We start from the raw sequence: 115343 nt of genomic DNA on the forward strand, positions 1-115343 counted from the left end.
TACCCTGGTCGAGTGACTCATGAAACCCAAGCGAATTCGGCCGGTCTCGGCGACGGGCTCGTCCGGGTCGGCGCGATCGTCTTCGTCATCGGCACGGTGGCCACTCTCGTCACCGTGGCCCCGCTGTTCCTCGGGACCGAACCGTTCCCGACCGCCGCGTACCTGGTGAGCATGCTGATGGGCGTCGGTTTCCTGATCGCCGGTACCGGTGTGCTCCGGTCGATCGCGGCGCAGCGCCGTCAGGCACGCCCCTCCGCCCTCTCTGCCCCCTCTGCCCCCTCTGCGCCGTCTGCGCCGTCTGCGCCGTCCGCGCCGTCCGCGCCGTCCGCATAGGGAACTCCGTCCGGTCCCTTCCGGCTACCGCTCATTCCGGCTACCGCTCATTCCGGCGCCGCGGCCCGTCGCCGTCAGCCTGCCGCCTCGGCCGCGTACCCGGCGAGCCAGACGGGGAAGGCGTCGAGGTCCGGCAGGACGACGTGTGCACCCGCCGCGCGCAGCTCGTGCTCGTCACACGGCCCGGTCGGCACGGCGACCGACAGCACCCCGGCGGTGCGCGCCCCGCGGACATCCCCGACGTGGTCGCCGACGTACACCCGGGCGTCGTGCTCGCGCAACGCCTCCGCCTTGGCCTCGGCCCACAGCCATCCGATGACTTCGTCGGGCTCGATGCCGAGATGGGCGAGGTGCATCACGGCGTTCGGCTCGTGCTTGGCGGTGACGACGATCGCCCGGCCGCCCAGCGCCTGGACGGCGGCCACGGCCTCCCGGGCACCGGGCATCGCGGGGGTCGGGGATATCGCGTACTCGGGGTAGAGCCGGCGGTAGCGATCACCCATCTCCAGGATCCGGTCGTCCGGGAACCAGTACGCGAGTTCCTGCTCCAGCGGCGGCCCCAGCCGGGTCACCGCCAGGTCGGCGTCTATCCACACCCCGGTCTCCGTGGAGAGCGCCCGGTAGGCGGCCCTGATGCCGGGACGCGAGTCGATCAGGGTCATGTCGAGGTCGAATCCGACCGTGAGCGGTCGCGTCAGCGGTTCCGAGGCCATGCGTGCCATTGTGCCCGGGGACGGCCGGGCAGCCGGGCAGCCGGGCAGCCGGGCGGCCGGGCAGCCGGACGACTGAGGCGCTGGGGCAGTGGCGACGATGCGAGACCCCGCGGCGGCGGCGCGTAGCCAGCGGCGGCCCGGCGCACCGGAGCCGTGGCCCGGGCGCGGAGCCGTGGGCTGGAACGGCGCGGGGAGCCGACGGCTGCGAGAGGGCGGAGAACCAGCGACCGTGCGGACGAGCAGCCGACTGGGCCGGGCGAGCGGGGAGCCGGCCGCACCGGGGCGGGCAGGGGAGTCAGTTACTCCGGCGCGGGCACGAGAGTGAGTGGCGCCGGCGCGGGCAGGGGAGTCAGCGCGGCTCCCGCCCCCGCGCGTCGAGCAGCTGCGTGGCGCAGGCGCGGGCAGGAGGGTCAGTGGCGCCGGGCGCGCCAGAGGAGGAAGAGGGCGGACGCCACCGCCGCGCCGCGTACGACCCATGGCCACGCACCGGTCAGAGCCTCTCTCATCGCCTCGCCGCCCGGGGCCATCGGATCGCCCCACCGGCCCTCGACGCGGCCCCAGACCCACACCGCCGCGCTCGTGGCCACGAGGCCCGGGATACCGAGGACCGCCCATTTCGCCTCGGCGCGGGACAGGGTGCGGGTTGCGTACGCGAGGAACCAGCCGCCGGCCAGTGCCACCAGCGACCCCAGAACCGCGCCCACGGCGAGCAGTGTCGCGGCGAAGAGCAGCATGGGGTTGCCGAGCGCGAAGCGGACGGCCCCTCGCGCCGGTACGGCCGGTGGCGCGGCAGCGGCTCCGTCCGCCCCTACCGCCCCTACCGCCCCTACCGCCCCTCCCGCGGCACCCGCCCCGCCAGCGGCGCCCGCAGCGTCCGCCGCCCCTCCACGCCGCACCCACCGGCGCATCCCGCGCCGGGGGCCGCCCTCCTTCCCGGACCCTTCGGCGGCGCTCTCCCGCCCTCGCTCCCCTCGCTCCCCTCGCTCCTCCGGCCGGGGAAGGCGCAGCAGCTCCGGAATCTCCACCCCGCCGACGAACGCGCCGATGTTCGCGTCCGGCGACCACCCGCGTTCGATCCGCCACCAGTCGGGTTGCCGGACGCCCGGACCCGCTCCGGGGACCGCCGGGCCGGAGGGCGTTTCCGGGACGCCGGCCTCCGGCACCCCCGACCGCTGCTCCGGCACGGACGCGGGAGCCGTCTCGGGGGCGGGGAACGTCTCGGGGGCGGGGGCCGGTGCGTCCGTCCCGGCTTCCGGGAAGCGGCGCCGACTGCGCGGATCCGCTCCGGAGTCCGCGCCGCCCACCACCTCGTCCGGCGTGCCCAGCCGTCCGAGGATGCGCTGGACGGCCGCCGGGCTGTCGGTGCCGTACTTGGCCCGCTGCCGGTCGATCTCGTTACGCAGCGACGACACGAGCTGCATCCTGGTGCCGGAGGGCAACTGGCGCTGCTGCGCCAGATCGCCGACCCGGCTCAGGTAGTCGAAGACAATCTGATCGCTCTCGATCCCCACGGTGCCCCTCCACAGCGCGCCCGTCCCGGCGCCCGATCCTGACGTTAGCGCCTGGGCAGGGGCTAACGTGGGGCGGATGGGGACCGGTGAGTTCGATCGGGAGGCGCACGTGCCCGCAGGAACGTCCGCAGGGACACCGGCAGGACAGCCCGCGCGTGAGGCTGAGGGCGCCGCGGCCGCTGCGCCCGGGCATCCGCGCGGCGGCACGGCCGCGCACGCGCCGGAGGCCGCCCACGACAGCACGGACGGCACCGACGGCACCGACGACATGGGCACCCACCCGCCCGCGCGCGGCCGGGACGGCATGGACACCCTCGCCGCCGGCACACACACTCCCGCGGACATGCCTGCGGACCTGCCTGGGGGGACGCCGGCGGGGATGCCCGGGGGCGAGTCCACCGGCACCCGCACCGCCACGGACGCAGCGCCTCGCACCCCCGGCCATCCCCCCGGCCGCACCTCGGCAGTACCACCCCGTACCCTCGCCGAGTCGCTGCGCGGCCGCGGCGACCGGGCTCTGGCCGCGCTGCTCCGCGCCCGCCCGGATCTGCTGAACCCCGTACCGAACGATCTGACGCAGCTCGCCACCCGCGCCGGCACCAGGGCGTCCGTCGTCAGGGCGCTGGAACGGCTCGACCGGTTCGCCCAGCAGACCGCCCAGGCCCTGGCCGTTGCCGTGGAGCCCACCTCCTACCGGTCGCTGCTCGCGCTGCTGAGCGGAGACGGACACGGACTCGGAGCCGGGCACGGACACGGACACGGCAGCGGCGAAGACGGCAGCGACGGACACGGCGGCGACAGACACGGCAGCGACGGACACGGCGGCGACGGACGCGGCGGCGACGCCCCCGCCGTCGAGGCCGCACTCCCGCGCGCGCTCGGCCTGCTGCGCGAGCAGGCCCTGGTCTGGGGCGGCGACGAGCGGCTGCGGCTGGTGCGGACCGCGCGCGAACTGCTCGCCCCGTCCCCCCAGCACCCGTCCCCCACCGGCCTCGGCCCGACGGTCGCGGAAGCCACCTCGGGGATGTCACCGGGCAGACTGCAGGAGATCCTCGCCGCGGCGGGGCTGCCGACGACCCATGACCCGGTGTCGGCCGTGGAGTCGCTGACCGCGCTGTTCACGGACCGGAAGCGGATGGCGGCGCTGCTGGACTCGGCTCCGGCGGAGGCCCTCGCGGTGCTGGACCGGCTGGTGTGGGGGCCGCCGTACGGGACGGTGGCCCCCTCCGGCGGCTCCCCGGGCGCGGCGGACCGGACGCCGGTGCAGTGGCTGCGGGACCGGGGCCTGCTGCTGCCCTCCTCGCCGCGTACGGTCGTGCTGCCGCGCGAGGTGGCGCTGCATCTGCGCGGTGGGCGGGTGCACCGCGAACCGGAGCCGGTGGCCCCGGAAATCGGTATCGCGGCCGAACACCGTCCGCAGACGGTGGACAGCACTGCCGCGGGGCAGGCACATACCGCGCTCGCCACCGTCGAGGAACTGCTGAAGGGCTGGCAGACGGGCGGGCCGGCGGTGCTGAGGGCCGGCGGGCTGAGCGTCCGGGACCTCAGGAGGACCGCCGCCGCGCTCGACGTCTCCGAGCAGATCGCCGCCTTCTGGCTGGAACTGGCCTACGCGGCCGGGCTGCTGGCCTCCGACGGGGAGGCCGATGAGCGGTTCGCGCCGACGCCCGCGTACGACGAGTGGCTTGAGCTGCCCGCCGCCTCACGGTGGACGGCCCTCGCGACCGCCTGGCTCACCGCCACCCGGACGCCGGGACTGGTCGGCGACCAGGACGCCAAGGGCCGGACCGTCCCGGTGCTCGGCCCCGACCTGGACCGGGGCGCCACCCCCGAGGTGCGTCATCGAGTGCTGGCCCTGCTGGCGGAGCTGCCCGGGGGCGCGGCCCCGGACCCCGGCACGGTCCTCGCCCGGCTCCGCTGGGAGCGCCCGGTCCGCACCCCGGCGTCCGCTCCCGGCGCTGCCGAACCCCCCGATCTGCGCTCCCGCATCGCCACCTGGACCCTGACCGAGGCGGAGCTGCTGGGACTGACCGGGCGCGGGGCACTCTCCACCGCGGCCCGCACCCTCCTGTCCGGCCCGCCCCTTCGCGAGACACCCGGGCGGGCCCTTCGCGAGGCACCCGGGCGGGCCCCGCGGGAGACACCCGACCCGGGCCCTCGCGGGGCGGCCCTTCGCGAGGCGGCCCTTCGCGGGGCGGCCGCCCCCACCGTTCCCCGGACGCCCGGCCCGCCGCCGCGCGAGGCGGCCGCGCTCGCCACCCGGGCCGCGCTCGCCGCCCGGGTGATCGCGCCGCTGCTGCCCGAACCGCTCGACCACGTCCTCCTCCAGGCCGATCTCACCGCCGTCGCCCCGGGCCCGCTGGAGCGCCCGCTCGCGGAGGTGCTCGGCGTCCTCGCGGACGTGGAATCGAAGGGTGGCGCGACGGTCTACCGGTTTACCCCGGCGTCCGTACGGCGCGCCCTGGACGCCGGGCGGACCGCGACGGACCTGCACGCCTTCCTCGCCAAGCACAGCCGCACCCCGGTGCCCCAGCCGCTCAGCTACCTGATCGACGACGTGGCCCGCAAGCACGGCCGGCTGCGCATCGGCGCCGCCTCCGCCTACGTCCGCTGCGACGACGACGCGCTCCTCGACGAGATCCTGGCCGACCGGCGCTCGCAGGGCCTGAGGATGCGCCGGCTCGCCCCCACCGTGCTCGCCGCCCGGGCGGACCCCGCCGCGCTGCTCGAAGGGCTGCGGTCCATGGGGTACGCACCGGCCGCGGAGTCCGCCGAGGGGGATGTGCTGATCACCCGCGCCGACTCCCACCGCACCCCGCGCCGCACCCCGCCGGCTCCCGTTCCGGACGGGCCGCCGGTACCGGACGACACCCTGCTCGCCGCAGCGGTGCGGGCGATCCGGGCGGGCGACCAGGCCGCGACGGCCGTACGCAAGCCCGCGGCGCACACCACCGGCACCGGTGAACTGCCGCGGACCAGCACGGCCGACACCCTCGCGACCGTGCAGGCGGCCGCGCTCACCGGCTCCGCCATCTGGATCGGGTACGTCAACGCCGCGGGGACCGCGAGCCAGCGGGTCATCGCACCGGTCCGCGTCGAGGGCGGGTTCGTCACCGCGTACGACCACACCGCCGACGAGGTGCGCACCTACCCCCTGCACCGGATCACCGGCGCCGCCGAGCTGGCGGACGACCCGGCCTGAACGCCCTTGCCGGGCACGGCTCACGGGGGCGTGTGGCCAGGCCCCGCGGCGACCGCGCGCATCATGCGGGAAGCCGGCGCGATTCCCGCCCCACGGTCATGCCTGACCCACCGGGGGGGGCGACCTTCGGCGGTCCGGCGCGCGGCCTTCGCAGCGCCCGATCTCGAGGGGCAGCGGTCCGAGAGGGCTACGCGCGTGCCACGTGGTCGGGCGGGACCAGCCACTCGCGTCCATCCCATGCGGGCCACGGGAACGCCGTGGGGCGCTTCCGGCGATCGCCCGGCGGGTCGGCGGGTCGACGGGTCGGCGGGTCGACGGGTCGACGGGGTCCTCATAGCCCGGACCATGTCACGCAGGATGCCGACCCGTCCCGCACCGTCCGCCACGCGTCGCCCGATGTCCTCTGCGGTGACCATCAGTGCCCCTCGGGGTGCCGCCGCATGAACACGTTGCAGTCGGACACCGTGGTCATGTCGCCCCCGGCACGGGCGCGGGAGCGCACGGCGGCCAACTCGGCGCAACCGGCGCACCCTTCCACGGGGGCGGGGTCCGGCTCCCACTGCCGTAGGGGGAGTTCGATCGGGGTGGTGTGAAAGTTCGTCGGCTCGCTCATACAGGGATCGTCCTGTTGGCCACGCGAGATCCACAGGGACGGAACGTCCTACTCTCACGCCCTTAGACGGTGACCCCCAGGAACTCAGCCAGCTTGCGCAGTCCCGGCGGGCGCGACGGCCCGTTCCACAGGTCGGTGACGATCGCCACGGCCAAGGTGTGATGACGCACCCACCCCGGGGCCACCTGCCGCAGCCTCTCCAAAGCCCGCACAGCCCCGGCAGCATCCCCTACGTCGGTATGAGCACGAGCTACGTCCAGGAGCAGCCACGTCCGCCACGAGGGCGGGGTGTCCTTGCTCAGCCTTATACCCTTGGCCAGCGTCAACGCTTCCTCGGGCCGCTCATGCTGGACCGCGAGGCGCACTCGTTCGATACGCACCGACGACCGGCTGAACACCGAAACCAGCTTTCCGTCAGCGGGGGGCGGGAGCGTCGCCAGACGACCGGCTGCCTTTTCGGCCGTCACCATCATGTCGTTGGCGGTCTCGTAGTCGTCGCTGCGGGCATACGACGTGGCCGCAGACATCAGCAAGCCCCCCCACACGCGTACTCCCTCGGACGTATCCGCGTGTTCCCGCTCCACCCCGTCCGCAGCGTGCACGGCGAGATTCCGGGCGTCGTCCAGGCGGGCTTGCCTCTGGTAGGCCCAGGCGACGGAGTTCGAGACCATCGGGGCGAGCAACGGGTCCGAAGAATCTCCGGCGGCGGCGAAAGCACGCTCCAGCGCGGACAGAGCGAGATCGGTCTTGCCGAGCCGGATCGCAAGGTGCCCGCCGAGTTGCAGCGCCTTGCCGAGCGCCGCTTGACCGGCTGCCCGTTGCTCGGGGCTGCCCACCCCGGCGAGTAGGCGCGCGTCAGCGACAATGCCCGGCAGTACGTCCATGAGACGGCCGAACTCCGCTGCGTGGTACAGGGTCCATCCTTCGGAGAGTTCGGCCCGGAGAACGGGCAGCGACAGCCGTTCCACGCCCGCCGGCTCAACGGGCGGAGCGAACAACGGCGGCATGATCGCCCGCCGGACTGCCACGAGTTGCGGCGGATCGGCCTCACCGCTTGAGGGGACGCCCGGAGGATCGCCCAGAAGGGCCGTCAGCTCCACGCCGAGCCCCTTGGCCAGTGAGTGGAGTGTGGGGAGGCGGGCGCTGTGCTTCCGGTGCTGTTCCAGCTTCCGGATCACGTCCACGGAGACGCCGGAGCGCTCGGACAGTCCCTCCTGTGTGAGATCCGCCAGCCCGCGCAGTCCGGCCATGCGGTCGCCCAGGTGCTCGGTAGCCATGCATCAGAAGCTACGCCGGAGCGGCGGCTTCGTGGGGCCGGCGCCAAGACCCGCACAGGGAGCGGGCCTGCCATGACGTGCGTGTCTCTGATCAGGCGTTCCAGGGCCCTTCCTCAGGCGTTCCAGGGCCCTTCCCCACCCCTTCGCCGGGTCGTTCTCCGGTGCCGTCCAGCACGTCCCCGCTGATCAAGTCGCCCCCGCCACCCGCCGGCCACGGACCGTGTACAGCTCCTCACGGGCCGCACGCAGACGCTCCGGCGAGGTAGAGTTCTCTGTTTGCCGCGAAAGGCGGACTCGAACGGCCGCGCGCCCTCCCGGCGCGCCCGCCGAGGCGCCCTTCGGGCGACGGACGGGGCAAGGCCCAGAACGTGGCAGCTGTGGTGCCTGTCACACCGACGATCCCATCCACGGAGGTATGTGTGTCCTGCCTGATCGTCCAGAGCGACAAGACCCTCCTGCTCGAGGTCGACCACGAGCAGGCCGACGCGTGCCGCCGTGCCATCGCCCCCTTCGCCGAGCTGGAGCGCGCCCCCGAGCACATCCACACCTACCGGGTCACCCCGCTCGGCCTGTGGAACGCGCGGGCGGCCGGACACGACGCCGAGCAGGTCGTGGACGCGCTGGTCGAGTTCTCCCGCTACCCCGTCCCGCACGCGCTGCTCGTCGACGTGGCCGAGACGATGGCCCGGTACGGCCGCCTCACGCTCGTGAAGCACCCCACCCACGGCCTGGTGCTGTCCACGACCGACCGCCCCGTGCTGGAGGAGGTTCTGCGCTCCAAGCGGATCCAGCCGCTGGTCGGCGCCCGGCTCGACCCGGACACGGTCGCCGTGCACCCCTCCGAGCGCGGCCAGATCAAGCAGACGCTGCTGAAGCTCGGCTGGCCCGCCGAGGACCTCGCCGGCTACGTGGACGGCGAGGCCCACCGCATCGACCTGGACGAGTCCGGCTGGGCCCTGCGCCCGTACCAGAAGCAGGCCGTCGAGGGCTTCTGGCACGGCGGCTCGGGTGTCGTCGTGCTCCCCTGCGGCGCGGGAAAGACCCTCGTCGGCGCCGGGGCGATGGCCCAGGCGAAGGCGACCACACTCATCCTGGTCACCAACACCGTCTCCGCCCGCCAGTGGAAGCACGAGCTGGTCAGGCGCACCTCCCTGACCGAGGAGGAGATCGGCGAGTACAGCGGTGCGAAGAAGGAGATCCGGCCGGTCACCATCGCCACGTACCAGGTGCTCACGACCAGGCGGAAGGGCGTCTACCCGCACCTGGAGCTGTTCGACTCCCGCGACTGGGGACTGATCGTCTACGACGAGGTGCACCTGCTGCCCGCACCGGTCTTCAAGTTCACCGCGGACCTTCAGGCCCGCAGGCGGCTCGGCCTGACGGCGACGCTGGTGCGCGAGGACGGCCGCGAGTCGGACGTCTTCTCGCTCATCGGCCCGAAGCGGTTCGACGCGCCCTGGAAGGAGATCGAGGCTCAGGGGTACATCGCGCCCGCCGACTGCGTCGAGGTGCGGGTCAGTCTGACGGACTCCGAGCGGCTCGCGTACGCGACCGCGGAGACCGAGGAGAAGTACCGCTTCTGCGCCACGACGGACACCAAGCGGAGAGTCGCCGAAGCGCTCGTCCGCAGGCACGCCGGCCAGCAGATCCTGGTCATCGGCCAGTACATCGACCAGCTCGACGAACTCGGCGAGCACCTGGACGCGCCCGTCATCAAGGGAGAGACGCCCAACTCCCAGCGGGAGAAGCTCTTCGACGCGTTCCGGAACGGCGAGATCTCCGTGCTGGTCGTCTCCAAGGTCGCGAACTTCTCGGTCGACCTGCCGGAGGCCACGATCGCCATCCAGGTGTCGGGCACCTTCGGCTCCCGCCAGGAGGAGGCCCAGCGTCTCGGCCGCGTGCTGCGCCCGAAGGCGGACGGCCACAAGGCGCACTTCTACTCGGTGGTGGCCCGCGACACGATCGACCAGGACTTCGCGGCGCACCGCCAGCGCTTCCTCGCGGAACAGGGATACGCGTACCGGATCGTGGACGCGGACGACCTGGCGGCCGAGGGCTGAGACAGGCCCGGCGGCGGGACTCACGCACGCCCCGGACCGGGCGGGGCGGGGCGGGGCGCGACCTGACGGGACGGGGCGGGACCGGACGGGACCGGCTCGGCGAGGGCGAGTGACGAGGACGAGAGCGAGGAGCAGGGCAAGAAACAGGGCGTTCCCCGCGGCGAGGGCGGTTGTGAGCGCGGTTGTGAGCGCGGTTGTGAGGGTGGTTGTGAGGGTGGTTGTGAGCGCGGCGACCGGCAGCCGGGTCGTCACCACGAGCGGGATCGCGGCGAAGGACCGACGGGTTGCGGGCAGCCGCCGGTCGGTGACGGTGAAGCCGTAGAGGCCGGAAGTGATCGGGCGATCACTTTCCGGTGAGGGGCGTCAGCACCGCGACCGAGGTGGATCAGCGGGCGTGTGTGCGTGCGGTGGGCGCTCCGCCCACGGAGCAGAGGCCGCGGCGGGTGGCGCTCAGCGGTGCCCGCGGACTCCGGCCTCCTCGCTGTACTCGCCGAGGACCGCGACTTTGAACGCCGTGACGACGAAGACCCTGACCGCGCGCAGCGCGTTGCCGAGACGGTGGGGGCGGTGGTCCGGGGCGCCGGTGGCGGTGGCTCCGCGACCGGGCCGAGACGCCGGGGTGAGGGTGGCTGCACTCATGTGACCAGGATGGTTTCCGGATGTGCGCACCACATCGGCCTGCGGGCTGAACGCCGGTGGAGAGCGCGTACGACTTCGGGCAGAGGGCCTCCCCTACGGGGCGGACAGCCCCTGGAAATCCATTCGCCCCGGCACAACGGGCTGAGTAGAATCGCCCGCCTTGCCCGCCTCCCTCACAGGAGTGCTGCCTCCCGGACGGAAACCGGGTGCGCTGTCATGTCCTACTTCTCCACCACCAACGTACCCTCGGAGGCAGCACCGTGCCCGCGCCCGAAGCGCCCCAGGTGCCCGAAGCACCGGCAGCACCGGCAGCACCGGCGGACGATCCCCTGCGCCGTGAACGAGGCCATCTGGCCGCCTCGCGCGCCGCCCTGCGCGACATGCGCGAGGACGTCGAGGCCCTGGACATCCGCGACGTCACGGCGAACTGGGTGAACGCCGCCGTCCTGCAGTCGCAGATCGACGCGCGGATCAAGGCGCTCGCGGATCTCGCCCACACCCCGCTCTTCTTCGGACGGCTCGACTACCAGCGCACCACCCAGGAGGGGCAGCGCTACTACATCGGCCGGCGCCATGTGCACGACGGCGGCGGCGACCCCATGGTGATCGACTGGCGGGCGCCGGTCTCCCAGCCGTTCTACCGGGCCTCCCGCAGGGATCCGATGGACGTACGGCTGCGCCGCCGCTTCGGCTACACGGGCGGCGAACTGACGGCGTACGAGGACGAGCACCTCAGCGACCCGGCCGAGGCGGATCGGGCCGGCAGGCTGCTCCAGGCCGAGATCGAGCGCCCGCGCGTGGGCCCGATGCGGGACATCGTGGCCACGATCCAGCCCGAGCAGGACGAGATCGTACGGTCGGGCATGACGGGCACGGTGTGCGTGCAGGGCGGTCCCGGCACCGGGAAGACCGCCGTGGGGCTGCACCGGGTGGCCTACCTGCTGTACGCGCACCGGGAGCGGCTGGCCCGTACCGGCACGCTGGTCATCGGGCCGAACCGGTCCTTCCTCCACTACATCGAACAAGTGCTGCCCGCCCTCGGCGAGTTGGAGGTCAAGCAGGCGACCGTCGCGGATCTCGTCGCCCATGTCGAGGTGCGCGGCGCGGACGAGCCCCCGGCGGCGCTGGTCAAGGGCGACGCCCGGATGGCGGAGGTGCTGCGGCGCGCGATCCGTTCGCGGGTGACGACGCCCGCCGAGCCGGTGGTGGTGGTCCGCGGCTCCCGGCGGTGGCGGGTCCCCGAGTACGAACTGCGGGACATCGTGGCGGAGTTGCTGGACCGCGACATCCGCTACGGCGCGGCCCGCGCCGCGCTGCCACAGCGCATCGCGCACGCGGTGCTCGTCCGCATGGAACAGGCCGGTGAGGCTCCCGACGACCGGGTGCAGGACGCGGTGGCGCGCAGCGCGGCGGTGAAGGCGGCGGTGAAGGCGATCTGGCCGCAGGTGGACCCGGCGAAGCTGGTGCTGCGCCTGCTGTCGGAACCGGAGTTCCTGGCGGAGCACGCCGAAGGGGTGCTGAGCGCGGACGAGCAGCGGGCGGTGCTGTGGACCCGCCCGCCGCGCTCGGTCCGCTCGGCTCGCTGGTCCGCGGCGGACGCGGTGCTGATCGACGAGGCGAACGACCTGGTCGAGCGCACACCGTCGCTCGGCCATGTGGTCCTCGACGAGGCGCAGGACCTGTCGCCGATGCAGTACCGGGCGGTGGGGCGCAGATGCACGACGGGTTCGGCTACGGTCCTCGGCGACCTGGCTCAGGGCACCACCCCGTGGGCGACGACGAGTTGGCCCGAGGCGCTGGCCCATCTGGGCAAGCCCGACGCGGTGGTGGAGGAGCTGACGGCGGGCTTCCGGGTGCCCCGCGAGGTGATCGCGTACGCGTCCCGGCTGCTGCCCCACATGTCCCCCGGGCTGGCGGAGGTCCGCTCCGTCCGCGAGTCCCCCGGCTCGCTGGAGATCCGCCCGTCGCGGGGCGACGCCGACGTGGTCGCCGCGTGCCTGTCGGCGCTGCGGCACGAGGGCTCGACCGGCCTGATCGCCGCCGACGACCGGGTGCCGGCCCTGGCCGCCGCGCTGACGGACGCCGGCGTCCCCTTCCTCGCCCCCGGAGAGGAGACCACCCGGGACGCCCGCCTCACCCTGGTACCGGTCTCCCTCGCCAAGGGCCTCGAATACGACCACGTGGTCCTCGACGACCCGGCGGCCGTGGTCGCCGCCGAACCGGACGAGCGCACCGGCCTGCGCCGGCTGTACGTGGCCCTGACCCGCGCGGTCTCCGGCCTGACGGTGCTGCACTCGTCGCCCCTGCCCTGGCAGCTGGGGTGAACCGGGCGGAGCCCCGCGGGAGTCGACGCGCCTTGGACACGCCAAGCCCCTCGTCGAAGGACTCCTTCGACGAGGACAGTAGTGTTGATCAGTTCAAGTGAGGACCGGATCCAGGCGACTCAGCGATACTCGCTCACCGTGCCGACCATCGCTTCGGCGTCACCCGGGCGTCCAGCCAGGCTGCCTGCCCTCGCCCGCCAGCACATGGTACGCGCGCTACGCGATACCCCTCTACCTGCTTCTTCGCAGATCAGCACCTGATTCGCGTTCCGGCGGCGTCCGTTGTTGTACGGGGAAATCCGTGGCTGTTGCCGTCGCTACTGCCGTCAGGAGTCGGGCGGCGGTGCTGGTGCCGTTTCTCGCCCCGCCGGTCATCGCCGGATGTACCGCGCCACTGTGTACGCGGTGGGGCCGATAAGCCCTGTCCCTGTGCCGTCGAGCATGTCCAGGACCTCGAAGCCGGCGCCCTCCGCGTAGCGTTCGAGCTCCCGGGGGAACAGGACACGCCTGCGGATCTCGTCTCGGGCCTCGTCGCCCGAGGGGAGCATCCAGTGCCGGAGCATGGTGTTGATCTGGGTCCGCAGGTTCCACGTGTGGCGGATGGTGACCGTCGCGGGTCCCGTCGGGGTGTCGACCGTGGCGGTGGTCGGCTCGGTCCGGGTGATCGGGGTGACGGGGGAACACAGCACGAGCAGCGCTCCCGGCCGGGCGTGGGCGGCGAAGGTGGCGAAGACCTGACTGATCGCCTCGTTGTCGTGCACGTAGGCGAGGCTGTTGCCCATGCAGGTCACCACGTCCATGCGGCTGCCGAGTCGTGCGGAGCGCATGTCGCCGGTGCGGATGTCCAGCTCGGGCCGGGCTTGGTGGGCGTAGTCGACCATGCCGGGCTGGAGGTCCACGCCGATGCACTCGAAACGCTTGGCGAGGATCTCCAGGTCGCGGCCGGTACCGCATCCGAAGTCGACCAGGGTCCGGGAGTCCGGCCTGTGCCAGCCGGTACGCGCCGAAGTCGACGGCACCGGCCATTCCGTCAAACATCACGACCGTGAGACCAGATGGTATTCAGCAGAGAATTCCCACTGCAACCCTGTGGCTAGCCAGCCAAAGAGTTCTGATATCGCATCCACAGCCTCGAAATCCATGTATTCGCATCATCGGTCGGCCGGGAGGTCACCACTGGCGACGGAGCTGATTCCACATGGTGCAGCAGCGTTCAAGCCAATCCGAAGCAGTCGTCATCCCCGAAGCACGTCACTAGGAGCAGGGCCTCTTCATCGGTGACGGGCTTCTCGATGGCATGCAGGGCACGCTCCATCTCGTCAAAGGCCTCGTCACCCTCCTCGGAGTTATCTTGCTCCGAGGGTAGCGGGCAACCCAGCCGAACGAACTCCCGAACCTGATCTCTGATCACTGAAATCCTCCTCACAAGAGATGCGGATAGTTAGCCCTGTAGTACTGCATGATCCCCGAGATTGCACCATTGAAATAGCTCGGATCCCCATGGTTCGCCTGGCCGATCATTCGGAGATTCGTGAAATCTGCCGCCAGAACCTGTCGAAACGTGAGCCCGGCATCAACGCGCGCGGTTCTCCTCCCCCGAGAGGCGTTGCTTACAGGTGCGCCGGCGTTCGGAGAGTCAGGCATCCTCGGCTGCCTCTTCCTGATCTGGGATGCGCTGTCCGCGTGACTCTGCGACTCTGAGCGCGTCCGCCAGGGCTTCTGTCAACCGGCGAGCCAGCCAGCGATATTCGGTCGCCGACAGGGCTTTCGCGCCGGGTGCCGTGGCGTCGCGGGCGTACTCCAGCAGTTCCTGGCCCATGCTGAGCTGTACCGTCTCGATGCTGTCGGCGAGGGTGGAGAGGTAGCCCCGGCCGTCGCTGCTCAGGTAGCAGGGCTTCCCCTCCGGGCTGGTCCACGGCAGTAATCGGGGGCCTCCCCGACCCGACGCGGCGTCGTACAGCTCTCTTCGACGCATGCGGTCGGCATCGCTCCTGGGCTGGCTCACTGGGCACCCCCGGCCTGGGTCACTGACGATGGACACACTGACCGTAGGCACTGACTGGCCGTCACCCCACATGGGAGTCATGGCAGTTCGCGACTCTAGGTTCACGAACTGCCACGCTGCGTGGCAGTTACCCGACAACGCCCAGGTAGTCGGCCATTTCGCGCATCTCGGTCGTGAGGGTGCGCTTGCGCTTGCCCAGGATCTCCTGCATGGTCTCGGCGGCCCCGTTCTGGTGCCGCAGCCACTGCGGGGCGGCTTCCCTGGCGCGGGTCAACTCGTCCATGGCGGCGGACAGGTCGCCGGTCCGGGTGTGGGCGCGTGCCACGTCGAGGGTGAAGCGGTTCCCGTCGTTGGTGCTGGGCCTGCCCAGGCGCTTCCACGCCTTGGGTGACAACTCCTCCTGCTCGCATGCCTTGCGCACCACCGCACGGGCGTCACCGACGACCATGGAGTCTTCGAGGGCCTTGACCGCGACGGTGACCGGTCCGAAGACGGACCAGTGCCGGGAGATGTTGCGATGCGCCGCCCCGACAGCCGTTGCCGCGACTCGGGCGGCCTGACGGTACTCCTTCGCCTCGTCGGGACGGTTATTCCTCGCTGCTGCGGCGGCGGCCTCCATCGCCAGGCCGCCCCACACCGCGTAGTGGTCCGGCTCAGCCCCGGTGATCTTCGGCTCCACCGCGTCCATGCTCCGGGCGGCGGCCTGTTCCGCCTCGTCCAGCCTTCCCTGCCTCACGAGTAGCCAGCACATGCCGCCGACACCGGAGCCCGCCGCAAGCATGTCTCCGGCTTGGCGGGCGTCCATGATGGCGTCGCGCAGAGCGGTGTACGCGATGTCGTACTGCCGTACCTGAGTGAGGTAGGTGCCGGCCAGACGCAGCGCCTCGGCACGGGCCAGCAGGGCCTGCCGGTGCTCGTCCCCGCTGTCGTAATAGGCGACGGCTTGGGCGGCATCACGCAGCAGGCCCGGCAGTTGAGCCGCGACGCTCTTGTAGCTGTCGGAGAAGTACAGCACCCGCGCGTCTTGCAACGTCCGCCGGAAGCTGCGCAGGTTCGGCTCCTCGGTCACGGCTTCGGCGTCCTGGTCCACGAGCCCGACGGCCGGGGTGAGCGCGGCGCGGAGCTGGATCAGGTTGACCCGGTTCGGCTCCTCGGCCCGCCCCACTGGCTCCGGTGCATCCGAGGCCATCAGCGCGGCCGTGGTCACCCCCAGCGCGCGGGCAAGCGTGTGCAAGGTCTCCATGCGGATCGTGCCGCCCTGCTCGACCTTGCGCACAGTGCCCGTCGATACGCCTGCGACGTGGGCCAGTTCCTCCTGGCTCATCCCCGCGCGACGCCGGTACCTGCGGACGTTGTCAGCCAGCTCCGTGGTCATCAACTCACCACCTCCCACTCCACGGTACGCCCGGCCGGCACATCAACCGGGGGCACTCCGGCAGACACCCGCCCACAAGGGTGCCCCACCGTGCGGCGGGCCGGGCTCCGGCAGAACCGGGGCCCCACCCGCGACCCCGAACCCCAAACCACGACGAAGCCACACACGAGAATCGGCCCCCTGCCCCTCAGAGGGAGGGCTGGGGTCTGGGGCAGCGCCCCAGGTGACTCGCCGTGCTGGCTGGTGCGCGCCCGGACCGGCGGGGCCGTCGCCAGCGCGCGCTATCGATGCCCGGCGCGATGAGCCCCGCTGCTGTGCCGCTGGCCGGTGCTGCCGCAAGGTGCTCTCCCCGCTGACGCTCACCTACATCCACTCCGTGCTCAAGTCTGCCCTGGAGCACGCCGTCCGCGAGGAGGAGATCCCGCGCAACGTCGCCCGCAACGTCCGCACCGGCACCCCACGCCCCCGACGCTTCGAACCCCTCACCGCCGACGAAGCCCGGCAGTTCCTCGCCGCCACCCAGGACCACCGGCTGCACGCGCTGTTCGAACTCGCCCTCCACACCGGACTCCGCAAGGGCGAACTCCTCGGCCTGCGCTGGGAAGACCTCGACCTCGACGCGGGCACCGCCACCATCCGCCGCACACTCCAGCGCACCGGTACAGGCGGGCTCACCACGCTGCCCACCAAGACCCGGGCCTCCGAACGCCGCATCGCCCTCCCCACCCGCTGCCTCCAGTCACTGAAACGCCACCACGAACAGCAGCAGCGCGAGAGCGAGGCAGCAGGCACCGCGTGGCAGTACAACGGACACGTGTTCACCACTGCGCAGGGAGGAGCGATCGACCCGACCAACCTCACCCGCACTTTCCTCACGTTCCTCCGCAAGGCCGGCCTCCGCCGCATCCGATTTCACGACCTCCGCAATTCGACCGCCACTCTGCTCCTGGAGCAGGGCGTCGAACTCGTCGTGATCAAGGAACTCCTCGGCCATGCCCACATCGGCGTCACAGCCACCGTCTATGCCCACGTCCGACTCCGCCTCCAGCGCGACGCCATCGACGCCCTCGGCACCGCGCTCGTCGGCCGGGAGACCACCAAGACAGTCAGCTCAGACGGCGACGAACCGCCACCCTGCGCCACTCGCGTCCAGTGACGTTGCCGTCAACTACTGCCGTCACCCCATGCAGAAGCCCGTCAGGACACACCTGACGGGGCTTCAAATTTGCTACGGCGGTTTACAGGCCCATTGAGATCTGTGGGCGTGCGCTGGCGTCCGCCTTGTTGCCGCAGGCGTCAGGATGCATTCTCAATCATTTGTTCAGGAATGCCACGATCGGAAATTTCCATCTCTATCTTGAATGAGAATCTCCCAACATCTCGCTAAGCCCCTTTCGGGCCTCCTGATCCGCCAATCTTACCGGTTCAGGAATTCTGTAGCGACTAGCTTCCAATACCAGCTCAATCGCGGAATTCAAAGAAATTCCACCACCAGTAGAAACATAGACGGGGCGAACGGCATTCGCGGTCCTCAGCTCGACCCCAACAATACCTGCAGAATCTGAAATTATTTGCACCGACCCTCGCTCCGTCGAAGTCTGCGACCTCTCTCGGTGAATTGGGTTCTTGGCAACGGCAACCACCGGACGCGCCAGACGTGCGGCCAAATGAACACCGAGTCCCATCCGCTCAGGGTGCATAAGCCCATGTCCGTCACACATCACGACGTCTCCGTCCCTCACAAGCCCACGCGCCACCCCTGCCGCCATCCCGGCCTCACGGGCTCCCAACTGTCCAAACTGATAGGACACTGGGGGCTTCCCATTCAGTCGACTACTCAGCACAGCCCCCCGCTCTTTACGATCCCAAGCAACTCCAGCGGCGACTGCAATCCCCTGACTATCGCAATAAGCAACATCGACGCCAATCACGCGCAAAACGGACTTCAGGTCAATCTCGGGAATACGCAAGGCGGCGGCGCGCACCTCCCGATCAGGCCACACAGCCCACCCATCAACCGAGTTTTCGGTCACTGCCGCCTCCAGAGATTCTCCGCCCATTGTCAAACGAGCTCATTTCGACCATTTCGCCGTTCGGTGAATATCGAATCATGACGCCATGGAGAACGCCACTTCGATAAAACGCTGACACCGAGAGTGCGCCATTAGGATGCCAATCGCGAGATTCGCCTTCTTGTATCCCGTCCACATAAGACACCTCAGATCGAGGGGCAGGTCCGCCCTCCTCTACCGAAATTCCAGTAAAAGGCTTCCCTCGCCAGCGCATCACCAGATCATCTCCCAGATCCAGTGCATCATCTGAGACACGCACCGCTGTGACCCACCATTCTTCCATCAATCGCCCAGCGCTCCTCTCGTGAGTGTCGCGCAACTCGCGCACCTGGGTATCTGGGATCCCTTTGCCGACCCCGAAGGCGAACACTATAGAACTCGAAGGTGTCGTCAATTACGGTACTCAAGCCCGCCGCATTTCTACGCCACAGCAGGACATTGAAGTCTTCTCGGCAACGTGACGGTTGCGGTGTGTGATCAAGCCGGGCGGCGGAATGGTGACTCGGTGTCAGACATGAGTGAAGCCCCTGGTAGGAACAGGTCTGCGAAGATCACGTTCCGTACAACCAGAGGCTCCACGTGCCCTCCAGTATCACCTACACCGCCGTGCTCGATGTCCGCAGGGAGACCGTCGAGCACCTCGCCAAGCTGCTGCGTGGACACCGCGAGCGCCTCGGGACCCGCAAGGGCACCCGCGCGCTGGGCGTCTTCCGGCAGGCAGTGCTCTTGCTGCGCTGGTTCGTCGACGGTGCCCGGCTGGTCCAGCTCGCCCGGGACAACGGCATCTCGGTACCGACCGCCTACCGCTACCTGCACGAAGGACTGACGGTGCTCGCCGACCACGCGCCCGATCTGTCCACCGCGCTGGAGAGGACGGCGGCGGCCGGGTACACCCACCTCAACCTGGACGGCACGGTCATCCGCACCGACCGCGTGGCCGCCGCCGGCCCCAACGGCGCGGACCTGTGGTGGTCCGGCAAACACAAGCACCACGGCGGAAACGTACAGGTCATCGCCGCCCCGGACGGCTGGCCCCTGTGGGTTTCCCCGGTCCGCCCGGGCCGCGAGCACGACACCACCTGCGCACGGGCCCACGGCCTGGTCGATGCCCTGAACCGGCTCGCCGCCACCCTGGGCATCCCCACCCTGACCGACCTCGGCTACGAGAACGCCGGACCCGGCTTCCGTCACCCGGTCAAGAAGCCCAAGGGCCGTGAACTCCCCGAGCCCGACCAGGCGTTCAACGCCGTGATCCGGGGCGTCCACGCCGTCGCCGAACGCGCCAACGCCCTGCTGAAGGTCACTTTCAAAGCCCTGCGCAGGGTCAGCCTCGACCCCGCGGCCATCACCCGGATCGCCCGAGCCGCCCTCGTCCTGCTCCAGCTCGAGCGCGGCCGCACAGCCTGAACGACGATCACAAAACGTCACGAGGCGTTACCGAGAAGAGTTCAGTGGACTCGTTTTCACCACGCCGACTGGCCGACCTCTCGACCCTGCCAACCTCACCCGCCGCTTCCGCAGCTTCCTCAACCGGGCCGGACTCCGACGCATCCGCTTCCACGACCTACGGCATTCGACCGCGACCCTACTCCTGGAACAGGGCGTCGACCTCGTCGTCATCAAGGAACTGTTGGGCCACGCCCACATCGGCGTCACCGCCGGCGTCTACGCCCACGTGAGGCTCCGTCTCCAACGCCAAGCCATCGACACCCTCGGCAACGCCCTCAGCGGCCAGGACGACGACCCCGGCGACCCACCCGTCGCAGTTGTCGTGCGCTGACGTTGCCGTCAGCGTTGCCGTCAAACCGCTGAGGAGCCCCACCGAATCCCGCTTCGGTGGGGCTCCTCGCATGCAGCCGACCCTCAGGTTGATATCGGCCAGCGGACTACGTAGATTCGCCTTCGCTGACCGGGCGCAGTACAGATCTCAAACTGCCGATTGCAGCCTGAGCCTCTTCCCTCTCGCCAGCGTCAACCCAGCTCCTCCAGAACCAGCCGTCTGCAGGTAATGTCACTTCCAGCGCCTGAATCGCAGACGAGGCGAGGGCAGGCGTAATCGGCTTCGCCAGCCATTCCGTAATGCTCGGGTATTCCTCGTTCCAGGCCAATGCGCGCCCGGCCGGAATATTGGCCGCAACCACAGCGGCAGCAGCCATTACTTCCTCAGGCAGCACAGAGGAATTGGACCCACCCCCCGCCCCGATGGCAGAACGGAAGGTTTTCTCGACGACTGTCAGCCGCTGCGATACAGACTGTTCTTCCAGCTCATCGAGGTAGTCCTCAGCCGTGTCGCTGTCGAGCGGGCCTGATCCCCAGGTTCCCATCACAAACTCCCGTCGAGACTTACGGCAGGTACCCGCCGAATGGGACTTGAATCTCTGGATCTCTCCGGTTCAAGAGAGTCCAGCCTCTCTCCTTTACCCCTTCCATCATTGTCTGTTCCATGCGGCGAATCGCTACCCCATCTGTACCGCGCGGCAAAGTGAAGTACGTGACGTTGACCACGTCGTCTGCTGCATATCCGGCCTTGCGTACCGCATGCTTGGACCGCATCGATTTATTAACGCGCTCCCTGATGCTTGTGGTGGAGCTTCCTACGTACTTCGTCCCGTCATTCAGGTGAATGGTGTAGATACCCGGCTCGGTCGGCACGTCGAATTTTGTTCCGGGCAGCGTCCCGGGCGCGCAATTCGCATTGTGAACCAGGACCGGCGTCTCGCCTGCCAGCACAAAGTACGTGTGCTACGCGATACCCCTCTACCTGCTTCTTCGCAGGTCAGCACCTGATTTGCGTTCCGCTGGCGTCCGTGGTTGTGCGGGGAGATCCGTGGCTGTTGCCGTCGCTACTGCCCTCAGCCTCGATTCGTCTGCGGTCTGATCGGTCCCGCCGATCCGGCGCCTTGCCCTGGTTTGTTCGTCCGGTCGGTTCAGGGGCCTTCGCATGCGCTGCGGGAGCGTCGGGTTCCACGGGCGGACGGCCTCTCGACCCGGCCAACCTCACCCGCCGATGCCGCAGCTTCCTCAACCGGGCCGGCCTCCGACCCATCCGCTTCCACGACCTCCGCCACTCGACCGCGACTCTGCTCCTGGAACAAGGCGTCGACCTCGTCATCATCAAGGAACTCCTCAGCCACGCCCACATCGGCGTCACCGCCGGCGTCTATGCCACGTCCGACTCCGCCTCCGACGCAGGGCTGTTGCAAGGTCGGATTTCAGGCGCGAATGTGCAGTTCACAGGGGATACCGAAGAGGTCAAGTGGAGCGGTGTGTGGCGCGAGGGCGAGCTGTCGACGCGCGTCTGCGATCGAACTGCCCATCCTGCGCAGGAACTTCACTGGTCCGGTCCACCGTCCGCGCGGACACACCGGCCAGTTCGGCGATGTCCCTGCGGCGGCGGCCCTCGCCGGCCCACAGCACGATGCGGGCCCGCAGAGCCACATCCGCCGTCACGTGACGGTCTGCCGCCAACGTCCGCAATTCCGCAGCCTGTTCCGAAGTGAGGTTCACACATTACCCAACGAGTCAAAGAGCTTCAGGTGACACGAACCGGATCACGAGACACTAGAGATCAGATTCGTATCGAGTTCTCCATTGACCCATCGGAGCAAGAACTCAGTGCTCGACAAATCGAAGAATTCCCAGTCTCCGTCATAATCTTGGACCGCAATTCGCCGACCGGCCGGAAAGGAGCCCTCCTTAGGCACCACCCAGTAGATGTACTCACCGTCACCGGTGCTTGCCCAGGCAATCAGCCTGTCACTCTCTCGATTAATCTCCGGAGGGACCTCTTCCCCAGCGCCCCAGAGAAGCTCCAGTGCCGTTTCCCGCTCAACCGCCCAGGACGCAAGATCGTAAGGCTCTCCTTGCTTTCGGGGTGAGTGAATCCAGATATGCCGGTCGAAACTCCCACCTCCGAACGTATCGATCATTTCTCGATAATCATCCGGAAGGAGAGTCCGAAGCTCTACAGGGACGCCGCTCCAGTCCACCTCACCCGGAGCCTGCGGGTACGAGACGTTCGCCCATCGCGCCAACTCTGCTACAGACACTTCGGGGTCACCTTTCCCTGTTGACGATCGTGACATCCAGAGAGAATCCTGCGTTTCCACGCCCAGAAAGCGTAACCCCCAAGGGAAGCGGATTACTTCCAGAGTAGATCGGCGTCGCCCTGTACAAAATATTCTCACCGGCTTTGACGGCATCACGAACCCGTAGCTCGAACCCTCGCATCACGGGAGAATTCGCATACGCGTGCATCGTGACGAAGTTTCTCTTGTCATTGTTCGCCCCTCCCAGCACTGCCGCCAACAGGTGCGCGCGATTGTACCCCTGTCCGCTCTGCCAACCGGCCGGGTCAACCGAAGGAGGGTGCGGATCCTTTCCGGGGGCAGCTGAGCTGGTGTTTCGCTGATTCGGGTGTGGGCGGGAGGATGCCGTCTCTACCGTGCGGGTAGAGGAGGCGGTGCCGGATGGGCTCGTTGATAGGGGAACTCGAGGAACGACGGGCTGCGGTGCAGGCCCGGGTGGACGAACTCGAAAGACGGATTGTCGTGTTGACAGGCCGTCTGGAGGCTGAGCGGTCCCGGCTGGAGCGGTTGACGGTGACACGCGAGACGCTGGACGAGCTCGCGGCCGAGGGGGTGGACGTCGACTCGGTCGCGGGGGCCCCGGCCGCGCGGGAGCCGGTGAACGTGGGCCAGGTCGTGGGGGTTCAGACGGTGATGCCCTGGCGGGAGGGCATGACCAGTACCGATCTCCCACCCGTGTGCCGGGACATCGTGGACGTGGTCGACGACGCGCCCGGTCCGGTGCAGGCCAAGCAGGTCGTACCGAGGATCGGTCTGCCCCCGCGGACCTCGAAGATCGAGACGACGCGGTCGAAGATGAAACGGCTGGTCGAACGGGGGTGGCTGGACGAGGACGCTCCCGGTCTGTTCGCTCCGTCCGCCCGCGGAGCACCGGCCGGCCCGGCGCGGTGAGTCAACTGCCGGTTTTCAAGGGGTTCTTCTCCCTACCGTCGTAGGTACCAGCCAGAACGACGCACGAGAAGAAGAGCCCGGATGGAACGCTACGACACTCTCGATGTCCCTGACCCGTTCGCCTGCGCGATGGAGGCGGCGTTGTCGCTGGCAGTACGGCTGTCGGCGCCCGGAACAGCCGCCATGGACCACGCCGCGGTGGAATCACTGATCGAAACGGACGGGCGGGAGATCCTGCGCCGCTTCTTCCAGGGCCACCTCGACCTACGGGCCCGCCGTGAGGAGAACAGTACGCCGCCCAGTGAGGTGACCGGCCCGGACGGCCAGCCGCGCACGCACCGCGAGACCGGCCGCCCGAGGCAGCTGAGATGCGTGTTCGGGACGGTGAGCGTGAGGCGGTGTGCCTGTCGGAGCCGGGGCCGAGCCGACGTGCACCCGGCGGACGCGGAGCTGTCACTGCCGCGCTGCCTGCACAGCCAGGGCATCAAGCGCCTGGCGGTCCGCGAGGCGATCCGTTCCTCCTACGACCAGGCCGTCGAAGCGATCGGGGACCGCTGCGGGCGGGTGCTGGGCAAACGCCGGGCACAGTCCCTGGTCATCGAGGCCGCCGCCGACATCGACGCCTTCTACCACGACAAGATCGCCTCTGCGTGCACCAGCGACATGCCGCTGGTCATCCAGGTCGACAGCAAAGGAGTGGTGATGCGACCCGAAGCGCTGCGCGTGCTCCCGTCAGGAGCTGTCGCGGTGATATCGCATATGTGGCCGCTGCCGCCGGTGTTATGGACGAGGACCGGCGTCTCGCCTGCCAGCACAAAGTACGTGTGCTACGCGATACCCCTCTACCTGCTTCTTCGCAGGTCAGCACCTGATTTGCGTTCCGCTGGCGTCCGTGGTTGTGCGGGGAGATCCGTGGCTGTTGCCGTCGCTACTGCCCTCAGCCTCGATTCGTCTGCGGTCTGATCGGTCCCGCTGATCCGGTATCTTGCCCTGGTTTGTCCGTCCGGTCGGTTCAGGGGCCTTCGCATGCGCTGCGGGATCGTCGGGTTGCACGGGCGGACGGCCTCTCGACCCCGCCAACATCACCCGCCGCTTCCGCAGCTTCCTCAACCGGGCCGGACTCTGACGCATCCGCTTCCACGACCTCCGCCACTCGACCGCCACCCTGCTCCTGGAACAAGGCGTCGACCTCGTCATCATCAAGGAACTTCTGGGCCACGCACACATCGGCGTCACCGCCGGCGTCTACGCCCACGTCCGACTCCGCCTCCAACGCCAAGCCATCAACACGTTGGGACACGCCCTCGGCGACCAGGACGACGAGCCCGACGGCCCGCCCGCCGCTGCCGTCGTCCGCTGACGTTGCAGGGCTTGAGCGAGTTCCGGGGGTGGGCGGTTGGTCGAGCCGTGACCGGTTGGGGTGCATAGCAGAGCAGGCACGGGCTTCGTGATCATTGGGGTGTCGAAGCTCAACGATCACGAGGTGGCCCGTGCCTGCCGCTGTATCCTCTCTCATCCCGCCGGTGTTGGTGAGGCTGGGTCCGCTGGACCTCGGCCAAGTCGCTGACCTGCGGCCTTTCCTGGAGTTGGTGCCCGACCCGCGTGCGAGGCGGGGCCGCTGGTACTCGCTGACCGCGATCCTCCTCGTCTGTGCCTGCGCGGCCGTGTCGGGAGCGAGGAGCGTCGACGAGATCGCCGAGTGGGCGGCGCGTGCCTCGGACACCGTGCTGACGGCCGTCGGCGTCCGACGGCATCCGCTGCGGTGGCGCCGTTCTCCCTCGCGGACCACGATCGGCCGTGTGCTGGCGGCCGTCGACGGTGACGCCCTGGACCGGGCCGTCGGCGCCTACCTCGCCGACCGGAACCCTGCGGGAACGGCTTCCGGGCTACGGCAGGTGATCGCCGTCGACGGCAAGTCGCTGAGAGGATCGGCCCGCCCGTCCACCGGCCGCAGGCACCTGCTCTCCGCCGTCACCCACCACCGGGCCCTGACCCTCGCCCAGGCGGAAGTCGGAGCCAAGACGAACGAGACCGCGCACTTCCGTCCCCTGCTCGAACCGCTGGGCCTGGACGGAACTCTCGTCACCTTCGACGCCCTGCACTCGGTCCAGGCGAACGCCACCTGGCTGGTCGAGACCAAGAACGCCCACTACATCGCCGTGATCAAGCGCAACCAGCCGACCGCCTACAGGCAGCTCGCCGCCCTGCCCTGGCCCAACGTCGCCGTCCAGCACACCGCCTCCTCCACCGGCCACGGCCGCCACGAATCCCGCTCCATCAAGACCTGCGGCATCGCCGACGAACTCGGCGGAATCGCCTTCCCTCACGCCCGCCTCGCCCTCCGCGTCCACCGACGCCGCCGGCAAACCGGCCGACGCGAAACCCGCGAGACGGTCTACGCCGTCACCAGCCTCGACGCCCACCAGGCCACCCCGGCCGAACTCGCCGCCGCCATCCGCGGCCACTGGAGCATCGAAGCCCTGCACCACGTCAGAGACGTGACCTACGCCGAGGACGCCTCCACCCTCCACACCGGCACCGCACCACGCGCCATGGCCACCTTCCGCAACCTCGCCATCGGCCTGCTCAAAACCCTCGGAGCCACCAACATCGCCAAGACCACCCGCGCAATCCGCGACCAGCCCGAACGAGCCCTCCCACTCCTGGGCACCACCAACAACCCCGACACTCGCGGAACTTAATCAAGCCCTGCCCGGGGCCCGCACGTGCCGCAGCAGGGTGTTGAACATGCGGGTGTCGACGTGAAGTACCCGTTCTGATGTGCCCTTTGGGCGGCGGCCGGGATGAGGGTGCCGATCCCCGCTCCGTTGTAGCCCTTGTCCGCAAGGGTCGGCAGGCCGTCGGTCGCCGCCTTGTGCAGGGCGGGCAGGGTGTGGATGCGGGCGGCCGTGATGTCGGGCGTGGAGCCGGGTTCGACGTCGGAGACCCGCAGTGGGGTGCCGTCTGGGGCGGCCAGAAACCGGATGTTGCCGCCGAACGCCTCGTGCTTCTGGCTGAACCACCAGTCGTTGCCGTTGTCCCGGACGCCGGCGAGGCGGTCCGATTCGATCAGCGTGCCGTCGAGGGTCACGTGCGTCACGCCTTCGCGCTGACAACGGCTCAGGACTTCGTGCAGGTCGGGTGCCTTCTCGGCGAGGACGTCGATGCCCTCGTGGAGGTAGGGGTAGCCGGTGGCCTGTGAGGCGCCCGCGTCGCGGGCCGGGCAGTGCACGCAGCCACGCTCGCGGAACCGGCGCAGCACCAGCACCGCCTGCCGGAACGGGCCCAGCGCGCGCGAGCCCTTCGGGGTACCGATCCGCCTGCGGTGAGCGGCGAGCAGCCGGGCGAGGAACTCGACGACATGGCGCGGGACGTCGAGCGTGGCAACATAGGTGACCAACGTGAAGCCTCTGGTTCCACGGACGTTCTTGTGAGAGAGACCTGTCCCACCAGGGGCTTCACGCCTGTCCGCCGCCAGGACCCGCATGCCCGATCGGACCCGATCGGACCCGATCGGCACGGTTCAGCCCTCTTCGCGAAGATCATTTCGCTGAGAAAACCTCACTGGCTGCGGGCGACGACTCCGAGGAGCCGCCGCCCGCAGCGGTAGGTATCCGTTGACGTTGCCGTTGCCGTCAAGCGCCCCGTGAGGGGCCGTCGGAGCTGGAGGAGTAACGCCTCACATCGATCTCATTGCGAAGCTCCTCCAGCTCCTCTTCGTTTGGCTCGAACGGCGCAGAGCAGGTCTTCAAGACCTCAATCTTCTGACTGACTCCCCACTCATCCCATACTTCCAACGATGAGGCGTACCGAGCGATCACGCCCCTCTCGTACTCTCTCGTAGACCACTTTCGCCAGGACTCCCAGCGCGCCACCCGACGCGAATCCCCGATTCGCGCACTTTCCAAGATGATCGAATCGACAATTCGGCGATGTGTTGCCGCAAGTCTGGGGCTACCGAAATACGGTTCGGGAGGTTCCTCATCTTCGAACTTCAAGCGCACCAACGCTGAAGCCAGCGTCTCCAGCTCCTCAAGAGCCAGCTCTACCTGCATAAACCTCTCCTAGCCAAACGGGTTCGGGCCGGCGTACAACACGTCGGATCGGTCAAACCGCAACGACCCTTGATGTATCAGCTCGTTAGGCTGCTCTCCCACTCGGAGAGACACACCCTCCCGCCTTCGAATCGCGATCATGAAGCCACCCTTGCCTGCATAGGCAGGGTTACCGGCGAAGAGAACGTTGTGTATATCACTAGGCGACACCATCTCCTGGGTGACGTACGCACGCCCCTTTGAGTCCGCTCGAATCGTCCCAGATCCGAAGATCCCCTCGTACCCCTTCTGGTCCGAGTAATGGAAGATCACGTCATCATCGAGATTCTTCATGAGGTTATCGACGGACCCAGCGGTCGGACACCCGCCGGAATTGTGAACGAGGACCGGCGTCTCGCCCGCCAGCACATGGTACGTGTGCAGGCCCTCGATGCTCAGGTCGTACGTCACGCGCTGGGCCGTGTACGACTTGACCTCGACGATCGCGGTCAGGGCCCCGTCGCCGTTCTGAAGCCGCTGTCCGGGCTTGAGGTCGCCGGCCTGCGTCCAGGAGTTCCGGGTCGCCTCGTAGAACTGGTGGTGCTTGGTGGTCTGGATCGTCTTCGGACCGGCCTTCGTGGCGACGACGACGTCGACGTAGTCACGGTCGGTCTTGGTGACGATCACCGCCTTGACGCGGTGCTTCTCCTTCTTCTTCTTGCCGGGCTCTGCCGTCAGGACGTAATCCCCGACCTTGACCTCGGAGATCGGCTTGGTCATGCCGTTCGCCATCAGCACACCGGTCAGACCGGTGAAGCTGTGCGGCGTGCACCCCTTGCGGCCGAGCTTGCTCGCCGCCGCGCCGAACACGCCGCCCGCGGCCGCGCCGATGGCCGTGGCCTTGGCCGCGCCGCTGACGCTGCAGCCCTCCTCGCTGGCCGCGCAGGAGGTGCCGTAGCCGACCGCGCCTTCCGCCGCGCCGCCCGCGGCGCCCGCGGCCGCGCCCTGCGCGACCTTGCCGCCGACACCGGCCATCAGACGGCCCACCGCGCTCGCGGCCAGGCCACCGGCCGCACCGCCGAGGGCGCCCGTGGCGCCGCCGATGGCGACCGCGCCGAGGAAGCCGCCGACCGACTTGGAGCCGTCGCTCATCATGTAGCCCACGCCGTTGGCCGCCGCGCCCGCGAGGACCGCGCAGCCGAGGGCGCCCACACCGGCGGTGATCGCCGTACAGCCGGCGAAGACGGCTATGCCGACCGCGACCGACGCGAGGGTCGAGGCGTGTTGCTTGACGAAGTTGGCTGTGGCTTTGGCCGCCTTCTTGACGGCTCTGCCGACCTTCTTGGCTGCCTTGACCACCTTCTTGGCTACGTGTTTGACCGCCTTGGCGACCTTGCGCACCTGCTTCTTGACGTGCTTGACGACCTTGTGGACGTGGCGCTTGACCCGCTTGTACGTGCGTTTGACGTATCTCTTGGCCTTCTTGACGCTGTCCTGCACGTACCGCACGGTCTTGCGCACCGTCCGGTAGGCTTTCCGGACCGCCTTCTTGACCGTGCGCTTGATCTTCTTCGCGGCCTTGCGGACGACCTTGGCGGCCTTCTTCACCACCTTCTTGGTCTTGTGGTAGGCCGACTTGACGGTCTTCTTGACCTTCTTGGTGACCTTCTTGACGGCCTTCTTGACGAAGTCGAACCAGTGACCGGTCGGGTCCACACCGGTCATCGGGTTCTGGTTGGCGTACGCGTAGCGGTTCGCGTTGACCGACTCCGGCAACGGGCTGTTGGCCACCGTGTCGCGGCTGTCGAACTGGCCGGTCTGCGGTGAGTACCAACGCGCGGCCATATTGACCTCGGCCGTCTCAGGGTCCGTCCAGCCGGACTGGTAGCCCAGCTGCCCGATCATCCCCTGCGACGCGGTGACCTTGCCGAACGGCGAGTACGTGGTCGAGCCGGTCAGCGCCTCACCGGAGGCGGTGAACTGCCCGATCACGTCCGTGTGCAGGTCCGTCAGAGCCAGCACGGCCGAGGTGCCCGTCTTCACCCCCAGCAGCGAGCCGTCGGCGTCCCGGCTGTAGGTGGAGACACCGTCCGAGGCCACGTCGTTCCCGGCGCCGCTGTACCTGAACGTGAACAGCTCCGCACCGGTCTCGTCCTCGGCGTTCAGCACCCGGTCCAGACCGTCGTACGTGTACGTCCGCTCGCCCTCGCCGATCACCCGGTTGAAGGCGTCGGCCTTGACCGCCGTCGAGACACCGCCCTCGTCGGTGATCTGGCTCATCGTGCCGCGAGCCGTGTACAGGTACGTGTTGTGCCCGTCCGACGTGAGGCGGTTGCGGGCGTCGTAGGTGTACGTGTCGCCGCCCACGCGCGTCCGGTTGCCGGACGCGTCGTAGCCGTAGACCTCGGTCGCGGTCCCGTTGTCCCACGACGCCAGGCGGTTGGCCCGGTCGTATGTGTACGCGTTCGCCGACGCGCCCGCGACACCGGTCGTCGTCTTCGACGTCTCGTTGCCGTTGGCGTCCCAGGTGTAGTTGATCCTGGCGAGCACCGCGCCGGACGGCGAGGTGAGCTTGTCCTCGGTCAACTGCTCCAGGGCGTCGTACTGGAACGTCCGCTTGGACTTGCCGACGCCGCCGTAGTCGATCGACGTGACCTTGCTGTTGACGTCGTAGGCGTAGGTCAGGGTCGACCCGGTGACCCCGTCGTCGACCGTCTTCAGCCGGCCGGCGGTGTCGTACCCGTAGGCCGTCGTGCCGGAGGCGTCCGTCCGCGACGTCATCGACCCGTCGCCGTTCCAGGCGAAGGAGGAGGCACCGGACGGGCCCGACGTGGACAGCAGCAGTCCGCGGTCGTCGTAGGCGAAGGTGTTCTTCTCCTCACCCACCCCGGCCACGGCCGTGATCCGGTCGTCGGAGTCGTAGTCGTAGGTGTGGTCGGCCGTGGCGACCTCCGCACCCGCGCCCACCTGACGGGTCAGCCGGCCCTTGACGTCGTACTCGTTGGTGATGACCGCGCCGCCCGGGGAGCGGGCCTCCTTGGGCCGTCCGCCCGCGTCGTACACCGTGGTGAACGTGCGGTCCGCCGGGTCCGGGTGGGCCGGCGTGGACGGTTCGACCAGCGATTCCGGAAGACCCCAGCTGTTGTAGGTCGTCACGAAGGGGTTGCCGCGGCCGTCGGTGAAGCGCGTGCGGTTGCCCGCCGCGTCGTAGCCGAAGGTCGTGGTGATCGACTCGGTCGCCGAGACCGGCTGCACCGCCCTGGTCACCAGGCCCGTCGGGTCCACCTCGAACGTGGTGGTGTGGCCGCGGAAGTCGGTCACCGACACCGGGTTGCCCGCACGGTCGTACCCGGCGCTCATGGTGCGCACCGTCGTGCCGGTCGCGTCCAGGTCACTGGTGGAGACCAGCTGGCCGTAGCCGTCGTAGGTGTTCCTGGTGCCGGTGCCGTTCGGGTCCGTCGCCGTGAGGACCCGGCCGTCCATGTCGTAGGTGAACGTGGACTTCTGGCCGGCGCCGTCGGTGACCTCGACGGCCTCGCCGATCGCGTTGTACGCGTACGACTCCGTGACGCCGGTCGGGCTCACGGTCCGGGACAGCTCGCCGCCCGGCGCGTCGTACTCGTTGATCGCCGTGAACGCCCGCTGCGTCGGCTGACGCACGACGTCCGTGCTGGTGACCGGACGGCCGAGGTAGTCGTAGGTGCTCTCCTGACGCGCACCGTTCGGCCGGGTCGCCGACAGCTGGTCGCCGTTGGTGTCGTACGTGTACGTCGTCGTGCCGCCGCCCGGCTCCGTGACCGAGGCCAGATCGCCGAGCTGCGTGTACGTGTACGTGGTGCGGTTGCCCAGCGGGTCGACCTCCGCCGTGACCTGGCCGAGCCTGTTGTACTCGTTCCAGGCCGTGGCCGTGATCGGCGTCGAGGAGCCGGGCGGTGTGTAGTTCGGCATCCTCGTCGAGGACTCCTGGCCCTCGGCGTCGTACGCCACGACCGTGACGTTGCCGAGCGGGTCGGAGACCTCCGTCGCCTCGCCGAAGGTGTTGTAGCCGGTCATCGAGACGGGACGGACGGCGACCGGGGTCCCGCCGTTCTGCTCCGCGTTGACGACGGGCTCGGTGACGGTGGTCTGCTGGGCGGCCTCGTCGTAACCGTAGTCCGTCGTGTTGCCGCCCGCGTCGGTCATCGACACCGGCAGGCCGCGCTGGTCCAGCTTCCAGGTGGTGGACCGGACCGAGCTGCCCGCGGCCGGCAGCGTGCCGCCGTGGACGGCCGAGACCTGCGAACCGGTGAGCGCCTCGCCGTAGACCTGGACGTCGTCGATGCCGCCCGGCCAGAACCCGGTGTACGAGCCCTGGTATCTGACGCGGCCGATCTGCAGGTCCCCGTTGGCCGACCAGGGCGCCGAGACGTCGTCGGTGCCCTGGAGGGCGCCGTTGACGTACAGCGAGACCTTGGCCGTCGAGGCGTCGTAGACGGACGTCAGGTGGGTCCACTGGCCCACGACCGGGGCGGAGGTGGAGTACACCAGCTGCGTACCGAGCTGCCCCGAGGCGTCGTCGCTGGTCGGAATCCGGATGGCCCACTTGTTCGCCGACTGGACGTAGCCCAGCAGGAATCCGGAGTGGTAGTCGCCGTCCTGTCCGACCGCCGTGTAGTTCGACGCGGTGGAGGTGAGCTTGACCCAGGTGGAGACCGTGAAGCTGCCGGACGTGTTGACGACCGGGCCGTCGGTGTGCGCCCACGAGTTGGCGTTGCCGTCGAGCCGCGCGCTGCCGCCCCGATCGGTGTCCCAGTGCATTCCGGTGCCGCGCGTACCGGTGTGGTTGGCGCCGGACGAGTCCGCGACCGAGGAGCCGGTCGTCTCGTCGAGCCTGTAGCGGGCCACCGGTGCCGTGGTGCCGTCGTGGACGGTGGTGCCCGTGACGTTGCCCAGGTTGTCGTACGTGCTGTCCGACGTGCTGATGTCACCGGTCGCCGGGTCGGTCTCCGTCTCCGTGACGACGTTGTCGTCCGGGTCGTAGGAGACCCTGGTGGTGCGGTTGGCCCCGGTCGGGTCGAGGACCGACCCGGTGGTGCGGTCGGCGGCGTCCACCTCGAAGGTGGTCACGGTCCGGCCGTCGTTGGAGACCTGCTTGACCAGGTTGCCGGCCAGGTCGTACTCGTTGGACTGCTCGACGAACTGCTTGCCGTTCGCCGGGTCCTTGCGGATCACGCTCGCCGACAGGCCGTCGTCGGTGTAGGTGTACTGCGTGACCCAGCCCATCGCGTCGGTGATCGACGCGAGGCGGCCCGCCGGGTCGTACGCCCGCGACTCCTGGACCAGGGTGGTCGGCGCCGACGGGTTGTTCGGGTCGCCGGTGTAGTCGAGGAGGCTGGTCGTCAGCGGCCGGCCCTCGGCGTCGAAGGTGTAGGTGTTGACGTTCCCCGCGGGATCGGTCTCCCTCACCTTGTTGCCGTAGACGTCGTACGCGAACGCGGTGGTGTCGCCGCCCGGGTCCGTCCGCGTCTCGACGCGGTTGTGGGCGTCGTACGTCAGCGTCGTCACCCGCGAGGCGTCGCCGCCGGTGAGGTCGTCGACGGTCTGCGAGGTGACGTTGCCGTCGGCGTCGAAGACCGTGGTGGTCCTCGCCCGGTGCACCGCTCCCGTGACGCGGTTGGTGACCGGGGGGCTGGTCTCGGTGGTGACCTGGTCGTTCTTGTCGTAGGCGAAGGAGGTGGACAGCCCGCCCGGGTGGGCGTCGGACGTCTCGGTCTGGCCGGTCTTCCGGCCGAGGTTGTCGTAGGCGAACGCCACCGCGGCGCCGTTGGCGTCGATCACCTCGGCGAGATCGCCGTTGGCGAAGTAGACGTTCCTCGTCTTCCTGCCGCCCGGTGTCGTGACCGTGTCCACGAGTCCGGCCGGCGCCACGGCCGCGCCGCCCTCCGCCGCCGGGGTCGACGCGGTGGTGTACGTGGTGGTGGCCTTGCGGCCGTTGGGGTGGCCGGCCACCGGCGGGGTGGTCACCGACAGCAGGTTGCCGCCGGTGTCGTAGCCGTAGCCGGTCAGGTACGTGTTGTCGGTCGGCCCGGAGGAGCGCGCGTCGCGCTCGGTGAGCAGCAGGTCGTTGCGCGGGTCCATCGGCGGGAACGCCGTGGTCGCGTCCGGGTAGTACGTGTAGTACTCGGTGGCGCACCTGTCGGCCGCGGTGTCCTGGCAGTCGGTCTGCGAGACCGTGTTGCCGCGCACGTCGTGACCGGTGATGCTGCGGTTGCCGTTGGCGTCCGTCACGGTGTGCAGGAAGCCCGCCGTGTCGTAGCCGTACGTCGTCCGCTTGCCGTTGGTGTCGGTGGCGGCCAGCAGGCGGTTGCCCATCTCCGCGTCGTACACGTACTTCAGCGTCTTGTCGGTCGGGTCGGTCAGCGTGACCGTGCGCACGGGAGCCACACCGGAGGACGCCTTGTAGGCCGACCAGTGCTGCTCGACCTGGTCCTCGCTCAGCGGGTGGGCGTACGCCGCGACCTCGGCGATGGAGCCGTTGAAGAAGCTCACGTCACCGGGGGACTGGTACCAGTACTTGCCGAAGCCGGCGCCGATGAAGGTGCGCTTGTTGGACTGGTCCTTCGCGGCACCGGCGTAGTCGGCCTGCTTGACACCGTCCAGGTAGAGGGTCTGGGTGGTGCCGGAGGCCGAAAGGACCGCGTGGTGCCACTTGTTGTCGTTGACCGTGCCCGTGGACCCGAAGGCGGTGCTGCCGGATCCGGAGACGCTCCACCAGTGACCGTGCAGCTTTCCGTCGGCGCCCACGTAGAGCAGCGGGTTCCACGAGCCGCTCGGGGTCGCGCCGGTCGGCGGCTGCGACTGGTCGGAGAGGATCACCCCCGGGGAGGACGTCTTGAACCACAGCTCGACGGCGCGCTCTCCCGAGCCGTGCCACGGGTCGAACGGGATCTCCGCGTACGAGGACGTCCCGTTGAACTGGGCCGCCGTGGCGTCACCGGTGCCGAAGGGACCCGCCACACCCTGCGTGACGGTGTTGTAGGTGCCGAAGCCGGTGTGCAGTTCGTTGGCGGCCTGCGGTGCGCCGAGCGTGTCGTCGAGTCGCCAGTAGCCGGTCGGGGCGGAGCCCATCACGGCGGAGCGGTAGACCTGCGAGGAGCCGGTGACGACTGGCGGGTTGAGCTTCCAGGTGCCGCCGTCGCCGTCCGTGACCTGCTGGACGAGGTCGTCGGTGGTGCCGTAGACGACCGACGACCGGGTCTTGCCACCCGGCGTGGTGATCTCGTTCAGCAGGCCCGCGGCCCGCTTGGCGGCCTGGTACTGCGCGGTGATCACCGACGGGGCGAGCGGCTCGGAGTAGATCGCCACCTCGGCCATCTGGCCCTTGTAGTGCCCGAGTTCGTCGTTCGGGTTCATGGAGGGCCAGCCGTCGGTGTTCACACCGGCGCCGAGCGAGACGTAGGGCTGCTCCCAGTCGTTGATGGTTCCGCTGAGGGAGCCCTGGGAGACACCGTCGAGGTACAGGGTCTGGGTGTTGGCCGCACCGGTGAGGACGGCGTTGTGCCACTGGCCGTCGGTGACGGTGGCGGTCGACGTGATCGTGGTCATACAGCCGGGCGACATCGCGAGGCAGCCGCGCAGCTTGCCGTCCGTGCCGACGTAGACCGCGGGGGTGTTCTTCGTCGTGTTGGCGACCGGGTCGGAGTCGCTCAGCGGCTTGTCGCCGTAGTAGAAGAGGACACCACCCGCGGTGGTCGTCCTGAACCACAGCGACACCGACATGTACGAGGGCGTGGCACCGGGGGCGCTCGGCATCTCGACGTAGGAGGTGGTGCCGTTGAAGGTGGCCGTCTTCTGGGTGGAGCCGGCGAGCACGGACGAGCCGCCGAGGGTCACGTTGCGGTAGAGACCGTTGTACCGGCCCTGGTTGGTGTCGACCGCGTCCTTGGCGGCCGTGCCGGAGGTCTCACCGAGCCGCCAGTACGCGTACGGGTCGGCGTCCAGCACCGTGGTGCGGTAGTGGTTGCCGGTGGTGTAGCCGTACGTGGTGCACCTGGTCCAGTCGGCGGGCGGGCAGACCTTGGTGAGCTGGTCGCCCGAGTAGCCGTAGCTCCAGGTCTGCGCGGTGCCCGCGTCGCCGGCCGTCGACGGGTCGGTGGCGACCGTCGCGACGTGCCAGGCGGTGGCGCCGGCCGGCTGGGACCAGGCGAGGGTCAGCGAACGCCTGGACGTGTCGTTGGTGATCTTCGTCAGTCGCTTGTTCGCGTCGTAGGCGAACGTCTCGGTGCGGCCGGCGAAGTCCTTGACGGTCGACAGCGCGTACGTCCCCGCCTTGGCGGTGGCCTGGACGAACCTGTACTCCGTGAAGTCCTTGTCCGTCAGCGCGTAGCCGCCGGTCACGGTCTGGAGGCGGGCGTAGCGGCCCAGCGGGGGCACGAAGGTGCCGTCGCCGTTGCGGCCGAAGGCGACCTGCTCACCACCCGGATAGGTGATGATCACGCTGGTGACCGTGCCCGCGGGGTCCTTGACCTCGGTGGCCTTCATGTCGACGACCGTGGACCAGCCGGCGCCGAAGGCTCCGTCGATGCGCGGGTCGAGGCTGTTGTACGAGCGGTCGATCTCCAGCGAGGGGCCGACGACCTCCACCTCGGCGTCGGTGTCCTCGGTGGTGTAGTTGCCGTCGGACGGGTCGAACTCGTGGCCGTCGGTGTTCTGGGCCAGGCCGGAGGTGACCGGCGGCTGCGGCACGGCGGTGGTGAAGCGGCTGGAGTACGTCACTTCCTCGTAGCCGTCGCTCACCCCGACGTACCAGGCGTAGTTCCTGCTCCACTTCAGCTTGCCCGAGGGGATCTTCCAGCTGCCCTTGGACAGGTTGCCGGAGGTGGCGACGGGAGTGGTGGAGCCGGAGTCGGCGTCGTAGACCTCGAAGGTGTACGTCAGCGTCGCGTTGGGCCACTTGTCGGCGTCGCTCGCGTAGACGAGCAGCTCCGGCTGGAGGGTGTTGGCCTGGAAGTTCTCCGGCGGGTACTGGGCGTTGACCTGCGGCTTGGTGTTGGGCGCGTAGGTCAGCTCCAGGGACGGACGCCAGCCGGCGGTCGCGGAGTTGTCGGAGTGGAACTTCTTCCAGTGCAGCCCGTCGCCGGTCGGCGCGGTGAGGGCGAGGCCGTGGTTGGAGCCGCCGGTCGCCACCCAGTCGAACCAGCCCGTGGACAGCGTCACCGGCATCTTCACACCGACACCCGTACTGCCACCGGTGTTGGTGCAGGAGGATCCGGGCGCGACCGTCGCGGAGCCGATGGACGTGCTGTAGGCCGGGCCCGGGTAGCCGGTCACACCGGACGGGGTCCAGGACTGGGTCACCGGGTGGACGGAGAACGGGGTGGCGGTGCAGGTCGAGGACCACAGGGCCCAGACGTTCAGCTTGGCCGCGGAGACCTTCTGCCCGGCGAGCGTGGTGCTCAGCGAGGAGAACTGGAGGAACGAGTTCGCCTTGTTGGTGCCCGAGTCGTACGAGCCGACCTTGATCTGGTTCTCGGTTGAGTGGTCACCGGGGATCGTGCTCTGGGTGTACGTCGAGTTGCTGGCGGTGATGGTGGGGTCGACGATGACCGGGTAGACCCGGCTCGGGTCGTCCAGCCACTCCCGGTCGGCGGTCAGCCTCAGCGCGGGCCGACCGTCCACGGTGGTCAGCGCATAGGCGACGGCCCCGGAGCGGGCCGGGTCGCCGGAGCGCCGGTCGACGTCGGAGTCCTCCATGAACGCGTGCGGGATGGTGGCGGTCACCTCGCCGTCCGCGTCGGTGAACTCGACGTCGCCGTTGTCCGCGATGCGCGGCGTGAGGCCCGTGACGTCCAGCGGGAAGGTCCAGGAGTCGGCGGCGTCCCGGGAGTGCAGGACGATGTTCTCCTTGAAGCCCTCGGCGAGCGGCACGAGTTGCACGTCCGTGTCGGGCAGCACCCCGGCGTAGGTCACGGTGCCGTTGTCCGCCACGGAGGGCCGGACCTTCGCGGCGCCGCGCAGCGCGTACGCGAGGCTGCGGCCCTTGCCGAAGTCGATCGAGGCGAGCTGCTGGTCCGCGGCGTCGGCGGCGAACTCGATGCCGAGCGAGTTGGCGCGCTCCTGGAGCCTGCCTTCCTCGTTCTCGACCAGATCGGTGTCGATCGGCTCCCAACCGCCGTCAGCGCTGCGGAAGTTGGTGCGTCCGGCGTAGTGGCGGACCGTGGTGGAACCGTCCGCGTTGACGTAGTAGTCCGAGGTCGCCGTGGACTTCCCGGCGTCGCGCTCGGAGGTGCCGGCGTCGAAGCTCTCCGCCGTGCCAGGGACCTTGCCGGTCGTGGCCGGCTCCACCTCGTCGACGGGCCGCTCGTACGGGTCGAGTTGGCCCTCGCCCTTCCCGGGCTCGCGACCGGCGTCGCCCTCCTCGCTGGTGGCCGCGGACGAGGCCGAGTGGCTCTTGCCCCGTGCGGTGCCGCCCTCCTGGTCGGGCGTGTCCAGCGGGGACCTGTTGGCCCACTCCCACAGGCCGGACGTGGAGAACTCGGGCATGCTCAGCGCCGGCAGCGTGGCGCCGGTGGCCGCCGCCGTCTCGGTGGTGAGCATGAAAGAGAAGGAAACAAGAACGGATATGGCCGTTGCCCTCGTTCTGCGCCGGCCGGCAGGACCCGGCGGGAAGAGACGAGGGCTGCGGACCCAGCGAACGCGCATGGGCAGCCTTTTCTTAGACGAAGCCTACAAAAGCTCCGTGAGCCTGCCCCATCAGCGGACACCAGTTCTACTCAGGACCGGTGGCTTTGTTCGATCTTTACCATCCGCGGCGAACGCGACGTTCGGCCCTTATCCCTCAGCCGCCTTGACGGCCCGTCGGATCTCCTCGGCCACCGAATCGGCCACTCCCGTACCGGACTTCACGAGAACGATGCCTCCGTCCCCGCCGACGTTCTCCGCGTCCGCGCCGGACGGGCCGGACGGGCCGGACGAACTGGACTGGCTGGACGGGCCGGACGGGCCGGACGGGCCGGACGGACTGGACTGGCTGGACGGACTGGAATGGTCGGACGGGCCGGACGCGCCGTCGACCGCGACGAACCGGATCCCCGGGTGCTGCGCGGCGCCGGACCGGACGGCGTCCACCTGCGCCTCGCCGACCGCGAGGACGACATCACACCGGCGCTGGACCAGGCTGTTGAGGAACGGGCGGGCGTTGTCCGCCGACTGCGGCCCCACGACCGGCACATAGCTCACCCGCACCCGGGTCTCCAGGGATGCCTCCTGCATCCCCTCCCACACCGGCGCGGCCGGGGTGCCCGCCGCTATGCCCTTCTCGCCCGTCAGCAGACAGGCGTCGAAGTCCTTGTACTGGCGGGCCCGGGGGTCGGGCGGGCCGTCCTGCCCACCGCCGACGAACAGCCAGACGGCCACCAGCCCGAACACGATGACCCCGGCGCTCGCCGCGATCCAGCCCGCACGGCCGCGCAGGGCTCCGGCCGCCGCCGAGAGCACCCGGCCCAGGCGCACCCGGCGCCGCGTGGCGCCCTGGCCTCCCTGGCGGCGCCATGTCCGACGGGTCTTCACGCGCGATCACCCGCCGGAGCCGAGAAGGAACTTGAAGCGGAGGCGGGACCGGGGCCGGGAGCGGGACCGGGGCCGGGAGCCGAGACGGAACATGAAGCGCAGGCAGAAGCGGAGGCAGAAGAAGAGGCAGAAGAAGAGGTCGGCGCCGGAGCCCAAGCGGGGGCCGAAGCCTCGGACACGGTGTCGAGCGGCGCCGCGGACGGCCGCCGACGGACCAGGAGGACATGCAGTGCCGCCCCGACCGTGACGAGGGTGACCAGTGCGACGTCGAGCCCGAACTGCGCTCCGTGCGTCTCCACCGGAGTGAGCAGCGCCTGGAACCACCAACCGACCGTCGCGGCCGTGAAGAGCAGCGCGGTCAGCCAGTCGGACCGCGCGCCACGGCGCCAGGCGACCACGAGCGACGGCAGCGCGCCCAGCATGCCGAGGCTCGCCAGCGGCACGGTCGCCAGCCCCATTCGGGGCAGCAGCCCGGGCGCGGCTCCTCTCTTCGGACGAGCCGCACTCGCGGCGGCGACATCGTGCTTCACGGTCAGTACCTCTCGGGGCGTACACACCAGGATCATCTGTGCGGGCATGGGTCAGGCCGCCGTACGGTACCTCCCGGACCGGACGTCGTCAGCGCCGGGGCCCGAGTCGTGATCCGCCCGAAGCGGGGCCTGCCGCTCCAACGCCCGCCGCGCGGCGGGCCGAAGGGCTTCTCCCGGGGCCGAGGGATCGGCCGGGCGGGCAGCGGTCGTCACACCGGACTTCGTCGGCGGTGCCGGCCGGGCGTCGGGGCGGAACGGGTGCTCCGGCCCGCCGCGAAGACGAACCGGCGTGGAGACGAACCGGCGTGGAGACGAACCGGCGTGGGGACGGAACGGCGTCGGGGCGGAACGGGTGCTCCGGCCCGCCGCGAAGACGAAGGCCGTCGCCACGACGTGGTCGCGGACGTCGCCCCGGAGCGCGTCCTCGCCCCGTTCACCGTGTCCGGCAGGCGCCGTGCGCGGTCCGGGACTATCCATCCACCGCCTCGCGCCACTCGCGCACCGCCGCCGTGTCCACCGGCGCCCCCCATCCGCCGGGCCGCGCCGCGCCGCCGATGTGGAACGCGTCCAGACCGGCCGCGCGGAGGGCCGGCAGGTGGCCGAGGCGAAGGCCGCCGCCGACCATCAGCCGCGGCTCGTATCCGGGTTCGTCACCTCGTGCCGCCTCTGCCAGCAGCACCGCCAGGCCGTCGTCGACGCCCGAGGCGCTGCCCGCGGTGAGGTAGGCGTCCAGACCGGGCAGGTCGGCGAGCCGCTTGCGCAGGGACTCGCGGTCGGCGGCGCGGTCGATGGCCCGGTGGAACGTCCACCGGCAGCCCTCGATCTCGGCGACCAGCCGTTCGACCGCCACGAGGTCGGGGTCCCCGTGCGTGTCGAGGAAGCCGAGCACGAACTCGTCCGCGCCCTCCGCCCGCAGCCCGCCCGCCACCCCGGCGAGCATGTCGACGTCACCCGCCCCGAAACCGTCCGCGAGCCGGAGCATCACCCGCACAGGGATGTCCACCGCCGCGCGGACGCGGCCGAAGGTCTCCCGGGACGGGCTGAGCCCGTCCCGCGCCATGTCGCTGACCAGCTCCAGTCGGTCCGCTCCCCCGGCCCGTGCGGCGGCCGCGTCCCGCGCGCCGAGGGCGATCACCTCCAGGAGTGCACGCTTGCTCACGGCTCATCCTCCGCCAGTAGACGCCACGACAGGTCTAGTCCAATATCGGAGTCAGCCTAGTCCGCGCCCACCCGCCCCGCACCACCCGGACACCCGTCCCGCCCCACCCGGCACCCGCCCGCATCCGCCCGCATCCGCCCCGGCCGCATACCGGCCCCTCGCACCCGTAGCGGCTCCCGCGCGCACCGCCGACCGGTGCGCGCCCGCTCGGCGGACGCGCACCGGCGCCGTTCGTACGGCCGCCCGGGGCTCAACCACCCAGACTGCCGCTCCCGAAGGCCCCTCCGCTGCGGCTGCCGTGCTTCGGCCGGGCCTCGGGCCCCTTGCCGGTGGTGTGCGACGTGTGGGTCTTCAGGTTGTAGGGCAGCAGCCGGCTGCCGTCGTCGGGGAAGGCGTCGTCGTCCGCCTCCCTGACCTCCTCGATGTGCTCCCGGTGGTCGGCCGGCTTCGGCTGCTCATCGGGGCTCGGGACACGCAGCCGGGCCCTCCGCCGCCCGTCCCACCACATCGCGCCGCCCAGCAGGACGATGAGAACGACCCCGAAGGTGAGCGGACCGATCGCGGCCAGGATCTGGGCCGCAAGCTCCGTCGTCGGCACGTTCGAGGCTGTGACCGCTGCGTTCATGGTGTCCGCCTCCGCGCATGAGGGTGAGACGCAGGCGCTATCCATTATCGCCCCGTACGGCCGTTATGCCAGCACGCCCGGCGACCGCCGTGCCGGCAAGGCCCGGCGACCGTGCCCGACCGGCACGGGACGATGCGGAGCGGCCCCGGAGACCAAGGGCGGGGGAAGGCCGACCGTCGGCGGCTCCGCGCGGCCGCGGGAAGGCCGTCGCCGCCGAGACGGTCATCCCCTCCGATCCGAACGGCTCCCGCCACCGGGACCACCGCCCCGGGAGACGCCCGGTCTCCGACCGGCTGGACAATGTGCCCATGCCCGCGCTTCCGCAGCACCCCGCCCACGACGACCTCCGCCGGCGCTGGGCCGCCACCGTGACCGCGGCCACCGGCCGCGCTCCGGACGCCCCGACCCCCGGTCCGGACCGGTACGCCGACGAACTGCTCCGCCGCTGGGCCGAGCCGCGACGGCGCTACCACACCACGGACCACCTGGTCGCGGTCCTGGACCGCGTGGACACGCTCGCCGGGTACGCGGACGACGTCCACCTCGTACGCCTGGCGGCCTGGTTCCACGACGCGGTGTACCTGCCCGAGCGCTCCACCAACGAGGAGCGCAGTGCCCGTCTCGCCGAGCGCGCCCTGACCGAGCTGGGCCTCGACCGGGCGCGCACCGACGAGGTGTCCCGGCTGGTGCTCCTCACCCGGACCCACACGGCCGGGGACGACGACGCCAACGGCATGGTCCTCTGCGACGCCGACCTGGCGATCCTCGCTTCGCCGCCGGACGCGTACGAGAGCTACGCCGCGGCCGTGCGCGAGGAGTACGGCTTCGTCCCGGACGACGTCTACCGCACGGGCAGGGCCGAGGTCCTGCGCCGTCTCCTCGCCCAGCCGAGACTGTTCCGCACTCCGTACGGGCAGCGCCGGTGGGAGGACGTGGCGCGGCGCAACATGGCGGGGGAACTGGAGCGGCTCCGGGCGTCCTGAGCCCACCGCACGGCGGGCCGCGAACGACCGCCACGGCGGAGGCGAACCACCGGCCCGCTGCGCACCACGCCCGCACCCGCGCCCGCGCCGGATCCGCGGTCTCGCGCGCTCCTCGCGCTCCGGGCTCCGGGCTCCGGGCTCCGGGCTCCGGTTACCGCGCACCACGGTCCCGCCCGCGAGGTGCCCGCGAGGTGCCCGCGAGGTGCCTGCTACCGCGCACCGTCCCGCCCGCAAGGCGCCGGCAGCCATGGGACCCCGGCGGGCAGCGGGCGACGAGCAGCGTGCGATGCACGACGGGCGACGGGACCGGCGTCGCCCGCACCGTGCGCGCCGCCATGCGGGTGATGACGGCGCCGGGAATGACAGGCACCGTCCGGTCGTTGGGCATGGTCATGCCCGCAGTCGGCGCCGCCCCGCGCTCCCGTATGCCATCGGCCGTCTACATCCTCGGCCTCTCGGTCTTCGCTCTCGGCACCAGCGAGTTCATGCTGTCCGGGCTGCTGCCGCCCATCGCCGGGGACATGGGCGTCTCGATCCCCCGGGCGGGTCTGCTGATCTCCGCGTTCGCCATCGGGATGGTCGTGGGTGCGCCGCTGCTCGCCGTGGCGACACTGCGGCTGCCGCGCCGCGCCACGCTCGTCACCCTGATCACCGTCTTCGGGCTGGGCCAGGTCGCCGGGGCGCTGGCGCCCACGTACCAGGTCCTCTTCGTGTCCCGGGTGGTCAGCGCCCTCGCATGTGCCGGGTTCTGGGCGGTCGGCGCGGCGGTGGCCATGGCGATGGTGCCCTTCGGCTCGCGCGCCCGCGCGATGGCCGTGATGATCGGCGGGCTGTCGATCGCCAACGTCGTGGGTGTCCCGGCCGGTGCGTTCCTGGGCGAGCACCTCGGCTGGCGCTCGGCGTTCTGGGCCGTCGGCGCGGCGTCGGCGGTGGCCCTGGTCGGCGTGGTGACCAGGATCCCGCACCTTCCGATTCCCGAGGTGAAGCCGCGGCTCCGGTGCGAACTCACCATCTACCGCGATCGTCAGGTCTGGCTCGCCGTCGCGGTCACCGCGCTGTCGGCGGGCGGTGTCTTCTGCGTGTTCTCCTATCTGGCGCCGCTGCTCACCGATGTCGCCGGGCTCGGCAGCGGCTGGGTGCCCGCCGTCCTCGGCCTCTTCGGCATCGGCGCACTGCTCGGGACGACGATCGGCGGCCGCATCGCCGACGCGCACCTCTTCGGGGTGATGCTGGGAGGCATCACCGCCTCCACGGTGCTGCTGGCCGTTCTCGCCCTGACCGCCGAGTCGCCGGTACCGGCGGTGGTGCTGTCGTTCCTCGTCGGGGTGGCGTCGTTCTGCACGGCCCCCGCCCTGAACGCCCGGATGTTCAACGTCGCGGGAGCGGCCCCCACGCTGGCCGCCGCGACGACCACCGCGGCGTTCAACCTCGGCAACACCAGCGGGCCCTGGCTCGGCGGCACGGTCATCGACGCGGGCCTCGGCTTCGCCGCCACGGCATGGGCGGGCGCGGCGATGACCGCCGGTGCCCTCGCGCTCGCCGCCCTGGCTCTGCGGTTCGAGCGCCTCGGGACGGACGCGGCACCCGGAAGCAGCCGCGTGGTCGTCTCGTCCGCGGAGGGCCGCGACGCGGGCGCGACGCGCTGTGGGACGGTCTGACGCGAGGGGCACCGGGGCGTCCCGAACCACCCGCACCACCCGCCCCGCGCGTACCGCGCGTACCGCGCGTACCGACCGCTGGTCAGCCCACCCCGGGAACGGCCCAGTTCAGCCGCACGGAGCCGGGCTCCGCGCCGCCGCCGTAGACGCCGCCGCTCCTCACGCGCCACGTCGCCGCCGCCTTCGTCCGGCGGAACTACCGGTGCGCTTTGTCCCTTTCCTGAACCCCCCTTTCCTCGGCGACGGCCTTCTCCAGCTCGTCCAGCGGTCCGGGGTCGACGGCCATCCCTGCCGCGCGATGACGAGCGCGCCCGACCGTGGAATCCACGCTGACCAGATCGAGATCGACCTGCCCACGGACCGCCGCCTCGGCGATCATTGCCTCCATCAGCCCTTGGGAAGGTCCCGGCCACCGCCCACCGCTGGAACACGCCGTAGACGGTCGACCATGAGCCGTACTCTTCAGGAACATCCCGCCAGGGGGCCCCGGTCCTGAACCGCCACATCACGGCGTTGAACAGCCGCCGCAGGTCAGGGACCGGGCCGCGCCCGCCCACCGGCAGGAACGGCTCGACCAACCCCCACTCGCCATCCGAGAGACCACCACGCGCCACCCTCGACGACTACCGGGCCCGGGCCGCCCGGCACCGGCGAATCCCCAGGCCAACGGTCCGAACCCGGAACAGGCCCTAACCGGCCCGGCGGCCGCCCCGCCCGCCGCCGTGCTTCCGCCGCCGCAGTCCCGCCTCGGTGAGCCGCCGGACCAGTTCCTTCGACCCGATCTCCACCGCCCCCGAGCGCACGGCGTCCCCGTAGCGGTGCGCGGGCACGTCGTAGTGATCGCGTTCGAAGGCGCGGAGGGGGCAGCCGATCGACCTGGCGAAGGTGTGCAGCTCCTCGAACGACACGTCGCTGACCAGGTGGGACCAGAGCAGCCCGTGGCCCGGCCAGGTCGGCGGGTCGATGTAGAGGGTCACCGCAGCCTGCCGACGGGCGCGACCGCGATCCCCGCCCTGCCGCACACCCAGTGCGGGTCGGGGCCCAACTCGGGTTCCACATCGAGCGCGTGCGGCTCCCCCGAGGTGCAGACCGGGCACAGCGGCCACCGCCCGTACCGTTCCAGCAGGGCGTCCTGTACGTCCTGGGCGACCAGCCCGGCCACGTACTCCGCACCCGCCGGCCACTGTTCGACCCACCAGCGACGTTCCCGGACCGCCTCCTCCACGAGGGAGACGACCTCGGCGTCCGCCACGTCACGGGCGGTGAGGTCCGCGAGGACGAGTGCGCGGGCGGCGTGCAGCGCCTGCTCGAGTGGTTCGACGTCCATGCGGTCATTGTCACCCCTCCGGGTGCGGGCCCTCCGCGCGGTCCGGCCGTCCGCGGGGCGACGAGCCCTTCGGCGTCCACCTCCGCACGGGCCCCTCGGCGCCCCCGCCCGCACGGGCCCCTCGGAGCCCTCGTCCGCGGACGACAGGGGTTGACCGCCCACCCGAGCTGAAAATATCTTTCAGGTGTGACCAGGGATCTGAAGAATTCTTTCAAGACCGGGGAGGCCGGCGGCCACTCCGGCCCGACCGCTCCGGGCACGACCGGCGCTTCCCGCGCATCCGGCTCGGGTGCTTCCCGCGCTTCCCGCGCATCCGGCTCGGGTGCCTCCGGTGCTTCCGATGCTTCCGGTACTTCCCGTCTGTCCGGCGCCGCGGGAGAGGCGGCCGCGCCCGCCGCGGACGGCACCGCCGGCGGAATCCCCCGCCCCGGCGGGGGTGGAGCCTCCCCCGCGCCCGCCGCTCTCGCCTCGAGGGTCCGCACGCTCGCCCCGTCCATGACCCGCTCCATGCAGCGGGTCGCCGAAGCCGTCGCCGGCGACCCGGCGGGCTGCGCGGCCCTCACCGTCACCGGTCTCGCCGAGCTGACCGGCACCAGCGAGGCCACGGTCGTACGGACCGCGCGGCTCCTCGGCTACCCCGGCTACCGCGATCTGCGCCTGGCCCTCGCCGGTCTCGCCGCGCAGCAGCAGTCGGGCCGCGCCCCCGCGGTCACCGCGGACATCACGGTGGACGACCCGATAGCCGACGTCGTGGCGAAGCTCGCGTACGACGAGCAGCAGACCCTCGCGGACACCGCCGCGGGTCTGGACACCGCCCAGCTCGGCGCCGCCGTCACCGCCCTCGCCGCCGCACGCCGCATCGACGTCTACGGCGTGGGGGCGTCCGGCCTGGTAGCCCGGGACCTGGCCCAGAAGCTCCTGCGCATCGGGCTGGTCGCCCACGCGCACAGCGACCCCCATCTGGCCGTGACCAACGCCGTCCAGCTCCGCTCCGGTGACGCGGCCGTGGCGATCAGCCACTCCGGCTCCACCGGCGACGTCGTCGAACCGCTGCGCGTCGCGTTCGACCACGGCGCGACGACCGTCGCGATCACCGGCCGGCCGGACGGGCCGGTGTGCCGGTACGCCGACCATGTGCTGACGACCTCGACGGCACGCGAGACCGACCTGCGCCCGGCCGCCATGTCCTCGCGGACGGGCCAGCTCCTGGTCGTCGACTGCCTGTTCATCGGCGTGATGCAGCGCACGTACGAGACTGCCGCGCTGGCCCTCGCCGCTTCGTACGAGGCCCTCGCCCACCGCCACAGCCCCCGCACCCGCTGAACCACCCGGGAGATCCGCCCCATGACCTCCGCCCCTGGACCGACCGAACTGCGCGCACAGCTGGAGAACCTCACGACCGAGGCGTTCCGCCCCGAGCTGGCCGGCATCGACCTGCTCCCGACCGCCGAGATCGCCCGCATCATGAACGGCGAGGACCGAACCGTCCCCGACGCCGTGGCCGCACGGCTCACGGAGATCGCCGCCGCGATCGACGCGATCGCCGAGCGCACGGCCCGCGGGGGTCGGCTGGTCTACGCGGGCGCGGGTACGGCGGGCCGGCTCGGCGTCCTGGACGCGAGCGAGTGCCCGCCGACGTTCAACACCGGCCCGGACGAGGTCATCGGCCTGATCGCGGGCGGTCCGCCGGCGATGGTCGAGGCCGTCGAGGGGGCGGAGGACTCCGGGGAACTGGCCGCCGCCGACCTGGAAGGTCTCGGCCTGACCGCGCTCGACAGCGTCGTCGGCGTCTCCGCCTCGGGCCGAACCCCCTATGCGATCGGCGCCGTCGAGCACGCCCGCGCGGCCGGCGCCCTCACCGTCGGCCTCTCCTGCAACGCGGGCAGCGCACTGGCCGCGGCCGCCGAGCACGGTATCGAGGTGGTCGTCGGCCCCGAACTCCTGACCGGATCGACCCGGTTGAAGGCGGGCACGGCCCAGAAGCTGGTACTCAACATGATCTCGACCATCACGATGATCCGCCTGGGCAAGACCTACGGGAACCTGATGGTCGACGTACGCGCCTCGAACGAGAAGCTCCGCGCCCGGTCCCGCCGGATCGTGTCACTGGCGACCGGCGCCCCGGACGCGGCCGTCGACAGTTCCCTGAAGGCGGCGGACGGCGAGGTGAAGACCGCGATCCTGATGCTCCTCGCCGACGTCGACGCCGCCACGGCCGCGGGCCTCCTCAAGCGCGCCGGCGGTCACCTCCGCGAGGCACTCCGCCTCTGACCCGGCGACAGGCGGCCGCCTGCCCTCCGCCGTGACGGGCGGGTCGGCTCCCTCCGTGACGGGCGGGTCCACTCCCTCCGTCACGGACCGGCCGGCACCCCGGTCCGTCGACCTGCCCCCGGCCCCGTCGACCTGCCCTCGGCGCGGGGGCTGCGGCACCGGCCGGGGCACGGCCCGTACGCGGGCACGTGCGTACGCCCGCACGCCCGCACGTACACACTTACGCCCCGCCCGCACCAGGCGGGCCCTACGCACATACACATGTACGGATGTACGCACATATCGACATGCGCACGCAACGGGCCCTTCCCACCCCGCCGTACACGCGCCCACCGGGACGGGACTCCCCGGGGCGGGACTCCCCGGGGCGGGACTACCCCGCGTCGGCCACCTGCTCCCGGATCGTCACCCGCCCCTTGCTGATCGTCGCCACCCTCGGGGCCCGCCGCGCCAGCACCGAGTCATGAGTGACCATCACGAACGTCAGCCCGTTCTCCGCCCACAACCCCTCCAGCAGCTCCATGATCTCGTCGCGCATGGACTCGTCCAGATTGCCGGTCGGCTCGTCCGCCAGCAGCACCGCGGGCCGCTTCACCAGCGCCCGCGCGATGGCGACGCGCTGCTGCTGACCGCCCGACAGCTCGCCCGGCAGATGGCCCCGCCGCTCGCCCAGCCCGACGGCCACCAGCGCCTCCCCCGCCCGCTCGCGGCGTTCGGCCGCCTTCAGGCCGAGGGGTACGAGCGCGGTCTCCACGTTCTCCTGCGCCGTGAGCGTCGGCACCAGGTTGAAGCCCTGGAAGACGAAGCCGATCTTCTCGGCCCGCACCCGGGTGAGCCTCGCCTCGGGCAGCGTCGCGAGATCGACCCCGTCCAGTACCACCGCTCCCTCGCTCGGCCGGTCCAGCCCGCCGAGCATCTGGAGCAGCGTCGACTTCCCGCCGCCCGTGGGGCCCTGGATGACCAGCCGCCCGCCGTCGGGAATGGCCAGATCGACCCCGTCGAGGGCCCGGACGGTGTCCTTGCCGCGCCGATAGCGCTTGATGACGCCTGTGAGCTCGTACATCGTGTTCAACTCCTGCTGTGCGTCGTTACGTTCACCGGTGGTTCCGAGGGCCGCTACTCGACGCGCCGCAGCGCGTCCGCGGGCCGCAGCCGCGAGGCCCGCCAGCCGCCGAACCCGCCGGCGATCAGGCCGCCCGCGACCGCCAGTGCGACCGCGAGAGCGATCGTGGTGAGGGACACCGGCGCGGTGAGCGCGATGTCGAGGGTCCTGGACGCCCCGCCCCTCCCGGGACCACCCGCACCGCCGGGGCCCGCACCGGGCATCCGGCCGCCGCCGCCTCCACCACCCAGCTGGGCGGTGAGCGTGGGGCTGAAGGCGGTGATCGCCCATGCGCCCGCGAGCCCGATCCCGATGCCCAGCGCGCCGCCGATCAGGCCGTTGACGAGTGCCTCGCCCGCCACCTGCCCGGTGACCCGGCGGCTCTTCCAGCCCAGCGCCTTCAGGGTGCCGAACTCGCGCACCCGCCGGCTCACCGCGGACGACGTCAGCAGCCCCGCGACCAGGAACGCCGCCACCAGCACGACGACCGACAGCCACCTGCCGACGCCCGCGGCCAGGTCGGCGGCCGTGGACAGCGAGCCGGAGACCGTCTGGGCGAGATCGGCGGACGTGGTCACCGTCGTCCCGGAGATGTTCTTCTGGATCGTCTCCTTGACGCTCGCGATCCGCTGCGAGTCGGCCGCCTTCACATAGACGGTTGTGATCTTGTCCTTGGCGTCGGCCAGGGTCTGCGCCCGGGCGAGCGGCAGATAGACGTCGGCCGCCGCGTCCCCGCTGTCGGCCGTGGCGATGCCGATGACGGTGAACTCCGTACCGGATACGGTCAGCGTCCCGCCGGCCTTCAGCTCCTTCTCCTGGGCGTACGCGCTGTCGACGACGGCGACGTCCGCGGCGGTCTCGTCCGCCGTGAACGTACGCCCCGACGTGATCTTCGAGGAGGTCAGCGGTCCGAGCTCCTGACGGGCCACGTCGGTGCCGTAGACGGAGTACGAGTCGACGTTGAAGTCCGCCCCGCCGCCGCGGACCGCGCCGGCGGCCGGACCGCCGCGCCTGGTGCCGCCCGGCTCCTGCTCGAACTCGCCCCGCTTGAACTGGCCGTCGACCTTCATCACCCGTACGTTCAGGCCGCCGACCGCGTCGGCCACCCCGTCCTGCTCGCCGACCCGCGCGGCCGTCGTCGCGGCCAGCGTCTCGAAGCCCTGGACCATGACGATGTCCTGGCTCTGCTCGGCGTCGTCATCGTCCCCGGCATCGAACCGGAACCGTGGCCGCTGCGCGGTGCCGCCCTCCTCCGGCGGCACGGCGGCCTTGGTGACGGTCATGTCGGTACCGAGCCCGTACAGCGACTCAAGCACCCGGCCCTGGGCTTGGTTCATGCCCGCGGAGACCGCGTTCACGACGATGACCAGGGCTATTCCGAGGGCGAGCCCCGATGCGACGACGAGCGCCGCCTTCCTGCGGCGGCGCAACTCGCGCCTGAGGTAGGTGAGGAACATGGCGCGAAAGCTATGGAGGCGGTGTGAGGGCGGGTTAAGGCCCGGATGAGACGGACATGAGAAGCGGACCGCCGTCGCCGTCCGGGCACTTCGGGCGTGGCGAAGGAGCCGGCCGCACCGCCGGCGGGCCCCTACCCCGGCCGCGGGCACGGCGGCCCGTCGATCGCGGCACCCGCCGGATCGCGGCCCCCGCCCGCCGGCGCGGGCTGCCCCGTACTCCGCTGATCGCGGCGCGGGCCCACCGACACGGGCCCACCGACACGGGCCGACCCGATAGCAGCGCAGGGTCACCCGATCGAGGCCCGCCTCAGCAGGCCGTCTTCGTCCCCACGACGACGGTCGCATACCGCTCGTCGCAGATGGCCGCCGCCGGCTCGAGTCCACCCTCCGCGACCGCCGCCAGCGCGCCCGCGGCCTGGTGCTCGCTCGTCTCGAACAGCAGGATCCCGCCGGGCGCCAGCCACTCCCCCGCCTTCGCCGTCACCCGCCGCAGCACGTCGAGTCCGTCCGTGCCCCCGTCGAGCGCGACGAGCGGCTCGTGCATCCGGGCCTCGGCCGGCAGCAGACCGACCTCCTCGGTCGGTACGTACGGAACGTTCGCGGCAAGGATGTCGACCCGCCCGCGCAGCAAGCCCGGCAGCGGCTCGAACAGGTCGCCCTGGAAGACCCGTGCGCCTTCCGGCAGATTGCGCCGTGCGCAACGCACCGCGGCGGGCTCGATGTCTGATGCGTACAGCTCGGTCCCGCGGCCCGGCAGCGAGGCGGCCAGCGCCGCCCCGACGGCGCCCGAACCGCAGCAGAGGTCGACGACCACATCGGCGTCCGGCCGGGTGTGAACCGCCCGGCTCACCAGGAACTCCGTCCGGCGCCGGGGCACGAACACGCCCGGCTCCACGGCGATCCGCAGACCGCAGAACTCCGCCCAGCCGAGGATGTGCTCCAGCGGATGGCCGCAGGCCCGCCGCTCCACCAGGGCGGTGAGTTCGTCAGGCGTCCGGGCGGCGGAGAACAGCAGCCGTGCCTCGTCCTCGGCGAAGACACAGCCCGCGGCGCGCAGTCTGCCGACGACGTCGGCGGCGGCAGGGCGAGAGACGGAAGGAGAGGGAGAGGGAGAAGGAGAGGAGGGGGAGGGATCAAAGGAGTACGACAAGCGAGAGCCTTTCGGACGTTCCGAAACGGGGCTCCCTCACACACCTTCGGCGACACCGAGGCGAGCACCCGGTCCTGCGGCAGCGGTAATGGGTCCCACCTCCTGGCGTCGTGGTCTCGGCGTCCCGGTTCCGTCCCGGTTCCGTCCCGGTTCCGGCGCCGTCAACCCTATCGCGGCCCTCCCCGGACGGCCTTCCCCACGGGTCGCCCCCGAGCGGGTCGTGAGCGAGCGGGTCGTGAGCGAGCGGGTCGTGAGCGAGCGGGTCGTGAGCGAGCGGGTCGTGAGCGACACGGGATCCACACGAACGACGGCAGGATCACCGCTGTCGAGTCGAGCGGGTCCCGCAGCGGCGACACGGCCACATCACAGCGCGCAACCGCTCCTTCGGACATGGTGGCACCACCAGGCATCCCCACTCTCGGTATGTGCGTTCTCCACACAGAGTGGTCATGGAGGGCTAGCCTTATCGGAGTCGAAGGCCCGACAACCCCACTTGTCCGACATGGAGTTGACTTTGCCTGGACCGAAGGACCTGGACCCGTCGACGTCTCCCGGGGCCCTGCTCGGCGCCGGGCCGCGCCACGCCCGCGAGAACGCCGGCCTCAGCCGGCGGGAGTTCGGCGAACCCCTCTTCGTGAGCGCGTCGTTCGTCGGCCGGCTGGAGGCGGGGAAGCGGCGCATGCGGCCGGATGTCGCTCACAGGATCGACGAGATACTCGGCACGAACGGCCTCTTCGAGCGGAACTGCCTCGCCGCCGGCAAGTCGGGATCCCCCGACCGCTTCGCCGAGGCGGCCGAGGCGGAAGCGACCGCGACCGGCGACCGCGATCCGGGAGTACGCGCCGCTGCTGATCCCGGGACCGCTTCGGACGGAGGCTTACGCACGGGCGCGGTGTTCCGCGCGTACCGGCCGGCCGCCCCGGAGGCCGTCATCGACGAACCGGTCGAGGCGGGGCTGGAGCGGGCACGGCTCCTCGACGATCCGGCGACGCCGATGCCGTGGACCGTCCTGGACGAGGCGGTCCCGCGCCGCCGCGCGGGGGGCGCGGCGTTGATGGCCCGGACGCTGGGCCGCATCGGGGCGCCGGCGCGGTGGAACCGGGTGATCGTGCAGGTGGTCCCGTTCCCGATGGGCGCCCACACCGCGACGGGCGGCGGCATCGGGTTGACGGGTTTCGCGGACGCCCCGCCGCTCGCGTACACAACCGGTCTGGGAACGGGGCGACTGGACGACGATCCGTCCAGAGTCGCCCGCTGCAAGCTGACCTACGACCTGCTCGCAGCCAACGCACCGGCGCTTCCGGAGTCCCTGGCCCTGGTCGCGTCGGTGGCGGAGGACTACACCCATGAAGACCAGCGGCCCCGGGCACGGCCGTGACACCGGCCCCGACTACGACCCCGGTTACGGCCCCGGTTGCGGCCCCGGTTGCGGCCCCGGTTGCGGCCCGAGTGCAGCCGTCCGGCGCCGCTTCCGACGCGGCGGCGATGGCGGGCACGGAGCGGGGCCCCCGGCCGGATCGTGCGCTTGCGTCAGCCCGTGACCGGGCCGCGGTGCCGACGCCGGGGCCGCGGGCGCGGTGCGGCCCGGGCCGCACCGCCCGTCCTTCGAACGGGCGATTTCGTTTCCCACCGCGCAAGCGCCATCACCGGTCAGAATCGGACTCTCCCGGGTACGCCGTGCGGCATTGCGGTGAGATGTCCGGATACCGCTGCCGCGGTCACGGCAAGGGGCAGAATCCGTCCGGGAGGCAAGCATGAAAGGCATCATCACGGCGGTCTCATCGGAGTCCGATCCAGACACCGGCACCGCCGGGGCCTGCCGCTGCCGGACGAGCCCCCACCGGGGGGCTCCCGCCGGCTCCGCCGAGGAGCGGTTCCGTGGGCTGCTGGAGGCGGCGCCGGACGCCATGGTCATCGTCGACGACGGTGGGACCATCCGCCTCGTCAACGCCCAGACGGAGGCCCTGTTCGGCTACCGGCGCGAGGAACTCCTCGGCCACCCCGTCGAGATCCTCGTGCCCGGCCGCTTCCGCGACCACCACGCCGCACACCGCGACGGCTACACCCACAACCGCCAGGTCCGCCCCATGGGCGCCGGGCTCGAACTCCACGGCCTCCGCAAGGACGGCACCGAGTTCCCCGTCGAGATCAGCCTCAGCCCCCTCGAGACCACCGACGGGCTCCTCGTCTCCGCCGCCGTACGAGACGTCAGCGAACGCAAGGCCGCCGAGGAGCGGTTCCAGGCCCTGTACGAGCAGCAGCGGCATGTCGCACTGACCCTTCAGCGCAGTCTGATGGGCACCCCGCCGGCCGTGCCCGGGCTGGAGACCGCCAGCCGCTATCTGCCCGCCACCCAGGGCGCGGGTGTCGGCGGCGACTGGTTCGACCTCGTGCCGCTGGGCGCCGGGCGGGTCGGCATCCTCATCGGTGACGTGATGGGCCGCGGCCTGGAGGCCGCCGCCATCATGGGGCAGCTGCGGTCCGCGGCCCACGCCCTCGCCAAGACCGGCATGCGGCCCCGGGAGTTGATGCACGCGCTCGACTCGATCGTCGCCGAACTCGACGGACCGGACCAGCTGGTGACCTGCTGCTACCTGGTGGTGGCACCGGACGCGGGCGAGGTGACCGTCTGCTCGGCCGGACATCTGCCGGCTCTCGTCGCGGAACCCGGCGAGGGCGTTCGGTCCCTGGAGGCACCGGTCAGCGTGCCGCTCGGGGTGGGGGAGCATCCCCACCAGGAGGCGACGGTGGCCATCGCCCCGGGGTCGAGCCTGGTCCTCTTCACCGACGGCCTGATAGAGACACCGGCGGGAGACATCGAGGAGCAGCTCGACGCGCTCATCGACGCTCTCGACCTCGCGTTCGCCTCGGCACACGACCTCGAGACGGTGGTGGACGACGTGCTGAGATCGGTCCTGCCCGCCACCGAGCACCACCACGACGATGTGACGCTGCTCCTGGCCCAGTTGCCGGCGGCCCCGCTGGCCTCGGCGGCGACGGTACTGCCGGCCGCCCCGGCGTCGGTGTCCCGGGCGCGGGCGTTCCTCGCCGAGTCCCTGGCCGCCTGGGGCTGCTCCCAGGTCGCCGACGACGCCGGGCTGCTGGTGTCCGAGGTGGTCACCAACGCCGTCCGGCACGGGCAGGGTCCGGTGAGCCTCCAGGTGCGGCGCAACAGCACCGAACTCACCGTCGAGGTGAGCGACCACAGCCACCATCCGCCGCGGATCCGGCCGGCGGGTCCCGACGACGAGTCGGGCCGGGGCCTGATCCTCGTCGAGTCACTGGCGGGCGGCTGGGGCGTGCGGCCGGCGGACGACGGCAAGACGACGTGGTTCACGCTGCGTCTGGAGCGGGTCTGAGGACGCTCCCGCGTACCCGACCCGAACCGTACGCACACCCGAACCGGCCCGCACACCCGGCCGGTTCCGTACGCACACCCGCAGGCCACAACCCCGGACACCCGAGCCGGTCCGTACGCACACCCGAAACGGCCCGCACGCGCTCGGGCGGAAGCCGAAAAGCCGAGGGCGGCACCCCCGGGAGTGGGGGTGCCGCCCTCGGTTAAGGACGGTCGATCAACCTCAGGGTCGATCAGAAGTCCATGTCACCGCCCGGCATGCCGCCCGGAGCGGCCGCGGCGGCCTTCTCCGGCTTGTCGGCGATGACGGCCTCGGTGGTGAGGAAGAGCGCGGCGATCGACGCGGCGTTCTGGAGCGCGGAGCGGGTCACCTTGGCCGGGTCGATGATGCCCTCGGCGACGAGGTCGACGTACTCGCCGGTCGCGGCGTTCAGGCCGTGGCCCGGGGTCAGGTTGCGCACCTTCTCCACCACGACGCCGCCCTCGAGGCCGGCGTTGACGGCGATCTGCTTCAGCGGGGCCTCCAGGGCCAGCTTCACAGCGGCGGCACCGGTGGCCTCGTCACCGTCGAGCTCGAGCTTCTCGAAGACCTGGGCGGCCTGGAGCAGGGCCACGCCACCACCGGCGACGATGCCCTCCTCGACGGCCGCCTTGGCGTTGCGGACGGCGTCCTCGATGCGGTGCTTGCGCTCCTTGAGCTCGACCTCGGTCGCGGCACCGGCCTTGATGACGGCCACGCCGCCGGCCAGCTTCGCGAGGCGCTCCTGGAGCTTCTCGCGGTCGTAGTCCGAGTCGGAGTTCTCGATCTCGGCGCGGATCTGGTTGACCCGGCCCTGGACCTGGTCGCTCTCACCGGCACCGTCGACGATCGTGGTCTCGTCCTTGGTGATGACGACCTTGCGCGCGCGGCCCAGCAGGTCCAGGCCCGCGTTCTCGAGCTTGAGGCCGACCTCCTCGGAGACGACCGTGCCACCGGTGAGGATGGCGATGTCGCCGAGCATGGCCTTGCGGCGGTCGCCGAAGCCCGGGGCCTTGACGGCGACGGACTTGAAGGTGCCGCGGATCTTGTTGACGACCAGGGTCGACAGGGCCTCGCCCTCGACGTCCTCGGCGATGATCAGCAGCGGCTTGCCCGACTGCATGACCTTCTCCAGCAGCGGGAGCAGGTCCTTCACCGAGGAGACCTTGCCGTTGAAGATGAGGATGTACGGGTCCTCGAGGGCGGCCTCCATGCGCTCCATGTCGGTCGCGAAGTAGGCCGAGATGTAGCCCTTGTCGAAGCGCATACCCTCGGTGAGTTCCAGCTCCAGACCGAAGGTCTGGGACTCCTCGACGGTGATGACGCCTTCCTTGCCGACCTTGTCCATCGCCTCGGCGATGAGCTCGCCGATCTGGGTGTCGGCGGCGGAGATGGAGGCGGTGGAAGCGATCTGCTCCTTGGTCTCGACCTCCTTGGCCTGGTCGAGCAGCGCGCCGGAGACGGCCTCGACGGCCTTCTCGATACCGCGCTTCAGGGCCATCGGGTTGGCGCCGGCCGCCACGTTGCGCAGGCCCTCGCGGACCAGCGCCTGGGCGAGGACGGTCGCGGTGGTCGTACCGTCGCCGGCGACGTCGTCCGTCTTCTTGGCGACTTCCTTGACCAGCTCGGCGCCGATCTTCTCGTACGGGTCCTCGAGCTCGATCTCCTTGGCGATGGAGACACCGTCGTTGGTGATCGTGGGGGCGCCCCACTTCTTCTCGAGGACGACGTTCCGGCCCTTGGGGCCAAGGGTGACCTTGACGGCGTCGGCGAGCTGGTTCATCCCGCGCTCGAGACCGCGCCGTGCCTCCTCGTCGAACGCGATGATCTTGGCCATGTGAAGTGGTCCTCCCGGACTGGGGTGGATGCTCCGGACCGCGCTGGTGCCCGCGACGGACGGCCTGCGTGCCTTGTGGTTCCTTGCCCCACCCGGCCTGCGGACCTCACCGACCCGGTCCTTCGTTGTCACTCTCACTCGTAGAGTGCTAACGCCAATGATTAGCACTCGGACCCGGCGAGTGCAAGACGCGACCGCGACTCGGGCTCCCGCCCGGAGGCCGTACCACGTCCGCCCGGGGGCGCACCGGCGCGTCCACCCAGAGCCCGGGGCGCCGCGTCCGCCCCGGGCACGGCACGGCACGGCACGGCACGGCGCCGGCCTCCGGGCACGCCGAACCTCCCCCGTCCCCGCACACGCCGCCGTACCCGTCCAGGCCGGGGACGCCCCGTCCGCTCCCGGCACGGGGCGCCGCGGCCACCCCGACGCAGAGCGCCCCATCCCTCGCAGAGCACCACACCCCGAACGCGGCACTCGGAGCACGGCACCCCGAGCACGGCACCCCGAGCGCGGCACCCGGAGCACGGCACCCCGGCAGGAAGCCTCGCGTCCAGCCCCGGGCACGCCCAAGCGCCCGCGCCCCCGCGCCCCCGCCGGGCGCGGCGCCGCGGTGCCTGGCGGGGGCACGCACGGCGGACGGCCCACGCACGGCGGAGGGTCCGTGCCGCCGGCACGGACCCTCCGTCACTTTGCTGCAGTCAGTCGGCGCTCAGCCGGCTACGCGGACCATGTCCGCCTGCGGCCCCTTCTGGCCCTGCGAGATCTCGAACTCGACTCGCTGCCCCTCCTCCAGGGTGCGGTACCCGTCCATCTGGATCGCGCTGTAGTGGACGAAAACATCCGCACCACCGTCGACCGCGATGAAGCCATACCCCTTCTCCGCGTTGAACCACTTGACGGTGCCCTGAGCCATGCCTAACTCCCCTATTACTGGCCCTTGCACAGGACCGCACTTCGCGGACCCGGGTCAGACCTCACCCTGCGGTTTCCCTGTGCCCGGAGGGGCATGGGGACGACCCCATGGGAGTGCGCCGGAACGCGTCGACCGCGGCTGAATGTATCTGTCCAACTGCCGTCTGCAACAGGTCAATCGGACGAGAATTCCGGGCAGGGCTGAAAGGACGATTCAAGAGAAATGCGAGCATTCCCGGGCAAGTCGGGCCGGGCAAAGCGCACTTAACGCGCACAATGCTCGAATACTTTGGCTGTTTCTCGTCGTGCAAGAAGGCGTTCTCATATGCGCCTGGCACACGCGGCGGAGGGGGCTTCCCCAACTCTATCGCGCTCAACCCTACAGAAACGCCCCCTCCGCAGAGCTTGCGGAGGGGGCTCTTCTGCTGACTCTGGGTGACGGTCAGCCGCCGGCCACCGCGGGGATGATCGACACGCCGACGCCGTCCGGGGTCGCCGTCTCCAGGCCCTGCTCGAAGCGCACGTCGTCGTCGTTGACGTACACGTTCACGAAACGGCGGAGCCTGCCCTGGTCGTCCAGGACCCGGGCCGCGATGCCCGTGTGGTTCTTCTCCAGGTCGGCGATGACCTCGGCGAGGGTTGCGCCCTCGGCCGGGACCTCGGCCCGCCCGCCGGTGTAGGTGCGGAGGATGGTGGGGATGCGGACGTTGACGCTCATACGAGGCCAGCCTCTCGGAAGGAGTCCAGGTTGGGGCGGATGACTGCGGACATACCCGTGGTCGGGGCCACCGCGTCGAGGGTCTTGAGGCCGTCACCCGTGTTGACGACCACCGTGGTGAGGGCCGGGTCGATCACCCCGGCCTCGATCAGCTTCTTCGCCACGCCGAGGGTCGTGCCGCCCGCGGTCTCGGTGAAGATGCCCTCGGTGCGGGCCAGCAGCTTGATCGCGTCCACGATCTCCTCGTCGGTGACGTCCTCCACCGCGCCGCCGGTGCGCCGGCAGATGTCCAGCACATAGGGGCCGTCCGCCGGGTTGCCGATCGCCAGGGACTTGGCGATGGTGTCCGGCTTCTGCGGCCTGACCACGTCGTGGCCGGCCTTGAAGGCCGCGGACACGGGGGAGCAGCCCTCGGCCTGGGCGCCGAAGATCCGGTAGGGCCGGTCCTCCACCAGGCCCAGCCCGACCAGCTCCTGGAGCCCCTTGTCGATCTTGGTGAGCTGGGAGCCGGAGGCGATGGGGATGACGATCTGATCCGGCAGCCGCCAGCCGAGCTGCTCGCAGATCTCGTACGCCAGCGTCTTGGAACCCTCGGCGTAGTACGGGCGGAGATTGACGTTGACGAAGCCCCACCCCTCGCCCGCCGGGTCGCCGATGAGTTCGGAGCAGAAGCGGTTGACGTCGTCGTAGTTGCCCTCGATGCCGACCAGCTCGCCACCGTAGACGGCGGCCATCACGACCTTGCCCTGCTCCAGGTCGTGCGGGATGAACACGCAGGAACGGAAGCCGGCACGGGCGGCCGCGGCGCCGACCGCGCCGGCCAGGTTGCCCGTGGAGGAGCAGGAGAGCGTCGTGAAACCGAAGGCGCGGGCGGCCTCGATCGCCTGGGCCACGACCCGGTCCTTGAAGGAGTGCGTGGGGTTCCCGGAGTCGTCCTTGACCCAGAGGCCGCCGGTGACGCCGAACTCACGGGCGAGGTTGTCGGCCCGGACGAGCCTGGTGAAGCCCGGGTTCAGATTCGGCTTGTCCGCCACGTCCGCGGGCACGGGCAGCAGCGGCGCGTAGCGCCAGATGTTGTCCGGACCGCTCTCGATCCGCTTGCGCAGTTCCTCGGGGTCGCCGCCCGGCAGGTCGTACACGACCTCGAGCGGCCCGAAACACGCCTCACAGGCGAAGATCGGACCGAGGGCGAAACGTTCACCGCATTCGCGGCAGGAGAGCCCGGAGGCGGGACCCAGGTCGACGGTGTCGGCAGAATCGGAAGTGGTGGCGACGGTCTGCACAGCCATGGAGGCGAGGCCCTTTCTCCTCATCTTCCCCGCGGCGCACCTCGCCGCGAGACGGAATTGGCACCTTCCCTAGCCGTGAGCCTCGGCCGCGACGCGCGACGAGATCGGCTGGAGGGTTGCCGGGGCTTCAACGGGCCGTGTCCCTCTGCCCCTCTGGATGAGCGGTATTCGGTTGTGTCCGCGTGGCGACCCCGACATGCATCGGCGGTCCGCGTTGTTCAAGACTGTAACCGAACCCCCGGACGCTTGAGACGACCGTCCGATCCGCGAGATGGAGATCATGTGCTGGAAGAGGTGGAGCGCTGGCTGGCCCGGCGGTCCTGGTCGGTGGCCGACCGCCCACTGGACCGGCTGCTGTCCGCCAAGCAGGGCACCACGGTCAGCGTGGTGCTCCCCGCGCTGAACGAGGAGGCGACGGTCGGCGAGATCGTCACCGCGATCCGGCGCGAACTGATGACCGGCGCGGTACCGCTCGTCGACGAGCTGGTCGTCGTCGACTCGGGGTCGACGGACCGCACCGCCGAGTCGGCGGCCCGGGCCGGCGCCCGGGTGGTGCACCGGGACTCCGTACTCCCGCGCGTCCCGGCCGTACCGGGCAAGGGCGAGGTGCTGTGGCGCTCCCTGCTGGCGACCACCGGCGACGTCGTCTGCTTCGTCGACGCCGACCTGAAGGAGTTCTCCGCCGGCTTCGTCTCCGGGATCGTCGGCCCGCTGCTGACCGACCCCGAGGTGCAGTTCGTCAAGGCGATGTACGACCGGCCGCTCGGCGACACGCCCGGCCAGGGCGGCAGGGTGACCGAACTGGTGGCGCGACCGCTGCTCAATCTGCACTGGCCGCAGCTCGCGGGGTTCGTCCAGCCGCTCGGCGGGGAGTACGCGGCGCGCCGCTCGCTCCTGGAGCGGCTGCCGTTCCCGGTCGGCTACGGGGTGGAGCTGGGCCTGCTGGTGGACGCGCTGCACACGGTGGGCCTGGACGCGCTGGCGCAGGTGGACGTGGGCGTACGGCGGCACCGCCACCAGGACGGCCAGGCGCTGGGCCGGATGGCGGCGGCGATCTACCGCACCGCCCAGCTGCGCCTCTCGCGTGGACACCTGGTCCGCCCGGCGCTGACCCAGTTCGAGCGCGCCGAGGACGGGTTCGTCCCGCGAACGCACGCGGTGGACACGGAGGAGCGGCCACCGATGAGGGACGTCCCCGAGTACGCGGCCCGGGCGGGACGGCGCAACACGGGCGCGGCGTAGCGGAGGAGCGGAGGAGCGCAGGAGCGGAGGAGCGCAGGAGCGGAGGAGCGGCGTGACACGAGCACGAGCACGAGCACGAGCACGACGCAGCACGGGCGCGGCGCGGTGCGACACGGGCGCGGCGTAACACGGCCCAGCCGGGATGATTGTCTACATTTCAGACTTATGGGCAATGTGAGATCAGAGGGCGCACGGCTCTCCCGTCCGGATCGGGCCGTGCCCGGCCGGGACCGGACGAGGATCCGCGGGCGCAGCAGAGGCAATCGGCCCCGGCTCCTCGGGGCCCTGGCGGTCGCCGCGGGGGCCGCGACCGCCACGACGGGCTTCGCGCCGGCGGCTCCCGCCCGGTCGGCGCCGACCCCCGACCTTGAGGTCACCAAGACGGCGTCGGCGCAGAGGGTCGCCCGTGGGGACACCCTCACCTTCACCATCACGGCGACCAACAACGGCGGGCGGGACCTCCCCGACGTACGCTTCACCGACGACCTCGGCGGCACCCTCGACGACGCCGTCTACGACCGCAACGCCCGGGCCACCCGCGGCCGGGTCGCGTACGAGGAGCCCGTGCTCTCGTACTCGGGTGCCCTCCCGGCCGGGATGTCGGCGACCGTCACCTACTCGGTCACCGTCGGCGGCGAGGACGGGGGCGACGGCGGCGACGGCCGGCTCGGCGGCGGCCTGGAGGTCCAGTCCCCGCGGTCCAACTGCGCGGCCGGCACCAGGGACGCCCGGTGCTCGGCGGCCCCGGTGGCCGAGGAGGTCGGGGAACTCGGAGCCCCCCGGACCGGCTTCGGCGACGAGGAGAGCCACGACCACAGCCTTGAGCAGGGGCACGAGGACGGACTGGACGAGCCGGCCGCGGAGGACGCCGGGAAGGACGCCGGCGGCAGGGAGGCGGGTGTACCGCCCGCCCCAGGCGCCCCCGGCAGCGCGGCGGGCGCCGGGCGCACCGGTACCCCGGGCCACGACGGTGGGGAGGGGACCGTGGGCCAGATCGCCGCGGCAGGCCATGACAGCGAGCGGCTCTGGCTGCTGGGCGGGATGGCCCTGGCGCTCTCGGCCGCCGGCGCGATCGCACTCGCGGCGACGCGCGACCGGCGGAACCATTGACCGGGTGAGCGCACGGCCGGCCCGGGGCCGGAGGCATCCGACGGGTGCCGGGCGCCGGTGGCCGACATCCGGTGGCCGGCACCCGACGGCCGGCATCGGGCATCCGGTGGCCGGTGGTCCCTCGCCGGGGCAGCCGCCCAACCGCCCAGGACCACCGGTCCCTGATCCGGGCGGGCGGCACGGCGGGTTCCGGGACCGCGCTTCCCGCACCGGCGTCCGATGGCCCGGACCGGCATCCGAAGGCCCCGGACCGTGGTCCGGGCGGGCACACGGCGACAGGGCACCGGTGCGGGACGAGCGTCCGGGCCCGGCACCGAGGCCGGGTCCCGCCGTCGCCGTGCTTCGGCCGTCGCCGGGGCGCAGCGATCCCGGTCCGGCGGACACGGCGGCACTACGGCACTACGGCACAGCGGCACAGCGGCACAGCGGCACAGCGGCACAGCGGCACAGCGGCACCGTATCCCGGCTGTGCAACGGCAGAGAGGTCGCGGAACGGCGGTCTCCGGCCACCGGCTCCGGCCGTACGTTTGAGCGGTTCCAGGAAGGGCTAGGTTCGCGACATGGTCTCTGAGCACGAGCACGAGCACGAGCACGAGCACGCCGCACGAGTTCTCGTCGCCTCCAACCGGGGCCCCGTCTCCTACGTCTTCCGGGAGGACGGGACGCTCGACGCCAGGCGCGGCGGCGGCGGGCTGGTGTCCGGGCTGTCGGCCATCGGCCCCGAGACGGACGCCCTGTGGGTGTGCTCCGCACTCGGCGACGGGGACCGCGAGGCGGTGCGGCGCGGCATCGGCGAACCGGGCGTACGGATGCTGGACATCGACGCCGCCGTGCACTCCGACGCGTACAACGGCATCGCGAACTCGGTGCTGTGGTTCGTCCACCACATGCTGTACCAGACACCGCTGGAGCCCGTCTTCGACGCCGAGTTCCGCCGCCAGTGGGTGGCCTACGAGGCGTACAACCAGGCGTTCGCGCAGGCCCTGGCCGAGTCGGCGGCCCCGGCTGCGGCCGTGCTGGTCCAGGACTACCACCTCGCCCTCGTGCCGGGCATGCTCCGGGACCTGCGTCCCGACCTGCGAATCGGCCACTTCTCGCACACGCCGTGGGCACCGCCGGAGTACTTCCGGATGCTCCCGGACGACATCGCCGAGCAGTTGCTCCTCGGGATGCTCGGGGCCAACCGGCTTGGCTTCCTGACCCAGCGCTGGCTCGGCGCGTTCCAGAACTGCTGCCGCCGGGTGCTGGTCGACCACGATGTGGACCCGCACTGGCCAAAGGACGGACCGCCGAGCCTCGAGTACCGGCTGCGGGGGCACCGCAGGCGGCGGACCGAACTCGGGGTGCACGGCCTCGGCGCCGACGCGGACTTCCTGCGGGAGCGCTCGCGGCGGACGGACGTGGACGAGCGCTTGGCCGCGCTGCGCGAGCAGATCGGCGGCGACGGCCGCGGCCCGGGCCGCCGGAAGACGATCGTGCGGGTGGACCGCACCGAACTGTCGAAGAACATCGTGCGCGGACTGCTGGCGTACCGCACCCTGCTGGACGAGCACCCGGAGTGGCGCGAGCGGGTCGTGCACATCGCCTTCGCCTATCCCTCGCGCCAGGACCTCGCCGTCTACCGCGACTACACGGCCGAGGTCTCGCGGGTCGCCGAGGAGATCAACGCCCGCTACGGTACGCCCGACTGGACCCCGGTGCTCCTGCACGTCAAGGACGACTTCGCCCGCTCGCTGGCGGCCTACCGGATGGCCGACGTCGCCCTGGTGAACCCCATCCGCGACGGGATGAACCTCGTCGCCAAGGAGATTCCGGTCGTCTCGGAGGCCGGCTGCGCGCTGGTGCTGTCGCGCGAGGCGGGGGCGTACGCGGAACTCGGCGACGACGCGCTGGTGGTGAACCCGTACGACGTGACCGGCACGGCCGACGCCCTCCACCAGGCGCTGTCCATGCCGGACGCCGAGCGTGCGGAGCGCGGCAAGCGCCTGGCGGCCGCGGCGACCGCGCTTCCACCGCAGCAGTGGTTCCTCGACCAGTTGCGCGCGCTGGAGGCGCTGGACGAGGGCGTCACGGAGGCGGGCTGACACGGGGCGGGCCCGGGCCGGAGCCCCGGGGCGCGGCGTGTCGCAACGAACGGCGACGAACAGCCCTGCCTACGACGACCACGACGACCGCGACCACGACGACCGCGACCGCCAGGGCCGCGACCGCCAGGGCCTCGGCCCGACCGCCACGACCCCGAAGCCCGCGACCGCCGTAGCGGGAAGCCGTGGCCGCGGCAACGGGGGACAGACCTCAGGGGCGGTGCTCGACGCGGTCCGCCAGCGCGGAGAGGAAGGCCACGACGGCGGCCGGGCCGGGCAGCGGGAGGTCGGCGCGCTCGACGAGTTCGGGCACCTCGCCGCCGCTGCTGAGGAGAAGTCCGGGCACCCCGTCCGAGCGGAGCTTGTCCACGGCGGCGAAGGCGGCCAGATCACCGAGGTCGTCGCCCGCGTAGACGACCGTGGAGGCGTTCACCTCGCGAACGTACTCGGCGAGCGCAATGCCCTTGTCGACGCCCGGCGGGCGCACCTCGAGAACGAGGCGGCCCGGTTCGACGATCAGCCCGTGACGCCCGGCCAGCTCGGCCATCGGCTCGCGCAGCGCCTCGAAAGCGGACTGCGGGTCCTCGGCACGGCGGGTGTGCACGGCGACCGCGCGGCCCTTCTCCTCGATCCACGTGCCGCGCCAGACGCCCATCGAGTCGAGGAGGCCGGGCAGCTCGGCCCGTACCGCGGCGACGCCGGGGTGCTCCGGCTGGGCCCGGACGCTGCCGCTGACGGCGTCCCACCGCTCCGCGCCGTAGTGCCCCAGGACGACGAGGCGCTCAAGCCCTGCGACACCGGCGAACCCGCCGTACCGGACGGCGACCCCGGCCGGCCTTCCGGTGACCACGACGACGGCCCGCACCCGCGGCGCCAGCCGGGCCAGTGCGGGAACCGTCGCGGGGTGCGCCCTCGCCTGCTCGGGATCCGGGACGATCTCCGCCAGCGTCCCGTCGAAGTCCAGCGCGACCACACTCTCGGACGGCCGTTCGAGAACCGCGGCGAGCCCCTCACGGCCGGCGGCGGTGGTCGGTTCCGGCAGTGCGTGCGAGTAGCTGCCCATGTCCCGACCCTATCGACGCGGGCCCCGCTCAGCTACGGCGCGCGGCGATCTCCCCGGCGCATCACCGGAGCGACCGGTGCCTTTCCCGGACGCGCCGCAGACGGTTCACCGTCACGGGGTCGTGGGCGAGCGCGCGCGGGTCGTCCAGGAGCGCGTTGAGGAGTTGGTAGTAGCGGGTGGGGGAGATGCCGAGATCCTCGCGTATCGCACGTTCCTTGGCACCGGGCCCGGCCCACGGCGCCCGCTCGAACGCGAGCACGGCACGGTCGCGCCCGGAGAGGTCGCCGCGCCCGGAGTGATCGTCGAGGTCGTCGAGGTCGTCGGTCATATCAGCAACATAACCGTCCCCCCGGACAGTGCGGCGCCGCCCGGCCGGCGGATGGTTCCGGCCAAGCCACTCCACGCCGGGCGCACGCCCGCGCGCCCACCCGAGCCGGACGACCACACCCGCGCACCCGACCCACCCGACGACCTACCCGACCCACCCGACGACCTACCCGGCCTGCCGGGGCCACCGCGGGACCACCCGGGGAACGCACCCGCGCGCCCGTCCCCCGGGCCCACCCAGAGATCACCGGGGACCACCGGGAGGCCGACCGGCGCACAACCGGACCGCGCCCGCACCCCACGCGCACCCCACGCGCACTCCACGCGCACTCCGGGCGCACTCCACCCACACCCCACCCGCACTCCACCCGCACTCCGCCCGCACTGCGAGGGCACTGCGCGGGCACTGCGCGGGCACTCCACCCGCACTCGGGACGCAATGGCGAAACGAACCGGTCACCGCCGCGGCCCGACGCGCAACACCCCGAATAGTGGACTAGACCTTTTCCGGCCCGGCGGCGAGACTGTACGCGTGAGACACGTCATCGCCCTCGATGTGGGCGGCACCGGAATGAAGGCCGCCCTCGTCGGGGCGGACGGCAGCGTGCTGCACGGTTCCCGCCGGGCGACCGGCCGGGAGCACGGGCCGGAGGCCGTCGTCGAGGCCATCCTCGGCTTCGCCGCCGAACTGCGCGCCCACGGCGAGCGGCGGTACGGCGAGGGCCCCGCAGCGGCCGGCGTCGCGGTGCCCGGCATCGTCGACACCGCGAACGGCGTCGCCGTCTACGCGGCCAACCTCGGCTGGCGCGACGTCCCCCTGCGTGCGCTGCTCGCCGAACGGCTCGGCGGGGTGCCGGTCGCCCTCGGCCACGACGTCCGCACCGGCGGGCTCGCCGAGGGCCGCGTCGGGGCGGGCCGCGGCGCGGACCGGTTCCTGTTCGTCCCGCTCGGCACGGGCATCGCCGGGGCCATCGGCATCGGCGGCACGATCGAGGAGGGCGCGCACGGCTGCGCCGGCGAGATCGGCCATGTCGTCGTCCGCCCCGGCGGTCCGGAGTGCGGCTGCGGCCGGCGCGGCTGTCTGGAGACGCTGGCCTCCGCCTCCGCCGTCTCCCGCGCCTGGGCGGCCGCCAGCGGCGACCCGGAGGCGGACGCCGCCGACTGCGCGAAGGCGGTCGACTCCGGCGACGAGGCGGCCGCACGCGTCTGGCGGGAAGCCGTCGACGCCCTCGCCGACGGGCTGGTGACCGCACTCACCCTGCTGGACCCCGGCACGCTGATCGTCGGGGGCGGTCTCGCGGAGGCTGGGGAGACCCTGTTCGCACCGCTGCGGGCCGCGGTGGAGGCGCGCATCACCTTCCAGCAGCCGCCCTCGATCGTCCCGGCGGCCCTCGGGGACACCGCCGGCTGCCTCGGCGCCGGCCTCCTCGCCTGGGACCTGCTCGCCGCGTCCGACTCACTCACCACGGAGGTAACCGGCTGATGGCCGACCGGATGGTTCTCGCGGGCGCCCGGGTGGTGCTGCCCACCGGGGTCGCCGAGAACGGGCGGGTGACCGTCGAGGGGACCAGGATCGGCGGGCACGCCCCGGCCGACGCGCCCTCCGTCGACCTGTCCGGCCACTGGCTGGTCCCCGGCTTCGTGGACATGCACAACCACGGCGGCGGAGGGGCCTCGTTCACCTCCGGCACGGCCGAGGACGTGCTCACCGGCGTGCGCACCCACCACGGGCACGGCACCACCACGATGGTCGCCTCCACCGTGACCGGTGAGATGGACTTCCTCACCCACCGCGCCGGGTTCCTCTCCGAGCTGGTGGAGCAGGGCGACCTGGCCGGCATCCACTTCGAGGGCCCGTTCATCTCGCCCTGCCGCAAGGGCGCGCACAGCGGGGAACTGCTGCGCGCCCCCGACCCGGCGGAGGTCCGCAAACTGCTCGACGCCGCCCGCGGCACCGCGAAGATGGTCACCCTCGCCCCCGAACTGCCCGGCGGTATGGAGTCCGTGCGGCTGCTCGCCGAGCACGGCGTGATCGCCGCGGTCGGCCACACCGACGCCACCTACGAGCAGACCGTCGAAGCGATCGACGCGGGCGCCACGGTCGCCACGCACCTCTTCAACGCCATGCCCGTCCTCGGCCACCGGGCTCCCGGGCCGATCGCCGCGCTGCTGGAGGACGAGCGGGTCACCGTCGAACTGATCAACGACGGTACGCATCTGCACCCGGCCGCCCTGGAGCTGGCGTTCCGCCACGCGGGCGCCGCACGGGTCGCGTTCATCACGGACGCCATGGACGCGGCGGGCTTCGGCGACGGCGTCTACCGTCTGGGGCCCCTGGCGGTCGAGGTCAGCGAGGGTGTCGCCCGGCTCGTGGAGGGCGGCTCGATCGCCGGGTCCACGCTCACGCTGGACACCGCCTTCCGGAGGGCCGCGACCGTCGACGCGCTGCCCGTCGAGGACATCGTCCGGGCGATCTCCACGAACCCGGCCCGGCTGCTGGGCCTCCACGACAGGGTCGGCTCCATCGAGGCCGGCAAGGACGCCGATCTCGTGGTGCTCGGCGCCGACTTCACACTCAGGGGCGTGATGCGCAAGGGCGCGTGGGTGGTCGAGCCGTAGCGCGGCCGTGGTGCGGCCGCAGTGCGGCGGGCCGGGGCGGTTGGCCTACGGGGGGCTGGGCCAACCACCCGGTTCTTTGGCATGATCAGGACCCGTCCGGCGAAGGCGAACGCATGCTCAGGGGGTGTCACGGTGATCCTCACGGTCACGCTGAACACCGCCATCGATCTGACCTACCGCGTTCCCGCCCTCGTCCCACAGGGTTCCCACCGGGTCTTCGAGGTCGACGAGCGCCCCGGCGGCAAGGGAGTGAACGTCGCCCGGGTGCTCGGGGCACTCGGCCACGAGGCGGTCGTCACCGGCCTCGCGGGCGGTCCCAACGGCGAGACCCTGCGCGACCGGCTCGCCGGGCTCCCCGTGCGCGACGCGCTCGTGCCGATCGCGGGGAACACCCGGCGCACGCTCGCGGTGGTCGACTCCGCGACCGGCGACACCACCCAGTTCAACGAGCCCGGCCCGGCCGTCACGCCCGAGGAATGGGCCGCGTTCCTCACCACGTACGAGACGCTGCTGCGCGGAGCCCGAGCGGTCGCGCTGTGCGGCAGCCTCCCGCCGGGCATCCACGTCGGAGCCTATGCCGAGCTGGTGCGCCGGGCACGGGCCGCCGGGGTGCCGGCGCTGCTGGACACCAGCGGTGAGCCGCTGCGCAGGGGCATCGCCGCCCGCCCCGACCTGGTCAAGCCGAACGCCGACGAGCTGGCCCAGCTCACCGGCTCCCGCGAGCCGCTGCGCGCCACACACGCCGCCCGCCGCCGCGGCGCCCGCACGGTGGTCTCCTCCCTCGGCCCCGACGGCATCCTCGCCGCCACACCCGAGGGCATCTGGCAGGCCACCCCGCCCCGCAAGGTCCTCGGCAACCCCACCGGCGCGGGCGACTCGGCCTTGGCCGGGCTGCTCTCGGGACTCGTCGACGCCCTGCCCTGGCCGGACCGCCTCGTCCGCGCCGCGGCCCTCGCCACGGCAACCGTCCTCGCCCCGACGGCAGGCGACTTCGACCGCGCCTGCTACGAGGACCTGCTCCCCAGGATCACGGTGACGGAGCACACCCCGGCGGCATGACGTCCCGCGCGGGCCTCCCCGCCGCCGGGCGGCTGAGGGCTCCGCGAACCCTTCGGCGTCCCCGGCGGCCCCGGCGGCCCAGCAAGCGGTTGCGGCTACGGCTACGGCTACGGCTACGGCTACGGCTACGGCTACGGCTACGGCTACGGCTACGGCACCGTACACGGCTCGCGAAGCCTTACGCGGCTGCGGCACCGGTCCGGACTCCGTGAAGCCGGCGCGGGAGTGGGACCGTTCGGCAAGACGCGCTCCCCCGGCGCTCCCCCGGCACCCGCCCGGCCCATGCGCCGCCCACGCACCCGGCCGCCCTTGCGGCATCCTCCACCGCTCCGGGCTGCCCGGGCGGCCCGGGCGGCGTACCGGACCGGTCGGCCCTCAGAGGCCGCCCCGGTCGGCGGTTCGGTTCGGTTCGGCTCGGCTCGGCTCGGCTCCCGGACCGTCCGGCCCCGGTCAGCCCTTGGACTGACCGGCCTCCAGCCACACCTGGTCGAGCAGGGCGTCGCACTGGTCACCCTGCTCGCACGAGATCTTCAGCGTGTTCGATCCCTCTTCGAGGTTCACGTACGCGTAGGTGCGCGTCCAGCCCTTCTCCCAGTCGCCATCCTTGGCCCGGGCGAAGTTGGACATGTTGACCGACCGCGGCTGGGTGTCGTTGATCGTCAGCGAGGTCTTGGCGTCCTTGCCCGGCACGCTGTACGTGATGAACAGCGTGTAGGCGCCGTCGGCCGGGATGTCCACGGTCCAACTGGCCGAGCCACCGGCTCCGTTGAACACCACATACGCGCCGTCCGCGCCCTTGGCGCCCTTGACGTCCTTCGCCAGTGCGGCGGGCGCACCGAGGCGCAGAGTCGCGGCGTCCTGCTTCGGCAGCCCGGCCGGCTTCTCCTCGTCGTCCTCGGAGGGCTCCTCACTCGGGCGGACCTCTTCCGCGGGAGCGGTGCTGCTCCCGTCCGCCTGGGGGTTCTCGGCCTTGTCGTCGCCACCCGTCATCAGCGCCGCGGTGATGCCGACCACCACCACGGCCACCACCGCGACGGCCCCGATGAGCAGGCCCCTGGTGTTCGGTCCGCGGCCCCGGCCGCCACCGCCGCCGGAGGGTGCCGGGGCCTGGCGGGTCGGGGCGCCGCCGGGATAGGTCTCGGGAGCCGCGTACTGGGGGCCGGGCTGCTGGCCGTACTGCTGCTGGTGCGGGACCTGGCCGTACTGCTGCCCGGTCTGCTGCTGCCCGTACTGGCGCTGGCCGACCGTTCTGACCTGGTTGTACGACGTCCTGGGCACACCCGGCTGAGGGGCCGGACCGGGGTAGCCGTAGCCGCCCTGGCGGGGAGACGAGGCGCCCGCCCGCTGTCCGTCCGCGTACAGGTAGCCGAACGGATCGTCGTCCTCGGGCGTGCTCGCGCCGTTGTTCCCGGCCGTCATCCCTGGGTCACTCCTATCCTTGCCCGCCAGCCGTCGCCGACCGGCCGAGCCTACCCCCTTCGAGCTACTCCAGGGACGGTGTCCGGGGCCCTGCCGGTTCCACCGAATCCGCTATCCGGCGCGTCTGTGGACCTTGGCCCTGGAGCGCTTCTCGATGTACATCCGCTGGTCGGCGGACTGCAGCACCTCTTCGACGGACATGCCGCAGACCGCCCAGCCGATCCCGAAGCTCGCCCCGACCCGGACCGCCCGTCCGTCCACCCGGATCGGCGGAATGATCGCGTTCCGCAGGCGAACGGCCAGGTCGGCGGCGTCGGCGGCACCGAGGCCGTCGGCGAGGACGACGAATTCGTCACCTCCGAGCCGGGCGACGGTGTCCCCGTCCCGGACACCGGTGGTGAGCCTGCGGGCGACCTCGATGAGGACGGCGTCGCCGGTGTTGTGCCCGAAGCGGTCGTTGATCGACTTGAAGCCGTCCAGGTCGCAGAAGAGCACCGCGAGGCCCTTCGTCCCGTCGTCGGCCTCACCGTCCGCGGCGGGCGCGACAGCATGGACATGATGGTCGTACGGGATGGCCGGCCGGTCGAAGTCGAACCCGTCGGCGTGGAAGCCCCCGTCGGTGTCGCCGCCGTCGAATCCACCCGCGTAGCTGCTCTCGCCGTAGCGCCCGTCGCCGTAGTCGCCGTACCCGCCGTATGCGCCGTACCCGCCGTACGGGTAGTCCCTCACGTCCAGGGTCCGGCCGGCCTCCTGCCGCGCGTCCGGGGGCCGGTCCTCCTCCTGCGCACCCGGGGGACGCCCGCACAGGCGGGCGCTGAGCCGGGTGCGGAGTTCGGCGTTGTTGGGCAGCCCGGTCAGCGCGTCATGGCTGGCCCGGTGGGCGAGTTGGAGCTCGTGCCGCTTGCGCTCCTCGATGTCCTCGACGTGCGTGAGCAGGAAGCGGGGGCCGTCGGTGGTGTCGGCGACGACGGAGTTGCGCAGCGAGACCCATACGTAGGTGCCGTCGCGGCGGCCGAGGCGCAACTCGGCGCGGCCGCCCTCGGCGGACGTCCGCAGCAGTGTGCCGATGTCCTCGGGGTGGACGAGATCGGCGAATGAGTAGCGGCGCATCGCAGACGCGGGGCGGCCCAGCAGCCGGCAGAGTGCGTCGTTGGCGCGGAGCAGCCGGCCGTGCTGGTCGCCGCCCATCTCCGCGATGGCCATGCCGCTCGGCGCGTACTCGAACGCCTGCCGGAACGACTCCTCGCTGGCACGCAGGGCCTGCTGCTCCCGCTCCAGGCGCACCAGGGCGCGCTGCATGTTTGCACGGAGCCGGGCGTTGCTTATCGCAATCGCCGACTGAGACGCGTACATCTGGAGCGCTTCCTGGCCCCAGGCACCCGGAAGGCGTCCGTTGCGGGGCTTGTCGACCGATATGACGCCGAGCAGTTCGCAGCCCCCGCCCGAGGCGTACATCGGCGCGTAGAGACGGTCCTGAGGGTGCCACTCGCCTTCGAAGCGCGGCTCGGGGCCCTCCGTGTACCACTGCGGAACGTCGTCCTCCAGCAGTACCCAGCCCTCGGTGTGCGGTATGAAGCGCAGCTCGCCCCAGGCCTCGCCCATGCCGAGCCGGCGCTCCCATGAGGTGCGGGAGCCGACCCGCCCGGTGATCAGGGCCTCCGCCGCGGTGTTCCCCGCGAAGGCGGCGACGACGAGATCCCCGTCCGGGCGAACGAGGTTGACGCACGCCAGCTCGTACCCGAGTCCGGCCACGATGCCGTCGGCGACGGTCTGCAGCGTCTCCGCAAGACTGCGGGCCGTGTTGAGGTTCGCCACGACCTGATGCAGCTGCCTCAGGGTCGCAAGACGGACGTACGGCTCCGACTCGGTCTCCATCGCTCGCTCTCCCCGAGACCTCGAACAGCTGACTCCAGGTTCCTCGTCGACTCCACTGATGCATCCGGTTGACGCAGCGTTCCCGCCACTGAATCACAGCGAGCTGCCCACCCGGTACACAGGGTCAACAATTACCGGCCTCTGTGACTCAAGTCACAACAGATGATGATGGGGGCGGCTTGGCGGCGGGGGCCGTTCCGACCTTCCGGAACGCAAATCCGGTCGGATCCGGGCGGAAGTCCCGCGGGATCGCGCAGCTACGGACGGGACGAGAACCGGACGCCGGTCGCGGCGGCGGGACCCGCCCTGAAGTGCCGCGCCCCTGAAGTGCCCTGCCCGGAAGTCCTAGGACCCGACTGGTCCTCTGGCCCGATGCGGCCGGGCGCGGGACGGGGCTAGCGTGCGGCCGTGCCACAGACGAGTCCCACCCCGAGTGCCGCGACCATCCTCCATGCTGAGGGGGTGAGCGACGACGAGTTCCGTGCCGCGATGTCCCGGCTGGCCGCCGGAGTGGTGCTGATCACGGCGCACGAACCGCCCCTGGCGGCGGACGGTCCGCGCGGGGAGGACGTCGGCATGACCGCGACGGCGTTCATGTCCGTCTCGCTCGACCCTCCGCTGGTGCTCGTGAGCCTGCGCAACGGCTCGCGCATGGACGACCTGCTGTCCGAGCAGCCCATGTGGGGTGCGTCGGTGCTCTCCGAGAGCCAGCGGCACATCGCGGGCCGCTTCGCCCTGAGGGGGCGCATCAGCGACCGGCTGCTCTTCGAGGACACCGCGTACACCCGCGGGGAACTCTGCGGCGCACCGCTGATGGGCGGCGCGCTGGCGGTTCTCGAATGCAGAACCGAGCAGCGTGTCGAGGCCGGCGACCACACTCTGGTGATCGGCCGCGTTCTGAGGGCGGGACTGCCCAGCGCGGACGGCGGCCCTCTGACCTACTTCCGCGGGCGCTACCGGCACCTGGGCTGACACCCGGCGGAGCGAGACGCACGCCGGCACGGAACGGCGGGGCCGGCCGCGGGCCGCCGGCACGGAACGGTGGTCGCATCGCGGGTCGCCGGAACCGGGTTACTGGACGGCGGCAGGAGCGCGGATCGCCGGACCGGAGCACGGACGGCCGTACGAGCCCGGATCGCCGGACCGGAGCACGGGACGGCGGCGCGAGCCCGGCCGGGGAAGCCGGGGAACGGGGAAGCCCGGGAACGGGGAAGCGCCCGGGCGCCGCGTCGACGGGGCGTACCGCCGCGGGCGCCGGATCACCAGTCGCGGGCGTTGCGGCCGCGCTTGGTCTCTCCCCGCCGCTTCTTCTCGCGCAGACGGCGTTCGTTGATGCCGCGCGGGACCTTCGTTGGCCGGCGCGGTCGCGGCGGAGGCGCGGTGGCCTCGGCGAGGAGTGCCGCCAGACGGATCGCCGCCGCCTCCCGGTTGCGCCACTGGGAGCGGTGCTCCGACGAGCGGACGCTGAGCACGCCGTCGTTCAGCCGGGACGCGAGGCGCTCCAACGCCCGCGCCTTCCACACGGCCGGCAGTGCCTTCGTCGCCGCCAGGTCGAAGCGCAGCTCCACCTGGGAGTCGCTCGTGTTGACGTGCTGGCCTCCGGGGCCCGACGACCGCGAGAAGCGCCATATGAGCTCGGCCTCCGGCAGGGAGACCGAGCCGCGAACGACATAGGGCCCGGACATACGTCCCATGGTCGCTCCCGCGGGCGAGCCGCGTCATGTTCTTTTCACCGGCGGCGGGGAACCTGGTGGCACTCCCTCCGCGTTAGGGACGGTGACGGTAGCTTCGGAACGCACGAAGCCCGACCGCACTGCACTCGACCAGGAAAGGGACCTCCTCATGGCCGTAAGCCTGTCCAAGGGCGGCAACGTCTCGCTCACCAAGGAGGCACCGGGCCTGACCGCCGTCACGGTGGGTCTCGGCTGGGACGTCCGCACCACCACCGGCACCGACTTCGACCTCGACGCATCCGCGATCGCGGTCAACGGCGGCGGGAAGGTCGTCTCCGACGGCCACTTCGTCTTCTTCAACAACAAGTCGACGCCGGACCAGTCCATCGTCCACACCGGTGACAACCGCACCGGCGAGGGCGGTGGCGACGACGAGCAGATCAACGTCAACCTGTCCGGGCTCGCCGCGGACGTCGAGAAGATCGTCTTCCCGGTGTCCATCTACGACGCCGAGAACCGCAGCCAGAACTTCGGCCAGGTGCGCAACGCCTACATCCGCATCGTCAACCAGGCGGGCGGCGCGGAGATCGCCCGCTACGACCTGAGCGAGGACGCCGCCACCGAGACCGCGATGGTCTTCGGCGAGCTGTACCGCAACGGTGCGGAGTGGAAGTTCCGTGCCGTCGGGCAGGGTTACGCCTCGGGCCTGGTCGGTATCGCCCAGGACTTCGGCGTCAACGTCTGACATGCGCCCCGAAGGTCCCGGCCGCCGTCCCGGCCGGGACCTTCGGCACATCCGCCGCGTCCGGCGAGGGCGTCTTCGACGACCGCCAAGGCCAGGACCCACGGCCCAGGGGCCACGGCCCGGGGGCCGGGACCCACAGCCCACAGCCCAGGACCCGCGACGTATCGGAGCGGCGGGCAACGGCAAGGACAGCCGGGGAACGGCAAGGACTGCCGGGGAACGGCGGGCAACGGCCGGGGAACGGCGGGCGCTACCGCTTCGCCGGCCTGCCGTCGCCATGGAGCCACACGTCCCACAGCTCCGTCAGGTCCTCACCGGCCCTCTCCTCCGCGTGGGCGGTGAAGTCCTCGGTGGACGCGTTGCCGTGACGGTGCTTCTGCGCCCAGCTCTTCAACAGGCCGAAGAAGGCATCGTCGCCGACGGCCTGCCGGATCTTGTGGAGGACCATCGCGCCGCGCCCGTAGACCGGCGCGCCCAGGAGGTCGTCTCTCGGCGGTGCGGACGGCGGGAAGGCCCAGTTGCCGTCGTCCTCGAACTCCTTCTCGAAACGCTCCTGCGCCGGGACGCCTCTGAAGTCCTCGTCGTACAGCCATTCCGCGTAGGTCGCGAAGGCCTCGTTCAGCCACACGTCCTTCCACTGCTTCGGCGAGACCGAGTTGCCGTACCACTGGTGGGCCAGCTCGTGGACGAGGAAGTACTCGTTGAAGGCACCGGCCGGGTACACGGGCCGCGTCTGCGTCTCAAGCGCGTAGTCCACGTCTTCCGCGCGCTCGACGATCGCCCCGGTGGACGAGAAAGGGTAGGGGCCGAAGTTCTTCTGCGCCCATTCGAGCACCTCGGGGATCCGGGCGCGCACCTTCTCGCTGCGCGCCGCGACGGTCCTGTCCACGGCGGTGAACTCGGGGATCCCTCCCGCGGGGCGCGAGGTCCGCACCTCGTACTCGCCGATGCCCACGGTGGCGAGATAGCTCGACATCGGCTCGGGCGAGTGCCACGCGAAGGCGGTCCTGGCGCCTCCGGCCGCGGGCCGTCGGGACCTCAGCTCCCCGTTGGAGACCGCGGTGAGCCCCTTCGGCACGGTGACGGTGATGTCGTAGGCGGCCTTGTCGCTGGGGTGGTGGTTGCCGGGGAACCACGCCATCGAGCCCTGCGGCTCACCCAGCGCGATGGCTCCGTCCTCGGTCCTCAGCCAGCCCTCCTCGGAGCCGTCCGGGTCCGTGACGCTGCTCGGGCTGCCGGAGTAGCGGACGACGGTCCGGAAGGTGCTGCCGTCGCCGACGGGCTCACGCGGGCGGACGGTGAGTTCGTCCCCCGCACGGCCGGCCTCGGCCGGGACGCCGTTCACGGTCACGCCGTCGACGTCCAGGCCGCGCAGATCGAGGTTGAAGGCGCTGAGGTCCTGGGTGGCACGGGCGGTGATGGTCGCGGTGCCGCTGAGCAGGTTGGACTTCGGCTCGTAGTCGAGGACCAGGTCGTAGTGCCGTACGTCGTACCCGCCGTTGCCCAGCCCGGGGAAGTACGGGTCGCGCAGTCCGACGGCGCCGGGGGTGCCGCCGGGGCCACTGCCCTCACCGCTCCCCGAGCATGCCGAGGCCGTGAGCACGAGGAGGGCGGCGACGGGCGCCAGGGCACGGAGGGGGGATCGCTGGTCCACACGGCGATCCTATGTGCGGAATGTCCGACTCCGTCGGGTCCCGCGGTGATCTCCCGCCGGTGCCGCACCGCTCCGGCTGCGGAACCGAGCCGTAGCGCACTCGGTACCGGCCGGCACCGGGCGGTACCGGCCGGTACCGGACTCGGAGCGAGCGGCACCTGACCCGGAACCGGCCCGGCCGGCACCGGCTCCGCGCGGTGCCCCGGCGGACCCCTCCGCGCGGAGCGGCACTCCCGGCCCGGAGTCCGCATCCCACCCGCATTCCTCCGACGTACACCCGAACGCGTGGGCGAGCCTCCCCGCCGTGGCACCATCGGACCGTGCTCGACATCGGCTACTCCCTCTCCCGGCGCTTCCCGGACCCTCCGCAGACCGACTACCGGACCGCTGACGTCCACGCCCTGCGCCACGACCTCTTCTGCGGCGACGTCTATCTCGCGGACACCAGGGCCGACCGCGAGGTGTCCACGGCCTGGGGATGGGTGCCGGTGCTCGACTTCGCCTGGGCGCTGTGCGACATCGTGGAGCGGCTGGACCGGGACCCGAAGGGCAGCCGGGCCGCACAGCCGCAGTACGCGGAGATCGACTTCACCGAATCGACCGACCGCATGCTCTTCGAACGCCGCTTCGGCTGGGTGGACGTGGAGGCCGACTGGATGCCCGGCGACGAGCCCCCGCTCACCGTCAACCACGGCGAACTGCGGCGGGAGGCAAGGGACTTCCTGCACGATCTGATCGCCGATCTCACAGACATGCACGAGGGGCTCGGCGGCAACCCCGCCCTCTGGGACCTCCAGGCGCGTTTTCCGCGCCTGCCCTGAGCCGGCGGGCCCTCCGCCGCCCCCGCGTCGGCCGTCCGCCCCGCGCGGAGCCGTCCTCGCGGCCCCGCGCGCCGCCCTCGCGGCCCGGAGAGCCCCGAGCCCCGAGCCCCGAGCCCGGAGCCCGGAGGGCAGCCCACCACCCTCGCTCTCGATCAGTCCTCGACACGCACCCCCAACTGCGCCGCGAACACCGGCGCCAGGTCCATCAGCTGGGCCGTACTGATCACCGCGCCCGACAGTCCCTCCACGCCCCGCGCGACATCGAGTTCGGTCACCCGGCGCAGATCGACGTCCCGCATCCGGGCCCCGGCGAAGTCCGCCCGGCGCAGCACACACTCGCGGAACTCGACCCGCTCCAGCCGCGCAGCCCCGAAATCGGGCTCGGACAGCACGCACCCCTCGAACACCACGTCGGTGAGCCGGGCGTCGCGCAGGTTCAGATAGTCGATCTTGCCGCCCCGCACCAGCACCCGCTCCAGTGCGGCACCGTGGAGCTGCACCCCGCCCAACCGCGCATCCACGATCTCCGAGTCCCGCAGCGAGGCGCCCGCGAGATCCGCGCCCACCCCGCGCACACCGGTCAGGACCGAGTCGACGAACCGCGCCCGCACCAGCGAGGTCTGCTCGAGCACGCAGTCCCTCAACGCGCAGTCGAGGAAGAGCGCGCCCGCACCGTCCCCGCCGGACAGGTCCAGACCGGCCAGCTCCACACCGTCGTAGTCACCGTCCGGCTCCAGCCCGCCGCCCTCATGGGGACGGAGCGGAGGCAGCCGCACCTCCGGCTGCCGTGCCGCCGCCACCCGCGTCTTCTTCCCGGTCCTCCGCACCATGAGGCCATGGTGGCGCACCCCACTGACATCGCGTGCGGCACCGTGGACGGCAGGGGGCCGGCAGCCGATGCGGGCACCGGCGAACCGGGCGCCGGACGCTCCCACCGGGTCCCGCCCGGCGCCCGGTTCGGCAGCCGGCGGGTACCGCTGCGGAGCGCGGCCGTTTCCGCTGCCCCGCCGTTTCCGCTGTCCGCGCCGTACGCCGCGGCACCGCGCACCGGCGGCGCGGCGCACACGGGGTCAGCTCCGCAGAAAGTCCACGAGGACCGGTGCGAGCTTCCTGGGGGCCATCACCACGGCACCGTGGTCGAGACCGTCGAGCGTCCGATGTTCCGCGTCGGGCAGCACCCCCGCCAGTGCCCGCGCTGCGCGCTGGAACCCCGCGGCGCTCTTGCCGCCGGTGAGGACGAGCGTCCGGACCTTGGCCGCCGACCACACAGTTGCTTCCAGCGGCTTGCCCTGCTGGGTGTCGCCCATCACCGCGATGTCGTACGGCAGGGTGTGGGCCAGCGCCTCGAGGTTCGACCAGACGCCCGGCATGAACCGCATCGACGCCACGACGAACCCCGGCATCCCCTGGGCCCGGGTCATGAAGTACCGCACCGCGTCGCCGCGCCGGTCCCGGGCGATCAGCTCCTCGACGTGCCGTGCGAAGCCCGCGGGCGGTCCGAAGCCGTCGGTCTCGACCACGAAGGGCGGCTCGTACAGCGCCAGCCGCCGGATCTCCAGCCCCGCCGCGGCCGCGCGCAGCGCCAGGACCGCGCCGGAGGAACTGCCGAACACCGAGACCGGGCCTTCGGCCTCGCCGATCAGTGACGCGATGTCCGCCACCTCACGCTCGACCGCGTATTCCGCGCTGTCGCCGCTGGCTCCCCGGCCGCGGCGGTCGTAGTTGATCACGGTGAAGTGCTGCGACAGCAGGCCGGCGAGCTTCGCGGCATCGGACCGGTCGGCCAGCGCCGACGAGACCAGGATCAGGGCCGGACCGCTGCCGGACCGCTCGAAGGCGATCTCCGTCCCGTCACTCGAAACGATCGTCGACTTCACGACCGCCGTCCTCGCGCCGGTTCCAGGCATCCTCTTCGTCCCCATTCCGTCGATGGCTGCTCGTTCCGCTGTGGGACAAGACCGCGGCGCGGTGGAAAACTCATCGGTCCACCTCGCGCCCTCCCCCTTCCGACGCCCCTTCCGACGCCCCTTCCGCACTCCTCCCCGTGGTCCGCGGTGCGCCGGCCGCCGGGCCCCACTCGCGCGGCCGCGCGGACGGGCCCGTCCACCGCCCGGTGCGGGACGGGGTCCTCTACGCCGCCCACCGCCGGGTCGAACGCCGCGAACCCGCCCGCCACACCGCGGACACGGCAGACGTCGCCGCACTGGCGGACCGGGTCCCGGACCGGACCGCCACTGAACGAAGCCCGGCGCCACCCGGGCGCAGCAGCAGTTCCCGCGAGCCCGGGCGGGCGCGGTACGACGCGACGCCGTACCGGGCCCGCCGGCACGCCCTCGACTCCCCGCCCGCGACGGGCCCTCGTACCGGTTCCGGTGCCGACCTGCCGGTCGGAGTCCCCACCCTGCACGGGACGCCGTCGCCCCCGGGACCGGCAGAGCGGCGGGCGACCCGTCGCCGGCTCAGCGGGCCGGTGGGGCGGGCGGCGGTGGGTGGGCCGGCAGCGCCGTCGGACATCCGGCCCACCCACCGCCGCCGGCCCGTCGGAGCTTCCGGGGGCGGTCGGGCAGCCCTTGTACGCGCCCCCCGTGCCTCCTCGTCATTCATTCCGGGCGTTTGACCCGATGAGAAGCCATTTGGGGTAGTTCGTGCTGGCAGAGTAGCGGGCGCCGAGGGTCCCGACAGGCGGGGCCCCACAAGGCTTGAGGAGCAGGATGCGAGGCAAGAAGGCTCTCGGTGCGGGTGCGCTGGTGCTGGCGCTGATGTCGGGTGTCGGATGGGCGCAGGCGGCGGACAGCAAGGCGCCGGCCGAGCCGAAGGCGGCCCCGGCCGCCCCGGCGGCGATCGACGGGTACCAGGTCGTCCGGCTGCCGAACCAGAACGTGCCGAACTTCCAGCGGCGGGTGGCTTACTGCCCGGGCGGGAAGGTGGCCATCAGCGGCGGCGCGGAGGCACAGGGCAGCGACGCGATCCTGGTCGGCTCGTTCCCGACCGACGACGGGCGGGGCTGGATCGGCCTCGGCCGCCAGAACCGCTACGGCGACGTGGGCATCTCGGTGTACGTGATCTGCGCGAACCGCTGACCCGCCGCTCCACCGCGCCCCGCCCTGCCCCCAGGTGCGGGGCGCGGTGCCGTCCGGGACCAACCGGAAGCCCCGGCTCGACGAACATCGGAACCGGGGCTTCATCGGAGCCCCCTGTCGGATTCGAACCGACGACCTACGCATTACAAGTGCGTTGCTCTGGCCGGCTGAGCTAAGGAGGCACTGCGCACGAGTGTAACCGGATCCGCACCGCTCCCCGCCGCGATTTCCACCGCTCCCGGCTGCTGACAGAACCGCCGCCGCAGGGTACCGTCACCCGGAGTTCACTTCGGTGAACCAAGGCCTGTCCCGTTGCCCCCGGTGGATCAGGACGCGGCGCCGGATGCGGTGCGCCGCAAGACGGAGGGCCGTCCTCATACCGGTTGTATTCGGGCGGTTCGTGAACGCGGCGAGATGCCGTGGCCGTCGCCGTCCACCCGCCGGGGACTGCGGGACAGGCCTTGGACCCATCCTTCCTTTACTCGGATCGTCCGGCACGTTCCTGCCGGTGAAGGGACGTATCACCATGGCCACTGTCACGTTCGACAAAGCGACCCGGCTCTACCCGGGCTCCACCAAGCCCGCAGTCGACGGTCTCGACATCGAGTCGCGGACGGCGAGTTCCTCGTCCTCGTCGGCCCCTCCGGCTGCGGCAAGTCGACCTCGCTGCGGATGCTCGCCGGGCTCGAGGACGTCAACGGCGGAGCGATCCGCATCGGTGACCGCGATGTCACCCACCTGCCGCCGAAGGACCGGGACATCGCCATGGTGTTCCAGAACTACGCGCTGTACCCGCACATGACCGTCGCCGACAACATGGGCTTCGCGCTCAAGATCGCCGGTGTCGGCAAGGCCACCATCCGGCAGAAGGTCGAGGAGGCCGCGAAGATCCTCGATCTGACCGAGTACCTGGACCGCAAGCCGAAGGCGCTGTCCGGTGGCCAGCGGCAGCGGGTGGCGATGGGCCGGGCCATCGTGCGCGAACCGCAGGTGTTCCTCATGGACGAGCCGCTGTCGAACCTCGACGCCAAGCTCCGGGTCTCGACCCGTACGCAGATCGCGAGCCTGCAGCGCCGCCTGGGGATCACCACGGTGTACGTGACGCACGACCAGGTCGAGGCGATGACGATGGGCGACCGGGTCGCCGTACTCAAGGACGGCCTGCTGCAGCAGGTCGACTCGCCGCGCAATATGTACGACCGTCCGGCGAACCTCTTCGTCGCCGGCTTCATCGGCTCCCCGGCCATGAACCTGGTCGAGGTGCCGATCACCGACGGCGGTGTGAAGTTCGGCAACAGCGTCGTGCCGGTGAGCCGGGAGGCGCTGTCGGCGGCCGCGGACCGCGGCGACCGCACCGTCACCGTCGGCGTGCGTCCCGAGCACTTCGACGTGGTGGAGCTGAACGGCGGTGCGACCGGGGCGCTCTCCAAGGACACCGAGGACGCGCCGGCGGGTCTCGCCGTGACGGTGAACGTCGTCGAGGAACTCGGGGCGGACGGCTATGTGTACGGCACCGCCGAGGTCGGCGGCCAGCAGAAGGACCTGGTGGTCAGGGTCAACGGCCGGTCCGTTCCGCGGAAGGGCTCGGAGCTGCACGTGGTGCCGCAGCCGGGCGAGACGCACGTGTTCTCGACCTCCACGGGCGAGCGCCTGAGCGACTGACGTCCGGCACAGCGCGGAGCGCCCCCCGCCATCCGGGGTCCGGCGGTCCTCGCCACGCCCGCGGGTCGCGGGTGTGGCGAGGACCGCGGGCGTTGGCCGTGAGGGGCCCGGCCAGGCATCGGCAAATATCCCGCCAAAGCGGGCAATTCACACACCGGCGTCAACAGGCGATTCGAATAATTCCCTCGAACCATCCCTCGCGGGGGTGACTAAATGTCTCCAAATCACTACCGGCCGCTACGCTCGCCTGCGTGACCCAGACAGCAGCCCGCCGTATCGGCCGTACCCTTGCACTCGTCCTGCCCGTCGTCCTGGTGCTCTCCGGCACTCTGGCGGTCACCAGCGTCCCATGGGCGAACCGCAGCACCGAGTCCCAGATGCTCACAGCGTCCTCGGAGAACGTGTCGGTCCGCGCCGCCTCCCGTGCCCCGCACGAGGTCCTCCGCGAGAAGCTCCTCACGGACCTGCAGCAGAAGGACCCGGGGGTCGCGCTCACCAACCTCCAGCGCGCGGTCGAGGGCCGTCCCTCGCTGGCACGGCACTGCATGGCGATCGCCCGCGACCTGGGCCGCGCCGCCGTCGCACGCTACGGGCCCACGCGCGCCCAGTCGTTCTCCCGGCCCGTCTGCGACACCTCCTTCGCGGCCGGCGTCTCCCAGCAGGCGCAGGGCAACTGAGGCTGCCGACGTCCCCGTCCCACCCGGCCAGGACCGGAACCGCCGGAACCGTGCCGACCGGACCGACCGGCACGGACCAGAGCCGCACGGACCAGAGCCGGACGGACCGGACCGGTGGATACCGGATTGGAAGCGACCAGAGCGGTGGATACCGGACCGGAAGAGCCCGGGCCCCGGAGCCGTAGCGCCCGCTGAGGCAGGGCCGGAAGGCCCGTGAGCGGGGCACCGCATATCGTGCCCCCTATGCAGACCCTTCCGACCCAGGCAGTGATCCTGGCGGGCGGCCAGGGCTCCCGGCTGCGCCCGTACACCGACGATCGCCCCAAGCCGATGGTCGAGATCCCCGGAACCGGGATCCCGATCATCGGTCATCAGCTTTCCTGGCTGGCCGCCGAGGGCGTGACGGACGCGGTGGTCTCGTGCGGGCATCTCGCCGAAGTGCTCCAGGAGTGGCTCGATTCCGCCGTGCTCCCGCTGCGCGTCACGACCGTGGTCGAGACGGAACCGCTGGGCCGCGGCGGTGGCCTGAAGTACGCCGCGAAGAGCCTCCCGCTCCCGGACGAGCCGTGGTACGCCACCAACGGCGACATCTGGACCCGCTTCTCGCTGCGTGAGATGGCCGAGTTCCACGCCGAGCGCGACGCCGTCGCCACGCTGGCCCTGGCCCGCCCCCGCATCCCGTGGGGTGCGGTGGAGACGGACGAGTTCGGCCATGTCCTCGACTTCATCGAGTCGCCGCCATCGCCGTATCTGATCAACGCGGGCGTGTACGTGTTCTCGTCGGCCTTCACGAATCTGCTGCCCGACCGGGGCGACCATGAGCGGACCACGTTCCCCCGGCTGGCGCGGGAGCGCTCACTCGCCGGGTTCCCCCTGCCGCAGGGAGCGTACTGGCGGGCCATCGACACGGCCAAGGACCTCACGGAGGCCGCGAGGGAACTCGCCTCCCGGAGCGGCTGAACCCGCCGGCCGTGCGGTAGCGGGCAAGCCGCGGGCGGGCACGCCTCCACCGTCACACCGCATACGAAGGGGCGGTCACCGAACACCACTCGCGCCGCGGCCGCCTGCGCAGCCGCCCCGCCGCGCGGCAGCCGCCGGGCCGGGCGGCGCGGACCCGGCAGATGACCGGAAGTCCGGAAAGCCGGTGCCGGTGCCGGAAGCAGGAAGCAGGAAGCAGGAAGCTTAACCGGAACCGGAACCGACAGGGCTCGTCGGGCCCCGTCGGCCCCACCGGATGCGTCGGCCACCGGATGCGTCGGCCCCACAGGGCTCATCCGCGCCCTGGTGCCGCGTCAGGCAGGGTTCGCCCGTCGGCAGCGGCGCGGAGCGGCGCCCGGTGCGGTGCGGCGCGGCGCCCGGTGCGGTGCGGCGCGGCGCCCGGTGCGGTGCGGTGCGTCGCAGGGCGCCGGATCGGCCTCGTAGTGGACCCCGGTTGGTTCGGCGACGCGGTGAGTCGCCGTGCCGGGCCTCGCGACGGGGCGAACGCTGCCTGGCGCGGCACCGGCTAGCCGAGAAGGCCGCCGATCGGGTTCCGGTTGCCGCCGCCGCTGCCGCCTCCGCTGCCACCGTTGCCACCACCCGTAGCGGCGCTGCCGTCTCCGCCGTCGGAGCCGCCGGCCGAACCGCGCGTACCGCCGCCCGTGGCGCCCGAGTCGCCGGTCCCGGACGAGGAGGGGCCCGAGCTGCTCGACGGCGGGTTCACGGGTTCGGACCGGACGGGTGCCTGCTGTCCGTCGGTGCCCCGGGACTCGCTGGGCCGGCCCGCCTCGTCCGCGGCACCGGTGTCGCGGACCGTCTCGGAGGGCTCGGCCCGCTCCGCGGCGGGGGTGCTCGACTCGGTCCTGGCGGGCTGGGCGCTCCGCTCGGCCTCCCGGGTCGGGCTGCGCCGGCCGGCCTCGCTGGGGAGCGCGGTGCCCGGCAGATGGTTGGTCGGGTCGGCGTCCGGTCCGGGGACGGTCACGAGTTCCGTGGAGCGAACCGCGCCCCCCAGCACCGAGCCGATCAGCAGCGTCATACCGACCACGACGGCGGCGACCATCCCGCCGCGCCGCAGCACCCGGCGCCGCAGCTCCCAGAGTTCGGAGCGCGGTCCGAGGGTGCGCCAGGCCTCGCCCGCGAGGCGGCCGTCGACGGAGTAGACCGGTGCGCCCGCGATGATCAGCGGGGACCAGGCGGCGAGGTTCATGATGTCCGGCGCGTCGTACACCGGCGCGGTCCGCCAGCTGACGGTCATGATCAGGGCGGCGGAGAGCGACGCGCCGACGACGGCCGCGGCACGCTGCCATAGGCCGAGGACGGTCAGCACACCGACGACGACCTGGAGGAAGGCGACCGTGAGCCCGGCACCGACGGGGTAGGCGAGGGCGAAGTCGCGCAGCGGCTCGGCGAGGGCCCAGGGCTCCAGGGACGACAGCCATTTGATCATGGAGCCGCGCTCGCCGCCGTCGAAGTAGACGGGGTCGCAGAGCTTGCCCATGCCCGCGTAGATCGAGATGAGGCCGAGGAACACGCGGAGCGGCAGCAGGACGACGCCGAGGTTCATCCGGCGGCCGGGATAGTAGGCGTGCCGTACGCCGCCGGGCGGCCCGGCCGCGGTCCCCCGGCCGCGGGGGCCGTGGTCGGTGAAGCCGGTCGGCTCCTCCTCCGCCGCCTCCTCCCCGTACGGCCGGTAGGCGTCGTACGCGCCCTCCGCCCCCCGCATGGGGGGTAGCAGCGGCTCCCGGCGCTGGGCGCCGATGACGGGGGTGTGCAGAGTGTCCGGGGTGCCCTCCACAGCGACGCGGGGAATGACCTGCGTGGCGCCGCCGGCACCGGGACCGTGCCCGCCGTCGAGTCCCCGTGCGGTGTCGAACGCCTGCGTGCCGTCGAAGGCGGGAGGACCGTCGAAGCCGGGAGTGCCGTCGAACGCGGGACGGCCTCCGTGTCCGCTTGCGGGGTGGGTGACGGATCCCGCGCTGCGCACGGCCCGCAGCAGCCCGGAGGCCGCCGGGTCCCCGGGGGCCGACTTCCCGCTCCACACGACGGGTGCCCGCCGCCGCGCCACGGTACGCGCACCGGCACCGCCGAGGGCGGGGATCCTGGTGGTGTCGGCCATCCCCCGGACGGGGCGCCTGGTCTGACTCGGGCCGAGCTTCACCCGGAAGCTGGCGTGGTTCACGATGACCTGCGCCGGGTCGCAGTCCACCTTGGGGGTGTTCAGGGGGAGCTGTTCGTCGAACCCGGGCCTGGGCGTTCTGGTGTCCACACTCATCTAACCGAGTGACCTGTCCTTAGGACACTGCCTTGACGGCCCCGGAATGTCCGAGACCCGTCAAGATCGTTCCCGGTCGCGGCCACCCGGTGGCGCGCCGTCGTTCCCGGTCGCGGCCACCCGGTGGCGCGCCGTGCGGAACGCGCCTGCGGCAGGCCCCCCGACGTGCGAGGACGCCCTCGTGGGACCCCCGGGGGCCCGAAGGCCCCGCCGCTCGCCGTCAGCCCCGGCGGCGCGCCGCCTCGTAGAGCACCACGCCCGCCGCGACACCGGCGTTGAGGGACTCCGCGCCGCCCGGCATGGGGATCCGGACGCGGAAGTCGCAGGTCTCGCCGACCAGTCGGGACAGGCCCTTGCCCTCGCTGCCGACGACGATGACGACCGGGCCGTCGAGGGCCTCCAGTTCCCCGACCTCGACCTCGCCGTCCGCGGCCAGGCCGACCACGGTGATGCCGGCCTTCTGGTAGCCCTCCAGGGCCCGGGTCAGATTGGTGGCCCGGGCGACCGGGGTCCGAGCGGCGGTACCCGCCGAGGTCTTCCACGCACCGGCCGTCATCCCGGCGGCGCGGCGCTCCGGGACGACCACGCCGTGGCCGCCGAACGCCGCGACGGAGCGGACGACCGCGCCCAGGTTGCGCGGGTCGGTGACCCCGTCGAGGGCGACGATCAGCGGGTCCTCGCCGTCGTCGAAGGCGGCGGCCGCGAGGTCCTCGGGGTGGGCGTACTCGTACGGCGGGACCTGCAGGACCAGGCCCTGATGGTTGAGCCCGTTGGTCATCCGGTCCAGCTCGGCGCGCGGCGCCTCCATCAGGTTGATGGTGCCGCGCTGCCCGGCGAGGTGCAGCGCCTCGCGCACCCGCTCGTCGTTGTCGATGAACTGCTGGACGTACAGGGTCGTCGCGGGCACGCCGTCGCGCAGCGCCTCGAAGACGGGATTGCGGCCGACGACCATCTCGGACGACCCCTTGCCGCCGCGGCGGGCGACGGGGCGGCGCTGGGCCTGCTTGGCCTTGGCGTTGGCGATGCGGTTCTTCGCATGGCCCTTGCGCGCGGACGCCGGCGGGGTCGGCCCCTTGCCCTCGAGGGAACGGCGCCGCTTGCCACCGCTGCCGACCGTCGCGCCCTTCTTGTTGGACGTACGGCGGTTCCTGCGCTGGCTGTTCCCGGCCATGACTACCTGTTTCCCTGAATGCTCGTGGGCTCCGGGCGATGACGTCCGGATCCCGTGTGCGTGTGTACGTACTTAGGAAAGTGTGCCGCCCGGGCGGCCGGGCGGCACACTGTCGCTGGTCAGCGGGGCGCGAGTGTCCAGCGGGGGCCGTCGGGGCCGTCCTCGACGGCCAGCCCGGACTGGTTGAGCCGGTCGCGGATCGCGTCCGCGGTGGCCCAGTCCTTGCGGGCCCGCGCGGACTCCCGCTGCTGGAGCACGAGCCCGACGAGGGAGTCGACCACACCGTGCAGGTCCTCGCCGCGGTCGGCCTCGCCGGCCCAGTGCGGGTCGAGCGGGTCGAGGCCGAGGACGCCGAGCATGGCGCGCACCTCGGCGAGCCGGGCGACGGCCTCCTCCTTGTCGTCGGCGGCCAGGGCCGAGTTGCCCTGGCGGACGGTGGTGTGGATGATCGCGAGCGCCTGCGGGACACCGAGGTCGTCGTCCATGGCCTCGGCGAACGCGGGCGGCACCTCGGCGGCGGGCGGCACCGTCCGCCCCGCCTTCTCGGTGACCCGCTGGACGAAGCCCTCGATCCGCGCGAAAGCCGACTCGGCCTCGCGCAGGGCCTCCTCGCTGTACTCGATCATCGAGCGGTAGTGGGGGGTGCCGAGGTAGTAGCGCAGCACGATGGGCCGCCAGTTCCCGACCATCTCGCTCACCAGGACCGAGTTGCCGAGCGACTTCGACATCTTCTCGCCGCTCATGGTCACCCAGGCGTTGTGCACCCAGTAGGACGCGAAGTCGTCGCCGAAGGCCCTGGCCTGCGCGATCTCGTTCTCATGGTGGGGGAAGACCAGGTCGAGGCCGCCGCCGTGGATGTCGAAGGCGGAGCCGAGGTACTTGTGGGCCATGGCCGAGCACTCCAGGTGCCAGCCGGGCCGGCCGGGGCCCCAGGGGGTCTCCCAGGACGGCTCGCCGGGGCGCTCCGCCTTCCACATGGCGAAGTCGCGCGGGTCGCGCTTGCCGGTCTCGTTGTCTCCGGAGGGCTGGCGCAGGTCGCCGATGTCCTGGTTGGAGAGTTCGAGGTAGCCGGGGAAGGAGCGCACGTCGAAGTAGACGTTGCCGTCGGACTCGTAGGCGTGCCCGCGCTCGATCAGGACGCGCATCATCTCGACCATCTCGGGGATGTGGCCGGTGGCACGCGGCTCGTAGGTGGGCGGCAGGCAGCCGAGGGCCTGGTAGCCCGCCGTGAAGGCGCGCTCGTTCTCGTAGCCGATGGCCCACCAGGGGCGCCCCTGGTCGGCGGCCCTGGTGATGATCTTGTCGTCGATGTCCGTCACGTTGCGGACGAACGTGACTTCGTAGCCGCGGTACTCGAACCAGCGGCGCATGATGTCGAAGTCGAGTCCGGACCTGATGTGCCCGATGTGCGGGGCGGACTGCACGGTCGCGCCGCACAGGTAGATCGAGACGCAGCCCGGCACGAGCGGGACGAAGTCGCGGATCTGCCGGGCGCCGGTGTCGTACAGCCGAATAGTCACGCGTCAAGAGTAGTGGGCCGGTGGCGGTGCCCCGCGCCCTCCGCGGGACGCGGGCACCCGGTGGCGTCCGGCGGCCGCGGGCCGTGGCCCGCGGCCGCCGCTCACGGGCGCCCCCGGGGAGGATCAGCCTCGTACTGGAGGATCAGCCTCGTACTGGACGTACTCCGACGACCGCGACAACGCGGCGAGCGTGCGGGCCGGGCGTCGCGGGCCAGGGGGGCTTTCACAGCACGCCCCGGCCACCGGCCGGTGCCGCGCCAGGCAACGCTTGCCCCGCCGCGACGCTCCTCCCCATCGCGACGCTCCCCGACGGGAAGACCCCGCCCGACGCGGCACTAGAGCCTGCCGACGATCTTCCGCGGGGTGAGCCGCACCACCACGCGCGGTGCGTCCTCGCCCGCCTCCGGGTTGAACTCCGCGTACCGCTTGCCGGTGTACTTCATCGACAGCTCGTCGATCAGCTCCTGCCCGCCCTCCTCGGTGAGCGTGACGGTGCCGCGGACCTCGGCGTAGGTGTACGGCGCGTCGAAGGGCTGGACGACCACGCTCGCACGCGGGTCGCGCCGGAGGTTCCTCTCCTTGCGCCGGCCGAGGGTCGTGGAGATCAGCAGTTCGTCGCCGTCGCGCTTGACCCACACGGGGGAGACCTGGGGGCTGCCGTCGGGCTGGATGGTGGCGAGATCGACGAACACGGGGCCGTCGAGGATCTCCTTGAGCTTCTCGCTGAGTACGGCGGTCACAGTGCGGTCCTCCAGGGCTTCGGCACGCCGGGGCGCGTGCGGGGGGTTTCGTTGGCGTCACAACCGCGTCCGCGGACGGGCTCGCCGGGAATCGAGCTACTGCCGGGTACTGGCAGGCGCTGACAGGTACTGCTTCCCCGGCAAGCCCATACCCCGACGGGCGTCCCGTACCACTCAGGACGCGCGGAAGACGAGGGCCGTGGCGATCGCGGCCAGTCCTTCGGCCCTGCCGGTCAGCCCGAGGCCGTCGGTCGTCGTGCCCGAGACGGAGACGGGCGCGCCGGCCGCGGCGCTCAGCGCCTTCTGCGCCTCGTCACGTCGCCTGCCGATCTTCGGGCGTACGCCGATGACCTGGACCGCGATATTGCCGATCTCGAAGCCCTCGGCGCGCACGATCCTGGCCGCCTCGGCGAGCAGCGTGCCGCCGGAGGCGCCGGACCACTCGGGCCTGCCGGTGCCGAAGTGCGCCCCGAGGTCGCCGACGCCCGCGGCGGAGAACAGGGCGTCGCACGCGGCGTGCGCGGCCACGTCCCCGTCGGAGTGGCCGGCGAGGCCCCAGCCGCCGGAGTCCTCCCAGCGGAGTCCCGCGCACCACAGCTCGCGGCCCTGCTCGAAGGCGTGGACGTCGGTGCCGATGCCGACGAGCGGCAGTACGGCCGGCGGCGCCGCCGGCCGCCCGGGCGGCACGGGCGGGTCAGAAGCCATCGTTGGCCCTCCTGCGGGCGAGCACGGCCTCGGCGAGTACCAGGTCGAGCGGTCGGGTCACCTTGAACGCCTCCTCGTGCCCGGGCACGACCACCACCGGGGTGCCGAGGCGCTCGGCCATCCCCGCGTCGTCGGTGGCGCCGTCACCGGCGACGGCGACGGTCCGGTGGGCGCGCAGGAGCGTGTCGCGGTCGAAGCCCTGCGGCGTCTGCACCGCCCGCAGCCTGGCGCGCTCGGGTGTGGCGACGACGGGCTCCGGCTCGCCCTTCTCCCCGGGCTCGACCTCCTTGACGGTGTCGGTGAGCGGCAGGGCGGGGACGACGGCGGGTGCCCCGTCGAGGACCGCCGCGATCACGGCGTCGACGGTGTCGACGGGCACGAGCGGCCGGGCGGCGTCGTGGACGAGGACGCTGCCGATGCCCTCGGGCAGCGCCTCGAGGCCGAGGCGGACGGACTCCTGACGGGTGTCACCGCCCGGTACGACCAGGTAGTCGGTGCGTTCCGGCAGGGAGTGAGCGTCGAGGAGGTTCTTGACCTCGGGGGCGCCGTCCGGCGGTGCCACCACGACGACGAGCGAGACGGCGCGCGAGGCGGCCATGGCGCGTACCGCGTGGATCAGCATGGGGGTGCCGCCCAGCGCGCGGAGCGCCTTGGGTGCGCCGGGACCGAGCCTTACGCCCCGGCCGGCCGCGGGAATCACCGCGGCGGTGCGGCCCGCACGCGTCTGTTCTGACATGGGTTCCACTCCGGAGATCAATCGCGGGAATCCACCGGACGCCGCCGAGCCGGAAAGGAAGGGCCCCCCTTTTTCGGCATGTCCGGGGAGAATTGACATGGCCAGGTTTGTTCCCTCAGCCGACATGGGTATGGCCTGGGCGTACCCCCGGCCGAGCGCCGGGGAGTGCCGGGCGCGGCGCCCTCGACCGGACCCTTCCGTGACAACCGGTCGAGCCGGCGGTCCGCCCGGCGCGGCACATCAGGAGGGCGGCCGGAAGGACCCGGAAGGACCCGGAAGACGGGGACGGGGGGACGGGGGACACACAGCGGGGAACGGCACGGTGAGGGCGCCCGGCGATGGGATGAACACGCCGCAGTGCCCGGCGACACAACCTTCCAGCTGGGTCAGCGGGCACCGCTGCATTCGGTTCTGCACCGTGGAACGGGCCCGATGCCGCACTTCCGGCCTCGGGCCCCGCTGCACAGCAGGACACGCGTCAGGACGCCAGGACCTCGTCGAGCAGGGCCTCGGCCTTGTCCTCGTTGGTGTTCTCCGCGAGAGCCAGTTCGCTGACCAGGATCTGGCGGGCCTTGGCCAGCATGCGCTTCTCCCCGGCGGAGAGACCGCGCTCTCGCTCGCGGCGCCACAGGTCACGCACCACTTCGGCGACCTTGATGACGTCGCCGGAGGCGAGCTTCTCGAGATTTGCCTTGTAGCGACGGGACCAGTTCGTCGGCTCCTCGGCGTACGGCGCGCGCAGCACGTCGAAGACCCGGTCCAGTCCGTCCTGACCGACCACGTCGCGCACACCGACGAGGTCCGCATTGTCCGCCGGCACACGAACCGTCAAGTCGCCCTGGGCGACCTTGAGCACCAAGTAGGTCTTGTCCACGCCTTTGATCTGGCGAGTTTCGATGGCCTCGATCAGCGCGGCCCCGTGATGGGGATAGACCACGGTGTCGCCAACCTTGAACGTCATGTGACAGGTACCCCTTCCGTGGCTATCCAGGGTAACACGAGAACCGCTTCTTCTGAATGGCGTTTTCGCAGGTCAGGGCATATCTCGGGGCTTGACAACAGCAACACGAACGTGCTGCGGGCGGCTTCCGGAGGGGGGTATTCGCAGGTGGGAGCGGCTGCGCGGCCGCCTGGAAACCCGGGCGCCGCACGCCCCTCCCCCCTCCCCGAAGTGGGTGAAAGTCCCGATTTGCCAGGTTCCCAGCAGTCTACTTCGCCTACTCCGTTCGAGGCTCGGTCACCCGTCCGGCGGGCCGCCTGGGAGGGAATCCGAATTGATCATCATGGACGCGGAAGCCCGTCGTGCACCGCGGGGGATTTCCGGAGGAATGCGCGAGACCGCGGAATTGATCACGGCGGCTTATCCGAACGGCCGATGAAATCCGGCCGGGCACGGGGTCGGCATCCGGCCGCGGAAGTGCGCCGGGGCCGCCTCGGGTCGCCTCCGGTCACGCCGCCTCGGGGCGGGTCGGGCCACCTCGGGGCGGGTCGGGTGCGGGGCGCCGACGAGGGGTCGGTAACCTAAGCCCGCTGACCGATCTTCACCCCGTCCGTACGTCCTAGGAGATGCCGCCGCCGTGAGCAGCAGCCTTCGACGCGGCGCCCTCGCCGCCACCGCCCTCCTGATCCCGATCGCCTCCCTCTCCGCATGCGCCGCGGGCAACAACGCGCAGACGCTCGGCGTCAGGCCGGACAACGCCGAGACCTCGGTGGGCGACATCAAGATCCAGAACGCGACGGTGATCACTCAGCCGCAGCCCGGAGTCCAGGGCGAGGCCGCGGTGTCCGCGACCCTGTTCAACGACGGCACCGAGGCGCAGACGCTCGACTCCGTCACGCTCCCGGGCACCCAGAACCCGGTCAGGCTGTCCCCCGCCACCGGTTCCGGCCCGATCACGGTCGCTCCCGGCGGCTCGGTCGTCCTGGGCGGCAAGGGCAACGCCTCGGGCATCATCGAGAACAGCGACGAGGCCGGCCGCCTCGGCGACGTCCAGCGGATCGTCTTCCGCTTCAGCGAGACCGGCGACGTCCCGATCGACGCGTTCGTCGTCCCCGCCGCCGACTTCTACCGCGACTACGGGCCGTCCAACCTGCCCGAGCCCACGACCGCCAGCCCGACCGGCTCCGCACCGGCCGAGGGCGGCGCCCACGGCGACGAGGCCGAGGGCGGCGAGGACGGTGGCCACGGCGCCGCGGAGGACGGCGGCGAGCACGGCGGCGAGCCGACCCCGTCGGACTCCGCGTCCGCGTCCCAGGACCCGGGCCACTGACACCCCTCGCGCGCGGCGGGTGAACCACCCGCTCCGCGACGCGCAGGCCAGCGCGCAGGGCGTCCCCGAGTTCTCGAGCCGTCCGCGACGAGGTCCCGGGGGCGTGTGAGCCCGCGACACGGCGTCCTCGCAATGCCCCCGTCTTCGGGTGTGGTGGTCGCTTGGCCCGGAAGCCGGCGTGAGCCCGCGCACGGCGTCCTCGCGCCCGTACGGCCTGAACCCCCCGCACGGGCGGCGCGCCCTCGCGGCGGGCCGCCGTCCGGCACACCGGCCCGCACCGGGAGACGAAAGCGGCCCCCCGGGATCACCCGGTGGGGCCGCCTCGGAGCGTGTTCGGCGCGACCGGGGGTTCGGAGCCGCGCCACGGCCCTGGAGCGGTCCCGTCCGGGCCCCGGCTCCACGGCCGGGACCCGGGTAGGGCCGAATCCCCGGTCCACCGCCGGATCCCCGCTCCACGACCGACTCCCGGTACGGCCGGATCCCCGGTGCACGGCCCGCGGCACCGATCCGCAACCGCAACCGCAGCCCGGTCTACGGATCGAACCGCACCCCCGCCTACGGCTCGAACTTGTAGCCCAGACCACGCACCGTCACCAGATAGCGCGGAGCGCCCGGATCGGGCTCGATCTTGGCCCGGAGGCGCTTGACGTGCACGTCGAGGGTCTTGGTGTCGCCGACGTAGTCCGCCCCCCAGACGCGGTCGATCAGCTGCATCCGGGTCAGGACGCGGCCCGCGTTGCGCAGGAGCATCTCCAGGAGGTCGAACTCCTTCAGCGGAAGGTCGACCTTCCCGCCCGACACCGTGACGACATGGCGGTCGACGTCCATCCGCACCGGTCCGGCCTCAAGTGCCGCCGGCGCGACCTCCTCCGGCTCGCCGCGGCGGCGCAGTACCGCACGGATGCGGGCCACCAGCTCCCGCGAGGAGAAGGGCTTCGTCACATAGTCGTCGGCTCCTATCTCCAGACCGACGACCTTGTCGATCTCGCTGTCCTTTGCCGTGACCATGATCACCGGAACGTTGGACCGGCCGCGCAGCTGACGGCACACCTCCGTACCGGGGAGTCCGGGCAGCATCAGGTCGAGCAGGACGAGGTCGGCTCCGTTGCGCTCGAACTCGTCGAGCCCCTCGGGCCCGGTGGTCGCGACGGCGACCTCGAAGCCCTCCTTGCGGAGCATGTAGGAAAGAGCGTCGCTGAAGGATTCCTCGTCCTCGACGACAAGCACTCGGGTCACGGAAGGACCTCCGGGGCAGGCAGTGGTTCGCGTGGTGTGGTCCGAGGATCAGGACCGCAGGGGGAATCGGGGCCCCGCTCCGGGTGGTGGTCCGCCCCCGCACCGGGGCCTCCGCGGTGGCGGGATGCGGCCCCGGAAACGGGAGCGGAACGGGAACGGGAACGGGAATCCGGGTCGGAGTCGGAGTCGGGGTCCGGGCCGGAATCTGAATCCGAATCGGAGCCGGAATCGGAGCCGGAGCCGGAATCGGGAGCTGGGTCGGGAGCTGGATCGGAGTCGTACGGTCCGTGGCCGGCCTGGTCGCCGCCCCGGCCCCGGGTACGGTCCCTGACGGAGCCGGCCTCCGGCAACCGCAGGGTGAAGGTGGAGCCCTGTCCTTCGGTGCTCCACACCGTGACCTCCCCGCCGTGCGAGGCGGCCACGTGCTTGACGATGGCCAGGCCCAGGCCGGTGCCACCGGTCGCGCGGGAGCGGGCGGGGTCGACGCGGTAGAAGCGTTCGAAGATCCGCTCGCGGTCCTTCTCCGAGATCCCGATGCCCTGGTCGGTCACGGCGATCTCGATCTGGTCCCCGCCGGGTGCGGTGACACGGCGCGCGGCGATCCCGACGCGGGTGCGAGCCGGGGAGTAGTTGACGGCGTTCTCGACGAGATTGCCGAGGGCCGCCGCCAGCTGGCCGCGATGGCCCCACACGTGCAGGCCCGCGGTACCGGCGCCGTCGGCCGTGGCGGTGCTCCCGACGGCCATGGTGATGTGCTTGGTGGAAGCCGCGTGGCGGGACCGGTCGATGGCCTCGGCCACCAGCTCGTCCACACGTACGGGCTCGGCGTCCTCCAGGGGGTCGTCGTTCTGCACCCGGGAGAGGTCGATCAGCTCCTGTACGAGGTTGGTGAGCCGGGTCGCCTCGATCTGCATCCGGCCCGCGAAGCGGGTGACGGCGTCGGGATCGTCGGAGGCGTCCATGACGGCCTCGGAGAGCAGCGACAGCGCGCCGACCGGGGTCTTGAGCTCATGGCTCACATTGGCGACGAAGTCGCGCCTCACCGCTTCTATGCGCCGGGCCTCGGTGAGGTCCTCGACGAGGAGCAGCACCAGGCGCGAGCCGAGCGGGGCGACCCGGGCGGAGACCGCGAGGGCCTCGCCCCGCCCGGTGCCGCGCCGCGGCAGGTCGAGTTCGACCTGCCGTATCTCGCCGTCACGGCGGGTGTCGCGGGCCATGTGCAGCATGGGTTCGACCGCCAGCTTCCCGCCTCTGACGAGCCCGAGCGCGTAGGCGGCCGAGCTGGCCTTGACGACGGAGTCGCTCTCGTCGAGGACGACCGCCGACGAGCGCAGCACGGACAGCACGGTGTCGACTCCGGGGGGCAGCACGGCCTCCGTGTGCAGGGAGCTTCGGGTGGGTCTTGCCTGGTCGCGCTCGCTCCAGCGGAACGCCAGCATGGCGATCACGCCGGTGCACACCCCGGCGATCGCGGCCAATGCGGCGACCGCCGCGTTCACGTCCATGCATCCAGGTTATGCACGCTCGCCGTGGCTCTCCCAGCCATCCGAGTGGCACCTCGAACAGTCGTCGCTCAGAGTTCACCGAGGGGAAGGGATCGGTTCACCTGGGAAGGTGGATCCGGACGCGTTGCGGACGGAACGTGGGAGCGTGGGGGTTCAGTCACCCGGACCCCTGACGCATTCAAGAGAGGGAACCCATGCGGGACGCGTACCATGAGGAACTTGACTCGATCGGCGAGGGTCTCGTCGAGATGGCCAGGCTGGTCGGCTCGGCTATCGGGCGCGCCACCACGGCCATGCTCGACGCCGACCTCAAGCTCGCGGAGAGTGTGATCGCCGCGGACCAGAAGGTCGACGATCTGCAGCACGACCTGGAGGCCCGGGCGATAGCCCTGCTGGCCCGCCAGCAGCCGGTCGCGACGGACCTCCGCATCGTGGTGACCTCGCTGCGGATGAGCGCGGACCTCGAACGCTCCGGCGACCTGGCCCAGCACGTGGCCAAGCTGGCCCGGCTGCGCTTCCCGGACTCGGCGGTACCGCGGGACCTGCACGCGACCATCCTGGAGATGGGGCAGCTCGCACAGCGTCTGATGGCGAAGGCCGCCGAGGTCATCATCACCAAGGACGTCGACCTGGCGCTCCAGCTGGAGAACGACGACGACGAGATGGACCTGCTGCACCGCACGCTCTTCACCCACCTGATCGACGACCGGTGGAAGCACGGCATCGAGACCGCGGTCGACGTCACCCTGCTCGGGCGCTACTACGAGCGGTACGCCGACCACGCGGTCGCGGTCGCCAAGCGCGTCGTCTACCTGGTCACCGGTGAGCACGCCGACGAGATCCAGCCGGAGACGCGGGTCGAGGGCGCGTAGCCGGACCGGGAATCCGGTGCCCGACTCCCCCAGGACCCACCCGATCCGGGAGGTCCCGGCCGACGAGTCCCGGCAGCCGAGCCGGCTCCCGTTGCCCGGTGCCCGCGGCTGCGGATGCGGGCTGCGGCTCCGGCCCCGGCTCCGGATGTGGGCTGCAGTTCCGGCCCCGGCTCCGGCTCCGAGCCCGGCCCCGGCCCCGGCTGCCCAGTCCGGCGCACCGTATCGGTGCGGCTGCCGAGTTGCAGAGCGTACGAAGGGGCCCGCCCCGGCACCGTTCGCCGGTCGTACCGCCCGGCCGCATTGCGCCCCCGGGACGGGTGTCCTCGGTTCTCGGCGGGGTCCCCGGGTCTCCTCGGGCGGCGGTGCCAGGCATCCCGGGCCCGGGCATCCCGTTCGCCCAGGACCCTGGCCCGGGGCTGCGCGGTCAAGACGCCCGGGCCCGCTGATCCCAGGAGCGGCGTGCGGTGTTCAGGAGGCGTGGGTCAGATCCAGCACGCCGACGGTCTGGCCACCGCTGGTCTCGCCGGTGCTCCGGAAGCCGAGCTTCGTGTAGAATGCCCCGGGACCGGACTCCCCCTGCTCCCAGGTCGTGAAGAGACGATCTCCGCCGCGCCGCCCGATCTCCTCGCCGACCGCGCCCACCGCGAAGCGCCCGTAGCCCCGACTCTGCTCGTCCGCCGCGATGTTCAGCCGCCACAGACCGCTGCGCCGGTCCCCGGGGTCCACGGCCGGATTCCACGGGATGCCGATGAACGCCATGAGGAAGCCCACGGTTCTGTCCCCGTCGAGGATCAGCCGCGGCCATGCCGTGTCGCCCCAGGCGTACGCCTCGGCGAGCGAAACCGCGACGGGCTCGACGTGCCTCTGCTGCTCCGGTCGCACCCGGATCCGCAGTGCGGCCTCCACGTTGTCCGGTGTGATCATCGCCAGACGCACGGTCATGCAGGCATATTGGTGCCGCGTCAGGCAACGTTCGCCCCGTCGCTGCTGACGGGCAGACCCTGCCTGACGCGGTACCAGCAGCGAAAACCCCCGCCGCGGCGGCGCTTCCGGCGCTGCTCGCGCTCGCTGCCCCGCCCGGACGCGCGGCGACGGCGATCACCAGGCGTGGAAGCTCCCGTAGAAGCCGTCGTGGTAGTACCGATCGCCTGAGTACCCGTCGTGGTAGTACCGATCGCCTGAGTACCCCCCGTTGTCGTACCCGTCGTGGTAGTACCGGTTGTCGTAGTACCGGTTGTCGTAGTACCGATCGTGGTACCTGTAGTCGCGGTGGTCGCCGTAGTGACCGCAGCCCCCACCCCTCCAATCGGAACAGCCACGATCAGCTGTGACCTGGCTCGCGGCGTACGCCCCTGTCGCCGGCATCACACCGAGTGCGAGTCCCGCGATCCCTGCCGACAAGGCGGCTACGATCCTGCGACGCATTCCCCTGCACCTCCGACCACGGAGAACTAATCGGACATTAAGGGCATTTCCAGGGTGCTCTCGCTTCGAGTACCTGTCAAAGAGAGCGGATGCCCGCCCCGCAGGGCCCGGCATCCGCTACCCGTGGTCGCCTTCCGGTGCGTGTCCCACTGGTACGCCGCATCACCCGAGTCTGACGGCCCCGGGAGGGCCCGGGCACAGCAGCGGGCCCCCTGCCGGCGAGAAAACCGCAGACAGGGGGCCCGGGAGGGGAAGGCTACTTCTTCTTGCCCTGGGTCTTGTCGGGGATCTTGGTGAGCTGGGTCTTTGCTGGTCGGGGGCGGTGGGGCCGTGCGCCTAGTGTTCGTCGTTGGTCGTCATTGGCCACTGTTGAGTGACGCCGGACGGCCCAGGGACGGCCCAGCTTCGCCGCACTCGACTGACGGCCGGCACCCTCGATGGGCCCCGCCTGAACCTCAGCCGCCGACAGTCAGCCACGACGGCGGGTGCGCCGACCGACCACGCACGCGTATGTCTCGCTGCACCCCCACCGGCCTTAGCCACGCTGACACGCCGTCGACCAGAGCAAGCCGTGACGGCCAGCCCGTAACAACAACGCCTGAGCCATCAGCTTGGGTGCTTGGTGAGCGAGGAGCTCGCTGACCTGCGGCGGAACGATGTCAGCGACTGAAGCCCGCGGGCTGCGCTCCCCGATGTTCCCCGTGGCTTCCCCTACGACCTGGCACGGTTCGGGCACGTCTGCTGGGGGCGCAGGACACAGAAACAGGGGGCGTTGTCAGGGTGGGCTGGTGGCCTCCCGCGGGAGCGATTCGTCGGTTCGACGGTCTGGCCGAGGAGCACGGCGACCAAGGGGTCTCGGACCACTGGGTCCCGGGGATGCCGACCCTGCCTTGAGCAACCGACAGATGCTGACCTCAACCGGGCTGGCCTCGTGGGGTGACATTCCAGAAGAACTAGAGACTTCTAGAGCTTGTGAATGCTAGCATCGCGGAATGACGCTGGAATCCGAACTCGAAATCTATCGACAGCGAATCACTACCGACTCGTACCCAATGTCAATTAGTGAGATCGCGAATCTCTATCGCGATGGGGAGATGGATATCCATCCGGAATTTCAACGCATCTTCAGGTGGTCTGGCGCCCAGAGGACTAAGTTGATTGAGAGTGTTCTGCTCGGCATCCCTTTGCCGAGCATATTTGTTGCTCAGAACGAGGAGGGCGTTTGGGATGTAGTAGACGGAGTGCAGAGGCTGTCCACGATTTTTCAGTTCATGGGAATCCTCCGAGATGACGAAGGTGAGCTTGTAGAGCCTTTTGTTTGCGAGGCTGCACCATTCTTGACCAGCCTCGACGGGGTGGCTTATGAACGCTTCGAGGAGGCGGAGAAGGCGCTAACGCGCGCTCAGCAGCTCGACTTTAAACGGTCCCGCATCGACGTAAAGATTATTAAGCGTGAGAGCGATAATCGGGCCAAGTACGACCTCTTTCAGCGCCTCAACTCTTACGGCAGCATCGCAACCCCCCAGGAACTCCGAAACTGCCTCCTTGTAAGTCTCAGCAGAACCCACTTCGATTGGCTTCAGGAGGCGGCGTCATCGAAGGATTTCAAGGACGTGCTGAATCTGCCAGAAAGACTCATCAAAGAGCAGTACCACCTGGAGCTCGCTCTTCGATTCATCACATTGCGCTCGTTGCCTGAAGATAGAATCTCCAGTATTGGAAATATCGGAGATTTCCTTTCCTCGGAGATTCTGTCCATCGTTGAGAAGAGCTACGCTGAACTCCGGGCGGAGGAGGAAGCTTTCGGTATTTGCTTCAGAATGCTGAACGATGCTCTCGGGGGTGACACGATGCGCAAGTTGAACCCCACCACGGGGCGTACGGAAGGCGCTTTTTCCTCTACTGCCTTTGAAGTGCTTGCTCTCGGTTTGGGGTACTACGCCCCTGAGCTCTCGCTTGGGGCGGAAGACGTGCGGCTCGCCCGCGAGATGCTATGGAATGACCCGGCATTCGCGCCCGGACACGCGACTGGGCAACGAGCCGACCAGCGGATGAAGAGGACCATTCCTTACGGGCGTCAACTATTTTCTGCCTGACTGGGGGATTCGTGGATCCGACGCGATTCATCGAGAGCATTGACCGCCAGCTAGCACGAAGAAAGGTCGAGCTCTCAAACCTGAGCATTATGGTCTCGGAGCAGAACCCCGACCCCCACCGACTAAGCTGTATTGCGAGGTCTGCTGTAGTCCTCGCTTACGCCCACTGGGAAGGCTTCGTCAAGCGCGGAAGTGGCGACTACGTGAAATTCATTAACGGTGCAGGGATCAAAGTCGCTGACCTCAAGTTCCCTTTCCAAGCCGCATACGTACTCTCGACCTTTAAGAGAGCCTCAAACAGCGTGAAGACGAGGTACCTGGGTGAGCTTTTGCAAGAGATTGACGCTCGGCGTGCAGAAGTTTTTTCGGTCCCCCCGGACAAATGCATAGACACTGAGAGTAATCTCTCCTCCAATGTCTTTAAAGAGATCGTTCAGGGTGTCGGGTTGGACATTCTTCCACTCTATGAAACCCGTAGCGTATTCATTGACCAAAGAATTGTCTTGGCGCGGAATCAGGTTGCTCATGGGGAGCTGGTCAGCTTTGATGCGGTAGACGTCAAGGATCGCATTGATGGCGTTCGACTCCTCATCGATACTTATGCAGACCAGCTGAAAAATGCGGCTTCGGCGGATGCGTATTTGAAGATTTGATTCCCGTGTCTGGACTTTCCTGTAGGCGCAGCATCAGGTCGGTGGAGCGGCTTTGGGGTGGCGCTGCTTTGGCGCGAGTGATCATGGCCCCGTAAGCTTCCGGCGCGTCGGGCAGTCTGTGGACCTGCCCGGTAAAGCACGACGTTGGGGCCATGATCTTCGAGGCTCGCGCCAAAGTGGCTCCGTAAAGCCGCGGAGCCGACCGCCCCAGCCACGACGTACCCCTTCTCTGGCATCAGGCGACTGATTGCCGTGAGCGCGGCACGGGCGCCGGCCGGGCTGGAGCGGGACGGAGGCAGGAGCGCAGGCCCGGCCGGGGGCCGGGCCGCGCGCGGCGAGCGGAGCGAGCCGACTTGAACCCGTAGGGAGACTTTGAATCACGCTCGTGCTGCTGGTCGTTGATGCTGCTCTTGTGCCTGGTGGCTGCTGGCTCGTGGTGTAGAACCCTGGGTATGGGGAGTGAGCGGCGCGAGCGGATGAGGGTGCTGGGGGCACGGCTTCGGGTTCTCCGTGCGGATGTCGGCCTGACGGGTGCCGCTCTGGCGCAGCAGGCTGGTGTGGGTCAGCCGACGGTTTCCAAGGTGGAGAACGGGCGTATGGTCCCAAGCCCCGATGTGCTGGATCGGTTGTCCGGGGCGCTTGGGCTCGATGAGTCGACGGCCGGTGAGGTTCGCGCGCTGCTGGCTGCGGTTGAGGCTGCCGTGGAGACCGGTTCCGGCTCCGATGGGGACGTCTCCGCGGGGCTCGTCGTGGATGAGGCGGTCCGTGGTGCTCGGCTGGTGCGTTCCTTTCAGTGCGTGGTCCTGCCGGCCATGCTCCAGAGCGCCGAGTACGCCCGTCAGGTCTTCCTGACGTCACCGGAGTTGGACGCTGAGGCGGTAGGCCGGGCCGTCGCGGCTCGGGTGGAGCGTCAGGGTCTGCTGTACGAGCCGGGGCGCGAGTCGGTGTTCGTGCTGACGGAGGCGGTGTTGCGGACGTGGCCGGGGACGCCGTCGCTGATGCTCGCCCAGCTTGATCGACTGTTGGCCGTCGAGAGTCTGGACACGGTGCGGCTCGGGATCATCCCGTGGCGTCGACCGGTGCCGGTGCTGCCCCGGTACGGCTTCACACTCTGTGACCGGCGGTCTGTCGTGGTGGAGGTGTTCCCGGGTGAGCGGGTTTCTACCGAGGAAGATGACCTTGCTCGGTGCGAGGAGATGTTCAGCCGGTTCGAGGGCGCGGCGGTCTTCGGCGGTGAGGTGCGAGACCTGCTGATGCGGGTGATGGGTGAGTTTCGCGGGCTGAGGGACCGCCATCACTCGGTAGGGGAATAATTCCTTTGAATGCCTAGATCGGTGCCCCTGGCGGGAATACTCTGCTGCTCGTGCTGTCTAGCCCTCTAGACGAGGAGTGTTGCCGTGCTCACCAAGTGGTGTCGTGCCTTCCCTGGCCTGCCCGAACAAGTCGCCGAAGCCCGTCACTTCGTATCCGCGTTACTTGAGGAGTGGGAGTGCGTCGACGAGGGGGCCCTGATCGTCGGGGAGCTGGCGGCCAACGCCGTGCGCCACTCGCTGAGTGGCAAGGCCGGCGGCTGGTTCCTCGTGGTCGTCGGCTTCGGCGCGGACTTCGTGCGTATCGAGGTGATCGACCAGGGCGGCGACAGCGCTCCGACGATGCGGGACGCGACCAGCCTGGAAGAGGGAGGCCGCGGGCTGATGCTGGTGGCGGCCTGTGCGAAGGACTGGGGCACCAAGACTCTGTCGCAGGGTTTCTCGGTGTGGGCTGATCTTGTGCCGGAGGGGGTGTGACCGCCTCCAGCCTGCTCCACCCCGGCCGCTGGGCGGGCGGCGGGGAATGACCCCTCGCGGGGTGCCTCGGCGCCGGTCCGGCCTCCATGTGATCGGCGTCCGGTCGGGTCGGCCGCTCCTGCCCGTTTCGTCTAGGGGCCTAGACTCTCGGGTGAGGCAAGGAGGTGAGCGCATGTCGGACGAGTTGCAGCGGATCATGGCGATCGATGATCCGTACCTGCTCCTGCGTGAGGTCACGACGCGGTTGGCCGACGCGCAGCAGGAGGTCACCGAACTCGCTCGGCTGCGGCGCCGCGTGGTGCAGGACCTCCATGCTCAAGGGCTGTCGTACGCGCAGATCGCGGTGAAGGCCGGCCTCAGCCGCGGGCGCATCCACCAGATCCGCCATACCGGCCCGGCGCCCGAGGGCGCGTTCCTCGGGTCGGGGGCCGTCACGGTCGCGACGCCGCTGCGGCGGGACGACGAACGCGGGCGCACGGTCGTGGCCGTGGACGACGTCAGTTCCGGCAAGCGCCTGGAGGACCTGGCGCGGTCGTACGGGCTCGCTGTCACCTCCGAGCATGTACCGGTGAGCGGGGAGATCGACCTGAACCGTGACGGCCTGGTCGTCGTCTGCGGGCCGCGCATGTCACAGGACATGTGGAACACCTATGCCCAAGACCCTGTGCTGAGCTGGGAGAAGGCGGAGGACGGCCCCTGGACGGTCGTGGACCGGCTCACCGGCACCGTGCACCGGTCGGGGCAGGACGGTGATCCGGCCCGGCCGTACGACATCGGCTATCTCGGCCGGCTGCCGCGTCCGGACGGCAACGGCTCGCTCCTGGCCGTCGCCGGTATCCACACACAAGGCTCGCTCGGCGTCGTCCAGTTGCTCGCCTCGGAACTCAACTCCCTGTGGGGTCAGGTGGGAGACAACCGGTTCTCCACGCTGGTAGGCGTCGACTACGACCCGGAGACCAGTGAGCCGCGATCCGTCGAACTGGTCTGCCCGCTCTACCGTCACGACGAGGAGACGGCGGAGTGAGGTTCACCCTCGCCACCTCGCCGTCCACGCCGGGCGGTGAGAACGAGGACTTCGCCGCTGCCGCCCCTGATGCCGCCGTGCTCCTCGACGGCGCCGGCGTGGAGGGTGCGAAAACCGGGTGTGTGCACGGCGTCGCCTGGTTCTCCGGGACGCTGGGGGCGCTGCTGCTGCGCACTCTCGTCGCGCGTCCAGTCTGGTCGCTCGCCGAGTGCCTGGCCGACTCCATCCGCATCACCCGCTCGCTCCACGAGGACGTCTGCGACCTGGAGTACCGGGCCAGTCCGACCAGCACGGTCGTTGCCGTCCGTGCCTGTGGGGGAGAACTCGAACACCTTGTGCTCGGTGACTCGTCACTGCTCCTCGCGCAGCGGGACGGGAGCTCTTCCGTCATCACCGACCGGCGCCTGGACGAGGTCGGCGCCCCGCTTCGTGGGCCTGTCGACGAGCTGCCCACCGGTTCGCCGGAACACGCCGCCGCACTGGCCGAGTACCGGGACGCCCTGACGTCTCTCCGGAACCGGCCGGGCGGCTTCTGGATCGCGGGTCCCGATCCGCTCGCGGCCGAGCACGCGCTGACCGGCACGGCGCCGCTGGACTCCCTGGCTTCGGTGACGCTGCTGAGCGACGGCGCGACACGGCTGGTGGACCGCTTCCGGCTTGCCTCGTGGGGCGAGGTATCGGCCCTCCTCGACTCCACCGGCCCGGACGAACTGATCCGCCGGACCCGTGAGGCAGAGGACAGCGACCTTGACGGTCGACGCTGGCCGCGGGGGAAGGCACACGATGACGCCACCGCTCTGCACTTGACGCTTTCTTAGAGAACCGGTCGCTCCGCCGACACGGCTACCGTATACCCCCCTAGACAGTTGACGGGGTGTCGGTTTACGGTACACGTCAACCCCCCTAGACAGTTGGGGTGGATGCCTCCCTGAGCTGTCTAGGGGGGTAATCAACGGCCCGGCGTCCGTGACGGACGCCCGATCAGGTGAGGTTCACAGAATGCGTGTCATCCCCGTGGACACCTCGTCCGCCACTCTGCTGGTCACGAAGCTGCCCGAGGTCAAGGTGAGGGACCGGCAGACCGGTGAGGTGGCCGTGGACCCGGTGACCAACGACCGGCTCATGGTCCTGGAGCTGGTGTTCATCGCCGAGGGCGGTTCGGACATGATCAAGGTCACCGTGCCCGAGAAGGGCATCGGCGACGGCCTGGTCATGGGTACGGCGGTCTTCCTGTCCGGGCTCGTGGCCCGGCCCTGGGAGAGTGAGTTCGGCGGCCGTACCCGGCACGGCATCGCCTACCGTGCGGACGCCGTCATGGCCGGCGCTCCGGCTGCGGTGCAGGGCTGAGCATCATGACCGATGCCCTGTGGGTTCTGGTGCCTGCCCTGCTGTCGGTGGCCGCGCTGGTCGCGGTGCGCCGTCGGCTGCCGGTCCTGTTCTGGTGGCTGGTCGGGTATCCGGCCGTGTCGCTGCGGGTGCTCGCCACGTACCGGGCCACCATGGACGCCTGCGGCCTGACGGTGCCCGCCTCGGCCATGCGCCGGGCCACCGCCCGGATGATCGGGCGGCAGGCTGCTCCCGTACCGCCCCGCCGGTCGCTGCCGCTGCCGGCCGGGTCCGGGCTCGTGATGCGGCTGCGCATGGCGGCCGGGCAGGCGCCCGAGGACTTCGCCGCCTCGGCCGACCGGCTGCGGCACGCCTGGAGCGCGCACGCCGTGCACGTCCGTCCCACCAAGCCGGGGCGGCTGGAACTGCGGTTGGTCGGCTGGGACGTCCTCTCCGACGTCCGGCCCCCGCGGCGTTGGCCGCGCACCGATCCGCTGTCCCTGCCGCTGGCGCTGCGCGAAGACGGGCACTGGCACGTACGGGACTTCCGCACCGTGCCGCATGAACTCATCCTCGGTGCAACACAGTCCGGGAAGTCCGTATACCTGCGCAACCTGCTGTGCGGGCTGGCCCGGCAACCTGTCGCGCTCGTCGGCATCGACTGCAAGTGGGGCGTCGAACTGGCGCCGTTCGCAGCCCGGTTGTCGGCGCTGGCCGACACGCCGGACCGTGCCAACGACCTTCTCGACGTCCTGATGGAGGAGATGGAGGCACGGTTCCGCCTGATCGGCATGGCGGGCGGGAACGGTCCGGACACCGCACTCACCTCGGACGTCTGGGGCCTGCCCGAGAAGGACCGGCCGGTGCCGGTCGTGGTCGTCGTCGACGAGGTCGCCGAACTCTTCCTCGCCGCGAGCAAGGACGACGAGAAGCGGCGGGACGCCATGGTCACCAAACTCATCCGCCTCGCCCAGCTCGGCCGCGCGGCCGGCATCTACCTGGAGGTGTGCGGGCAGCGCTTCGGCGCCGAACTCGGCAAGGGCGCCACCATGCTGCGCGCCCAGCTCACCGGACGTGTCTGCCACCGCGTCAACGACGAGACGTCCGCCAACATGGCGCTCGGCGACATCGCACCGGAAGCGGCGCTGGCGGCAACCTCCATCCCGGCCGAGCGGCCCGGCGTCGCGGTCGTCGGCGACTCCTCCGGCGGCTGGTCCCGCGTCCGCTCACCCCACCTCACCCTCGACGACGCGGCGGCCGTCTGCCGCGACAACTCGGGCCTGGTCCCGGAACTGCCCCGCCTCGACGCCTTCCGGCCCGCCGTCGCCGAACCGGCCGCGCCTTCCTTGGCCGCGCCTGCCGTACCCACGGCTCGGCTGACCGAGTAACCGCGATCCCTTTCCCACGGTCGGCGTGACCGTCTCACGCCACGTCCCTACCCCTCCCATGCCCTAAGCCGGAAGGAAGCCCCGTGTCACGTCCCTCCATCGCCGAGATCAGCGCGCTCACCGCCGACCTGGCCGCGCTCCGGCAGAACCGCACCTCCGCCGAGTACGCCGCGCTCATGGACCGCAAGGCGGACCTGCTGGAGCGCATCGCCCGTCACACGCCCGGCGACACCGGGGCCGTCGAGGTGGCCCGCCTCTCCCGCGAGCACGCCGACTCGCTCAAGTCCACCGACTGACCACGCCGGAGGGAGACCGAGCCGATGCGTGCCCACCTGTCCCGCGTGGACGCCGTGATCGTTCAGGCCGTCATTGCCGGAGCCCTGTCCTTCTCCCATCTGCACGACCTCGCCGCGGCGGCCGGACAGGACGGCTGGAAGGCGTGGGCCTACCCCGTGAGCGTCGACCTTCTCCTGGTCGCCGCCTGGCGCCGGATGCGCCGGCAGCAGCGGGCTGGACGGGCGGCCGGTGGTCCGCGGCTGTGGTTCCTGGTGGCCCTGGCCGCATCCCTCGGCGCCAACGTCGCCACGGCCGGGCTCCTCGACCTGGACGACGTACCGGCCTGGCTCCGCGTAACGGTCGCGGGCTGGCCTGCCGTCGCCTTCTTCGGCGGCACGCTGCTGGCTCACGCCCCGCACATCCCGGAAGCACCGACGACCCCGGCCTCCCCAGCGGAGGACACCGAAACGGAGCCGCACGCCGTCCGGTCCGCCGTCGCCCGGCCCGGCCGTGAGGCGCTGCCGACGTCCTCCGCCGACCCCGGACCGGCTCCGGAGACTGCTGGCCCCGGTCCGGCTCGGAAGGCAACAGCCGATCCGGTTGCCGCTCCGGCCCCCGAGTCCGCTTCCGCCGTCGCCCTGCCGCCCGCCCTCGTCGACCGCGTCCGGGCTTTGGCCGACGAGCACCGCTCGGTCACCGGCCACCCCGCCGACCCGGACGCCGTACGCACCCGGCTCGGCCTGCCCCCGTCCATGACCGCATCCGTCGCCGCACACCTCTGAGAGGAGCACCGCCATGAACCCGCGTTTCCGCAACGTCCGCCGCATCGGTCCCGTCAGCGTCGCCTCATACGTCGACCGCGGCCGGAACCGCCACCTGGCCGCCTGCACCGCGCCCCGCTGCGACTTCTCCGCCGAGTACGACAGCCGCGCCGCTGCCGAACTCGCCGCCCGTATCCACCGCTGCTCGGCCTGACAGGAGACCTCCGAAGTGGACGTTCCGCTCTGGCTCGCCCTGCTCGTCGTCGGCGTCCTCGGCGTCAAGCTCATCCGCCCGCCCTGGTGGCTCATCGCCGTGCTGCTCGTCGGCGGCTACCTCCTCGCCGACAGCCTGCTTGCCCCCGTCGTCGACGCCGTCCTCAAGTGACCTGCGAAGGGAAAGCGTTCATGTTCCGACCGAAGATCCCGACCATGCCGCAGCCCACCGGCCCGGCCGTCCCGCCCGCCATCGTCACGCCAGCCACCATCACGCAGAGCGCCCCGGCTCCGCCGCCGGCCCTCGTCCTCCAGACCCCGACCCGCCCGGCCGTCCGGCTCACGCCCGGCACCGCGCTCGCCCTGGTCGGCGGCGGCACCGCCGTGGTCCTGGTCGTCGGCGCCGTCCTGGTCTCCATGCTCCTCGCCGTCGCTCTCACCGCCACCTCCGTGGCCGTGTGTGCCGTCGTCATCCGCTCCGTCCTCACCCACCGCTGACCTCAACGATCCGCCCACCCCGCCTGCCCAAGCTGTCTAGCCCTCTCGACAGTCCGGGCGGTCGCACCGCACACCCGCCCCTTGCAAGGAGGAACCCGCACATGAGTCCTGCGGCGCCGACCGCAGCCATTCGCCGGCTGGCAGCACTCGCCCGGCACGGCGACCTCAGCGCCTACGCCCACCAGATCCAGCGCCTCGGCGGCTGCGAGCGGCCCGTCCGGATGGAGGGCCACCGGCTCGACGTCCACGCCGCCACCGGGGAGATCGTCCGCGAGATCGCCGACCGCGACCTCCCGGCCGGACAACTCCTCATCCGCTGCAACAACCGCCGCGCCACCCGGTGCGCCTCCTGCGCCGAGATCTACCGCAAGGACACCTTCCACCTGGTCACCGCCGGACTGAGCGGCGGCAAGGGCATCGACCCGTCCGTCACCGGGCACCCGCGCGTCTTCGCCACCTTCACCGCCCCGTCCTTCGGCCCCGTCCACAACCGCCCCGGCGGCGGCCGGTGCCGCTGCGGACGCCTCCACCCCGACGACGACCCCGCCCTCGGCACGCCCCTGGACCCGGACCGCTACGACTACCGCGCTGCCGTCCTGTGGAACGCACACGCCGGAGCCCTGTGGGGCCGCTTCACCACCTACCTGCGCCAGCGCCTCGCCTCCCGCGCGGGCCTCAGCCGCTCGGCGCTGCGCCACTGCCTCACGGTCTCGTACGCCAAGGTCGCCGAGTACCAGCGGCGCGGCGCCGTCCACTTCCACGCCGTCATCCGCCTCGACGGCCCGGACGGCCCGGAGGACGCCCCGCCGGACTGGGCGACGACCGAACTGCTCACCGACGCGATCCGCTCCGCGGCCCGGACGGCCGAGGCGGCCGGCCCGGTCCTCGACGGCCGCGCGCACGCCTTCCGCTTCGGCGAACAGCTCGACATCCGTCCCATCCGCTCCGCCGACTTCGCGGGCACCTCGGAACTGTCCAGCCGCGCCGTGGCCGCCTACATCGCCAAGTACGCCACCAAGGGCGCCGAAACCGCGGGCACCCTTGACCGCCCCATCCGCAACCCGATCACCGACCTGATCGGCTCCGGCGTCACCGACCACGCCCGCCGCATGATCCTCACCTGCTGGCACCTCGGCGCCCTGCCCGAACTCGAGGACCTGCGCCTGCGCAAGTGGGCCCACATGCTCGGCTTCCGCGGCCACTTCTCCACCAAGTCCCGCGCCTACTCCGTCACCCTCGGCGCCCTCCGCCAGGAACGCGCGGACCACAACGAAGCACTCGCCCGCGAACGCGCGTCCGAGACCGGCCACCCGCTGCCCGACCCGGACACCGTGCTCGTCCTCTCGCACTGGCGCTTCGCCGGCACCGGACTGACCGCCGCAGAAGCCTGGCTTGCCGCTACACGCGAGCCCACTACAGGGGTGGATGGAGGGCCTGCCCATGGCTAGCCGACGCAGCGCCGTCGTGGACGTGGCCCCCGAGTCGAGTTCTTTGCCGTCCCGGTACCTGACTCCTGACGACCTTGTGGAGATGTTCGACCTGCCAAGCGTCGAGACGGTCTACCAGTGGCGCCGCAAGCGCACCGGTCCCCGCGGCTTCCGGGTCGGCCGGCACCTGCGCTACGACCCTGCGGATGTCCAAGCCTGGGTCGAGTCCCTGCGGGAAGGGACCGCCGCCTGATGGCCGGGCACATCCAGGACCGCTGGTACCGGACCGAGACCGGCCCGGACGGAAAGGCACGCAAGGTCAAGACCGAGCGCTACGGGTCAGGTCTCCGCTACCGCGCTCGCTACGTCGGTCCGGACGGCACGGAGAAGTCCAGGAGCTTCCCCGACCGTCAGAAGCGGCTCGCTGATCAGTGGCTGGCGCACATCGAGGCGGACATGGCCCGCGGGCAGTACATCGACCCGCGCGCCGCCCGGATCACCTTCCAGCAGTACGCCGAACGCTGGGTCACCACACAGGGCGCCGACCCGAACACCCAAGCCTCGATGGAGTCGCAACTACGGCTGCACGCCTTCCCCTACCTCGGCTCGCGTCCACTCGGCTCCTTCCAGCCGGCGCACATCCGGGATTGGGTGCGGCAGTTACAGGAGAACGGCGTCCGCGGGTCGTACGCCCGGACCATCTACTCCAACGTGCGGGCGGCGCTCAGCGCGGCCGTGGATGATGGTCACCTTCCCCGCAACCCCTGTGCCGCTCGGTCCGTCCGCCCCCCGAGCGTCGACAGCAGGCGCGTTGTGCCCTGGACGCCCGAGCGGGTCTTCGCCGTCCGAGCCGCCATGCCCGAGCGCTTCCAAGCCATGGTCGACCTGGGCGGCGGCTGCGGGCTCCGTCAGGGCGAGATTCTGGGCGTCGCCGTCGACGCGATCGACTTCGAGTCGGGCACCCTCCACGTGGTCCAGCAACTCAAGCTGAGCCGTAGCAAGCCCGTGTTCGCCCCTCCGAAGGGTGGCAAGCTCCGGGACGTGCCGCTGCCCGGTCCGGTTGCTGATGCTCTCCGGGCCCACGTGAAGCGGTTCCCGTCGGTCGAGATCACCTTGCCGTGGAAGGTGGCGGACGGGCCTCCGGTGACCAAGCGGCTGATCTTCACCGGTCCTCGTGGCGGGCACGTCTGGCGTACGTCACTCAACGAGGAGGCATGGAAGCGGGCACTCGCCTCGGCTGGCGTGATCCCCGAGCGGAAGCCCGGCGAGTCCTACGCCGAGTCCCGCGAGAACGGCATGCACGCCCTCCGCCACTTCTACGCCTCGGTGCTCCTGGACGCGGGAGAGAACATCAAGGCTCTCGCCGAGTACCTGGGGCACTCAGACCCCGGTCTGACGCTCCGCGTATACGCGCATCTCATGCCGTCGAGCCAGGAGCGCACCCGCAAGGCGGTCGCCGCCGTCTTCGACACGGCCCGGTCGGGCTCGTACCGCACCTGACGGCCCAGGGACGGCCCAGCGGCGGCGACAAGCCCCCTACCAGCAGACAAACCGCAGGTAGGGGGCCTATTCGTGCGGGCTTACTTCTTCTTGCCCTGGTTCCTGACCGCCTCGATCGCCGCCGCGGCGGCCTCCGGGTCGAGGTAGGTGCCACCCGGGTTGAGCGGCTTGAAGTCGGCGTCCAGGTCGTAGGCGAGCGGGATGCCCGTCGGGATGTTCAGGCCCGCGATGTCGGCGTCGGAGACGCCGTCCAGGTGCTTGACCAGGGCACGCAGGCTGTTCCCGTGGGCGGCGACGAGGACGGTGCGACCGGTCAGCAGGTCGGGGACGATGGCGTCGTACCAGTACGGCAGCATACGGACGACGACGTCCTTGAGGCACTCGGTACGCGGGCGCAGCTCCGGCGGGATCGCCGCGTAGCGGGCGTCGTGCGCCTGGGAGAACTCGCTGTCGTCGTCGATGGGCGGCGGGGGCACGTCGTAGGAGCGCCGCCACAGCATGAACTGCTCCTCGCCGAACTCCGCGAGTGTCTGGGCCTTGTCCTTGCCCTGAAGGGCGCCGTAGTGGCGCTCGTTCAGCCGCCAGGAGCGGTGCACCGGGATCCAGTGGCGGTCCGCGGCCTCCAGCGCGAGCTGGGCGGTGCGGATGGCTCGCTTCTGGAGGGAGGTGTGCACCACGTCGGGCAGCAGACCGGCGTCCTCGAGCAGCTCGCCGCCGCGGACGGCCTCCTTCTCGCCCTTCTCCGTGAGATTGACGTCCACCCAGCCGGTGAACAGGTTCTTGGCGTTCCACTCGCTCTCGCCGTGGCGGAGGAGGATCAGCTTGTACGTCGCGTCGGCCATGCGGCCGAGCCTAATCGACGCCCCGCACGGCCGACGACGGACGTCCGCCGACAGTTCGCCGACAGTTCCACGGCCTCCCGGAGAGCCCTACCTGTAATTCGCCCAGCGATGCAGGAGCACTTACACAACCTCTGGGGGATGCCCGTATGTCCACAGCCACGCTCAAACGGGCCGCCAAGGAGAGCGTTGCCGGTCTGCCACCAGGCCCTCTGATGGTCGTGGACCGGCACCCCGGTCGACCGGCTCGGCGCTTTGGCCACCACCCTCACGGTGTCGTACCGCACGCTGGAGCGCGGCTGCTCCGCGTCGTACGCCGGACTCGTCGCAGTCCTGCGCGGCTCGGCGGTGTCGTGTCGTCGCCGGGTGCCGGTGTCATGGCCGGAGCGCGTCACCAGGTCAGGACCCAGGACCGGCAGCGCAGCGCAGGGCAAGACAGGGCAGGGCAGGGCGCAGGGCCGAGAGCCTCGGATCGGCCTGCTGCCGGCCGGCCCGGCGGGGACGCCGGATCGAACCGGGTCGAACCGGGTCTGCCGGATCGGACCGGGTCTGCCGGATCGGACCGGGGACGCCGGATCGAACCGGATCGGACCGGGGACGCCGGTCAGTCCGAGGCCCGCTGGGTCAGATGCGTGAACGCCTCGAGATTGCGGGTGGATTCGCCGCGCGCGACCCGCCAGGCATACTCCTTGCGGATGGCGGCGGCGAACCCGAGTTCCAGCAGGGAGTTGAACGCGCCGTCCGCGGCCTCCAGCACCGTCCCGAGCAGGCGGTCGAGTTCCTCGGGGCCGACCGCCGACAGCGGCAGCCTGCCGACGAGGTAGACGTCGCCGAGCCGGTCGACCGCGTAGCTCACCCCGTACAGCTTGAGGTTGCGCTCCAGCAGCCAACGGTGGACCCGGGCCTCGTTCTCGTCGGGGTGACGGATGACGAAGGCGTTGACGGACAGCGTGTGCCGGCCGACGCGCAGGGAGCAGGTCGTGGCGAGCTTGCGCGTGCCGGGGAGGGTGACGACGTAGGCGCCCGGTTCCGGGCACTCCCACTCCAGCTCCGCGCTCTTGAGATACGTCTCGATGATCTGCCGCGGGTCAGCCATGGTGGGAGCGTACGCGACGGCGGTACTCGTGCATGGCGGCCGTGTAGACGTCGGCGGTGGCCGAGGCCGCCGTGTCCCAGCCGAAGCCGCGTGCGTGCGCGGCGGCCGCCCCGCCCATCCGGGCCGTCAGGTGGGGGTCGTCGACGAAGCGGCGCAGTGCGCGGGCGTAGTCCGCGGGGTCGTGGCCGGGCACCAGGAAACCGGTCGTCCCGTCCCGCACGGCCACCGGCAGCCCGCCGACCGAGGCTGCGACGACGGGTGTGCCGGCCGCCTGCGCCTCTATGGCGACCAGCCCGAACGACTCACTGTGCGAGGGCATGACCAGCACCGACGCCGCTCGGAACCAGTCCGCGAGCCGGTCCTGCGCGACCGGCGGCCGGAACTGGACGACATCGGCGATGCCCAGACCGGCAGCCAGTTTCTGGAGGCCCTCCGGCTTGGACAGTCCGCTGCCGCTCGGGCCGCCCACTATCGGGACCACGATCCCGGAGCGCAGCGAGGGGTCCTCCTCCAGCAGCAGCGCAACGGCCCTCAGCAGTACGTCGGGGGCCTTCAGCGGCTGGATGCGACCGGCGAACAGCGGGATCACGGCGTCCCTCGGCAGGCCCAGGCGCGCACGTGCGGCCGAACGGCCGTCGGCGACCCGGAAGCGGTCGAGGTTCACACCGGGGTGGACGACGGCGACCTTCGCGGGACGGGCCCCGTAGTGGCGGACCAGTTCGCCGGCCTCCTCGGCGGTGTTGGCGATCAGCCGGTCGGCGGCCTCGACGATCTGGGTCTCGCCGATCACCCGGGCCGCGGGCTCGGGGGTGTCCCCGTCCGCGAGCGCGGCGTTCTTGACCTTGGCCATGGTGTGCATGGCATGGACCAGGGGGACGCCCCAGCGCTCGGCGGCCAGCCAGCCGACGTGGCCGGACAGCCAGTAGTGGGAGTGGACGAGGTCGTAGTGGCCGGGCCGGTGACCCGCCCAGGCCTGCATCACCCCGTGGGTGAAGGCGCACAGCTGCGCCGGCAGGTCCTCCTTGGCCAGTCCCTCGTACGGGCCGGCGTCCACGTGCCGGACCAGCACGCCAGGCGCCAGCTCGACCGCGGACGGCAGTCCGCCCGTCGTGGCGCGGGTGAAGATCTCGACCTCCACGCCGATGGCCGCGAGCCGCCTGGCAAGCTCCACGATGTAGACGTTCATCCCGCCCGCGTCGCCGGTGCCCGGCTGGTGCAGGGGCGAGGTGTGGACACTGAGCATGGCCACCCGGCGCGGTCTGCGGTGGTGGCCGGGGAGCCGCAGCCGGGGCGGCGCCGCCAGGGTGCCGGCGAGCCGGGACACGTACTGGCTCACGGGGACAGTCCTCTCGGCTCTTGTACACGGGCATGGCGAAGAAGGGCGATCACGGCCCTCCGAAGCCGCTCAACAGTGGAACCGCCTCTTTCATTTCCGCTCCTCGCTCCCCTTTGCCCAATCGTTGCCAAGTGCGCGCCGGCGGAGACACAGGGATACGGGGACGAGGGAGACGAGGGGACGAGGGAGACGAGGGGACGAGGGAGAACACGGGGCACGGGGCGCAGGGGACAAGGGGCACAGAGGCACAGAAGGCACAGCAGTACTGGGGGCACAGGAGCACGGGGGCACGGGGGCACGGGGGCACGGCGCCGTTCTCGTCCGGTCTACCCTCGTGTCCATGCCTCCGCGCCCCGTCACACCCCCGCCCCGCCCCGTGGGCACGGTGACGCGCGGCACCACCAACCCGAACCGGCTGCGCCGCATGGACCGCTGGATCGCCGCCGTGTGCGGCCCGGCGCTCCGCCGTTCGGGAGCCTCGCCCGTCGCGGTCGACCTCGGATACGGCGCCGCTCCCTGGACCGCCGTGGAACTGCTGGAGCGGCTGCGCGCAGCCGAACCGCGCACCCGGGTCGTGGGCGTCGAGATCGAGCCTGCCCGGGTGGAGGCCGCTCGTGCGTACGCGCGGGAGGGGCTGAGCTTCGTTCACGGCGGCTTCGAGGTGCCGCTGCCCGATCCCGTCCGCCCGCTGGTGATCAGGGCCGCCAACGTACTCCGCCAGTACGACGAGGAGCGGGTCGCCGAAGTCTGGCGGCGGCTGTGCGGGCGTCTCGCTCCCGGCGGTCTCCTGGTAGAGGGGACCTGCGACGAGATCGGCCGCCGGCACGTGTGGGTGGCGCTCGGCCCGGACGGCCCGAGGACCGTCACGTTCGCCACCCGCCTCGGCTCGCTGGACCGCCCCTCCGACCTCGCCGAACGCCTGCCCAAGGCACTCATCCACCGCAATGTGCCGGGGGAACCGGTCCACGCGTTCCTTCGGGACTTCGACCGGGCGTGGGCGGCCGCGGCACCCTACGCCTCACTCGGTGCGCGGCAGCGCTGGATCAGGGCGGTGCGGCTGCTGGCCGCGGACTGGCCGCTGACGGACGCCCGCACGGACGGACGGCGGCGTTGGCGGCAGGGCGAGGTGACCGTCGAGTGGTCGGCGCTGGCCCCGGGTTCGTCCGTCGGAAGCCGCTGCTGACAGACGCCGGGCGGCACCCGGCACCCGGCACCCGGCACCCGGGGCGGGAACGCGGTCCGGTGCCCGTGCGTCGGAACGGCGGGGATCGGGGATCGGGGATCGGGGATCAGGGATCAGGGATCAGGGATCAGGGATCAGGGATCAGGGATCGACGGCTGGTCCGTCCGCAGGAACGGGTGGGTGTGAAGGGTGACGGGCCGGAGCGCGGACGGGTGACAGAAGCGGCCGGGGCGGAATTGCCCTGTCACTTCGGCTCGCGTCGTGGCACCATCGCGCCGAAAGCCGTAAGTTACTGACGGTAAATCATATTTAGAGTGCCGA

Annotated in this window: 98 protein-coding genes, 1 tRNA gene, 7 pseudogenes and 1 riboswitch; of the genes and pseudogenes, 51 read left to right on the top strand and 55 right to left on the bottom strand. The window is 71.2% G+C overall.

Annotated elements, in window-relative coordinates; translation table 11 throughout:
* The first annotated feature begins 12 nt into the window (after positions 1-12).
* Entirely contained in the window at positions 13-333 is a 321-nt protein-coding gene (locus tag DDQ41_RS13625) for a hypothetical protein (protein ID WP_162602675.1), read from the top strand.
* A 74-nt stretch (positions 334-407) separates the two neighbouring features.
* Here DDQ41_RS13625 and DDQ41_RS13630 read toward each other — a convergent pair whose 3' ends face one another.
* Together DDQ41_RS13630 and DDQ41_RS13635 are read right to left on the bottom strand one after the other, a co-directional pair.
* Positions 408-1046 (bottom strand): HAD family hydrolase, encoded by a 639-nt coding sequence (locus DDQ41_RS13630; RefSeq protein WP_109294751.1) that lies wholly within the window; start codon positions 1044-1046, stop codon positions 408-410.
* A gap of 410 nt (positions 1047-1456) precedes the next feature.
* On the bottom strand, positions 1457-2557 hold the full coding sequence (locus DDQ41_RS13635; RefSeq protein WP_109294752.1) for a hypothetical protein: 1101 nt from the start codon (positions 2555-2557) through the stop codon (positions 1457-1459).
* Positions 2558-2633: 76 nt separating this feature from the next.
* Between DDQ41_RS13635 and DDQ41_RS13640 the strand changes: the two genes are divergently transcribed.
* The gene (locus DDQ41_RS13640) at positions 2634-5759 is read left to right on the top strand and encodes a helicase-associated domain-containing protein (protein ID WP_174720282.1); all 3126 of its coding nucleotides are present in this window, start codon (positions 2634-2636) and stop codon (positions 5757-5759) included.
* A 415-nt stretch (positions 5760-6174) separates the two neighbouring features.
* Here DDQ41_RS13640 and DDQ41_RS13645 read toward each other — a convergent pair whose 3' ends face one another.
* The gene (locus tag DDQ41_RS13645) at positions 6175-6372 is read right to left on the bottom strand and encodes a hypothetical protein (RefSeq protein WP_109294753.1); all 198 of its coding nucleotides are present in this window, start codon (positions 6370-6372) and stop codon (positions 6175-6177) included.
* A gap of 62 nt (positions 6373-6434) precedes the next feature.
* Positions 6435-7649 carry a helix-turn-helix domain-containing protein gene (locus DDQ41_RS13650; RefSeq protein ID WP_109294754.1) on the bottom strand — a complete coding sequence of 405 codons (1215 nt, stop codon included), beginning with the start codon at positions 7647-7649 and terminating at the stop codon, positions 6435-6437.
* Between the two features lie 419 nt (positions 7650-8068).
* On the opposite strand from DDQ41_RS13650, the gene DDQ41_RS13655 reads away from it, so the two are divergent.
* Positions 8069-9709, top strand: a complete 1641-nt coding sequence (locus DDQ41_RS13655) for a DNA repair helicase XPB (protein WP_109294755.1) — start codon at positions 8069-8071, stop codon at positions 9707-9709.
* 450 nt (positions 9710-10159) lie between these two features.
* Here DDQ41_RS13655 and DDQ41_RS13660 read toward each other — a convergent pair whose 3' ends face one another.
* A complete protein-coding gene (locus DDQ41_RS13660; protein ID WP_109294756.1) occupies positions 10160-10348 on the bottom strand; it encodes a hypothetical protein in 189 nt (62 codons plus the stop codon).
* 380 nt (positions 10349-10728) lie between these two features.
* Between DDQ41_RS13660 and DDQ41_RS13665 the strand changes: the two genes are divergently transcribed.
* Entirely contained in the window at positions 10729-12672 is a 1944-nt protein-coding gene (locus DDQ41_RS13665; RefSeq protein ID WP_262508665.1) for a HelD family protein, read from the top strand.
* Positions 12673-13043: 371 nt separating this feature from the next.
* Here DDQ41_RS13665 and DDQ41_RS13670 read toward each other — a convergent pair whose 3' ends face one another.
* The 4 genes from DDQ41_RS13670 to DDQ41_RS13685 all read right to left on the bottom strand — a co-directional run bounded on the left by DDQ41_RS13670 (position 13044) and on the right by DDQ41_RS13685 (position 16052).
* Complete coding sequence (locus DDQ41_RS13670; protein WP_262508457.1) at positions 13044-13691, bottom strand: class I SAM-dependent methyltransferase; 648 nt, start codon at positions 13689-13691, stop codon at positions 13044-13046.
* 194 nt (positions 13692-13885) lie between these two features.
* The gene (locus DDQ41_RS13675) at positions 13886-14083 is read right to left on the bottom strand and encodes a hypothetical protein (RefSeq protein WP_109294758.1); all 198 of its coding nucleotides are present in this window, start codon (positions 14081-14083) and stop codon (positions 13886-13888) included.
* A gap of 225 nt (positions 14084-14308) precedes the next feature.
* Positions 14309-14647, bottom strand: coding sequence for a hypothetical protein (locus DDQ41_RS13680; protein WP_109294759.1), 339 nt, complete (start codon positions 14645-14647; stop codon positions 14309-14311).
* 157 nt (positions 14648-14804) lie between these two features.
* Positions 14805-16052, bottom strand: coding sequence for a helix-turn-helix domain-containing protein (locus DDQ41_RS13685; RefSeq protein WP_109294760.1), 1248 nt, complete (start codon positions 16050-16052; stop codon positions 14805-14807).
* A 277-nt stretch (positions 16053-16329) separates the two neighbouring features.
* Here DDQ41_RS13685 and DDQ41_RS13690 point away from each other — a divergent pair.
* A pseudogene (locus DDQ41_RS13690) lies at positions 16330-17208 on the top strand (tyrosine-type recombinase/integrase); the annotation flags it as partial.
* Between the two features lie 196 nt (positions 17209-17404).
* Here the strand turns inward: DDQ41_RS13690 and DDQ41_RS33025 are convergent.
* On the bottom strand, positions 17405-18112 hold the full coding sequence (locus DDQ41_RS33025) for an endonuclease V (protein ID WP_109294761.1): 708 nt from the start codon (positions 18110-18112) through the stop codon (positions 17405-17407).
* 591 nt (positions 18113-18703) lie between these two features.
* Here DDQ41_RS33025 and DDQ41_RS13700 point away from each other — a divergent pair.
* Together DDQ41_RS13700 and DDQ41_RS13705 are read left to right on the top strand one after the other, a co-directional pair.
* The gene (locus DDQ41_RS13700) at positions 18704-19531 is read left to right on the top strand and encodes an HARBI1 family protein (RefSeq protein ID WP_109294762.1); all 828 of its coding nucleotides are present in this window, start codon (positions 18704-18706) and stop codon (positions 19529-19531) included.
* A gap of 43 nt (positions 19532-19574) precedes the next feature.
* Positions 19575-19904 (top strand): annotated as a pseudogene (locus DDQ41_RS13705) (tyrosine-type recombinase/integrase); the annotation flags it as partial.
* A gap of 106 nt (positions 19905-20010) precedes the next feature.
* Here the strand turns inward: DDQ41_RS13705 and DDQ41_RS13710 are convergent.
* Together DDQ41_RS13710 and DDQ41_RS31280 are read right to left on the bottom strand one after the other, a co-directional pair.
* Positions 20011-20448 carry a DUF4259 domain-containing protein gene (locus DDQ41_RS13710; protein WP_109294763.1) on the bottom strand — a complete coding sequence of 146 codons (438 nt, stop codon included), beginning with the start codon at positions 20446-20448 and terminating at the stop codon, positions 20011-20013.
* Positions 20449-20467: 19 nt separating this feature from the next.
* Positions 20468-20854: a GIY-YIG nuclease family protein gene (locus DDQ41_RS31280; protein ID WP_147317765.1), complete on the bottom strand. Its 387-nt coding sequence runs from the start codon at positions 20852-20854 to the stop codon at positions 20468-20470.
* Between the two features lie 242 nt (positions 20855-21096).
* Between DDQ41_RS31280 and DDQ41_RS32015 the strand changes: the two are divergent.
* A pseudogene (locus DDQ41_RS32015) lies at positions 21097-21323 on the top strand (tyrosine-type recombinase/integrase); the annotation flags it as partial.
* 352 nt (positions 21324-21675) lie between these two features.
* Here DDQ41_RS32015 and DDQ41_RS13725 read toward each other — a convergent pair.
* Both DDQ41_RS13725 and DDQ41_RS13730 read right to left on the bottom strand, forming a co-directional pair.
* The gene (locus DDQ41_RS13725; protein WP_216365145.1) at positions 21676-22233 is read right to left on the bottom strand and encodes an SMI1/KNR4 family protein; all 558 of its coding nucleotides are present in this window, start codon (positions 22231-22233) and stop codon (positions 21676-21678) included.
* On the bottom strand, positions 22181-22684 hold the full coding sequence (locus DDQ41_RS13730) for a DNA/RNA non-specific endonuclease (RefSeq protein ID WP_109297721.1): 504 nt from the start codon (positions 22682-22684) through the stop codon (positions 22181-22183). Before DDQ41_RS13730 ends, DDQ41_RS13725 begins: the two co-directional genes overlap by 53 nt.
* Here DDQ41_RS13730 and DDQ41_RS13735 point away from each other — a divergent pair.
* The 4 genes and pseudogenes from DDQ41_RS13735 to DDQ41_RS13750 all read left to right on the top strand — a co-directional run bounded on the left by DDQ41_RS13735 (position 22594) and on the right by DDQ41_RS13750 (position 25805).
* Positions 22594-23103, top strand: coding sequence for a hypothetical protein (locus DDQ41_RS13735; protein ID WP_109294766.1), 510 nt, complete (start codon positions 22594-22596; stop codon positions 23101-23103). The two genes, DDQ41_RS13730 and DDQ41_RS13735, sit on opposite strands and share 91 nt — an antisense overlap.
* A gap of 81 nt (positions 23104-23184) precedes the next feature.
* Positions 23185-24066: a hypothetical protein gene (locus tag DDQ41_RS13740; RefSeq protein ID WP_109294767.1), complete on the top strand. Its 882-nt coding sequence runs from the start codon at positions 23185-23187 to the stop codon at positions 24064-24066.
* Between the two features lie 94 nt (positions 24067-24160).
* Positions 24161-24463, top strand: a pseudogene (locus DDQ41_RS13745) (tyrosine-type recombinase/integrase); the annotation flags it as partial.
* Between the two features lie 163 nt (positions 24464-24626).
* Positions 24627-25805 carry an ISAs1 family transposase gene (locus tag DDQ41_RS13750; protein WP_262508458.1) on the top strand — a complete coding sequence of 393 codons (1179 nt, stop codon included), beginning with the start codon at positions 24627-24629 and terminating at the stop codon, positions 25803-25805.
* On the opposite strand, the gene DDQ41_RS13755 is transcribed toward DDQ41_RS13750, so the two are convergent.
* The 7 genes from DDQ41_RS13755 to DDQ41_RS13780 form a co-directional block, all read right to left on the bottom strand.
* Complete coding sequence (locus tag DDQ41_RS13755; protein ID WP_174720283.1) at positions 25802-26503, bottom strand: transposase family protein; 702 nt, start codon at positions 26501-26503, stop codon at positions 25802-25804. The two genes, DDQ41_RS13750 and DDQ41_RS13755, sit on opposite strands and share 4 nt — an antisense overlap.
* Positions 26504-26738: 235 nt before the next feature.
* Positions 26739-27158: a hypothetical protein gene (locus DDQ41_RS13760; protein ID WP_109294769.1), complete on the bottom strand. Its 420-nt coding sequence runs from the start codon at positions 27156-27158 to the stop codon at positions 26739-26741.
* 9 nt (positions 27159-27167) lie between these two features.
* Positions 27168-37712 carry a LamG-like jellyroll fold domain-containing protein gene (locus DDQ41_RS13765; protein ID WP_162602676.1) on the bottom strand — a complete coding sequence of 3515 codons (10545 nt, stop codon included), beginning with the start codon at positions 37710-37712 and terminating at the stop codon, positions 27168-27170.
* A gap of 234 nt (positions 37713-37946) precedes the next feature.
* Complete coding sequence (locus tag DDQ41_RS31285) at positions 37947-38684, bottom strand: type 1 periplasmic-binding domain-containing protein (RefSeq protein ID WP_162602677.1); 738 nt, start codon at positions 38682-38684, stop codon at positions 37947-37949.
* Complete coding sequence (locus DDQ41_RS31290) at positions 38681-39214, bottom strand: hypothetical protein (protein ID WP_162602678.1); 534 nt, start codon at positions 39212-39214, stop codon at positions 38681-38683. The genes DDQ41_RS31285 and DDQ41_RS31290 overlap by 4 nt, the downstream gene beginning before the upstream one ends.
* Before the next feature lie 469 nt (positions 39215-39683).
* Positions 39684-40373 (bottom strand): copper homeostasis protein CutC, encoded by a 690-nt coding sequence (locus DDQ41_RS13775; RefSeq protein WP_109294772.1) that lies wholly within the window; start codon positions 40371-40373, stop codon positions 39684-39686.
* A gap of 250 nt (positions 40374-40623) precedes the next feature.
* Positions 40624-40998, bottom strand: a complete 375-nt coding sequence (locus DDQ41_RS13780; protein ID WP_109294773.1) for a DUF6479 family protein — start codon at positions 40996-40998, stop codon at positions 40624-40626.
* Between the two features lie 308 nt (positions 40999-41306).
* Between DDQ41_RS13780 and DDQ41_RS13785 the strand changes: the two genes are divergently transcribed.
* Positions 41307-41981, top strand: a complete 675-nt coding sequence (locus tag DDQ41_RS13785; RefSeq protein WP_109294774.1) for an HD domain-containing protein — start codon at positions 41307-41309, stop codon at positions 41979-41981.
* Between the two features lie 425 nt (positions 41982-42406).
* Positions 42407-43639: a Cmx/CmrA family chloramphenicol efflux MFS transporter gene (locus tag DDQ41_RS13790; RefSeq protein WP_167450317.1), complete on the top strand. Its 1233-nt coding sequence runs from the start codon at positions 42407-42409 to the stop codon at positions 43637-43639.
* A 196-nt stretch (positions 43640-43835) separates the two neighbouring features.
* Here the strand turns inward: DDQ41_RS13790 and DDQ41_RS13795 are convergent, their stop codons facing one another.
* The 4 genes and pseudogenes from DDQ41_RS13795 to DDQ41_RS13810 form a co-directional block, all read right to left on the bottom strand.
* The gene (locus DDQ41_RS13795; protein ID WP_162602679.1) at positions 43836-44027 is read right to left on the bottom strand and encodes a hypothetical protein; all 192 of its coding nucleotides are present in this window, start codon (positions 44025-44027) and stop codon (positions 43836-43838) included.
* Positions 44028-44043: 16 nt separating this feature from the next.
* A pseudogene (locus DDQ41_RS31900) lies at positions 44044-44253 on the bottom strand (transposase); the annotation flags it as partial.
* Positions 44254-44328: 75 nt separating this feature from the next.
* Positions 44329-44616, bottom strand: coding sequence for a DUF4031 domain-containing protein (locus DDQ41_RS13805; protein ID WP_109294776.1), 288 nt, complete (start codon positions 44614-44616; stop codon positions 44329-44331).
* Positions 44613-44966, bottom strand: a complete 354-nt coding sequence (locus tag DDQ41_RS13810; protein WP_109294777.1) for a hypothetical protein — start codon at positions 44964-44966, stop codon at positions 44613-44615. Before DDQ41_RS13810 ends, DDQ41_RS13805 begins: the two co-directional genes overlap by 4 nt.
* Before the next feature lie 417 nt (positions 44967-45383).
* On the opposite strand from DDQ41_RS13810, the gene DDQ41_RS13815 reads away from it, so the two are divergent.
* Entirely contained in the window at positions 45384-46289 is a 906-nt protein-coding gene (locus DDQ41_RS13815) for a MurR/RpiR family transcriptional regulator (RefSeq protein WP_174720359.1), read from the top strand.
* Between the two features lie 21 nt (positions 46290-46310).
* Complete coding sequence (gene murQ / locus DDQ41_RS13820; protein ID WP_109294778.1) at positions 46311-47237, top strand: N-acetylmuramic acid 6-phosphate etherase; 927 nt, start codon at positions 46311-46313, stop codon at positions 47235-47237.
* 373 nt (positions 47238-47610) lie between these two features.
* On the opposite strand, the gene DDQ41_RS13825 is transcribed toward murQ, so the two are convergent.
* From DDQ41_RS13825 to DDQ41_RS13835, 3 genes are all read right to left on the bottom strand, one after another.
* Positions 47611-48300 (bottom strand): ABC transporter ATP-binding protein, encoded by a 690-nt coding sequence (locus DDQ41_RS13825; protein ID WP_109294779.1) that lies wholly within the window; start codon positions 48298-48300, stop codon positions 47611-47613.
* A gap of 53 nt (positions 48301-48353) precedes the next feature.
* The gene (locus DDQ41_RS13830; RefSeq protein ID WP_109294780.1) at positions 48354-49796 is read right to left on the bottom strand and encodes an ABC transporter permease; all 1443 of its coding nucleotides are present in this window, start codon (positions 49794-49796) and stop codon (positions 48354-48356) included.
* Between the two features lie 307 nt (positions 49797-50103).
* The gene (locus DDQ41_RS13835; protein ID WP_162602680.1) at positions 50104-50946 is read right to left on the bottom strand and encodes a putative protein N(5)-glutamine methyltransferase; all 843 of its coding nucleotides are present in this window, start codon (positions 50944-50946) and stop codon (positions 50104-50106) included.
* A 514-nt stretch (positions 50947-51460) separates the two neighbouring features.
* On the opposite strand from DDQ41_RS13835, the gene DDQ41_RS33220 reads away from it, so the two are divergent.
* Both DDQ41_RS33220 and DDQ41_RS13855 read left to right on the top strand, forming a co-directional pair.
* The gene (locus tag DDQ41_RS33220) at positions 51461-52324 is read left to right on the top strand and encodes a Scr1 family TA system antitoxin-like transcriptional regulator (protein ID WP_449451398.1); all 864 of its coding nucleotides are present in this window, start codon (positions 51461-51463) and stop codon (positions 52322-52324) included.
* 376 nt (positions 52325-52700) lie between these two features.
* Positions 52701-54305 (top strand): ATP-binding SpoIIE family protein phosphatase, encoded by a 1605-nt coding sequence (locus DDQ41_RS13855; protein WP_109294781.1) that lies wholly within the window; start codon positions 52701-52703, stop codon positions 54303-54305.
* Between the two features lie 232 nt (positions 54306-54537).
* Here the strand turns inward: DDQ41_RS13855 and groL are convergent, their stop codons facing one another.
* The 4 genes from groL to thrC form a co-directional block, all read right to left on the bottom strand.
* On the bottom strand, positions 54538-56160 hold the full coding sequence (gene groL, locus DDQ41_RS13860; RefSeq protein WP_109294782.1) for a chaperonin GroEL: 1623 nt from the start codon (positions 56158-56160) through the stop codon (positions 54538-54540).
* A gap of 709 nt (positions 56161-56869) precedes the next feature.
* On the bottom strand, positions 56870-57073 hold the full coding sequence (locus tag DDQ41_RS13865; RefSeq protein WP_003986833.1) for a cold-shock protein: 204 nt from the start codon (positions 57071-57073) through the stop codon (positions 56870-56872).
* 441 nt (positions 57074-57514) lie between these two features.
* Positions 57515-57790, bottom strand: a complete 276-nt coding sequence (locus DDQ41_RS13870; RefSeq protein ID WP_109294783.1) for a MoaD/ThiS family protein — start codon at positions 57788-57790, stop codon at positions 57515-57517.
* A complete protein-coding gene (thrC, locus tag DDQ41_RS13875; protein ID WP_172607877.1) occupies positions 57787-59079 on the bottom strand; it encodes a threonine synthase in 1293 nt (430 codons plus the stop codon). Before thrC ends, DDQ41_RS13870 begins: the two co-directional genes overlap by 4 nt.
* A 17-nt stretch (positions 59080-59096) precedes the next feature.
* Positions 59097-59243: riboswitch (SAM riboswitch) on the bottom strand.
* 118 nt (positions 59244-59361) lie between these two features.
* Between thrC and DDQ41_RS13880 the strand changes: the two genes are divergently transcribed.
* The 3 genes from DDQ41_RS13880 (at position 59362) to DDQ41_RS13890 (ending at position 63515) form a co-directional block, all read left to right on the top strand.
* Positions 59362-60321, top strand: coding sequence for a glucosyl-3-phosphoglycerate synthase (locus tag DDQ41_RS13880; RefSeq protein WP_109294784.1), 960 nt, complete (start codon positions 59362-59364; stop codon positions 60319-60321).
* A gap of 165 nt (positions 60322-60486) precedes the next feature.
* Entirely contained in the window at positions 60487-61431 is a 945-nt protein-coding gene (locus DDQ41_RS13885) for a DUF11 domain-containing protein (RefSeq protein ID WP_162602681.1), read from the top strand.
* Positions 61432-61991: 560 nt separating this feature from the next.
* Positions 61992-63515: an alpha,alpha-trehalose-phosphate synthase (UDP-forming) gene (locus DDQ41_RS13890; protein ID WP_109294786.1), complete on the top strand. Its 1524-nt coding sequence runs from the start codon at positions 61992-61994 to the stop codon at positions 63513-63515.
* Between the two features lie 211 nt (positions 63516-63726).
* Here the strand turns inward: DDQ41_RS13890 and otsB are convergent, their stop codons facing one another.
* Together otsB and DDQ41_RS13900 are read right to left on the bottom strand one after the other, a co-directional pair.
* On the bottom strand, positions 63727-64578 hold the full coding sequence (gene otsB, locus DDQ41_RS13895; RefSeq protein WP_109294787.1) for a trehalose-phosphatase: 852 nt from the start codon (positions 64576-64578) through the stop codon (positions 63727-63729).
* Positions 64579-64639: 61 nt separating this feature from the next.
* Complete coding sequence (locus tag DDQ41_RS13900; RefSeq protein WP_109294788.1) at positions 64640-64906, bottom strand: DUF3263 domain-containing protein; 267 nt, start codon at positions 64904-64906, stop codon at positions 64640-64642.
* Positions 64907-65437: 531 nt separating this feature from the next.
* Here DDQ41_RS13900 and DDQ41_RS13905 point away from each other — a divergent pair.
* The 3 genes from DDQ41_RS13905 to DDQ41_RS13915 all read left to right on the top strand — a co-directional run bounded on the left by DDQ41_RS13905 (position 65438) and on the right by DDQ41_RS13915 (position 68583).
* A complete protein-coding gene (locus DDQ41_RS13905) occupies positions 65438-66388 on the top strand; it encodes an ROK family protein (protein ID WP_109294789.1) in 951 nt (316 codons plus the stop codon).
* The gene (gene nagA / locus DDQ41_RS13910) at positions 66388-67524 is read left to right on the top strand and encodes an N-acetylglucosamine-6-phosphate deacetylase (RefSeq protein ID WP_109294790.1); all 1137 of its coding nucleotides are present in this window, start codon (positions 66388-66390) and stop codon (positions 67522-67524) included. The genes DDQ41_RS13905 and nagA overlap by 1 nt, the downstream gene beginning before the upstream one ends.
* 132 nt (positions 67525-67656) lie before the next feature.
* Entirely contained in the window at positions 67657-68583 is a 927-nt protein-coding gene (locus DDQ41_RS13915; protein WP_109297726.1) for a 1-phosphofructokinase family hexose kinase, read from the top strand.
* A 450-nt stretch (positions 68584-69033) separates the two neighbouring features.
* Here the strand turns inward: DDQ41_RS13915 and DDQ41_RS13925 are convergent, their stop codons facing one another.
* A complete protein-coding gene (locus DDQ41_RS13925) occupies positions 69034-70002 on the bottom strand; it encodes a carbohydrate-binding protein (protein ID WP_109294791.1) in 969 nt (322 codons plus the stop codon).
* A gap of 111 nt (positions 70003-70113) precedes the next feature.
* A complete protein-coding gene (gene cdgB, locus DDQ41_RS13930) occupies positions 70114-71877 on the bottom strand; it encodes a diguanylate cyclase CdgB (protein ID WP_109294792.1) in 1764 nt (587 codons plus the stop codon).
* Between the two features lie 408 nt (positions 71878-72285).
* Between cdgB and DDQ41_RS13935 the strand changes: the two genes are divergently transcribed.
* On the top strand, positions 72286-72849 hold the full coding sequence (locus tag DDQ41_RS13935) for a flavin reductase family protein (RefSeq protein WP_109294793.1): 564 nt from the start codon (positions 72286-72288) through the stop codon (positions 72847-72849).
* A 287-nt stretch (positions 72850-73136) separates the two neighbouring features.
* On the opposite strand, the gene arfB is transcribed toward DDQ41_RS13935, so the two are convergent.
* Positions 73137-73571: an alternative ribosome rescue aminoacyl-tRNA hydrolase ArfB gene (gene arfB / locus DDQ41_RS13940; protein ID WP_109294794.1), complete on the bottom strand. Its 435-nt coding sequence runs from the start codon at positions 73569-73571 to the stop codon at positions 73137-73139.
* A gap of 148 nt (positions 73572-73719) precedes the next feature.
* On the opposite strand from arfB, the gene DDQ41_RS13945 reads away from it, so the two are divergent.
* A complete protein-coding gene (locus DDQ41_RS13945) occupies positions 73720-74295 on the top strand; it encodes a TerD family protein (RefSeq protein WP_109294795.1) in 576 nt (191 codons plus the stop codon).
* A 250-nt stretch (positions 74296-74545) separates the two neighbouring features.
* Here the strand turns inward: DDQ41_RS13945 and DDQ41_RS13950 are convergent, their stop codons facing one another.
* Complete coding sequence (locus DDQ41_RS13950; protein WP_109294796.1) at positions 74546-75949, bottom strand: M1 family metallopeptidase; 1404 nt, start codon at positions 75947-75949, stop codon at positions 74546-74548.
* Positions 75950-76269: 320 nt separating this feature from the next.
* On the opposite strand from DDQ41_RS13950, the gene DDQ41_RS13955 reads away from it, so the two are divergent.
* Positions 76270-76770 carry a hypothetical protein gene (locus tag DDQ41_RS13955; RefSeq protein WP_109294797.1) on the top strand — a complete coding sequence of 167 codons (501 nt, stop codon included), beginning with the start codon at positions 76270-76272 and terminating at the stop codon, positions 76768-76770.
* 152 nt (positions 76771-76922) lie between these two features.
* Here the strand turns inward: DDQ41_RS13955 and DDQ41_RS13960 are convergent, their stop codons facing one another.
* Positions 76923-77600, bottom strand: a complete 678-nt coding sequence (locus DDQ41_RS13960) for a pentapeptide repeat-containing protein (protein WP_109294798.1) — start codon at positions 77598-77600, stop codon at positions 76923-76925.
* Positions 77601-77840: 240 nt separating this feature from the next.
* Positions 77841-78677, bottom strand: coding sequence for an alpha/beta fold hydrolase (locus DDQ41_RS13965; protein ID WP_394342139.1), 837 nt, complete (start codon positions 78675-78677; stop codon positions 77841-77843).
* Positions 78678-79481: 804 nt separating this feature from the next.
* Here DDQ41_RS13965 and DDQ41_RS13970 point away from each other — a divergent pair.
* Positions 79482-79850, top strand: a complete 369-nt coding sequence (locus tag DDQ41_RS13970) for a hypothetical protein (protein ID WP_109294800.1) — start codon at positions 79482-79484, stop codon at positions 79848-79850.
* 108 nt (positions 79851-79958) lie between these two features.
* Here DDQ41_RS13970 and DDQ41_RS13975 read toward each other — a convergent pair.
* Positions 79959-80032: transfer RNA gene (locus DDQ41_RS13975), tRNA-Thr, on the bottom strand.
* 344 nt (positions 80033-80376) lie between these two features.
* On the opposite strand from DDQ41_RS13975, the pseudogene DDQ41_RS13980 reads away from it, so the two are divergent.
* The 3 genes and pseudogenes from DDQ41_RS13980 (at position 80377) to DDQ41_RS13990 (ending at position 83149) form a co-directional block, all read left to right on the top strand.
* Positions 80377-81512 (top strand): annotated as a pseudogene (locus DDQ41_RS13980) (ABC transporter ATP-binding protein).
* Positions 81513-81763: 251 nt separating this feature from the next.
* On the top strand, positions 81764-82189 hold the full coding sequence (locus DDQ41_RS13985) for a hypothetical protein (RefSeq protein ID WP_109294801.1): 426 nt from the start codon (positions 81764-81766) through the stop codon (positions 82187-82189).
* A gap of 243 nt (positions 82190-82432) precedes the next feature.
* On the top strand, positions 82433-83149 hold the full coding sequence (locus tag DDQ41_RS13990) for a nucleotidyltransferase family protein (RefSeq protein WP_109294802.1): 717 nt from the start codon (positions 82433-82435) through the stop codon (positions 83147-83149).
* Positions 83150-83693: 544 nt separating this feature from the next.
* On the opposite strand, the gene DDQ41_RS13995 is transcribed toward DDQ41_RS13990, so the two are convergent.
* The 7 genes from DDQ41_RS13995 to DDQ41_RS14025 form a co-directional block, all read right to left on the bottom strand.
* Positions 83694-85439, bottom strand: coding sequence for a DoxX family membrane protein (locus DDQ41_RS13995; protein WP_109294803.1), 1746 nt, complete (start codon positions 85437-85439; stop codon positions 83694-83696).
* A 220-nt stretch (positions 85440-85659) separates the two neighbouring features.
* Positions 85660-86610, bottom strand: a complete 951-nt coding sequence (rlmB, locus tag DDQ41_RS14000; protein ID WP_109294804.1) for a 23S rRNA (guanosine(2251)-2'-O)-methyltransferase RlmB — start codon at positions 86608-86610, stop codon at positions 85660-85662.
* Between the two features lie 119 nt (positions 86611-86729).
* Positions 86730-88130, bottom strand: coding sequence for a cysteine--tRNA ligase (cysS, locus tag DDQ41_RS14005; protein ID WP_109294805.1), 1401 nt, complete (start codon positions 88128-88130; stop codon positions 86730-86732).
* A 335-nt stretch (positions 88131-88465) separates the two neighbouring features.
* Positions 88466-88870, bottom strand: a complete 405-nt coding sequence (locus tag DDQ41_RS14010; RefSeq protein ID WP_109294806.1) for a PPOX class F420-dependent oxidoreductase — start codon at positions 88868-88870, stop codon at positions 88466-88468.
* A gap of 174 nt (positions 88871-89044) precedes the next feature.
* On the bottom strand, positions 89045-89575 hold the full coding sequence (ispF, locus tag DDQ41_RS14015; protein WP_109294807.1) for a 2-C-methyl-D-erythritol 2,4-cyclodiphosphate synthase: 531 nt from the start codon (positions 89573-89575) through the stop codon (positions 89045-89047).
* Positions 89565-90311, bottom strand: a complete 747-nt coding sequence (ispD, locus tag DDQ41_RS14020; RefSeq protein ID WP_109294808.1) for a 2-C-methyl-D-erythritol 4-phosphate cytidylyltransferase — start codon at positions 90309-90311, stop codon at positions 89565-89567. The genes ispF and ispD overlap by 11 nt, the downstream gene beginning before the upstream one ends.
* 478 nt (positions 90312-90789) lie before the next feature.
* On the bottom strand, positions 90790-91272 hold the full coding sequence (locus tag DDQ41_RS14025; RefSeq protein WP_017945956.1) for a CarD family transcriptional regulator: 483 nt from the start codon (positions 91270-91272) through the stop codon (positions 90790-90792).
* Positions 91273-91888: 616 nt separating this feature from the next.
* Here DDQ41_RS14025 and DDQ41_RS14035 point away from each other — a divergent pair.
* A complete protein-coding gene (locus DDQ41_RS14035) occupies positions 91889-92581 on the top strand; it encodes a DUF461 domain-containing protein (protein ID WP_109294809.1) in 693 nt (230 codons plus the stop codon).
* A 555-nt stretch (positions 92582-93136) separates the two neighbouring features.
* Here DDQ41_RS14035 and DDQ41_RS14040 read toward each other — a convergent pair.
* Together DDQ41_RS14040 and DDQ41_RS14045 are read right to left on the bottom strand one after the other, a co-directional pair.
* The gene (locus tag DDQ41_RS14040; RefSeq protein ID WP_017945954.1) at positions 93137-93817 is read right to left on the bottom strand and encodes a response regulator transcription factor; all 681 of its coding nucleotides are present in this window, start codon (positions 93815-93817) and stop codon (positions 93137-93139) included.
* Positions 93814-95322: a sensor histidine kinase gene (locus DDQ41_RS14045; protein WP_109294810.1), complete on the bottom strand. Its 1509-nt coding sequence runs from the start codon at positions 95320-95322 to the stop codon at positions 93814-93816. Before DDQ41_RS14045 ends, DDQ41_RS14040 begins: the two co-directional genes overlap by 4 nt.
* A gap of 194 nt (positions 95323-95516) precedes the next feature.
* Here DDQ41_RS14045 and phoU point away from each other — a divergent pair, with 194 nt between their 5' ends.
* Positions 95517-96194, top strand: a complete 678-nt coding sequence (phoU, locus tag DDQ41_RS14050) for a phosphate signaling complex protein PhoU (RefSeq protein ID WP_109294811.1) — start codon at positions 95517-95519, stop codon at positions 96192-96194.
* A gap of 468 nt (positions 96195-96662) precedes the next feature.
* Here phoU and DDQ41_RS14055 read toward each other — a convergent pair whose 3' ends face one another.
* Together DDQ41_RS14055 and DDQ41_RS32435 are read right to left on the bottom strand one after the other, a co-directional pair.
* On the bottom strand, positions 96663-97136 hold the full coding sequence (locus DDQ41_RS14055) for a GNAT family N-acetyltransferase (RefSeq protein ID WP_109294812.1): 474 nt from the start codon (positions 97134-97136) through the stop codon (positions 96663-96665).
* Between the two features lie 156 nt (positions 97137-97292).
* Entirely contained in the window at positions 97293-97619 is a 327-nt protein-coding gene (locus tag DDQ41_RS32435; protein WP_262508459.1) for a hypothetical protein, read from the bottom strand.
* Positions 97620-98611: 992 nt separating this feature from the next.
* Between DDQ41_RS32435 and DDQ41_RS14065 the strand changes: the two genes are divergently transcribed.
* The 16 genes from DDQ41_RS14065 to DDQ41_RS14135 all read left to right on the top strand — a co-directional run bounded on the left by DDQ41_RS14065 (position 98612) and on the right by DDQ41_RS14135 (position 110568).
* Positions 98612-99715 (top strand): DUF262 domain-containing protein, encoded by a 1104-nt coding sequence (locus tag DDQ41_RS14065; protein WP_109294813.1) that lies wholly within the window; start codon positions 98612-98614, stop codon positions 99713-99715.
* An 11-nt stretch (positions 99716-99726) separates the two neighbouring features.
* Positions 99727-100368, top strand: a complete 642-nt coding sequence (locus DDQ41_RS31300; protein ID WP_147317748.1) for an MAE_28990/MAE_18760 family HEPN-like nuclease — start codon at positions 99727-99729, stop codon at positions 100366-100368.
* Between the two features lie 452 nt (positions 100369-100820).
* Positions 100821-101681: a helix-turn-helix domain-containing protein gene (locus DDQ41_RS14070; protein WP_109297727.1), complete on the top strand. Its 861-nt coding sequence runs from the start codon at positions 100821-100823 to the stop codon at positions 101679-101681.
* Positions 101682-101765: 84 nt separating this feature from the next.
* On the top strand, positions 101766-102155 hold the full coding sequence (locus DDQ41_RS14075) for an ATP-binding protein (protein WP_109294814.1): 390 nt from the start codon (positions 101766-101768) through the stop codon (positions 102153-102155).
* A gap of 172 nt (positions 102156-102327) precedes the next feature.
* On the top strand, positions 102328-103179 hold the full coding sequence (locus tag DDQ41_RS14080; protein ID WP_109294815.1) for an RNA polymerase subunit sigma-24: 852 nt from the start codon (positions 102328-102330) through the stop codon (positions 103177-103179).
* On the top strand, positions 103176-103997 hold the full coding sequence (locus DDQ41_RS14085; protein WP_109294816.1) for an integrase: 822 nt from the start codon (positions 103176-103178) through the stop codon (positions 103995-103997). Before DDQ41_RS14080 ends, DDQ41_RS14085 begins: the two co-directional genes overlap by 4 nt.
* A 181-nt stretch (positions 103998-104178) precedes the next feature.
* The gene (locus tag DDQ41_RS14090) at positions 104179-104526 is read left to right on the top strand and encodes an SCO3933 family regulatory protein (protein WP_109294817.1); all 348 of its coding nucleotides are present in this window, start codon (positions 104179-104181) and stop codon (positions 104524-104526) included.
* Positions 104527-104531: 5 nt separating this feature from the next.
* Complete coding sequence (locus DDQ41_RS14095; RefSeq protein WP_109294818.1) at positions 104532-105893, top strand: FtsK/SpoIIIE domain-containing protein; 1362 nt, start codon at positions 104532-104534, stop codon at positions 105891-105893.
* A gap of 83 nt (positions 105894-105976) precedes the next feature.
* The gene (locus DDQ41_RS14100) at positions 105977-106189 is read left to right on the top strand and encodes a hypothetical protein (protein WP_109294819.1); all 213 of its coding nucleotides are present in this window, start codon (positions 105977-105979) and stop codon (positions 106187-106189) included.
* Positions 106190-106213: 24 nt separating this feature from the next.
* Entirely contained in the window at positions 106214-106951 is a 738-nt protein-coding gene (locus DDQ41_RS14105; RefSeq protein WP_109294820.1) for a DUF2637 domain-containing protein, read from the top strand.
* Between the two features lie 13 nt (positions 106952-106964).
* Positions 106965-107144, top strand: coding sequence for a mobile element transfer protein (locus DDQ41_RS14110; RefSeq protein WP_109294821.1), 180 nt, complete (start codon positions 106965-106967; stop codon positions 107142-107144).
* A 15-nt stretch (positions 107145-107159) separates the two neighbouring features.
* A complete protein-coding gene (locus DDQ41_RS14115) occupies positions 107160-107315 on the top strand; it encodes a hypothetical protein (protein ID WP_109294822.1) in 156 nt (51 codons plus the stop codon).
* A gap of 20 nt (positions 107316-107335) precedes the next feature.
* Positions 107336-107641, top strand: coding sequence for a SpdD-like protein (locus tag DDQ41_RS14120; protein WP_109294823.1), 306 nt, complete (start codon positions 107336-107338; stop codon positions 107639-107641).
* A 101-nt stretch (positions 107642-107742) separates the two neighbouring features.
* Positions 107743-109089, top strand: coding sequence for a replication initiator (locus tag DDQ41_RS14125; protein WP_109294824.1), 1347 nt, complete (start codon positions 107743-107745; stop codon positions 109087-109089).
* A complete protein-coding gene (locus DDQ41_RS14130) occupies positions 109082-109321 on the top strand; it encodes a helix-turn-helix transcriptional regulator (protein WP_109294825.1) in 240 nt (79 codons plus the stop codon). The genes DDQ41_RS14125 and DDQ41_RS14130 overlap by 8 nt, the downstream gene beginning before the upstream one ends.
* A complete protein-coding gene (locus DDQ41_RS14135) occupies positions 109321-110568 on the top strand; it encodes a tyrosine-type recombinase/integrase (protein WP_109294826.1) in 1248 nt (415 codons plus the stop codon). The genes DDQ41_RS14130 and DDQ41_RS14135 overlap by 1 nt, the downstream gene beginning before the upstream one ends.
* Positions 110569-110648: 80 nt before the next feature.
* On the opposite strand, the gene DDQ41_RS14140 is transcribed toward DDQ41_RS14135, so the two are convergent.
* Entirely contained in the window at positions 110649-111410 is a 762-nt protein-coding gene (locus DDQ41_RS14140) for a phosphoglyceromutase (RefSeq protein ID WP_109294827.1), read from the bottom strand.
* A gap of 146 nt (positions 111411-111556) precedes the next feature.
* Between DDQ41_RS14140 and DDQ41_RS32440 the strand changes: the two are divergent.
* Positions 111557-111787: pseudogene (locus DDQ41_RS32440) on the top strand (MFS transporter); the annotation flags it as partial.
* A 224-nt stretch (positions 111788-112011) separates the two neighbouring features.
* On the opposite strand, the gene DDQ41_RS14150 reads toward DDQ41_RS32440, so the two are convergent.
* Entirely contained in the window at positions 112012-112503 is a 492-nt protein-coding gene (locus tag DDQ41_RS14150; RefSeq protein WP_109294828.1) for a type III secretion system chaperone family protein, read from the bottom strand.
* On the bottom strand, positions 112496-113839 hold the full coding sequence (gene mshA / locus DDQ41_RS14155) for a D-inositol-3-phosphate glycosyltransferase (protein WP_109294829.1): 1344 nt from the start codon (positions 113837-113839) through the stop codon (positions 112496-112498). The genes DDQ41_RS14150 and mshA overlap by 8 nt, the downstream gene beginning before the upstream one ends.
* Positions 113840-114179: 340 nt before the next feature.
* Here mshA and DDQ41_RS14160 point away from each other — a divergent pair, with 340 nt between their 5' ends.
* The gene (locus DDQ41_RS14160; protein ID WP_109297728.1) at positions 114180-115022 is read left to right on the top strand and encodes a class I SAM-dependent methyltransferase; all 843 of its coding nucleotides are present in this window, start codon (positions 114180-114182) and stop codon (positions 115020-115022) included.
* Positions 115023-115343 lie beyond the last annotated feature (321 nt).

Source organism: Streptomyces spongiicola (genome assembly GCF_003122365.1).
In the GTDB taxonomy this organism is placed as follows: Bacteria; Actinomycetota; Actinomycetes; order Streptomycetales; family Streptomycetaceae; genus Streptomyces; species Streptomyces spongiicola.

Coding starts and splice junctions, on each gene's coding strand:
- DDQ41_RS13630 (WP_109294751.1), bottom strand. CDS start 1,046: ATGGCCTCGGAACCGCTGACGCGACCGCTCACGGTCGGATTCGACCTC.
- DDQ41_RS13640 (WP_174720282.1), top strand. CDS start 2,634: ATGGGGACCGGTGAGTTCGATCGGGAGGCGCACGTGCCCGCAGGAACG.
- DDQ41_RS13645 (WP_109294753.1), bottom strand. CDS start 6,372: ATGAGCGAGCCGACGAACTTTCACACCACCCCGATCGAACTCCCCCTA.
- DDQ41_RS13650 (WP_109294754.1), bottom strand. CDS start 7,649: ATGGCTACCGAGCACCTGGGCGACCGCATGGCCGGACTGCGCGGGCTG.
- DDQ41_RS13660 (WP_109294756.1), bottom strand. CDS start 10,348: ATGAGTGCAGCCACCCTCACCCCGGCGTCTCGGCCCGGTCGCGGAGCC.
- DDQ41_RS13665 (WP_262508665.1), top strand. CDS start 10,729: ATGCGCGAGGACGTCGAGGCCCTGGACATCCGCGACGTCACGGCGAAC.
- DDQ41_RS13680 (WP_109294759.1), bottom strand. CDS start 14,647: ATGCGTCGAAGAGAGCTGTACGACGCCGCGTCGGGTCGGGGAGGCCCC.
- DDQ41_RS13685 (WP_109294760.1), bottom strand. CDS start 16,052: ATGACCACGGAGCTGGCTGACAACGTCCGCAGGTACCGGCGTCGCGCG.
- DDQ41_RS33025 (WP_109294761.1), bottom strand. CDS start 18,112: ATGGGCGGAGAATCTCTGGAGGCGGCAGTGACCGAAAACTCGGTTGAT.
- DDQ41_RS13710 (WP_109294763.1), bottom strand. CDS start 20,448: ATGGGAACCTGGGGATCAGGCCCGCTCGACAGCGACACGGCTGAGGAC.
- DDQ41_RS13735 (WP_109294766.1), top strand. CDS start 22,594: ATGGGCTCGTTGATAGGGGAACTCGAGGAACGACGGGCTGCGGTGCAG.
- DDQ41_RS13740 (WP_109294767.1), top strand. CDS start 23,185: ATGGAACGCTACGACACTCTCGATGTCCCTGACCCGTTCGCCTGCGCG.
- DDQ41_RS13760 (WP_109294769.1), bottom strand. CDS start 27,158: ATGCAGGTAGAGCTGGCTCTTGAGGAGCTGGAGACGCTGGCTTCAGCG.
- DDQ41_RS13765 (WP_162602676.1), bottom strand. CDS start 37,712: ATGCTCACCACCGAGACGGCGGCGGCCACCGGCGCCACGCTGCCGGCG.
- DDQ41_RS13780 (WP_109294773.1), bottom strand. CDS start 40,998: ATGAACGCAGCGGTCACAGCCTCGAACGTGCCGACGACGGAGCTTGCG.
- DDQ41_RS13785 (WP_109294774.1), top strand. CDS start 41,307: ATGCCCGCGCTTCCGCAGCACCCCGCCCACGACGACCTCCGCCGGCGC.
- DDQ41_RS13790 (WP_167450317.1), top strand. CDS start 42,407: ATGCCATCGGCCGTCTACATCCTCGGCCTCTCGGTCTTCGCTCTCGGC.
- DDQ41_RS13795 (WP_162602679.1), bottom strand. CDS start 44,027: ATGGAGGCAATGATCGCCGAGGCGGCGGTCCGTGGGCAGGTCGATCTC.
- DDQ41_RS13810 (WP_109294777.1), bottom strand. CDS start 44,966: ATGGACGTCGAACCACTCGAGCAGGCGCTGCACGCCGCCCGCGCACTC.
- murQ (WP_109294778.1), top strand. CDS start 46,311: ATGACCTCCGCCCCTGGACCGACCGAACTGCGCGCACAGCTGGAGAAC.
- DDQ41_RS13825 (WP_109294779.1), bottom strand. CDS start 48,300: ATGTACGAGCTCACAGGCGTCATCAAGCGCTATCGGCGCGGCAAGGAC.
- DDQ41_RS13830 (WP_109294780.1), bottom strand. CDS start 49,796: ATGTTCCTCACCTACCTCAGGCGCGAGTTGCGCCGCCGCAGGAAGGCG.
- DDQ41_RS13855 (WP_109294781.1), top strand. CDS start 52,701: ATGAAAGGCATCATCACGGCGGTCTCATCGGAGTCCGATCCAGACACC.
- groL (WP_109294782.1), bottom strand. CDS start 56,160: ATGGCCAAGATCATCGCGTTCGACGAGGAGGCACGGCGCGGTCTCGAG.
- DDQ41_RS13865 (WP_003986833.1), bottom strand. CDS start 57,073: ATGGCTCAGGGCACCGTCAAGTGGTTCAACGCGGAGAAGGGGTATGGC.
- DDQ41_RS13870 (WP_109294783.1), bottom strand. CDS start 57,790: ATGAGCGTCAACGTCCGCATCCCCACCATCCTCCGCACCTACACCGGC.
- thrC (WP_172607877.1), bottom strand. CDS start 59,079: ATGGCTGTGCAGACCGTCGCCACCACTTCCGATTCTGCCGACACCGTC.
- DDQ41_RS13885 (WP_162602681.1), top strand. CDS start 60,487: ATGGGCAATGTGAGATCAGAGGGCGCACGGCTCTCCCGTCCGGATCGG.
- DDQ41_RS13890 (WP_109294786.1), top strand. CDS start 61,992: ATGGTCTCTGAGCACGAGCACGAGCACGAGCACGAGCACGCCGCACGA.
- otsB (WP_109294787.1), bottom strand. CDS start 64,578: ATGGGCAGCTACTCGCACGCACTGCCGGAACCGACCACCGCCGCCGGC.
- DDQ41_RS13900 (WP_109294788.1), bottom strand. CDS start 64,906: ATGACCGACGACCTCGACGACCTCGACGATCACTCCGGGCGCGGCGAC.
- nagA (WP_109294790.1), top strand. CDS start 66,388: ATGGCCGACCGGATGGTTCTCGCGGGCGCCCGGGTGGTGCTGCCCACC.
- DDQ41_RS13925 (WP_109294791.1), bottom strand. CDS start 70,002: ATGACGGCCGGGAACAACGGCGCGAGCACGCCCGAGGACGACGATCCG.
- cdgB (WP_109294792.1), bottom strand. CDS start 71,877: ATGGAGACCGAGTCGGAGCCGTACGTCCGTCTTGCGACCCTGAGGCAG.
- arfB (WP_109294794.1), bottom strand. CDS start 73,571: ATGGGACGTATGTCCGGGCCCTATGTCGTTCGCGGCTCGGTCTCCCTG.
- DDQ41_RS13945 (WP_109294795.1), top strand. CDS start 73,720: ATGGCCGTAAGCCTGTCCAAGGGCGGCAACGTCTCGCTCACCAAGGAG.
- DDQ41_RS13960 (WP_109294798.1), bottom strand. CDS start 77,600: ATGGTGCGGAGGACCGGGAAGAAGACGCGGGTGGCGGCGGCACGGCAG.
- DDQ41_RS13965 (WP_394342139.1), bottom strand. CDS start 78,677: ATGCCTGGAACCGGCGCGAGGACGGCGGTCGTGAAGTCGACGATCGTT.
- DDQ41_RS13970 (WP_109294800.1), top strand. CDS start 79,482: ATGCGAGGCAAGAAGGCTCTCGGTGCGGGTGCGCTGGTGCTGGCGCTG.
- DDQ41_RS13990 (WP_109294802.1), top strand. CDS start 82,433: ATGCAGACCCTTCCGACCCAGGCAGTGATCCTGGCGGGCGGCCAGGGC.
- DDQ41_RS13995 (WP_109294803.1), bottom strand. CDS start 85,439: ATGAGTGTGGACACCAGAACGCCCAGGCCCGGGTTCGACGAACAGCTC.
- rlmB (WP_109294804.1), bottom strand. CDS start 86,610: ATGGCCGGGAACAGCCAGCGCAGGAACCGCCGTACGTCCAACAAGAAG.
- ispF (WP_109294807.1), bottom strand. CDS start 89,575: ATGGCTTCTGACCCGCCCGTGCCGCCCGGGCGGCCGGCGGCGCCGCCG.
- ispD (WP_109294808.1), bottom strand. CDS start 90,311: ATGTCAGAACAGACGCGTGCGGGCCGCACCGCCGCGGTGATTCCCGCG.
- DDQ41_RS14025 (WP_017945956.1), bottom strand. CDS start 91,272: ATGACGTTCAAGGTTGGCGACACCGTGGTCTATCCCCATCACGGGGCC.
- DDQ41_RS14045 (WP_109294810.1), bottom strand. CDS start 95,322: ATGGACGTGAACGCGGCGGTCGCCGCATTGGCCGCGATCGCCGGGGTG.
- phoU (WP_109294811.1), top strand. CDS start 95,517: ATGCGGGACGCGTACCATGAGGAACTTGACTCGATCGGCGAGGGTCTC.
- DDQ41_RS14055 (WP_109294812.1), bottom strand. CDS start 97,136: ATGACCGTGCGTCTGGCGATGATCACACCGGACAACGTGGAGGCCGCA.
- DDQ41_RS32435 (WP_262508459.1), bottom strand. CDS start 97,619: ATGCGTCGCAGGATCGTAGCCGCCTTGTCGGCAGGGATCGCGGGACTC.
- DDQ41_RS14065 (WP_109294813.1), top strand. CDS start 98,612: ATGACGCTGGAATCCGAACTCGAAATCTATCGACAGCGAATCACTACC.
- DDQ41_RS14070 (WP_109297727.1), top strand. CDS start 100,821: ATGGGGAGTGAGCGGCGCGAGCGGATGAGGGTGCTGGGGGCACGGCTT.
- DDQ41_RS14080 (WP_109294815.1), top strand. CDS start 102,328: ATGTCGGACGAGTTGCAGCGGATCATGGCGATCGATGATCCGTACCTG.
- DDQ41_RS14090 (WP_109294817.1), top strand. CDS start 104,179: ATGCGTGTCATCCCCGTGGACACCTCGTCCGCCACTCTGCTGGTCACG.
- DDQ41_RS14095 (WP_109294818.1), top strand. CDS start 104,532: ATGACCGATGCCCTGTGGGTTCTGGTGCCTGCCCTGCTGTCGGTGGCC.
- DDQ41_RS14105 (WP_109294820.1), top strand. CDS start 106,214: ATGCGTGCCCACCTGTCCCGCGTGGACGCCGTGATCGTTCAGGCCGTC.
- DDQ41_RS14110 (WP_109294821.1), top strand. CDS start 106,965: ATGAACCCGCGTTTCCGCAACGTCCGCCGCATCGGTCCCGTCAGCGTC.
- DDQ41_RS14120 (WP_109294823.1), top strand. CDS start 107,336: ATGTTCCGACCGAAGATCCCGACCATGCCGCAGCCCACCGGCCCGGCC.
- DDQ41_RS14125 (WP_109294824.1), top strand. CDS start 107,743: ATGAGTCCTGCGGCGCCGACCGCAGCCATTCGCCGGCTGGCAGCACTC.
- DDQ41_RS14130 (WP_109294825.1), top strand. CDS start 109,082: ATGGCTAGCCGACGCAGCGCCGTCGTGGACGTGGCCCCCGAGTCGAGT.
- DDQ41_RS14135 (WP_109294826.1), top strand. CDS start 109,321: ATGGCCGGGCACATCCAGGACCGCTGGTACCGGACCGAGACCGGCCCG.
- DDQ41_RS14140 (WP_109294827.1), bottom strand. CDS start 111,410: ATGGCCGACGCGACGTACAAGCTGATCCTCCTCCGCCACGGCGAGAGC.
- DDQ41_RS14150 (WP_109294828.1), bottom strand. CDS start 112,503: ATGGCTGACCCGCGGCAGATCATCGAGACGTATCTCAAGAGCGCGGAG.
- DDQ41_RS14160 (WP_109297728.1), top strand. CDS start 114,180: ATGCCTCCGCGCCCCGTCACACCCCCGCCCCGCCCCGTGGGCACGGTG.